Origin of the sequence: Gilvimarinus algae, assembly GCF_030518215.1 — a bacterium.
GTDB lineage: Bacteria > Pseudomonadota > Gammaproteobacteria > Pseudomonadales > Cellvibrionaceae > Gilvimarinus > Gilvimarinus algae.
This window is the reverse complement of sequence record NZ_JAULRT010000052.1, coordinates 576,716-692,058: the sequence shown is the minus strand read 5'-3', so window position 1 is coordinate 692,058 and position 115,343 is coordinate 576,716. Positions and strand designations below refer to the sequence as shown.

The following is a 115,343-nucleotide window of genomic DNA, read 5'->3' as shown; positions in this document are numbered from 1 at the left end:
CAATGACGCCCGAGATAGCGCTGGGTTTATTCGCCGATGGACTTTATCTTACCGTGTTGATGGTGCTGGTTATTGTCGGCCCCAGTCTTGTGGTGGGGCTGGTGGTGAGTATGTTTCAGGCGGCCACCCAGATTAACGAACAAACTTTAAGCTTTTTGCCTCGGCTTATCGTTATGCTGATCACTATTATGATTGCCGGGAACTGGATGGTGATGGAGCTTATGGACTTGTTCAATCGCTTGTTCAACAGCATCCCCAACTTGATAGGCTAATCGTGGAGCCTCTCGTTCTGTCCGATGCCCAGCTGTCCCAGTTTATCGGTCAGTATCTCTGGCCGTTTATTCGTATCGGCGCCTTGTTTATGGCCGCGCCGATTTTTGGCGCGCGAACGGTTACAGCGCGGATTAGAATCTTATTGGCGCTGTTTGTTACCTTGCTAGTTAGCCCCATGTTACCCAGTCCGCCGCCTGTAGACTATGTCAGTGTCGAGGCGTTTTTGCGGGTGCTTAATGAAGTGCTGATCGGTCTCTCACTCGGGTTTGCTTTTCAGGTGGCACTGCACATCTTTGTGCTCGCGGGGCAGTTGATCGCGATGAAGATGGGGCTGGGCTTCGCCTCCATGAACGATCCCAGTAATGGCATTTCAGTGACGGTTCTTTCGCAGTTTTACCTGCTGCTGTCCACCGTCCTGTTTCTTATTATGAACGGTCATCTGGTAATCATCGATATTATTGTCTCAAGCTTTACCAGTCTGCCTGTGGGGGGAGCCGGGCTCAGCGTAGAGACTTTTATTGAGATAGCTTCGCTGGGTAGCTGGATGTTCAGTGCCGCGCTGGTGTTTGTCTTGCCGGTTTTCACGGCGCTTTTAGTGATCAATATGGCCTTTGGGGTCATGAATCGCTCCGCGCCACAAATCAACGTGTTTACCGTTGGTTTTCCCATCACTCTGATCTTTGGGCTGCTGTTTATGTGGATCAGCCTGATGGCGTTTTTGCCGTATTTCCGCCAGGTATTTGATGATGCGGCGTTGATCGGCCAGCAGTTGATGAGGCTGCCCTGATGGCCGAAGATAACGACAGCAGTCAGGAAAAAACAGAAGAACCCACGCCCCGAAAACTGGAAAAGGCGCGTGAAGATGGGCAGATTCCCAGGTCTCGGGATCTGACAACCACCTTTATATTGCTGGCGGGTAGCATTGGCCTCTACGTGTTTGGCCAGCTCATCAGCCTGAGTATGCAAAACCTAACGATTAATAACTTCACTTTGGCCCGCGCCGAGGTGTTTGACACCAATGCGATGTATGCTCATTTGGGCAGCTCATTTTATGAAGGGCTGATGTCCCTGGTGCCCTTGTTGTTTATGCTCCTGGTGGCTTCTATTGTCGGACCCATTGCGTTGGGTGGCTGGTTGCTCAGTGCCAAGGCGATGGCGCCAAAATTCAGTCGCATGAACCCGCTGGCGGGTCTCAAGCGAATGTTCTCAGTCAAGGCTCTGGTTGAACTCGCCAAGTCTCTGGGAAAAGTGGCTGTGGTCATGGCTGTGGCTATGTTTGCGCTGTTTTTTTGGCAGCAAGACATGCTTCAGCTGGCGGCCGAGGAAACCCGGGTGGGTATTGTGGAGTCGCTGCAGATCAGTGCTTACGCCACCATCGCGATGTCCGCGGTAACGATTTTGATCGCGGTGATCGATGTACCTTTTCAGATGTGGGATCACAGCAAAAAGCTGAAAATGTCCCGCCAGGAAATCAAAGATGAGCACAAGGACACTGAGGGCAAACCCGAGGTCAAGGGACGTATTCGACAGTTGCAAAGGGAAATGGCGCAGCGGCGCATGATGTCCAAGGTGCCCGAGGCGGATGTGGTTATTACCAACCCTACGCACTACTCGGTGGCTCTTAAGTACGATCCTGAGAACATGGCAACACCGATATTGTTGGCCAAAGGGGTAGATCATGTCGCCTTGAAAATTCGGGAAATTGCCAAAGTCAATGACATCGATATTATCCAGTCGCCGGTTCTGGCGCGCGCTGTTTATCACACCACCGAGATCGACGATGAAATCCCTGCGGGCCTGTACATGGCAGTTGCACAGGTGCTGGCCTACGTCTTCGGGCTTAGAGCCTACCGGCGCGGGCGCGGCGATAAGCCGCTTTATCCCCGGGACATCAATGTGCCCAGGGACATGCGCTTCGACGGATGAGGGGTTCGGGCCCAAAGCGTTGGGCGAGGGTCTAAACGCTCAAACCCATTGAGCTAGGCATTCCCCCTCTGGCTGTCCCCCTTGAGCGTTTGCGCGAAAAGGTTTTGACTCTCCAACCGCTTTAGGTACGGTTCTTGCGATACGCCTCCTACACAACGACAGGCGTCAAAAAACCGTACCTCTATGGCACTATCTTTCGGGCAACTCAATAAGACCAACAGCAAAGCCGCGCTCTTGCAGCTCAAAGGGGTAGGCCAAGGCAATATCGGCATTCCTATCTTGCTGATCATGCTGCTCGGGATGATGATTCTTCCCATGCCCGCGTTTATGCTGGATGCCTTTTTCTCGTTCAATATCGCCCTGTCTATCGTGGTGTTGTTGGTGGGCGTCTACGCATTGCGCCCGCTTGATTTTGCGGCTTTCCCCACGATTTTGCTGGTGGCGACCCTGCTCAGGCTCGCCCTGAACGTGGCTTCCACCCGTGTGGTCTTGCTCAACGGCCACGAGGGCGGGGACGCGGCGGGTAAGGTGATTCAAGCCTTTGGTGAAGTGGTGATTGGCGGCAACTACGCTGTCGGCTTGGTGGTGTTTCTGATTCTGATGATCATTAACTTTGTGGTGGTCACCAAGGGTGCAGGGCGTATCTCCGAGGTCAGCGCCAGGTTTACCCTCGATGCCATGCCGGGCAAACAAATGGCGATTGATGCCGACCTGAACGCGGGCTTGATTGATCAGGATGAGGCCCGACGCCGGCGCGAAGATGTCGCCAGCGAGGCCGATTTTTATGGCGCCATGGACGGTGCCAGTAAGTTTGTTCGCGGTGATGCCATCGCCGGTATTTTGATCCTGGCCATCAATATCATCGGCGGTCTGGGTGTCGGCATGGTGCAGCACAATCTGGAGTTTGCCGATGCCCTGCAGAAGTACATTCTGTTGACCATTGGTGACGGCCTGGTGGCCCAAATTCCCTCGCTTATGCTGTCGACCGCCACGGCCATCCTGGTGACACGGGTCAATACCTCGCAGGATATGCGCGCGCAGGTGATGTCGCAGATGTTCGACTCTCCCAAAGCCCTGATTATTGCCGCGGGAATTTTGTTCATCATGGGCGTTATTCCCGGTATGCCCCACATTGCCTTCCTCGGCCTGGCGGCGCTGTGTGCCGCGATCGCCTACTACATTCACTGGCGCAAGCAGCAGCCCGAGGCGGTGGAAGACGACTACTTTCCCAAGGGCGTCCGGCCGGGCACACCGGTCAATACGGGGGCGGCAGCGCCCGCTCCGACTAAAGCGGCTCCGGCCGGTGCTGCTTTGCCGCCGGGCGAGCCGGCAACGGAGCTCAACTGGGACGACGTTCAGCCCGTGGATGTGATCGGCCTGGAGGTGGGTTATCGCCTGATCCCCATGGTGGACAAAAATCAGGGGGGCACTTTGCTCGGTCGCATAAAAGGCGTGCGGAAAAAACTCTCGCAGGAGATGGGTTTTCTGGTGCCCACCGTGCACATTCGCGACAATCTTGAGTTGGTACCCAATGGCTATCGCATCAGCCTTATGGGCGTCACTGCTGCCGAGGCTGAGATTCACCCGGAGCGGGACCTGGCCATCAACCCAGGGCAGGTCTTTGGCGATCTCGACGGCATCAAGACCAAGGACCCGGCCTTTGGTTTGGACGCCATCTGGATCAGTAGTTCGCAGAAGGAGCAGGCCCAGACTCTGGGTTACACCGTCGTGGATGCCAGTACTGTAGTGGCGACCCATCTCAACCAAATTCTGCAGCAGCACGTGCATGAGCTTATTGGTCATGAAGATGTGCAGAAGCTGCTGGATATGTTGGCGAAGACATCGCCCAAGCTTGTCGACGAACTGGTACCCAATACCCTTAACCTGAACACCTTGCTGAAAGTGCTGCAGAATCTGCTTCGTGAGCGCGTGGCTGTGCGCGATATCCGCAGTATTGCCGAAGCTTTGGCAGGGCAGAGCGGCAAGAGTCAAGATCCCGCCGCTTTAACGGCCCTGGCGCGTGTCGCCCTGGCCCGACAAATTGTCCAGGGCATCAATGGCACGGCGCCGGAATTGCCGGTTATCACGCTGAACCCACAGCTGGAACAGCTATTGCTAGGTACCGTACAGCAGGCACAAAAAGCTGGCGCTGATGACAGTGCGTTTATTGAGCCGGGGTTGGCGGAGAAGTTGCAAAAATCCTTGGTGAGCGCTGCTCAAAAGCAGGAGATGGCGGGTAAACCGCTGGTGCTCTTAGTGGCCGCGCCGCTCAGATCGATGCTGGCCAGGTTCTGTCGGCACAGTGTTCCGGACATGCACGTGTTGGCTTATACAGAAATTCCGGATAACAAACAGATTACGATCGATGCCTCAGTATCAGCCGATCGCTAGGGTGTAAGGGGAGATTGCTATGCAGGTGAAACGTTTTGTGGCCAAAGACATGCGCCGGGCTTTGGAGCTGGTGCGTCAGGAACTCGGCGAAGACGCCATCATTCTCTCAAGTCGTCGGGTGAAAGAGGGGGTCGAGATTCTTACCAGCGGCGGAGCACCCGCCAGTGCCGTGGCTCCGGCCGTGTCGGAAAACGCCAACACCGCAGCGCCATTTGCCGCCGAGGCCTCTCATAAATTGGGCAAATCCGGAGCCGATATAGCGGCTGACATTGAACTTGCCAGTCGCCGTCTGGCCGCCAAGCAATTGACTGAGGCCTCCGCCGACGAATTCCTGCGCGATAACCAGGTGGTGAATGCCGGTATCCGCGTTCAGGGGCACAGCTCTGCCGAGCACGCCCCGGCTAGAACCCAGTCGGCCGCAGAGCGCTATGGTTTACTTGAGACACCCGCGCCAGCTGCGGTTACCACCGCCAATGCCAGCAACGATATTGATATGCTGCACGAGGAAATCGCCCAAATGCGGCTGTTACTCGAAGAGCAATTGGGGCGTTTGGGCGCCAGCCCTCGTGGACCGGGTAAAGCGCAGCTCAGTGGTATTGGTCAGCGGCTTGAAAGATTGGGCTTCTCCGAGCGAGTATGTCGGGCGGTACTGAAAAAGCCCCTGTCTCACCGCCTGGTGGCGAAAGCTTGGCCCGAGGCCATGGCGCGAATGGCTAAGGCTGTGCCTGTGGCCGGTAAGGATGTGACCGCCGCAGGGGGGGTCTTTGCGTTCGTCGGCCCCACAGGCGCGGGCAAGACCACTACCGTCGCTAAGTTGGCGGCGCGCTATGTTATGAAACACGGTGCCGATAAGGTTGCGCTGGTGACCACCGACACTCAGCGACTGGCGGGCCACGACCAGCTTCGCTCCCTGGCTCGCATTCTTCGCGTGCCGCTGCGGGTCGTGGATGCAAATAACCCACTGCCCAGCGTTTTGCGCAGTTTGCGCCGCTGTGAGCTGGTGCTCATCGATACCGCGGGCATGCGCCATGGCGACCCGCAGCTAAAACAGCAGATGCAGCAGTTGGCAGGTATTGCGCGTATTAAGTCCTATTTAGTACTGCCCTCCAACAGTCAGCCACAAATGCTCAAGGCAGCCGTCCATGCCTACCGTGAAGCAGCCCTTGAAGGTTGTGTATTGACCAAGCTGGATGAAACCGCCAGTCTAGGAGAAGCGGTAGATTGCGCCATACAAGCAAGGCTGCCAATAGCCTATACTACGCATGGGCAGGATATCCCGGAGGATATTGAGCTTGCCCGCGGCTATCAGTTGATCAGTCGGGCCGCGCAGCTGGCTCAGGCCGCCGCAAGTGCCCGTAAAGCTCAGGGTTAATGGCAAATCCAGGGCGTAAGGTTACGCCAGTACCCAGAGCCCGTCGGGCCGGGTCTGTAGAGAGAGAGTTCGAATGAGTCAAAGTCGCCCCGTACAGGTTATCGCCGTCTCTGGAGGCAAAGGGGGAGTCGGTAAAAGCAATATCTCCGTGAACCTGAGTATTGCGCTCGCCCAGCTGCGCCGCCGGGTGGTATTGATGGACGCCGACTTGGGCTTGGCCAATGTCGATGTACTTCTGGGTATTTCACCCAAATACACCCTGGCGGATGTGCTCGCTGGGCGTTGTACCCTACAAGAAGTGTTGGTTACCGGTCCGGGCGGCATCAAAATTGTGCCGGCCGCTTCCGGGGTGCAGCGCATGGCAGAGCTGAGTGCGCAGGAACATGCAGGGCTGATCAGTGCCTTTAGTGAACTCAGCGAACAAGTCGATGTATTGGTCATCGATACGGCGGCGGGTATTTCCGACACGGTAGTGAGTTTCGTGCGCGCGGCAAACGAAGTGCTGGTGGTGGTGTGCGATGAGCCCTCTTCAATCACCGACGCCTACGCCCTAATCAAACTACTCAATAAAGAATACGACCTGCAGCGCTTTCGTGTGGTGGCCAACATGACTAGGACCGCCAGTGAAGGGCGGTTAATGTTCAATAAGCTCAATACGGTCTGTGAGCGATTCCTCGACGTTAGCTTGCAGTACGTTGGCCAGGTGCCTTTCGATGAAACAGTGCGCAAGGCCATTCAGAAGCAAACGCCCCTGTTAGAATTCGCTCCCAATTGCAAAGCGGCGCAGGCGCTTCGTGAGCTGGCCGAGAATGTCGATCGCTGGCCTTTGCCCTCGGCCCCTACCGGACGTTTGGAGTTTTTCGTCGAGCGACTGCTGCAGGCGGCGGGCTCGGAGTACTGATCAATGAACGCGGCAAACGGGTTGGCTATGTACACTGAGACAAGAGCACAAGCTAACACCATCGAGGTGGAAGAGTACGCTGGTTTGGTTAAGCGCATCGCTCATCATATGATGCTGCGTATGCCGGCCAGCGTTCAGGTAGATGATTTAATCCAGGCAGGAATGATCGGATTGCTGGAGGCCGCGCAGAAGTACGACGGCTCCAAAGGTGCAAGCTTTGAAACCTACGCCGGGATCCGAATTCGCGGTGCGATTGTCGATGAGATGCGCCGTGGTGATTGGGCGCCGCGCTCGGTACACCGCAACGCCAGGCGGGTGAGTGAGGCCCTTGGCCGAGTCGAGGCGCGCGAGGGTCGCGACGCCGAAGACGCGGAGGTCGCCGCCGAGCTGGGTGTGGGACTGGACGAGTACTACGCCATGCTACGTGACACCAATTCCAGCCGCCTGTTCAGCTATGAAGAGACCTTTGCCGACGACGCCAGCGCATCTTTGGCCGGCGAGGGCGACGAATTTGCCAACCCGCAAGAGGGCTTTACCCGTGAAAGCCTCAAGCGATCGCTCAGCCAGGCGATAACTCTGCTGCCCGAGCGAGAAAAGCTTGTCTTGGCTCTGTATTATGATGAAGAGTTAAACCTCAAGGAAATTGGTCAAATTTTAGGCGTAAGCGAGTCCCGGGTGAGCCAAATCCACTCGCAGGCCGCCAGCCGCCTGCGAGCCAAGCTGTCTGACTGGACGCTGGGCGATTGACCCGGGGCGCAATTCCCAGTAATTTTCCAGCTCGGTTCGGCTGGACCTAATTTGTATGTAGCCTGCTGGCACTGGATTCACAGCCGCCAGCGGCTAGACTAAGAGTTAAACCATACTTCCCTGTTTGGGGTGAGACGGAGGCAGCATTGGATAAAGATATGAAGATTCTCATTGTCGATGACTTTTCGACAATGCGACGGATCATAAAAAACCTGCTTAGAGATTTGGGGTTTAGCAATACCCATGAAGCGGACGACGGGGTCACCGCTTTGCCGATGCTGAAAAGTGGGGGCTTTGATTTTCTGGTGACCGATTGGAATATGCCAGGAATGAGTGGCATCGAGCTACTCAGGGCCGTCCGTGCCGATGAAAAGCTGGCCTCTTTGCCGGTGCTGATGGTGACGGCGGAAGCCAAGCGCGATCAGATTGTCGAGGCCGCACAGGCTGGCGTCAACGGCTATGTGGTTAAGCCGTTCACCGCTGCCGCACTCAAGGAAAAAATAGAAAAAATATTCGAGCGCGTCGGCTAGACTTCCAGAAAAGAATAAGGCACAACAATGACTTCGGAAAAGCAAGAGCACGACAATAACCTGTTTGTCAAAGAGCTGCAGGAGAGTGCCAGCCTGCTGGTCGAAAAGCTTCAGGGGAATGACTTTGCTGAAGCTTCCAAGCTGATACATTCGATTATTGAGTCGCGGGACAAACACTTGTATCAGTCCGTTGGTCGCTTGACTCGCGGCCTGCATAACGCGATCGTCAACTTCAATGTCGATGGCGATTTCAGTAAGGAGCCGCCGGACATTGAACGATCAGAAATTCGCGATGCTTCCGATCGTCTCAAGTACGTTATCGAGCTCACCCAAAAAGCCGCCGATAAAACCATGGATATGGTAGAAGAGGCGGCGCCCATTGCCATGAATTTGGGGCAGGAAGCCAACAATCTTCGCAACGAATGGACCAGGCTCCAGAGCGGGGACATGAGCGCCGAGGAGTTCCGCACGCTGTACACCCGCATGGAAGATTTCTTGGCGCAAATGGAAAGCGGCACCGAGCAGCTTGGCAAAAATCTCCAGGAAATTATTCTCGAGCAGGGTTTTCAGGATCTCACCGGGCAGGTGTTGAAGAGGGTGATGGGCTTGATTGCCGAGGTCGAGCAGGACTTGGTCAGTCTGGTTCGAATCGCGGGCCAAGTGGAAGAAATTACAGGTTTGCATGTCGAGGCCGATAGCGAGGGTAAGGCCCGCGTCGTCGATAACGGTCGCGGTGAAGGGCCACAAATCAATACCCAGAAAGACGATGTGGTCTCCAGTCAGGACGAAGTGGACGATCTGCTCTCCAGTCTCGGATTTTAGAGGATCAGTGCATGGGTTTCGGTGATGATGAAGACATTCTTCAGGACTTTCTGGTTGAGGCTGGAGAGATCCTGGAGAACCTCTCCGAGCAGCTGGTCGAGCTCGAGCGCAGGCCCGACGATCGCGACCTGCTCAACGCCATTTTTCGCGGTTTTCACACGGTAAAAGGCGGTGCAGGCTTTTTGCAGCTCACCCCCATGGTGGAGTGCTGCCACGTCACCGAAAACCTGTTTGATATTTTACGCAACGGTAAACGCGAAGTGACCTCGGAGTTGATGGATGTTGTGCTCCAAGCTCTGGACGTTGTAAACCAGCAATTTGAACAAGTGTCCCACCGCGAAGAGGTGACACCACCGTCTGCGGAGCTGATTGCCACCCTCGAGCGCTTGGTCGCCTGTGAAGATTTGCAGGAGTCACCGGTAAATCAGGTGTCCACGACGGAATCAGCGGCTGCTAACACCGAAGCGGGGCCAGGAAAAATTCGCGGCGGCAGCGATATGACCGACGACGAGTTCAGTGATTTACTGGACGCGCTGGCCGGTGACACACCATCGCCTTCCTCTCCAAAAGCCGCCGGAGCCAGCGAAAGCCCAAGCTCCGCGGGCGATGATATTTCCGATGATGAATTCGAGGCGCTGCTCGACAGCTTGCACGGGGAGGGCAAAGCCCCCGGTGTGCCGACGAATACGAAAGCGCCGGTCAGTGATGACATCAGTGATGACGAGTTTGAAGCATTGCTCGATGAGCTTCACGGCAAAGGCAAGGGGCCGGGCGGGGAAGCTTCTGCGCCGCCCCCTGCTAAGCCCGCGGCCAAAGAGCCGGCAAAAGCCGATAAAGCGGCTACCGGAAGTGATGAAATAACCGACGATGAGTTCGAGGCTCTGCTGGATCAATTGCACGGTAAGGGTAAGGGGCCGGCACCCGCAGCCACAGCGCCGAGCAATACGCCGGCCAAGCCGGCGGCCAGTTCTGGGGCGCAGAAAAGCAGCGATGCGCCCACTCCCTCCATGAAAACCAATACGCCGCCGGTGAAAACCCGCCCCGAGCGTGAAGGCGGAGCGCCGGCACAGGTGGACACCACCGTTCGGGTGGATACGCAACGCCTTGATGAAATCATGAACATGGTCGGTGAGCTTGTGTTGGTGCGCAACCGTCTGGTTCGACTCGGCGACAGCGCCCAGAACGAGGCGCTGAGCAAAGCTGTTGCCAATCTGGATGTGGTTACGGCCGATCTTCAAACCTCCGTTATGAAGACTCGGATGCAGCCCATCAAGAAAGTGTTCGGCCGTTTTCCGCGAGTGGTGCGCGATCTCGCGCGCAATCTGAAAAAAGACATCAACCTTGAGCTTGTGGGTGAAGAGACCGATCTCGACAAAAACCTTGTCGAGGCGCTAGCCGATCCCTTGGTGCACCTGGTAAGAAATTCCGTCGATCACGGAATCGAGTTGCCCGAGGTGCGCGAGGCAAAAGGCAAGCCTCGGCAGGGCCGGGTGGTGTTGGCCGCAGAGCAGGAAGGTGATCATATCCTGCTGTCCATTACCGATGATGGCGCGGGTATGGATCCTGAGAAGCTCCGGCAGATTGCCGTGGATAAAGGCGTATTTGACGCGGACACTGTGCAGCGCTTATCCGATACCGAGGCGTTTAATTTGATTTTCGCTCCGGGTTTTTCCACCAAAAAGGAAATCTCGGATGTATCCGGCCGCGGTGTGGGCATGGATGTGGTCAAAACCAAAATCACACAGCTTAATGGCTCGATAGAAATCCAGTCGACTTTGGGTGAGGGGACACGTTTTAACATCAAGGTACCTCTTACCCTCGCGATTATGCCCACCTTGATGATCATGCTGGCAAATCAAACCTTTGCTTTGCCGCTGGTGAGTGTGAACGAGATTTTTCATATGGACTTGCGTAAGTCCCATATTGTCGACGGGCAAGAATGTGTGGCTGTGCGCGATCAGGCCATTCCCATCTTCTATCTGAAAAATTGGCTCGTCCATGGTCAGCGAGTCAGTGCCAAGAGTATGGGAGAAGGGCATGTGGTGATTGTCACCGTCGGTACCCGCAGGGTGGGTTTTGTGGTGGATCAGCTCATAGGCCAGGAAGAGGTGGTTATCAAGCCACTTGGGAAAATGCTGCAAGGCACTCCCGGTATGGCTGGTGCCACTATTACGGGCGACGGCACCATTGCGTTGATTCTCGATGTGCCCAGCCTGCTCAAACATTACTCGCGCGGCGCCTGAGACCGGTTGGCTAAACCAGCAGACAATGACTCCGTTTGAAGCGGTATTGATGGGAGAGAGGGCATGCCCGTACGGGTATTAATCGTCGACGATTCGCATTTTTTTCAGACCCGTCTAAAAGACATTATTGGGCAAAATGCGAGCCTCCAAGTGGTCGGGGTCGCCAGTAATGGTCGCGAGGCACTGGATAAAGTCCGTGAGCTGAAGCCGGACATCATCACCATGGATTTTGAAATGCCGGTGATGGATGGTGTGACCGCTGTCAAACATATCATGGCCGAGCAACCCACCCCTATCTTGATGTTTTCGTCTCTGACCTACGAGGGTGCCAGAATCACCCTCGACGCCCTGGCGGCGGGTGCCTTAGATTTTATCCCCAAGGATTTTGCCGAAGTCTCGCGCAATTCAATCACTCTTACGCAAAAGCTGCACGAGCGGTTACTGACTCTGGCGCGCAAGCCTCAGGAGGCCGCCAAGCCTGCGCCCAAAGTCACTGCGCCTGAGGTTGACTTTATCAAGCCGCCGCCGCGGCCTATACCCAGGCGCAGCGCGGTCAAGCCCAAACTGGTTATCATTGGCGCTTCCACGGGTGGACCCGTGGCGCTGACCGATGTGCTGACCAAGCTGCCGCGCAATTTTCCTCTGCCATTACTGCTGGTGCAGCATATGCCAGAGAACTTTACCAAGGCGTTTGCTGAGCGACTCAACAAGCAGTGTGCCATTGAGGTTCGCGAGGCTGTCGATGGTGACCAACTGCGTCCAGGGCTGGCGCTTTTGGCACCAGGCGGCAAGCAAATGATGTTGGATAAACGCGGCAACGGTGCTGTTAAAATCATGCCGGATGATGCCCGTGTGAACTACAAGCCGAGCCTCGACATTACCTTTGGTTCAGCGGCTAACTGCTATGGTGACCGAGTCCTTGGCGTTGTTTTAACGGGTATGGGGTCGGACGGCTGCAAAGGCGCTGAGCTACTCAAGCAGCGCGGTGCGCAAATTTGGAGCCAGGATCAGGCCAGCTGCGTTATCTATGGCATGCCCATGGCGGTGGCCCGAGCTAAGTTGACCGATCGGGTATTGCCGCTTAAAGACATCGGTCGGGCGATTTCTGACGAGGTGGGCTGATGGACTTACTCAGCATCATCGGTGTTATTCTCGGGTTTGCCGCTATCATCGGCGGTAACTTTATTGAGGGGGGATCGCTCGGCTCTCTGGTCAATCTGCCGGCCGCGGTTATCGTGCTCGGCGGTACCATTGGCGCGGCCATGTTGCAGACGCCCAAGGATTGCCTGAAGCGTGCAATGCGCCTTTTTCGCTGGGTATTTCGCCCGCCCCATATCGACTTTCACGCGGGTGTAAACAGGGTGACCAGTTGGTCTGTAGTGGCCCGCAAAGAGGGGCTTTTAGGTCTCGAGCGTTTGGCCGAAGAAGAAAAGGACAGTTTTGCACGCAAAGGGCTTGAGCTTTTGGTGGATGGCAATGAACCCGATGCGATTCGCCGGGTGCTTGAAGGCGACATGATTTTGCAAGAGCAGCGCAATATGGATGCGGTGCGGGTGTATGAGAGCATGGGGGGCTATTCACCGACTATTGGCATTATCGGCGCGGTGATGGGGCTGATTCACGTCATGAGTAATCTCGCCGACCCGGAGCAACTCGGCCCTGGTATTGCGGTGGCCTTTGTGGCGACGATTTACGGGGTGGCTCTGGCCAACCTGTTCCTTCTTCCTATCGCCAATAAGCTCAAGCAGTGTGTGGATCGCGATTCGCGCTACCACGAAATGCTGATTGAAGGGGTGATGGGCATTGCGGATGGGGAGAACCCCAAGGCCATCGAGGTTAAGCTCAGCGGTTACTTGACCTAGGGGGTTCAATGCCACGTCGCCGATCGTCAGATCTTCGCATGAACCACGAACGCTGGCTGGTGTCCTACGCCGATTTTATCACCTTGCTGTTCGCATTTTTTGTGGTGATGTACTCCATCTCACAGGTGAACGAGAGCAAGTACCGGGTGTTGTCGGACACTTTGGTCGAGGCGTTTAGACCGGCAGCGCGCACCGCTAATCCGATTCAAGTGGGCAGTCCGGCTGTTACCTCCGAAACGTCGGTCATTAAGCTCGATAAGCCGCAAAGCCAGGGCAATTTAGGGGTGCTGGAAAAAACCTTTCGCGACGAGTTCGACGAGCTGGTAGACGATGAGTTAATGCGCATTTCCAGCAACGAGCTTTGGCTGCAAATCGAGCTGCGCGACAGCATCCTGTTTGATTCTGGTAGTGCCCAGGCCAGCGATACGGCCCGTGAAATTTTTTCGAAGGTGGCCGATATTCTCGAAAGTACCGACAATCCCGTGCAGATTGAGGGCTTTACAGACAACCTGCCGATTCGCACGGACCGCTACCCCAGTAACTGGGAGCTGTCCTCGGCGCGGGCCAGCGCCATCGTAAAATGGATGGTGGCCGAAGGCGTGGACCCATCTCGCCTTGCCGCTGTCGGCTACGGTGAGCATCAACCGCTGGCGCCAAACACGACAGCAGAGGGGCGTGCGCAGAATCGCCGCGTTGCTATCATGATCGCACGGGATAAAATGGATCGGCCAAAATCCCAGGTGAGTGAGCTTAGCGGGGAGCTGCTCGACCAGGTCGCCGCGCCCGACGCTGAGTTTACCCAGGGGCCTTCAGCGGCGCAAAATTCCGCCGATACAATCACTAGTGACGCCCCTGCCGACACCGAGGTGCAGGCGGTGGAAATGGGCAACGGCGACCTCTTGTTCAGTAGTGATCCGGATCTGCCAAGGCAGGGCCGTGAATAGAGAGCGCTTGCGCGGGCACGATAGTTGCTGGCTCATTCATCTGTAAACCAAGTAATTAAAATTTGACGTTGGGGGAGTGGTTGAAAGTCTGGACAGTGGCAAACCAAAAAGGCGGTGTGGGTAAAACCACGACCAGCGCAGCACTTGCCGGCCTTGCCGCTGAGCAGGGGCAGCGGGTATTGCTGTTGGATCTGGATCCGCACGGTTCGCTCAGCAGCTACTTTCGTCAAGATCCCGACACCATTGAGCGCAGCGCGTTTACCCTTTTTATGGAGCGCAAGCAATTATCGCCACGCTTTGTCCGCTCGGTGATTCACTTCACAGGCTTTGACCACCTCGATATCATTCCTGCGGCGACGGCTTTGGCGACGCTTGAGCGGCGTGCGGTTGGTCAAGATGGCCTGGGGTTGGTGGTCAAGCAGTCTCTTGCGCAACTGGAAGGGCAGTACGATTTGGCGGTGATCGATACGCCGCCGCTGCTCGGGGTCTTAATGATCAATGCCCTGGCGGCTTGCGACAGCTTGATTATTCCGGTGCAGACCGAGTTCCTGGCCCTCAAGGGGCTGGAGCGCATGGTCAACACCCTAAAGATGATGGCTCGCTCTAGTCAGCGAGAGGTCAGCTACCACATCGTCCCTGCGATGTTTGACCGTCGTACTCAGGCATCGGTTACCACCTTGCGCAGCATTCGCCATGACTATCCGCTCCAGACCTGGCCGGGCAAAATACCCATCGATACCAAGTTTCGCGATGCCAGCAAGGCTGGTGTGCCGCCGCATTTGTACGAGCCGCAAAGTCGTGGTGTAGAGGCCTACCGCTCATTGTTTAAATGGCTTAGTCACCTTGAGGGCAAGCAGCCATTGAAAAACGCGGTAGGGGGGCTCTCATGACCCATCGCTCCGATGACGTATTGCAAGATTATCTGAATGACTTGCTTGGCGCCGCATCCGGCGATCAATCTCCTCCCGAGACGCCCAAGGGTCCTTCGCAGTCCGCGCCTGAGCCCGTAGTTGCGAGGCAAGAAAAGACTGCCGAGCCCGCGCTCGCGAGCGAAGACCCGCTGGCATTAAAACGCGCGGAGCTACAGCGATTGCTTCACAGTGCCAGGCTTCAGGTGGAGCAGGTCGTAGACACTGAGCCGGCCCCCAGTGTCGAGCCAACGATTGAATTAACCGAGCCTCCGAGTGCCCCTATCGAAGCTGACGAAGTCATGGCTGACTCGCTCGCGTTGAGCGTGCTTGAGGAGCAGCTGCAATGGCTGGAAAACGGCCGCCCGCGTTGGGCGCAAGAGACCTTTGAAGTCCTCTTGTTCAAGGTCAGTGGCTTGACCCTGGCTGTGCCGCTGATGTCGCTTGGCCAAATTCAGCCGTTGACCGATGAGCTGACTCCGCTATTTGGCCAGGCTGACTGGTTTATGGGTTTGCAGCCCACTCCAGCGGGTAAAGTCCGCACGGTTAACACCGCCAAATTTGTGATGCCCGAGCGCTACGACCCGGCGTTTGTGGATACAGCAAAATACGTGATTTCCATCAACGGCGTCCCCTGGGGGCTGGCCGTGGATACCGTAGAGCAGCCAATAAGCCTCGACCCGGACGACGTCAAGTGGCGCAGTGCGCGGACACAGAGGCCCTGGCTGGCCGGAACCGTGAAAGCCCAGATGTGTGCGCTACTGGACATCCCCATGATGGGGAAGTTGCTGACAGACGCCGATAAAAATGCGAAACGGGCCCAGCGCTAATCCGTAGCTGCGAGGCTCCCCGCTATTGAGGCGTTTAGATGGGTTCGTAAGACCCCGCTTGTTCTTCAGGGGGCGAACACAGTCCAAATGGAACGGCTGATTAACGGCTAGGCGATTCATGATAGCCGCTGGCGCATTTTGTGCTGTAAGCTATAGTATTAGAAGGTTTTATCGCGGTTTGAGCGCTCCAATTTAATGGCCTCATGACGGCCAACGACCGAGGAAAGTGACATGGCGACCAATGCCAACCAAAATCACAATGCCGATGATCCGGTTCTGCAGTGGGTGACCTTTCGCCTGGATGGAGAGACCTACGGCATCAATGTCATGCAGGTTCAGGAAGTGCTGCGTTACTCGGAGATTGCGCCGGTACCGGGTGCTCCTGCTTACGTTCTGGGGATCATTAATCTCAGGGGGAACGTGGTGACCGTGATCGACACCCGTCACCGGTTTGCGCTGCCTGAGGGGGAGGTGACAGACAACACACGCATTGTCATTATCGAGACTGATAGTCACGTTATTGGCATACTCGTCGACAGTGTGGCGGAAGTCGTCTATTTGCGTCAGTCAGAGATCGAAATGGCGCCCAATGTCGGTAACGAAGAGAGTGCCAAGTTTATCCAGGGTGTGTGCCACAAAAACGGCGAGCTGCTGATCTTGATTGAGTTGAACAAGCTGCTCACCAACGAAGAGTGGGCCGAGCTCGAAGAGATTTGATGCCGGCATGTCAACAATGGAATGGTTGTCAGACCCCCGCGTAGCGCCACTGGCTTTGCTTGTGGCGCTTGTCGCTCTGCTGGCGGCGCTGTTGGCGCTCGGCCAGCGCAAAGCGCTGGTCGCCTTACGCAGCGAGCAGGGACGGCTAAAAAAGGAGCTTGCGTTGCTACACAGCGGTGCCGTGGGCATGGGCCAACGCATTCTCGCTATGGAGCAGCGTACCCAGGCGGATCCGGGCTTGGCTGACGATGGTGATATGAGTCGTCCCTATTCAGAGGCGACACACCTGCTGTCGCTGGGGCTGGATCGCGACGAAGTAGCCAGCCGTTGCGGCTTGTCTCGCGCCGAGGCATCACTGCTGGATGCGCTGCGCAAAAAACCCACCGCTTAGATCTCTCACCTGCGTTACTGGGCGTTAAAACGTCGCCCGGTAATCTCTTTACTGTCATCGCCCATCAGGTACAGATACAGCGGCATGATTTGCTCGGGCGACAAGAGTGTGGTCGGGTCTTCCGCCGGGTAGGCAGCGGCGCGCATGGCTGTGCGAGTGGCTCCGGGGTTGATGCTGTTACAGCGAATGCGTGTGTTTTCAAGCTCGTCGGCCAGAGTTTCCATCAGGTTTTCCTGCGCCGCCTTACTGGCTGCATAGGCCCCCCAGTAGGCTCTTCCCTGGCGCCCCACGCTTGAGCCGGTGAATATGAGCGAAGCTGACTCGGAGCGCTCGAGCAGGGGGATTAGCGCCTGGGTCAGCATAAACGGCGCGGTGGCGTTAACCTGCATCAGGCGGCTCCAGGTATCGGCCGCGTAATCGCGCAGCGGCATGCGGTCGCCCAGTTCGCCGGCGTTGTGCAGTATGCCGTCCAGTCTGCCAAATTCCCGGTCTAGTGTGTCGCACATGTCCCGATAGTCTTTTTCCGCAGCGCCTTCAAAGTTCAGGGGGTAAATTGCCGGTTGCGGGCCGCCGCCAGCCTCTATCTCGTCGTAGACACTTTCCAGCTTGTGCAGGGTCCGGCCCAGAAGTACCACTGTAGCGCCGTATTGTGCGAAGCTCAGCGCTGCCGAGCGACCTATGCCGTCTCCGGCACCGGTAACCAGGATGATGCGGTCAGACAAGAGTTGGCCGGTAGGGCGATAATCTGCCGGTAATTGGGCAATAGCTGAGGCGTCTGTCATAAGGGCTCGGTTACTCGTTGTTTTTCGCGGATCAGTTGTTGAATCAATGCCAGCAGCTGCTGAGAATCACTCACAGTGTGTGTCGCCTGCCAGCTGTCGGGGTTGTCGCCTTGCTCAATGTAACCATAGAGGCAGGCGATGGTTATGGCGCCGCAAGCCTGACCACAGGCAATGTCTCTTTGATGATCTCCCAGGTAAATCAGCTGCTCCGGCGCGCATTGAAAATGGCGGGCGGCAAGCAGAAGGGACTCGGGGTCTGGCTTCGGGTGGGTGACATGGTCGGGGCAGATGACAATGCCCGGGCTGCTGGGCAGCGGCAGTTGCGCCAGCAGCGCCTGGGTGTAGAGAGCGGGTTTATTGGTGGCAATGCCCCAGCCGATGTTGTGTTGGTCAAGCCAGCGCAGCAGTGCATCAAGGCCCGGGAACAACTCGGTGGCGGAGGCAATGTCCTGCATGTAGAGTTCGAGCAGCCGGGAGCGCAATTCATCAAAGCGCTCACTGCCCGGCGTCTCGTTAAAACCGAGAGCCACCAGCGCCCTGGCGCCATTGGAAACACTGGCGCGAATGGTGTCGTCTGGCAGTGGTGGCAAGTCCTTCTCAATGCGCAGGCGGTTGAGTGCCCGGGCTAGATCCGGTGCGGTATCGAGCAGGGTGCCGTCCAAGTCGAAGACAACGGCGGTAGCAGAGGACAGCCCCATCAATCAGATTCCAAGCCAGTAGGTTTGCGCAAATGTAAGACGTAGTTGACACTGACATCGGTAGGGGAAAGTTTGAACTGGCGCGTCAAGAGGTTGTAGACGATTCCGCTCAGATCGCTGACTTCCAGCTCGCTCTGGCGCGCCCAGGCGGAAAGCTCGGAAGGTTTGATAAAACGCGCGTAATCGTGGGTGCCTCTTGGCAGCAGCTGGAGCAGGTACTCCGCTCCCAGAACCGCCATGGCCCAGGCCTTGGGGTTTCGATTGATGGTCGAGAAGTAGACGTTTCCGCCGGGTTTAACCAGGCGAGCACAGGCATTGACCACCGAGGCCGGGTCAGGCACGTGTTCGATCATCTCAAGGCAGGTCACAATATCAAAAGACCCCGGCGCTTTGGCAGCCAGCTGCTCAGCGCTGATCAGCTGATAGTCGATATCGAGCCCCGAGGCTTGAGCGTGGGACTCTGCCACCGCCAGAGGCGCCTCGCCGAGGTCGATGGCGGTGACCTGGGCGCCCCGTTGCGCCATGGCTTCACTGAGGATGCCGCCACCGCAGCCAACGTCCAGCAAGCGTTGGCCGGCGACTGGTGAGCGCCGGTCAATATAGTTGGCCCGGACCGGGTTCATATCGTGCAGTGGCCGGAATTCACCTTTGGTGTCCCACCAGCGCTGTGCCAGCTGTTCGAATTTATCGATTTCGGCAGCGTCGGCGTTGACGGCGTGGGTTTGTTGCGTGCTCATAGTGCTCCCGCCTCGCGTGGCGTGTTCTGGATAATCTCGGCCCAGCGTCGGGCGCGGGCAATAATGTCGCGCTCATTCAATGTTTGCAGATGACCCGAGAGCAGCAGGGCCCGGCCAGCGACCCAGCTGTGGGTGACCCGCGCCGCCCGGCCGTTATAGACCAGCGCTGAGGCTGCGTCGTGGATTGGCTGGGCCGAGACGGCGTCCACTTCCAAAGCGATGATGTCGGCGGATTTTCCGACCTCCAAAGAGCCGGTGACTTGGTCTATACCCAGTGCTCTGGCGCCGTTGATGGTCGCTGTTGCCAGCGCTTGATGGGCACTGAGGGCGGCTGCATCGCCGGCGACTGCCTTGGCGAGCAGAGCGGCGGTGTGCATCTCTTCGAGCATGTCCAGGTTGTTGTTGCTGGCTGCTCCGTCCGTACCAAGGGCGACGTTAACGCCGGCAGCGCGCAGCTTGGCAACGGGGCAAAAGCCGCTCGCAAGCTTGAGGTTGGATTGCGGGCAGTGAATCACATGGGCGCCGAACTCGGCGAGTAGCACAGCATCCGTGTCCTCGACCTGAGTCATATGCACACACTGGGTTTGAGGTGTGAGCAGGCCGAGCTCGGCCAGGCGCTCAATGGGGCGTTTGCCGTAGATGTCCATAGAGTCGCGCACTTCGTCGGCGGTCTCGTGCAGATGGATTTGTATCGGCGCCTCAAGTTCCTCGGCCAGCACAGCGACCCGTTTTAGGTGTTCATCGGCGACCGTATAGGGGGCGTGAGGGCCGAAACCGATACGGATTAAGTCATCCCCCCGGTAGTCGTCGTGCAGGGCCAGCCCTTTGGCGAAATACTGGTCCGGACCGTCGCCCCAGTTGGTGGGAAAATCGAGTATGGGAAAAGTGATTTGGGCGCGCATATGCGCTCGGCGCGCCACTTTGGCCGCCTCCTCGGGGAAGAAGTACATGTCGGCAAAGCAGGTAGTGCCCGAGCGAATCATCTCGGCGATGGCAAGCTCAGTGCCGTCCTCGACAAATTCGGCGCTGACGTGGCGGGATTCGGCGGGCCAGATGTGCTCATTAAGCCAGGTGTGCAGCGGCTGGTCATCGGCATAGCCGCGCAGCAGGTTCATGGCGGCGTGGCCATGAGCGTTGATCAGCCCAGGCATAAGGATGTGCCGGTCCAGAGTGAGGGTCTGCTCGGCATTGAATTGCTTTTGCGCTTGCTCCCAAGGGGTGATAGCGATGATTTCCTGTCCCTGTATCGCGATGGCGCAATCTTCGTAAATCCGCCGCTCGGGCACCACCGGAATGATCCAGCGTGCTCTGATCAATAAACGCACAGACTGCCGCGCTGCCATAAAGGCTCCTAGGTTGCAAAGGTCTTTCTGCTGACAGTATATCGCAAAGTGCCGATTCATGGGGCTTGATAGGGGTCCTTGGGCGCCCCTATCCATCTGATTTTATGGTAATATTACAAACTTTGTGTCCGCGCGTGCGGGCGTGGGGCCAAAGGCCCTGGGGGCGACCGCAAGGCGCCTTGCAAACCGCTTTATGACAATAAGGAACCCGTTTCTCCATGGGCGATTTAGCGAAAGAAGTTTTACCCGTCAATATTGAAGACGAGCTCAGACAGTCCTATCTCGACTATGCCATGAGCGTGATTGTCGGGCGCGCACTGCCCGATGTCCGTGATGGTTTGAAACCTGTTCACCGCCGTGTGCTCTTTGCCATGAGCGAGTTGAAAAACGACTGGAATAAATCCTATTTAAAGTCGGCCCGTGTTGTCGGGGATGTAATCGGTAAATACCACCCCCATGGTGATTCGGCGGTCTACGATACCGTTGTGCGCATGGCGCAGCCGTTCTCCTTGCGCTATATGCTTGTGGACGGGCAGGGTAACTTCGGCTCCATTGACGGCGACAGCGCCGCTGCCATGCGTTACACCGAGGTGCGCATGGCCAAAATCGCCCACGAGCTGCTGGCGGATCTCGACAAAGAAACCGTCGACTTCATCCCCAACTACGACGGCAGTGAGCAGATTCCCGACGTTTTGCCGACCAGAGTACCCAACTTGTTGGTCAATGGCTCTTCGGGTATTGCGGTGGGTATGGCCACCAATATTCCGCCCCACAATCTCAAAGAGGTGGTGCGAGGTTGCCTGGCGCTGATCGACAATGAAGAGATCACCATCGATGAATTGATGGAGTATATTCCGGGGCCGGATTTCCCCACCGGGGCCATCATTAACGGCCGTGCGGGCATAGTACAGGCGTATCGCACCGGTCGCGGTCGCATTTACGTCCGGGCCAAGGCTGACATCGAAGTCGATGAAAAGACCGGCCGCGAGACGATTATTGTCACCGAGATTCCCTACCAGCTCAATAAAGCGCGACTGATCGAGCGCATCGCCGAGTTAGTCAAAGAAAAGAAAATCGACGGCATCAGTGAGTTGCGCGACGAGTCTGATAAAGACGGATTGCGGGTGGTCATTGAGGTCAAGCGCAATGAGTCGGCCGAAGTGCTGCTCAACAATCTCTATGCGCAAACCCAGCTGCAAAACGTTTTTGGTATCAATATTGTCGCCTTGGTCGATGGTCAGCCCAAGGTGCTCAACCTTAAAGAGCTGCTAGAGGCTTTTGTTCGCCACCGCCGTGAAGTGGTCACTCGCCGCACTGTTTATTTACTGCGCAAAGCGCGTGAGCGCGGGCATATTCTCGAGGGCCTGGCGGTGGCCATCGCTAATATCGATCCGGTGATTGAATTGATTAAAGCCTCGCCCACCCCGGCCGAGGCGAAGGACGCGCTGATCGCCCGTGGCTGGGACGCGAGTACCATGGGGCAATTTCTGGAACGCGCGGGTGAAGATGCCTGCCGCCCTGAGGAGTTGCCGGATACCTTTGGTCTGCGTGACGACAAATACTATCTTTCGCCGGCGCAAGCGCAGGCCATTTTGGAGCTCCGACTGCATCGTCTGACCGGTATGGAGCACGATAAACTGCTCGCCGAGTACAGCGAAAAGCTCGAGCAAATTGCTGAGTATCTAGAAATACTAGGCAATTTTTCCCGCCTGATGACGGTCATTCGTGAAGAGCTGGAGCAAATTGTCAACGATTATGGCGACGATCGGCGCACCGAAATCACCGCCTCGACACTGGACCTTACGGTCGAAGACCTGATCAATGAAGAGCAGCGTGTCGTGACGATTTCCCACGGCGGTTATGCCAAGAGTCAGCCACTGGCAGACTATCAGGCGCAGCGGCGTGGGGGCATGGGTAAGTCGGCGACATCAGTGAAAGACGAAGACTTTGTCGAACACTTGCTGATCGCCAGCACGCATGACACAGTCTTGTGCTTTACCAGCGCCGGCAAGGTATTCTGGCTCAAGGTCTATCAAATTCCGGTGGCTGGTCGGCAGTCTAGGGGCCGCCCGGTGGTGAACCTGATGCCGCTGGATGAAGGCGAGCGCATCACCTCGATCCTGCCGGTCAAAGAGTTTGACGCCGATCACTTTGTCTTTATGGCCACAGAAAAAGGCACAGTGAAAAAGACCTCGCTGGATCAGTTTTCCCGCCCGCGCAGTGTTGGCTTGCGAGCGATTGATCTCGACGAAGGCGATCACCTCGTCTACACCGCGATCACCAATGGCGAGCGCGATGTCATCCTGTTTGCCAGCAACGGCAAAGCGGCCCGCTTCAACGAATCGGCGGTGCGCTCCATGGGGCGAATCAGTCGCGGGGTCCGCGGAATTCGTATGCAGGATGGGCAGTCGGTCATCGGCATGGTCGTGCCCGTGGACAACGGTAAGGTTCTGACCGTCAGCGAAAACGGCTACGGCAAGCGCACCCCCGTGGAAGAGTTTCCCAGTAAGGGGCGAGGCGGCCAGGGCGTGATCGCTATGGCGACCAGCGAGCGCAACGGTGCTCTGGTTGGCGCCGTGCAGGTGCTCGACGGCGAGGAGATCATGATGATTTCCGATCAGGGTACGATGGTTCGCACGCGAGTCGATGAGGTGTCGGTGCTCAGCCGTAACACTCAAGGCGTAAGACTGATTAAATTGCGTGAGAGCGAACATCTTAAAGGTGCGGCCCGTATTGAGGACTCCGGCGAAGAGAGTGAATTGGCGGAAGATGATGCCCAGCCAAATGATGTTCGGCAAAGTGATGCACAGGAGTAGTAAGCACCATGGCTGATGCCAAGACTCAAGAGCAGGCACTGCTGGAGCTGCGCAATCGCATTGACGGGATTGACGAGCGTATCGGCCAATTGATTTCCGAGCGCGCTCGCTGTGCCCAAGAGGTTGCCGAGGTTAAAAATGCCAGCGCCGAGGGGCGTGCACTTTATTACCGACCCGAGCGCGAGGCGCAGGTGTTGCGTAAAGTCATGGAGCGCAACGAGGGCCCGCTGAGCAATGAAGAACTGGCGCGCCTGTTTCGCGAGATTATGTCTGCGTGCCTGGCGTTGGAGCAGCCTGTAAAAGTGGCCTACCTGGGCCCTGAGGGGACATTTACCCAGCAGGCGGCGCTCAAGCATTTTGGCCAGTCGGCGGTGTCACTGCCTTTCTCGGCGATTGATGAGGTCTTCCGCGAAGTCGAGGCGGGTGCGGTTAACTACGGTGTTGTGCCGGTGGAAAACTCGACTGAGGGTGTGGTCAGTCATACGCTCGACAATTTCATGAGCTCCAACCTGAAAATTTGCGGTGAAGTAGAACTGCGTGTGCACCACAACCTGTTGGTGTCCGACGTAACCAACGTGAACAGTATTTCCCGTATCTATTCGCACGGTCAATCGCTCGCCCAGTGTCGTAAATGGCTGGACTCTCACTACCCGAAAGCTGAGCGTGTGGCGGTCTCGAGCAATGCTGAGGCCGCCCGCCGTCTGAAGGGTGAGTGGAATGCAGCGGCCATTGCGCCGGCCAAAGCAGCGGAAATCTACGGGCTGAATATCTTAGCCGAAAAGATCGAAGACCAGCCCGATAACAGTACCCGATTTCTGATTATCGGCACTCAGGTGGTGCCTGCCAGCGGTCACGACAAAACATCAATTTTGGTGGCTATGCGCAATCAACCGGGTGCCTTGCACAATCTGCTCGAGCCGTTTCACCGTCATGAAATCGACCTGACCCGCGTAGAGACTCGGCCGTCGCGCACAGGGGTTTGGACCTACGTTTTCTTTGTCGACTTTAATGGCCATATGGACGATCCGGTAATTCGGGCAACACTCGATGAAGTCTCGTCGCGGGTTGCCGACCTCAAGGTGTTGGGCTCTTACCCCAAGGCTGTGCTTTGATTATGGCCGGGAAGCAGGCGGAGGCGATTGGCAAGCTGGTGGTGATTGGCGTGGGCCTTATTGGCGGCAGTGTCGCCTGTGGTGCCCGTCAGCGTCGCCTCTGCCAAGAGACCATCGGTGTTGTCAGAGACGCCGAAACCGCGCGCCTGGCAGTAGAGGCGGGCGTTGTCGATCGGGCTTGCCTGAACATTGAAGAAGTGGCGCCGAAGCTGGGTGAAGGGGACCTGGTCATGGTCGCCGTGCCGACCCTGGCCGTTGAGGAGGTTCTGCGCCAACTGCAGGTTTGCCTGTCGAGCGAGGTAACAGTTACCGACGGTGCGAGTGTCAAGGGCAGTGTGGCTGAGGCCGCCCGGCGGGTTTACGGGCTACTGCCTGCGCAGCTGGTGCTTGGCCACCCCATTGCAGGCTCAGAAAAAAGCGGGGTCAGTGCCGCCAACCCGAACCTCTATGTCGATCACCGAGTGATTTTAACGCCCACCGCAGAAACCGGTGCCGGGCACCTGGCGCGGGTTCGCCAGCTCTGGCAGGGGCTGGAGGCAGAGGTGGTGGACATGCCTATCGCGGAGCACGACGATGTGCTCGGTGCGACCAGCCACTTGCCCCATGCCATTGCTTACTCATTGGTGGACACCCTGGCGCACGATATCGATAACCCCAACATTTTTCGCTATGCCGCCGGTGGTTTTCGCGATTTTACCCGCATCGCCTCCAGCGATCCTGTTATGTGGCATGACATCATGAAGGCCAACCGTCATGCGGTCGTGCACTCGCTTGATCAGTTTATGGACAATCTGACTCGCTTGCGCGCGGCTATTGAGCGAAGTGACGGTGACTATTTGTTGCAGATGTTTACCCGTGCTAAAACGGCCAGAGATTGTTACACCCGTCTGTCGAGCCCAAACGACGAAACACCCGAGTGACCGGCCGCGCATAAACTGCAGGCTATAAGCATAGAAGGAAACGGTTGTTAACAGCTGCATTGAAACAGGGTATCGTTCGCCCGTTTAGAGTGATTAGAGTAATTTTTCAAGTTCCCCTATAATACGCGCCGCTGGCCCAGGGCCTGCGACTATTCATCGACCTAATAGACTGTGAGCGGCATGTCCGAGCAATATAATCTGACCCATCTGAAACAGCTTGAAGCTGAAAGTATCCACATCATCCGCGAGGTGGCGGCCGAGTTTGATAACCCGGTCATGCTCTATTCCGTCGGCAAAGATTCGGCGGTAATGATGCACCTGGCCATGAAGGCGTTTCACCCAGGTAAGCCCCCATTCCCACTGCTGCATGTGGATACCACCTGGAAGTTTCGCGAGATGATTGAGTTTCGCGATAACCGGATTAAAGAGCTGGGCTGGGACTTACTGGTCCACATCAATGAAGAAGGTGTGAAAATGGGCGTGGGGCCCTTTACCCACGGCAGCGCCAAACACACCGATATTATGAAAACCCAGTCGCTCAAGCAGGCACTGAACAAGTACAAGTTTGATGCCGCCTTTGGTGGCGCTCGCCGTGATGAAGAAAAATCCCGGGCAAAAGAGCGCGTCTACTCCTTCCGGGACCGCAATCACCGCTGGGATCCTAAGAATCAGCGTCCAGAGCTGTGGAATATCTACAACGGCCGGGTGGATCAGGGCGAGAGCATTCGCGTCTTCCCTTTGTCCAATTGGACCGAACTGGACATCTGGCAGTACATCCACTTGGAAGGCATTCCCATAGTCCCGCTTTACTTTGCGGCCAAGCGTCCTGTCGTTGAGCGCGACGGCACTTTGATTATGGTTGACGACGATCGCATGCCGCTCAAGCCCGATGAGCAGGTACAGGAAAAAATGGTTCGTTTCAGAACCCTAGGCTGCTACCCGCTTACCGGGGCTGTCGAGTCTGAAGCGACTACCTTGCCGGAAATCATCCAGGAGATGCTGCTGACAACCACTTCCGAGCGTCAGGGGCGTGTCATTGACCACGACAGCGCCGGCTCCATGGAAAAGAAAAAGCAGGAAGGTTACTTCTAGAGCTTGCGATACCTGTGACAATCCTGGGGTTGAGGCAGAGCCTCCCCGCAATGTTAGACAAATTGAGAGTGCAACATGAGTCACCAATCGGAATTGATCGAAACTGATATCGATGCCTATCTTGAGCAGCACGAGCACAAAGAGCTGCTTCGCTTTCTCACCTGCGGCAGTGTGGATGATGGTAAGAGCACGCTCATCGGCCGACTCCTGCACGATTCAAAAATGATCTATGAAGATCAGCTCGAAGCAGTGCGATCCGATACCAGCCGCCACGGCACCACTGGCAATGAGCTCGACTTGGCGCTGTTGGTGGATGGCCTGCAGGCCGAGCGGGAGCAGGGCATTACCATTGATGTGGCCTACCGCTACTTCTCCACAGCAAAGCGAAAATTCATTATTGCCGACACGCCAGGGCATGAGCAGTACACGCGCAATATGGCCACTGGTGCCTCCACCTGTGATCTTGCGGTGATTTTGATTGACGCTCGCTATGGTGTGGTCACCCAGACCCGCAGGCACAGCTATATTGCCTCTCTGCTAGGCGTAAAAAATATTGTGGTAGCCGTAAACAAGATGGATCTCCTTGAGTTTGATGAAAAGGCGTTTATCAAAATCAAATCGGACTACCTAGCGTTTGCGCAAAAACTCGGGATGGTGGATGTGCAGTTTGTGCCAATCTCTGCTCTCGATGGTGACAATGTTGTTAATCGCTCAGAGCGATCGCCCTGGTATACGGGTAAGACCCTAATGGAGATTCTTGAGTCTGTGCCTGTCACGGCGGATAAGAATTTCGATGACTTTCGTTTTCCAGTGCAGTACGTCAACCGTCCCAATCTGGATTTTCGCGGATTTTGCGGCACCATCGCCTCTGGGGTGGTCAAGGTCGGTGATGCGGTCAAAGTTTTACCATCGGGAAAATCCAGCACCGTTAAGTCCATTGTTACCTATGATGCCGACTTGCCGCAGGCATTTGCCGGTCAGGCGGTGACCTTAACGCTCAACGATGAGATTGATGTGAGCCGCGGGGATATGCTGGTACTGGCCGAGGATACGGTACAGCAAACCAGCCAGTTGAAAGCACATATTGTTTGGATGAACGAGAATCAGGGCAAGCTTAACAGTGAATACCTGTTCAAGTTTGCCAGCAAAGTGGTCAGTGGTCGGCTGGCGGCATTCGATTATCAAATCGACGTCAATACTCAAGAGCATACGCCCACAGATTCCCTGGGGCTCAACGATATCGCGGTGGCACGCGTAGCTCTGGCGCAAAAAGTGGTGGTGGATAGCTATCCGCATAATCGCGCTACAGGCGCTTTTATTGTGATTGACAGGATGACGAATATCACTGTCGGCGCCGGTATGGTTATTGACGCGAAAACGGATATTGACGAAACCGCCAGCGGCGGCTATAGCCAGTTTGAGCTTGAGCTCAATGCGTTGATCAGAAAGCACTTCCCACACTGGGAGGCAAAGGATCTGAGCGACTTGCTCAAATAGTGTGCCCTGTAGGATTTCTCTTACAGAGTTTGCAGAAATCTCTATGTTGCAGTTTTATGACAGCCTGTCTACTTTAAGAAGGACGACAGGTCTGTCGTAAAACTCAATCCAACACGGAGGTTTTTATGAAAAAGCTCGCTGTTCTGTTTTGTTTTCTGCTTTCTCTCGCTAGCGTTTCCTTTCTGCCTGCACTGGCGGACGACGTCCAGGCGCCACCGGCTGTGACGGTCAATATCAATACGGCTGATGTGACTGCTTTGACCCAGCTTAAGGGAGTAGGGGAGACCAAGGCCCAGGCGATTATTGCCTGGCGCGAGGAAAACGGTCCCTTTGAAAGTGCCGATGAACTGCTGGCGGTTAATGGTATTGGTGAGGCCACCTTGGAAGATATCCGCGATAACATCAGCCTTTAGAGGCCCCGACGGCGGGCCGTCAGGGCCCGCCATGGGCAGTTTCTTGCTGCGAATTCAGCGGAAGTTTGTTTTAATAGCCCCCTGATCTGTTGAGGCAGAATCATTTCACAATGGGGGGACTATGCGACAGCTAGAGGGGCCACGACTGATCGTGGCGATGGACTTTAATAACGCCGAAGACTGCCTGAAAACTGCACACCAACTCTCCCCGCAAGACTGCCGCCTGAAGGTGGGCAAAGAACTGTTCACCGCTTGTGGCCCGCAGCTCGTCGAGCAGCTGATGACCCTTGGCTTTGATATTTTCCTCGACCTTAAATTTCACGATATTCCCAATACTACGGCAAAGGCGGTAGCCGCCGCCGCTAATCTCGGGGTTTGGATGGTCAATGTCCACGCCGCAGGCGGCCGCCGGATGCTCGAGGCTGCGCGTGAGTCGCTATCAGGCTACGCGGAGACGCCACTACTGATTGCGGTAACGGTGCTTACCAGCATGACGGAGTCCGACCTCGCCGATACGGGTGTTGTTGCCAGTCCTGAGAACCAAGTGTTACATCTGGCTAATTTGGCAAGGGATTCTGGGCTTGATGGGGTTGTCTGCTCCGCTCGGGAAGCACAGCAACTGAAACAAACCTGTGGTAAAGAGTTTTTGTTGGTGACTCCGGGGATTCGGCCAGTCAGCGCCCAGGCCGATGATCAGCGGCGCATCATGACGCCCTCTGAGGCCGTAGCAGCGGGCAGTGACTATTTGGTGGTGGGGCGACCTGTCACCCAGGCGCCTGACCCCAGTGTCGCCTGTCGCGATATTTTGGCCAGTCTGCCCGGGGCTCGTAGATGAATAAAGACTTTGTAGTGACGATTGATGGGCCCAGCGGGGCAGGTAAGGGCACCCTTAGCCAGCTGTTGGCGCGCGAACTGGGTGCGACTCTTTTAGACAGCGGCGCCCTGTATCGGCTGGTGGCGCTTTCCAGTCTTGATAAGTCTATTGCGGTCGATTCTGTCGATGAGTTGGCCGTCTGTGCTCGAGATCTCGATGTCCAGTTTTCTTCCAGTGCAAGCGGTGTGCGAATTTTGCTTGAGGGCAGAGATGTAACGACTGCAATCCGTGATGAGCGCGTCAGTATGCAGGCTTCGGCGATAGCCGCACTGGAGCCGGTGAGGGCAGCGCTGTTGCAGCGCCAGCGAGACTTTGCTGGCCATGGTCCCCTGGTGGCGGACGGGCGGGATATGGGAACCACAGTCTTCCCGCGGGCCGACTTTAAATTTTATTTGACGGCCAGCGCCGAGGCCCGAGCGCAGCGACGCTACGCTCAACTGGTGGCCGCCGGTGAGACGGTGGATATGGCCCGCCTGGTCGCTGATATCGAGGCCCGCGATGAACGTGATCAATCTCGCGCCAGTTCCCCTTTGCGGCCGGCTCCCGACGCGCGGATCATCGATAGCACCGAGCTAAACATTGAGGAGGTTTTGCAGCAAATGCTGCTGCATGTCTCTGTGCCGGGCGGGGCCTGCTAGCCCATTTCTGATGCACCCGCTTTGAGCAGTTGCCTTGTCTAAGTTGGTGCGATAACTGCATTGCTCCATAAGAGCGCGTTTTGATGCACAAACCAAGCTTCTGGCGGTGGTTTGAGGTGTAAGACGCGCAAATATGGTGCGTGATTTTGTAAAACTGACCACCGCGGGTAGCGTTGGTGGTGTGCGTGAAATCAAAAATCGGAAGAGAGCATTATGTCAAGTCTGACCTGTTTTAAAGCCTACGATATTCGCGGAAAGCTGGGAGAAGAGTTGAATGAGGACATTGCCTACAGGATAGGGCGGGCTTATGGTCAGTTCCTGAAACCGCAAACTGTGGTCCTTGGGGGCGATGTTCGTCAAACCAGCGAGGCGCTGAAGCAGGCGGTTGGCAATGGTTTGCGCGATGAGGGCGTGAATATTATCGACATCGGCATGACCGGTACCGAAGAGGTTTACTTTGCTACCAGCTTCCTTGAGGCCGACGGTGGTATCGAAGTGACGGCGAGTCACAACCCTATCGATTACAACGGTATGAAACCTGTGCGTGAGGGTTCTCGACCCATCAGTGGCGATACCGGACTGCTGGATATCAAGCGCATCGCAGAGCAGGGTGAATTTGAGTCCGTGGCCGAGGGTAAGCGCGGTACGCTGGAAAAGCGCGACACGCTCGCTGACTATGTGGAGCATTTGCTGAGCTATGTGGATGTCAGCCAGCTCAAGCCGCTTAAGCTGGTGGTGAATGCCGGTAACGGTGCCGCCGGCCATGTGATTGATGCCATCGAGCAATTTCTCCCGTTCGAATTTATCAAGGTTCATCATGAGCCAGATGGTAGCTTTCCCAACGGTATTCCCAATCCGCTGCTAGTTGAAAACCGACACTCGACCCGCGATGCCGTACTTAAGCATGGCGCTGATTTGGGTATTGCCTGGGATGGCGATTTTGATCGTTGCTTCTTTTTTGATGAGCACGGCGAGTTTGTCGAGGGCTACTACTTAGTGGGATTGCTGGCGGAAGCGTTTCTCACCAAAGTGCCCGGCAGCAAAGTGGTGCATGACCCGCGCCTTACCTGGAACACCATAGATACGGCAAAACGCTGCGGGGGCGAGGCTGTTCAATCCAAAACCGGACACGCGTTTATCAAAGAGCGCATGCGCAAAGAAGACGCGATTTATGGTGGCGAAATGAGTGCTCACCACTACTTTCGAGATTTTTTCTACTGCGATAGCGGTATGATTCCCTGGCTTTTGGTGACCGAGCTCATGTGTCGCAAAGATGCCACTTTGTCCTCCATGATGGCGGAATGCATCGCAAACTTCCCTTCTCCCGGTGAAATCAACCGCGAGGTGGCTGACGCAAAAGCGGCGATTGCCAAGGTACGAGCTCATTTTGAGGGCAGCGCCTTAAACATTGATGACGCCGATGGTATCAGTATGGAGTTTGCCAACTGGCGTTTTAACCTGCGCATGTCCAATACTGAGCCGGTGGTGCGACTGAACGTAGAAAGCCGCGGCGATAAAGCGCTAATGCGGGAAAAAACCGATGAAATCATCGCGTTACTTGAAAGCTGATCTAAGTCTTACAAAGGAGTAGAGGATGCAAGTCAAAAAAGCCGTCATTCCGGTAGCAGGTCTGGGTACACGCATGCTGCCCGCCACCAAGGCGATTCCGAAAGAAATGTTGCCTGTGGTGGACAAGCCGCTGATTCAGTACGTCGTCGATGAGGCCGCCGCCGCTGGCATTAAGGAGATTGTGCTCGTCACTCACGCTTCCAAAAACTCCATTGAGAACCATTTTGACACCAGCTTTGAACTTGAGGCGCAGCTAGAGGCCCGTCTCAAGCGCTCTTTGTTGGAGCAGGTTCAGTCGATTACACCGCCGGGGTTGACGGTCATTTCCGTGCGCCAGGCTGAGGCCAAGGGGTTGGGGCACGCGATACTCTGTGCCAAACCAGTGATTGGCAATGAGCCCTTTGCGGTCTTGCTGCCGGATGTCCTTGTTGATGGTTATGCGTGCAACCTTAAAAAAGACAACCTGGCGGGTATGGTCAGGCGCTTTGATGAAACTGGCGCCAGTCAGATCCTCGTGGAAGGGGTCCCCTGGGAGTGGGTCTACAAATACGGGGTGGTGGATTGTGACGGTAAAGACATAGGCCCAGGCCAAAGCCGCGAAATTAAAGCAATGGTGGAAAAGCCTCCTGTGGACGATGCGCCGTCTAATATGGCTATCGTCGGCCGCTACATTCTCTCTGCGGCTACCTGGGGGTTATTGGAGCGCACCCAGCCCGGCGCCGGTGGTGAAATCCAGCTGACCGATGCGCTGGATATGCTGCTTGAAAAGGAAACGGTAGAAGCCTACGAGCTGGTTGGCCAGAGTCACGACTGCGGCAGCAAAACTGGCTATATGATTGCCAATATCACCTACGCATCACGCCACCCCGAGGTGGGCAGTGCTGTGACGGAGCACCTGCAAAAGACGTATTGCCCATAATATCGCGCCTTTTTATAGCCCGGGGTAGAACCGCTGCCTCGGGGCTATAATTTTCTTGCCAAGCCTCCGGCAATCTGGTAGCCTGCCGCACCTGCTAAGACCTGTGCCGGGTGAAACGAGGCAAGATCGCTCTTTTTCCCTTCATATACTGGTTATAGGCAGTTGGTTTCCCGTTACTTGTCAGCGTTGAGGACAGGAGGCCTAAATGTTAACCGACCCGAATGACTGACCGTTCGGTGCTGTGTCGATCCTGTGATCAGCGGGTTCTGGGCAGCGTCTTTCTTACTATAGGTATTTTTGTGACCATGAGCGAAAGTTTTGCTGAGTTATTTGAAGAGAGCTTGAAAACCGTCGAAATGGCGCCCGGCACGATCGTGACCGGTGTTGTTATCGATGTTGATAAAGATTGGGTAACTGTACACGCCGGCCTCAAGTCCGAGGGCGTGATTCCCGCCAGCCAGTTCGCCGATGAAAATGGTGAAGTGAACCTGGAAATTGGCGATGAAGTACAGGTTGCCCTGGAAACCGTTGAAGACGGTTTCGGTGAGACTCGTCTGTCTCGCGAAAAAGCCAAGCGCGCTGAAGCCTGGAAAGTGCTGGAAGCTGCGCACTCTGCCGACGAGGTGGTCAAAGGTGTTATCAACGGTAAGGTTAAAGGTGGTTTCACCGTTGACGTTGCTGGCATTCGCGCCTTCCTGCCTGGTTCATTGGTGGATGTTCGCCCGGTGCGCGAAACCGCCCACCTGGAAGGCAAAGAACTCGAATTCAAAGTGATCAAGCTCGATCAAAAGCGCAATAACGTAGTGGTTTCACGCCGCGCGGTATTGGAGCAAGCCAATTCAGCCGAGCGCGAAGAGCTGCTGGCTACTTTGCAAGAGGGCATGGTGGTTAAAGGTATCGTTAAGAACCTGACTGACTACGGTGCTTTCGTTGACTTGGGCGGTGTTGACGGCCTGCTGCACATTACCGATATGGCCTGGAAGCGCATCAAGCACCCGAGCGAAATCGTGAACGTTGGCGATGAAATTGACGTTAAAGTGCTGAAATTTGACCGTGAGCGCAACCGCGTTTCTCTGGGCCTGAAGCAACTGGGTGAAGATCCATGGTTGCAAATTACCGGTCGCTATCCGGAAGGCGCCCGCGTTAAAGCGGTTGTGACCAACCTGACCGACTACGGCTGCTTTGCCGAGCTGGAAGAGGGCGTTGAAGGCCTGGTCCACGTGTCAGAAATGGACTGGACCAACAAGAACATTCACCCGTCCAAAGTTGTGAACGTTGGTGATGAAATCGAAGTGATGATCCTTGACATTGATGAGGAGCGTCGTCGTATTTCTCTGGGCGTGAAGCAGTGCCAGGAAAACCCCTGGGACGCCTTTGCCCGTACCTGTGCCAAAGGTGAGAAAATCACCGGTAAGATCAAGTCAATCACTGACTTCGGTATTTTCATCGGCCTCGATGGCGGCATTGACGGCCTGGTCCACCTGTCTGATATCTCGTGGCACGAAGCTGGCGAAGAAGCCGTTCGCAAATACAAGAAAGGCGATGAGATCGAAACCGTTGTGTTGGCCATTGATCCCGAGCGCGAGCGCATCTCTCTGGGTATCAAGCAGCTGGAAGCCGATCCGTTCTCTGAGTATGTCGCTGAGAACGATAAAGGCGCCATTGTTAAAGGTATTGTGAAAGAAGTGGAAGCCAAAGCCGCTGTGATTACCCTGGCTGAAGATGTTGAAGCCGTTCTGAAAGCTTCAGAGCTGTCTCGCGAGAAGGTCGAAGACGCTCGCAACGTCCTCAAAGAGGGTGAAGAGGTTGAAGCCAAGATCATCAGTGTCGATCGCAAAAACCGCTCAATCAGCCTGTCTGTTAAGTCAAAAGATGTTGCTGACGAGAAAGCGGCTATTAAAGAGCACTCTGCCAAGCAGTCAGAGCAAGCTCAGCCGGCGACCCTCGGTGACCTGATCAAGGCACAAATGGAAGCAAAAGACTGATATTTGTCCTTGTCACTACCCAAAAAGGCCGGCTTTATAGCCGGCCTTTTTTATGCTCAGCCGAATTGTTATAGGATTAAGATCAATAACTTACATAATGTTCATTATAGGCTCCTTAAGTATTGCGTCCCAATTGACTACGTTATAAGCTAACTTTCGGCCCGGTTCGGGATGCCGCCTGGACAACAACGTACAACTGAGATCAGGCTATGACGAAATCAGAGCTTATTGAATACATATCCGAAAAGCAGGACCACCTGCCCGTGCGGGATGTAGAGCTGGCGGTCAAGCTGCTATTGGACTATATGTCCGAAATGCTGGCAGAGGGCGAGCGTATTGAGATCCGTGGCTTTGGCAGCTTTTCGCTCCATTACCGGGCGCCGAGAATGGGGCGTAACCCCAAAACCGGCGAGTCGGTGGAGTTAGAAGGCAAATACGTTCCCCACTTCAAGCCGGGAAAGGAAATGCGCGATCGGGTCAACGAGAGTATTCAAGCCTGAGTCACCTGAGCATCTGCAACGCCCGAAGAGGTCACTATGAGGCGAGTCGGTCACTGGATTTACATTCTACTGTTGCTGGCGGCGGTGTTTTTGGGCTACTTGTTTAACTTGGAAAACCCCGAGCCTGTCGCCGTCACCCTTGTGGGTTTTCCGCTTCCACAGCTCGCTTTGGGCGTGTGGCTGCTTCTGTTTACCCTGGTGGGCTTGCTCCTGGGGCTATTGCTCGGGTTGTTTCCCTCGCTCGGGCGCAAACGCCGGCTCTCTCAGTTGACGCGTCAAAACCGCCAATTGGAGCAGGAAGTCCAATTATTGAGAAGCCAGAGCCTTCGCGATTAATATGGATGCCCTGGTTCTTTTTGCCGCTCTGTTCGTCTCTGTGGCAGTAGGGTTTGCCCTTGGTCGCCTGAGCCGAAGGCACCTTCAAAGTCAGTACCCAAAAGACTACGCGCTCAATTATTACAAGGGGCTCAGCTACCTGTTTAACGAGCAGCCAGACAGCGCTATTGATGCCTTTATCGGATCCCTAGAGGTCAATAGTGACACGCTGGAGACACATTTGGCGCTTGGTAATATGCTGCGGCGGCGCGGCGAGGTGACCAAGGCCATCAAAATTCATCAGAACCTGCTGGCCCGCCCCGGCCTGAACACTCGTCAGCAGCACGAGTCACAGCTTGAGCTGGCCCGAGATTACATCAAATCCGGCTTACTGGATCGGGCAGAAGCATTGCTGCTTGAACTGGTCAAAATCTCCTCTGCCTACAAACAGGCTGCCCTCGAACACCTGATCGAGATTTATCAGGACGAAAATGAGTGGGACAACGCCATTTCGGCAGCCAGCCAGCTCGACGGTAAGCACTACCGCCCTAAGTCCGGACTCGGATTGAAGCAGTTGCAGGCCCACTTTGCCTGCGAGCAGGCGCAGGAAGATATGGCTCAGCGCAACTTCTCCAAAGCGCGTACCCACCTGCAGGAAGCTCTGGGGTTTGACTCTGACTCGGCAAGGGCCAGCCTGCTTTTCGCCCGCTTGGAAATCCATCAGTCGAGGTTTAGAGAAGCCCTTGATCATCTGCATAAAATTCCCCAGCAGGACGCCGATTATCTGATCGAAGCGCTGGATATGATTTGCGAGTGCTACGAAAAGATCGGAGAACCCAAGGCTCTTCAGAAGTACCTGCGCTCACTGCTCGCCGAGTACCCGAGCAATAGCCTCGTGATTAAAATCGCAGAGCGTCTTCGCTGGCTGGAAAACGATTATGTGGCAGCTGATTTTATTGCCGAGCAGCTCAAGCAGCGGCCCAGTATACGCACTCTGAATCGTCTAGTGGAGCTGCATCTGCCCCATTCTGAGGGGAGAGCAAAAGAAAATCTGCAGTTGCTCAAGCAGTTGGTAGACCGCGTTATCGAAGAGAAGCCCAGCTATTGTTGCAACAAGTGCGGCTTTACCGGCAACAGCCTGCACTGGCTCTGCCCAGGGTGCAAAACCTGGGGGAGTGTGCGTCCTATTCGAGGTGTCGCGGGGGAGTAACCCGCGCTTGCCGGTACCTTTTCTCCTGTTTTAACAATTCTGTAAACATCAGTTGCTTTACTGAGCCCGGGTCAGAGAGCGGCAAGAGGCTTGGGTGACGATGAAAGTAACAGTATTTGGTGTCGGTTATGTGGGGTTGGTGCAGGCTGCTGCGCTGGCGGAAGTGGGGCATCATGTCGTGTGTGTGGATATCGACAGCGACAAAATCGAGCGCTTGCGTCAGGGGCAAATTCCGATTTACGAGCCGGGTCTAAGCGCGTTAGTCATCGATAATCATGCGGCAGGGCGGCTGGAATTCACCGATCAGCCTGAATATGGCGTATGCCATGGCGATATCCAGTTTATCGCCGTCGGCACACCGCCCGATGAGAATGGCGCGGCCGATGTAACGCATGTGCTCACCGTCGCTCGCACCATCGGGAGCTTCATTGACCGGGATCTTGTCGTCGTCAACAAGTCCACGGTGCCTGTGGGTACGGCGGATGCGGTGCGCGCTGAGATTGATCAGGCGTTGTCAGAGCGCAAGCGGGACTTGGTGTTTACGGTAGTGTCCAACCCCGAGTTTCTGAAAGAGGGCTCAGCGGTAGCCGACTGTATGAAGCCAGATCGTATTATTATCGGTACAGACAGTAAGTACGCTGAAGAGCTGATGCGAGAACTCTATGCGCCATTTAACCGAAATCGTGAAAAAATCATGATTATGGATGTGCGTAGCGCAGAGCTGACCAAGTACGCAGCCAATTGCATGCTGGCGACCAAAATCAGTTTTATGAACGAAATTGCCAACCTGGCAGAGCATCTTGGTGCTAACGTTGAAGCCGTGCGTCTGGGAATAGGCAGTGACCCACGGATCGGCTACCACTTTATTTACCCCGGCGTCGGCTATGGCGGATCCTGCTTTCCCAAGGATGTTAAAGCGTTAATCAACACCGCCCATCAGGTCGGTTTTGAGCCTGAAGTTCTCAAGGCGGTAGAAGTGCGCAATACGCGCCAGAAAACCACGCTGTTTGAGAAGATTGTCAGCCATTACGGTGATAATTTGCAGGGCAAGACTTTTGCACTTTGGGGACTGGCCTTCAAGCCCAATACCGACGATATGCGGGAGGCCCCATCAAGGGTGCTCATTGAGGCTTTGTGGCGTGCAGGCGCGCGTGTTCAGGCCTATGATCCAGAGGCCATGGAAGAGGCGCAGCGGCTCTACGGTCAGCGCGATGATTTCCGACTCTGCGGAACTAAAGAATCAGCCTTGCAAGGCGCGGATGCGCTGGTGGTGGTTACGGAGTGGCAGGCCTTTAGAGCGCCAGATTTTGCGCTGTTACAGCGAGAACTGGCGGATAATGTGATATTCGACGGGCGCAATGTCTACGACCCAGAGCGATTAAAGGCACGCCGGTTTAACTACTATTCTGTGGGGCGTGGGGCGGTGCTTCAGCCTGTAGCACAAACTTTGGAGGCGTTGAGGGCCTGAGCCCGTAATTTCCCGCATTTTCTAATTGTCATCATTATGTCAAAATACGCTGTTCCGACCGAGCCGCTTTGACCGGAAGGAAGATGGCGCTTATAGCGCTTATCGAGCGGCATAATGAAGACAATTAGAGTCATACTATGATCATCCCAGTTCTTCTGGCTGGTGGCTCAGGCAATCGCTTGTGGCCACTATCGCGCGAACTTTATCCCAAGCAATGCATCAATCTCACCGGCGGTAACCAGACGCTGATTCAGCAGACGGTAAGCCGGATTCATGCCTGCAAACTGTCGCAAGATCCCATTATTGTCTGCAACAACGAGCACCGATTCTTAATTGCTCAACAGCTCACAGAGTTGGGCGCCAGCGGCGAAATATTACTGGAGCCGGCGGCGAGAAATACGGCGGCGGCAGTAGCTCTGGCCGCTTTTGAAGCTCTGGAGCGTTCATCCGCGGCAAAAATTCTAGTGTTACCTGCCGATCATGTCATTGAGGACACAGAAGCTTTTTGCGCGGCTATTGCCTTGGCGGATGCTCTGGCCGACGAGGGCAAACTGGTTACTTTTGGTGTGGTGCCAAGCTATCCGGAACCCGGCTATGGTTACATTGAAGCGACTCAATACGGCGAGGTATCGTCTATCGGTGCCTTCCATGAAAAGCCCGATGTGGAAACCGCTAAAAAGTATCTTGCCGCGGGCAACTACTATTGGAATAGCGGTATGTTTCTGTTTCCCGCGCGAGTTTTTGTCGACGAGCTTAAGCGATTCGAGCCTGAAATTTATGAGGCAGTCGCCGAGTCTATTGCCACTAAGTACGTGGACTTGGATTTTATCCGTGCAGGGGAGAGCGCTTTTGAAAAGGCGCCATCGGTGTCAGTTGATGTGGCGGTTATGGAGCGCACGGATTTGGGCATGGTGGTTCCCTACCGCGGTGACTGGAACGACGTCGGTAGCTGGAGTTCGGTGTACGACACCCAGAGTAAAGACGAAAACGGTAATGTTGTGCAGGGGGATGTCATACTGCACGATACCGAAAACTCCTTCGTGCGCAGCCAGGCTCGTCTCGTTAGTGCCGTTGGCGTGACAGATCTGGCGATTATTGATACGCCCGATGCGCTATTGGTCATGAATCGCCACAGGGCGCAGGATGTCAAAGAGGTGGTCGCACAGCTTAAAGCCAGTGGTCGGTCGGAGCACCGGCGCCACAGTGTGGTTTACCGGCCCTGGGGCAGCGTGGAAACCGTCAATATCGGCACGCACTATCAAGTAAAGCATGTGATGATAAAGCCGGGGGCACGCATCGCATTGCAAGTTCATCATCATCGCGCCGAACATTGGATTGTCGTGAGCGGAACGGCGGAAGTAACCGTTGGTGATAAAACCGATATTCTCCGGGAAAACGAGTCTGTTTATATTCGCGTCGGCGACGTCCACTCCCTTCGCAACTGTGGAGATCAACCACTCGATATTATTGAAGTTCAAACTGGGGATTGTTTCGGTGAAGACGATGTGGTTCGCTTCACTAACAACTACCTTCCCGGAGAGTTTTAATCGTGGCAGTAAAGCGAGTTCTCGTGACAGGTGCCGCCGGTTTTATTGGTCGCGCGCTTGTGTCTGAACTTGCGAAGCATCAAGACTATTCGGTCACCGGCACAGTACGAGCTCAATCCCAACTGATGCCAGGTTATGTCGTGTTGAACGATACCCTGGCCGAGGCGCAAATGGCCGCGGAGTTAGCAGGCGTGGATTACATCATCCATGCGGCGGCAAAGGCCCATGTTCTCGATGCGGATAATCAGCAAGCCGCGTTGTTTAATCAAATCAATGCCGAGTTCACACACTTGCTTGCGCGTGCCGCGGCCAGCGTCGGGGTTAAGCGCTTTGTTTTTCTTAGCTCCATAGCTGTGAACGGCCCGAACGCTGAGCAGCCGCTCTGCGAGTTTGATACTCCCAGGCCACACTCGGCTTATGGGCGCTCAAAGTATCGTGCAGAACAATATCTGCATTCGCTGAGTGCAGGCCTGCCGATGGAGACAACCATTTTGCGTCTGCCGCTCGTGTATGGTCCGGGTGTGAAAGGTAATTTGGACAGGCTGCTCAGGCTAATTGCTCGCGGATTGCCTTTGCCGCTTGCCAGCGTAAATAATCAGCGTTCAATGCTCGGGCTCGAAAATCTTCTGGGCGCTATTGATGTTGTTCTGACGCACCCCGGTGCGGCGAATGAGATGTTTATGTTGTGTGATGGTAAAGACTTGAGTACCCCGGAGGTTATTCGCGCGCTCGCCCACGGAATGCAACAGCCTGCGCGACTTTTTCCCTGCCCGCCTCGCCTGCTTGCAGGTGCCTGTAGGTTAACAGGACGAGCCGAGCAGTTCGACAAGCTGTGCGGCTCGCTGACCGTGGATGCCTCCAAGTTCTCCCGCCTTCTGGGTTGGCAGGCCAAGTGTGAGCCCACTTGTGCGCTTGCCGAAGTCGGGCGACACTTTCGCGCAGCGATAGGTGTATCTCGGTGACGTTTGCGCTCCTGCTGGTGGCGTTTGGAATAACGCTGGCGCTGACAGCTGTTCTGAGAGGTTATGCGCTGCACCATCGGCTATTGGATGTTCCCGGCCAGCGTAGCTCTCACCGCCAAGTTACCCCCAGGGGCGGCGGCCTTGCCATCGTGCTTGTGACGTTCCTTGGCACGGCTTATCTGGCTGTTTCTCACACAGTGGCCCCTGATGTCTGGGCGGTGCTTGGACCGGCGTTTCTGGTTGCCTGGGTAGGGTGGCGCGATGATCACAGCCACGTATCGGCGCGTTATCGTTTCAGTGTTCACGGTGCTTGCTCGGCGCTGATGGTCTTCTTGCTCTGGCCGTTAGAGCTGTCATTGGTTGGATTCACACTGCCGGGTATGATGTTGGCGGTGTTACTGACGCTTTGGCTGGCTTGGTCTATCAACTTATTTAATTTTATGGACGGCATTAACGGCATCGCATCGATAGAGGCTGCCAGTGTCTTGGGCAATATGGCGCTATTGATGTTTCTGTCGGGGCAGCCCGTCCATGTTTGGTTTTTTTTCGCGTTGGTGGCCGCCTGTTCTCTGGGTTTTTTAGTGTGGAATTTTCCGCGCGCGCGTATTTTTATGGGTGATGTGGGCAGTGGTTTTCTCGGAAGCCTAATCGGAGGCTTGTCGATACTAGCTTTGGGGCAGGCGGAGGTGTATTTCTGGGCGCTGCTGATTCTTTATGGTGTGTTCGTCGCGGACTCGACGGTCACCCTAATAAGGCGGGCGCTTCATGGTGAGAAAGTGTATCTGGCGCACCGTTCCCATGCCTATCAACACACAGCGCAGCGGCTCGGCTCGCACACTCCCGTTACCCTTGCCGTATTGGCTATTAATCTGCTGTGGCTACTGCCTTGGGCGTGGTTGGTGGTCTCCGGTTTGTTCAGCGGTTTTCTGGCGCTACTGATGGCCTACGCGCCTATAGTGGCTTTGGTGTGGCGCTTGGGGGCGGGGCGAAGGTCCCAAATCGCTAGCTAGTTTTTACTTAATCACACGGAGCTTGGCGGTATTGGATTTATGCAGCCAGACAGCATCACCAAGATCTTCCTCTGTGGTGTAGCCGGTGGGTGCCAGCATTAGCAATTCTCTTACCCTGTCACAACTGTAGTCGTGACAGGCTCTGTCCAGCTCATCGAGAATGGCTCGTGTTTCTGGCCAGCTCAGGCAGTACTCCTCTGCGCGCATAATCCGGTCGTGGATGGTGCCTGATACGTTGTCACCAATGAGCAGCTCTTCGTAGAGCTTCTCACCGGGGCGCAAACCGGTGTAAGTGATTTCGATATCGCCATCCGGTTCGTCTTCTCCTTTCACCGTCAGGCCGGACAGGTGAATCATGCGCTTAGCTAGATCGACGATTTTTACTGGCTCCCCCATATCCAGCACCAGAACATCACCGCCTGTACCCATGGCACCGGCTTGTATGACGAGCTCAGCTGCCTCGGGAATGGTCATAAAATAGCGAATAATCTCCGGGTGGGTCACGGTCACGGGGCCGCCGACTTTAATTTGCTGGCGAAACAGTGGCACGACTGAGCCTGACGAGCCGAGCACATTGCCAAAGCGAACCATGGTAAAGCGCGTGTCTGTCTGGCGCTGGGAGAGGCCCTGTAAGACCAGCTCGGCCATCCTCTTAGAAGCGCCCATGATATTCGTTGGTCGCACGGCTTTATCGGTAGACACTAGGACAAAGGATTCTACACCCGCGCGGATGGCCGCTTCTGCGGTATACCAAGTGCCATAGACGTTGTTGCGAACCCCTTCGACAATATTGTGCTCTACCAGGGGGACATGTTTATAGGCCGCAGCGTGGTAAACCGTTTGCACACTGAATGTTCGCATGATGGTTTCGACCCTGTGCTCCTTTTGCACGGAGCCGAGCAGGGGGATAATTTCTGTGCTGAAGCTCTGCCCCTCGAGCATATGCTTGAGCTCGGCTTCGAGCCGATAGAGACTGAACTCATTGAGCTCAAAGAGGACCAGGCGGCGTGGCGCCTGGAGAATGATCTGGCGGCACAATTCGCTCCCAATGGAGCCACCGGCGCCGGTGACCATTACGACTTTGTCGGTAATGCAGGCGCTCATCAGCTGGTCATTGGCTTTGACCGGGTCGCGCCCGAGCAAATCTTCAATGTCGACATCGCGAATATGCTCTATCCGCGCACGTCCGCTGATCAGGTCAGGAATGGCCGGGGCGGTCTGTACGCTGACACCCAGAGGTTCGAGGCCCTTGATAATCTGTGCCCGGCGCGAGTGAGGTGTGTTGCCAAGCGCCAGCAACACCCGGGTGGCGCCGTACTTGCGGATGATGCGTGGGAGTTCGGCGGGGCTTTGCACACGGATATTGGCAAATACTGAGCCCTGGCGGGTCAAGTCATCATCGACAAAGGCAACGACCTTGTAATTGGTTGCCTTCAGGGCCAGCCGCAGCTGGTGCCCGGTATAACCCGCGCCGTAGACAATCACCGGCTCGCTCTTGCCCAGATGCTTACCGTTGAGAACCATGACGATATGATGCACCAGCAAGCGCGGGCCGCCGAGAAGAATAAGTGCGACTGTAAGATAAATAAAGGGCACTGAGCGAGGTATAAACGACTGGGTGAAGAAGCTGCCCACGGCGAGAATCAGCGCTGAAAAACAGGTGCCGAAAAAGACCGTATTCAGTGCTTGCGGCGTCATATAGCGCAAGATGGCGCGGTACATGCCCATTTTGACGAACGCACCGAGGGTCGCCAATATGGTAATGGCCAAAGTCCCCAGTTCGCGCTCGGTAACGGGGATATCAAAGCTACCTAAACGCAGGCATATGGCAATATAGAGAGACAGTGTGATGGCCAGGGAGTCGTAGGCCAGCGAGATGAGCCGTTTGGTGGTGCGGGAAGACTCGAATAGCGCTTTGAGCATGGCAGTTGGCCTTGATGTCGATATCACGCGATATGTGTCCTTACGCCGAGGTATTATACGGCATCTGTGGTCAAAGGGTGAGATTCATTCTGCATTTTTCACCATTATTCAATAGCTTATCCGACAAAGCTGTTTAAAATTGTTATTAGAAAGGGCTTGCCAGCGCCGCAAGGGCTTGGTAAAGTTCGCGCCCAGTTGCATACGGGACGCATCAGCGGCCTGTTTCCTGCCTCAGTACGACCGTAGCTCAGTTGGTTAGAGCACCACCTTGACATGGTGGGGGTCGGTGGTTCGAGTCCACTCGGTCGTACCAATTTTTCTTTATTTTTCAGTTTGTTGCCTGTGAAATCTTAAGTGGTTTCTCTGTGCTCAGTCACCGCGCTTCGAGCCTTGATTTTCCTCATACTACCCCCATCTACTGAACCTGAAATGAACGGCCCCCGGGCCTGGGTTGTTATGTATTACAGGAGTCCTGACCCCATGACGGTAGAAGCGCAAAAAGAAACCCGCGGCTTTCAAACCGAAGCCAAGCAGCTTTTGCACCTGATGATCCACTCTCTCTATTCCAATCGGGAGATCTTTCTTCGTGAGCTCGTCTCCAACGCCTCAGACGCCGCCGATAAGCTGAGATTTGCGGCGGTCAAAGACGACAGCCTCTACGAGGGCGACAGTGAGCTGAAAGTCCGGGTAGAAGTCGACAAAGACGCCAATACCATTACCATTAGCGATAATGGTATTGGCATGACCCGCGATGAAGTCATCGAAAACCTCGGCACCATCGCCAAATCCGGCACGGCAGCCTTCGTACAAAGCCTGACGGGCGATGAGAAAAAAGATGCTCAATTGATCGGTCAGTTTGGTGTGGGTTTTTACTCGTCTTTCATTGTGGCCGACAAAGTGGTGGTGCGTACGCGTAAAGCGGGTGTGCCCGCCGATCAGGGCGTGCGCTGGGAGTGTGACGGCGAGGCCGAGTTCGTTATCGAAAATATTGAAAAACCGGCGCGCGGTACTTCTATTGAACTGCATCTGAAAAGCAGTGCCAGCGAGTTTGCCGATGACTGGCGCTTGCGCTCCATCATCAAAAAGTACTCTGACCATATCGCCATTCCGGTGGTCATGCAAATGCCTCAAGCTGTCGGTGAGGATGAGGCCGCGCAGGAGCCACAAGAAGAGGTGGTTAATACCGCTACAGCCATGTGGACCCGTTCTCGCAGCGATGTCAGCGACGAAGAGTACAAAGAGTTCTACAAGCATGTCAGCCATGATTTTGCCGACCCGCTCACCTGGAGTCACAATCGCGTAGAAGGCAACCTCGACTACACCAGTCTTTTGTACATTCCCGCCAAGGCGCCTTTCGATTTATACAACCGCGACGGTGCGCGCGGTCTGAAACTCTACGTCCAGCGCACGTTTATCATGGACGACGCCGAGCAGTTCTTGCCGTTGTATCTGCGCTTTGTCAAAGGCGTCGTGGATTCCAACGATTTGTCATTGAACGTATCGCGGGAAATTTTGCAAAAAGATCCGAATATTGACTCCATGCGTTCGGCGCTGACCAAGCGGGTGCTGGATATGATCAGCAAACTTGCCAAGAATGAGCCGGAACGCTATGCCGAATTTTGGAAAGAGTTCGGTCAGGTTATTAAGGAAGGCCCGGCCGAAGACTTCGCGAACCGCGAAAAAATTGCCAAGTTGCTACGTTTCGCGACGACTCACACGAATACGGCGGCACAGGACCAGTCTCTTGATGATTACTTGTCGCGGATGAAAGAAGGGCAGGAAAAAATCTACTACATCGCTGCAGAGAATCACAACACGGCGAAAAACAGCCCCCATCTTGAAGTATTCCGAAAAAAAGGCATCGAAGTCCTGCTGCTGTCTGATCGGGTTGATGAGTGGTTGATGAGCCACCTGATGGACTACGATGGCAAGGCGCTGCAAGATATTGGCAAGGGTGAGTTGGATCTTGGCGAGATGGACTCCGAAGAAGACAAGCAGGCTCAGGAAAAAGTTGCTGAGTCCTTGAAGCCGTTGATTGAGCGGGTTCAAAAAGTGCTTGGTGAAAAAGTGGCTGAGGTGCGAATTACCCACCGGCTTACCGAATCGCCTGCCTGTGTGGTGGTACCCGAACACGAGATGGGAGCGCAGATGCGCCGGCTTCTCGAGTCTGCGGGTCAAACCGTGCCCGATTCTAAGCCGATTTTCGAGGTTAACCCCGAGCACCCCTTGGTGAAAAAGCTGGATCATGAGCAGGATGAAGACCGCTTTGGCGACCTGGTGGAAGTGCTGTTTGATCAGGCCAATCTGGCCGAGGGTGCCCATTTGGCGGACCCAGCTGCCTATGTGCAACGCCTGAACAAGCTATTATTGGAGCTTAGCCACTGAGTGCCGGCGCCCGCCCCGGGCGGGCGCCATTTTGCTGGCCTTTGATTGACGGACGGGGCGAAGAATCGTTAGGTTCGGCTTTTCATGTAGCCTTCGTAATCGGGCACATTGCGCGTGAATTCGCCGTTAAACAGTGGTGAGGCCACCATGAAGTCTGCGCTGATGGGATTGCAGGCCACAGGAATGTTCCAGACGGCGGCAATTCTTAGCAGTGCTTTCACGTCGGGGTCGTGCGGCATGGGCTCGAACGGGTCCCAGAAAAAAATCAAAAAATCGACTTTCCCCTCGGTAATCAATGCCCCTACTTGCTGGTCTCCCCCCAGAGGACCGCTGATCAGGCGGTTGATGTTCAGTCCCGTAGCCTTGTGAATCACAGTGCCTGTGGTGCCTGTGGCGTAAAGCGTATGATTTGCCAGATCCGTTTTGTGCTTCTCACACCAGCGGACAATATCCGGCTTTTTATTGTCGTGTGCCACCAAGGCTATGGATTTGGCGGCTGGTAGGGTGACTTGTTTGTATTGCATACGCGCAGTCTCTTTCTGTTAGCTGGAGATTTTACCGAGGATCTTGTCCATCAAGGACGTTGGCAGTAGCCGCTTTAGATAGCCCATCAGGTACGTCGGAAAGGTAACGTAGTAACGAGGTTTGGGGTTAGCGGCTGTGAGTGCGTGCCTGAGTTTTTTGTAGACGGCCTCTGGTCCCAAGGTAAATTTGGACGCGGCACCGGGCTTGCTCAGTCGGTGGGTGGCAGCGGCGTATTTGAAACCATGGCGACTGCTGTTGAAATCAATGTTGGCTTCCAGTGCTTTTAGCGCATTCTTGCGAAAATCACTGAGAATGGGGCCGGGCTCAATCAGACAGACTTTTATGTTGGTGTCCGCCAGCTCCAGACGCAGGGTGTCAGTCAGCCCTTCAAGCGCGAATTTACTGGCGTTGTAAGCGCCGCGAAAAGGCATGGCGGCAAAGCCCAGTACTGAGCTGTTGTGAACAATGCGACCATATCCCTGTTGGTGCATAACCTTGATCACGGTGTTGGTGAGCTCGTGCCAACCGAAAAAATTGGTTTCGAATTGCTGTCTTAGCGTATCCCGGCTTAGGTCCTCTACGGCACCGGGCTGCCCGTAGGCGCCATTGTTAAACAGGGCGTCGAGAGTTCCGCCGGTTAGCTCGAGGGCCCTTGTCAGCGCTGCCTGGATGCTGTCACTGTCACTAACATCGAGCTGCACGCAGGTTATTCCCTCCGCTTGCAGACGCGATACGTCGGCGGATTTTCGACAGCTGGCGATCACCTGCCAACCGTCGCTGTGCAGCGCCTTCGCGCAGTAATAGCCAATGCCGCTTGAGGCGCCGGTGATTAAGATGCTCTTGGTTTTAGTCATGGGTGCGTTCTTGTGTCCTAGGGCTTGAATGACAGCTGTTGAATACTTCTTGCCATAAGGCTACGTGTTTTTTTGTCGCACTGACAAAGTCTTGCTGAGTCTGATTAAGCCGCTGGCCAAAATCCGCTAAAGCCTCTTGCGTTTCTGTCGGCTGTATTTCGACAAGCTCAAAAAATTCTTCCAGCAATTGTAAGCTGCTGTTGTTCAGCTGTGCAATGTAGGGCTGAACCTCACCGATGAAGACCTTGCGCATGACATTGCGGGCCCATTCAAGCTCTTCGGTAGGGTGGTTGTAGGGACAAAAGCGACGGCTGGAGGCGGCGCTGGCGAGCAATGTATTCGCCGCTTCGAGCTTTTCTCGCACCATTAGCAAGGCTTTAACCGTGCGCCCACCGCCGCGCTGGCGCAGCACCGAGTTTTGCGACTCAAGTACGACAAGCTCTGGCGTGCTGGACTCGGCCATTTGACCGGTTGAAGCCCAAACACCTAACGCCTCAAGCGCTGCGGAAATGCCAGCGCTATCTGGCTGTAGAGGAGGGGCACTGTATGACCAGAACGTTTGCATTTCAGTGCTGGCCACTGTCGCATTGCTAAAGCGATAGGGGAGCTGCGAGATTTTGATTGTCAATAGCGAGCGGGTTAAGGCTTTCTGTTCATCATCGTCGATAAGCTCCAGGCAGGCCCTGAGGCGCTCGATGATCCGCGCATCCATGACGAAATGCGTTGAGTCCTGCATGTGTTTGCCCAGGACGCTGTTGCGCTCACCCAGAAGCTCGCTCAGGCCGCAATGACGATAACCCCACAGCTCCGTCCAGCCGATATCCGGTGGCTCTATGCTGTGTAATAGCAGTCGCCTCGGCGGGTAGGCGGGGCGCTCTGCGGGCTCGACAGGAGCGATCTCCAGGCCACTGACGCGCTCAAGGCGCTTGAGATAGTCATCCAAAAGAGCTTCGGCGTCCTTGTGGGGGCTACAGCCAGCCACGCACACCATAAGCAGTGTCAGGCTGATACGGAAAATCATACTCTGGATTTGCCTCCGCTGGTTTCTGTAACCCGTAAAATAAAAAAGGCCCACCCGCCGGGTGAGCCTCTTTCTCGCACTTTAGAACAGTCTAGACCGCAACATTTTGAATCTCGACGGCGGCGATGCGCTTGCCCTCGTCTGCAGATTTTTGGTACTGCTCAATTTCATTGAAGTTGAGGTAGCGATAAATGTCCGCGCTCATGCTGTCGAGGTCTCGGGCGTATTCCAAGTATTCCTCAGGTGTTGGTATTTTGCCCAGAATGGCCGCTACCGCTGCGAGTTCTGCCGAGGCGAGATAGACGTCGGCGCCTTGCCCCAAGCGGTTGGGGAAATTGCGGGTCGAGGTGGAGACCACCGTGGACTTGGGCGCAACGCGCGCCTGGTTGCCCATGCACAGCGAGCATCCGGGCATCTCGGTGCGGGCGCCTTTGCGACCATAGATGTTGTAATAGCCTTCTTCCATCAGCTGGTGAGCATCCATTTTGGTCGGCGGGGCAATCCACAGGCGAGTGGCGAGATCTTCCTTGGCGGCATCCAGGAGTTTGCCGGCGGCACGGAAGTGGCCGATGTTGGTCATGCACGAGCCGATAAACACCTCGTCAATTTTGGTGTTCTGCACGTCGGACAAGGTTTTGACATCGTCCGGATCGTTCGGGCAGGCGAGAATGGGCTCTTTGATCTCTGCCAAATCGATGTCGATAACCGCGGCATACTCGGCATCGGCATCGGCTTCCATCAGCTCGGGGTTCTCCAGCCACTGCTCCATCTTGCGCGCGCGACGTTCCAGAGTGCGGACATCGCCGTAACCCTGCTCAATCATCCAGCGCAGCATGACGATGTTGGAGTTGAGGTACTCAATAATCGGTGCTTTGTCCAGTTTGATGGTGCAGCCCGCAGCAGAGCGCTCGGCAGAGGCATCGGAGATTTCAAACGCCTGTTCCACTTTCAGATTGGGCAGACCTTCAACCTCCAGAATGCGACCGGAGAAGATGTTTTTCTTACCCTTTTTCTCGACGGTTAACAGCCCGTCTTTGATGGCGTAGTAGGGGATGGCGTTCACCAGGTCGCGCAGGGTAATCCCAGGTTGCATCTCGCCTTTAAAGCGCACCAGTACTGACTCGGGCATATCCAGCGGCATAACGCCAGTGGCTGCGGCAAAAGCCACAAGGCCAGAGCCGGCCGGAAAGGAAATCCCCAGCGGGAAACGGGTGTGTGAGTCGCCACCGGTGCCTACGGTATCGGGCAGCAGCATGCGGTTCAGCCAGCTGTGGATAATCCCATCGGCCGGGCGCAGGGAAACGCCGCCGCGGTTCATAATGAAATCCGGCAGGGTGTGCTGGGTTTCAATATCTACCGGCTTGGGGTAAGCCGCCGTATGACAGAAAGACTGCATGGTCAGATCGGCAGAGAAACCCAGGCAGGCCAGGTCTTTCAGCTCGTCGCGGGTCATGGGGCCGGTGGTGTCCTGCGAGCCAACGGTGGTCATCTTGGGCTCGCAGTAGGTGCCAGGGCGCACGCCTTCCATGCCGCAGGCCTTACCGACCATTTTTTGCGCCAGAGTAAAGCCTGTGCCGCTGTCGGCGGGTTGCTCTGGGAGACGGAAGACGTCGCTGGTGCCGAGACCCAGTGAAGCGCGGGCCTTCGCTGTGAGTCCGCGACCAACAATCAGCGGGATTCGTCCACCGGCCTGCACTTCGTCCAGCAAGACCTGAGATTTCAGCTCAAACTCGCAAATCACAGTGCCGGTTTCCGCGTTGAGAATCTTGCCCTCGTAAGGGCGCACGTCAATCACATCACCGGTGTTGAGATCATCCACCGGTGCTTCAAACACCAGTGCGCCGGCATCTTCCATGGTGTTGTAAAAAATAGGAGCGACTTTGCCGCCGATGCACACGCCGCCCGTGCGCTTGTTGGGCACACCCGGGATGTCATCGCCGATGTACCAAAGCACGGAATTGGTCGCCGATTTGCGCGATGAGCCTGTGCCGACCACATCGCCCACAAATGCCAGTGGGTGGCCTTTTTCTTTCAGCGCCGCGATTTGCTTGATGGGGCCAACGTTGCCTGGCTCATCGGGGGTAATGCCGTCGCGCTCATTCTTGTACATCGCGAGCGCGTGTAGCGGAATGTCCGGGCGTGACCAGGCATCTTGTGCCGGTGACAAATCGTCGGTGTTGGTTTCGCCTGTGACTTTAAAAACAGTCAGTTTGGTACTTTCGGCCACTTTATTGCGCGAGGTAAACCACTCGGCATTGGCCCAGGATTCAATAACGTCTTTTGCAAACCCGTTACCGGCTTTGGCTTTGTCTTCCACATCGTGGAAGGCATCAAACATCAGCAAGGTGTGTTTCAGTTCCTTGGCCGCAAGTGGGGCGAGGGTGTCGTCATCGAGCAGCGAGACCAGAGTTTCGATGTTGTAACCGCCGTGCATCAGGCCCAGCAGCTCTACGGCCCGCGGCTTGTCGATCAGCGGTGACTGCGCCTCGTCGTTAATCAGCGCACTCAGGAAAGCGGCCTTGACATAGGCGGCCTCGTCCACACCTGGCGGCACGCGGTCGCTGATCAGCTCCAGCAGGTAGTCTTGTTCGCCGGCGGGCGGATTTTTCAGCAGCTCAACCAGTTCGGCAACTTGCTCAGCATTGAGGGGTTTGGGTGGAATGCCCTGGGCGGCGCGTTCGGCAACATGGTTGCGGTAGGCTTCAAGCACGATTGTGGTCCTCTGATTGTAATTGAATTACTCCGTTAGCAGGATCGCTGCCTAGGAGGCTATCCATGACCCACATGGATGGGTGCCTCTGGCCTGTTCACCCACTCGATACCGCCTGTTCTAGCTCTATGTTGCTAAGGGCAGGGCAAGGGCAGGGTTTATTGTCCTCACCGGCTCGCTAGCAAAGACCTGGGGCTGCCGGGTAAGCTGCCGTCTTCGCAGTGAGTGTGCGTGAGCGACTGAACCTTGCACCAAGCGCCGTGCCGAAGGTATGGCAACCTCCACAGGGTTATCCAGTGATCGGGAACGGGCCGAAGGGGCAAATCGGGCGCAAATTATACCTCAATAGGCGACGTGCTGCTAACGGGGTATGATTGATGCTGTGTTAGCGCAAACACTTTGCTACTATGGCCCCGCTAGGCGCGGCCAAGGTGAATGAGGGGCTCGCCATGAATATTCTATCAATAAGAGAGCAACAGGTATTGCCATGAACCGATCTATTTACACCGTTTACTTGGCAGGTTTAGGAATGATAAGTGGCGCACTGAGCGCCCAGGCTGGCGAAGCAGGGGACCGCTGCCCGGCAGAGCCCGGCACCGCGCCATCGGGAGAGCTTCACGCTGAACGTATAGCGATAGCAGACAACGCTGCTGCAGGACTCTACGAGGGACCGGTTTGGCGTGACGGTACCTTGTACTTCTCGCACTTTTTGTTCACTGATGGCTTCCCCTCGAAAGTGCTGGCCTATTCGCAGGGTGAGTTGACCACCGCGCTGGCTGATTCCGGCAGCAATGGGTTGGCACTGGATGAGCACGGCGAACTTGTGGCGGGCACGCACAAGTACAAGGCGGTCTCGCGCTTTGACCTTGATTCTGGAGAGCGCGAGACTCTGGCAGAGCGCTATAAGGGCGAGGTGTTTAATTCGCCGAACGACCTGACGGTCGACCGCGATGGCCGACTTTATTTTACCGACCCCGATTTTCAACGCCGAGCTGCGCCCGGTGGTCAGCCGGTTACCGGCGTCTATCAAGTTGATGGTGACAAGGTGCGCTTGCTGGATGGCACCATAGCCAACCCCAATGGCATATCTCTCTCTCCAGACGAAAAAACCCTGTATGTCGCTGGCGGCGGCGAAAGCGGGTATGTGCGGGCCTATGACTTGACCAGCGAGTTTCCTTACAGCCAGCGCGTACTGCTGGACGGCGTGGTCGTGCCGGATGGCATGGCCGTCGACTGCCTGGGGAATCTGTATATCACCGAGCACACGGCCCAACGCGTGCGGGTAGTTAACCCTGAGGGCGAGGTTATTGCCCAGATTCAGCTAGATGCCAATGTTACCAACGGCGCCTTTGGTGGGGACGAGGGCAAGACACTCTATCTCACCGGCATGGGGTCGCTGTGGAAACTTGAACTGGATGTGGCCGGTTTGCCTTACTGACAAGTTAATGGTGGTGTAAAATGCGGCCTTGATTTGCCCCTGTGGAGTCTCATGGCCGTTTTCAAGCCCGTCAAAACCCCCTGCGTCGGTATCTGTTCCACCGGTATTGGTGACAGTGTCTGCCGTGGCTGCAAGCGATTTGCCCACGAGGTCATTCACTGGAATGCCTACACCGAACAGCAGCGCCGTATTATTGCCAGGCGCCTTGAATCCTACCTCACGCAAGTGGTGGCCAATCGTTTTGTAGTGCTCGACGAGTCGCTGCTGCTCGCGCAAATAAAGCACCAGCAAATTCTCTTCAAGCCTGAGCAGAGCCCGGAGTGTTGGGTGTTTGATCTATTGCGCGCCGGTGCCAGCCAGATCAGTGATCTAGCCGTCTATGGTCTGGCTCTTAGGCCCGAATGGCGGGGGCTGTCCCTGGTGACCCTGCGCGATGACATTGACAAAGATTTTTACGCGCTTTCTTGCGCTTATTACGAGCGCTATATCGAACCGGGGCTGCACCCGGCGGAACAACGATGACCGACCTCAGCGAAATCCATCAGTTTTTACGTTGCGAAACCCCCGATGCCTGGGTAGCGAATGCCATCGCCCACCCGGCGCTCTTGCTGCTTGATCACGCTAACTGTGAGAAAAAAGCCGCTTCTACTGCGATGCACCTGATGTATCGCTATGTGGCGGATTTTGAGCTGCTCAACAAAATGTCACGCCTGGCCCGCGAGGAGCTTCGGCACTTCGAGCAGGTGATTGCCCTGATGGAAAAACGGGGTATCGCCTATGAGCAAATCGCCGCCTCGCGTTACGCCGCCGAGTTACGAAAGCCAGTACGCACCCATGAACCGGGCAGGTTAATTGACACACTGATCGTGGGTGCAATTATTGAGGCGCGCTCGTGCGAGCGATTTGCCAAGCTGGCGCCTCACCTGGACGAGGAACTGCAACAGTTTTATCTGTCACTGCTGAAATCAGAAGCGCGACACTTTAAGGATTATCTGACACTGGCTCAAAAAGCAGCGGGAGGCGATGAAATCGAGGCGCGTGTCGGCTATTTTCTTGAACGGGAAAGAGCTCTGATCGAGGCAGACGATGAAGCTTTCAGGTTCCACAGCGGCCCTCTGACAAAAGACGCCGCAAGCGGCTAGCGGGCGGTTTGCCCGCGCCCCCCGGCTCGCGTCTCAGGCTCTTCGGCGAAACAGGGGAACCGGTTGGTCTACGCCGGCTTGATAAAACTCCGTAAAGTCCTTTAGGGAGTTTTTTGCCTGCTCGAGGTCCGTGGTCTCATCGTCAAAGCGAAATGCGTTGACGCCGCAGCGTGAGAGATAGCACAGCTGATCACGAATAAAAGCGCCCACGGCGCGAAGCTCTCCCTCAAAACCGAGGCGCTCTCTCAGAAGTCGGGCCGAGGAGAAGGCGCGACCGTCCATAAACCCTGGAAAGTGAACCGCCACCAGCGGTAGCGTCTTGGCGTCTTCCCCGAGCTCGAGCGCGTTCTCATCGCTGTCAATCCAAACGCCTATGTCCCTGCGCGCCTGTAAAGCATTGCGCTGGGCCAGCCACACACTCAAGGGCACAATCACCTGCCCTTCGGGCACGGCGACGTCAGCGGCATCGCCAGCGGGCTTGTCCAGGCGCTGCCAGGTGTCTTCGATTATGGCGCCATCTTTAACCAGCTTTGGCATACACACGCTCCTTGAAGGGGACTATCCCGATGCGATTGTAGGTATCGATAAACAACTCTTCATCGGTACGGTTTTCCAGATACACATTGACCAGGTTTTGAACCACTTCGGGCATCTGCTCAGCCTCAAACGCGGGGCCGAGCACTTTCGCAAGAGAGGCGTCATTGCTGGCGTTGCCGCCCAGCATCACCTGATAAAACTCTTCGCCTTTTTTATCGACACCGAGCACGCCTATATGGCCCACGTGGTGATGCCCACAGGCGTTCATGCAGCCGGAAATATTCAGATCCAGATCGCCCAGATCATAGACATAATCGAGGTCGCTAAACTGGCGCTGAATGGCCTCTGCGATCGGGATAGACTTGGCGTTCGCCAAAGAGCAAAAGTCGCCTCCGGGGCAGCAGATAATGTCGGTCAGCGTGCCGATATTGGGCGTGGCGAAGCCCGCTTCCCGGGCGGCCTGCCAAAGTTCGAACAACTCGTCCTTGCGCACATCGGCCAGCACCATGTTTTGCTCGTGGGTGGTACGCACCTCGCCAAAACTAAAGCGCTCAGCCAGATCGGCAATGCGCTCCAACTGGCTGTCAGTAACGTCACCGGGCGCAATGCCAGTGGGTTTTAGCGACAAAGTGACGGCCGCGTAGCCGGGTACGCGGTGGGCGCGAACGTTGCGCTGCAGCCATTTGGAAAAGGCAAGGTGCTCTCCTGCCAGGGCGTCCACTCCGGCCTGAGCCTGGGCGTCGTTCAGCGTTTGATAGTCGGGTTCGGTAAAGTAGCTCTTAGCCCGCTCAATATCCTCACTGCGCAGAGTACTCTGAGCTCCTTTAAGGTGCTGCCACTCCTCTTCCACCGCCTGTGCGAAGGTCTCCGGACCCATGGCGCGCACCAGAATTTTAATGCGGGCCTTGTACTTGTTGTCGCGGCGGCCGTGCAGGTTGTAGACCCGCAAAATGGCCTCGAGGTAAGTCAGAATGTGCGCCTCCGGCAGGTAGTCGCGAATCACGCTACCAATGACCGGGGTGCGCCCCAGGCCGCCGCCAACCAAGACCTTAAAACCGATATCGCCTGCGTCGTTTGTCACCAGTTGCAGGCCGATGTCGTGAACCTGTATGGCCGCCCGGTCCATTTGCGATCCAGAAATGGCAATTTTGAACTTGCGCGGCAAAAACGCGAATTCCGGGTGAAAGCTCGACCACTGGCGAATGATTTCGCAGTAGGGCCGTGGGTCTACCACTTCATCCGGGGCGGTGCCGGCAAACTGGTCTGAAGTAATGTTGCGAATGCAGTTACCGCTGGATTGAGTGCCGTGCATCTCAACCTCGGCCAACTCCGCCAGGATGTCAGGTACCTGCTCGAGGTTTGGCCAGTTGTACTGGATGTTCTGACGCGTGCTGACGTGGCAGTAGCCTTTATCGTAATCCCGGGCTATGCGGGCCAGCCGCCGTAACTGCTGGGTGTTGAGCATGCCATAGGGCACGTTGATCCGCAGCATGGGCGCCAGGCGCTGAATGTAGAGGCCGTTTTGCAGGCGCAGGGGGAGAAACTCGGCATCGGCCAGCTCGCCGGCCAGATAGCGCTGGGTTTGATCGCGAAATTGCGCCACCCGCTGGCGCAGAATTTCGTGGTCATAATGGTCGTAAATATACATAGATCATTTACCGTTGCATGAAGAACCCGGGCAGGGCGTTGCAGGCGCGCAAGGATACAGTAAAACACCGGCAATCGCGAGGGCCCGGACCGGCGCAAGGTAGCAAGATCTACGCGGGATTTGAACGAATTGTTTTCACTATCCTTGAAATATTTGGTTATAACCGGGTCAGGGGTTGATCAGTTTGCTCAGATTGTGTATAAGAAAGCATACGCGTGGAACATTTTTTAACATTTGCAGGGAGTGCTGGTCTTGGGCAATGGCGCCGCCATAGTCCTTTGAGAACAACCTAATCGGGGGAGAATAAAAATAATGAACGAGCAAATTGAAATGCAAGATCAGGGTGACAGCGTGGCGGATGCGATCGCTGCGGTTTCGCTAATCGCCATCTTCGTTGCTACCTGTATTTTCTGGATTAGCGGCCAATAATCAAGGCCTGCTGAACCACAGAGCCGGGGCGCCCTTAGGGGGGTTGCCCCAGGCCTCTGCCTGTAACTTCCAGCCTTCTCCTCCCCCTTAGTAACGTTAGTGTGTATTGCGACTCTGAACGGCTCGCTCAAGCTCTTACCGTAACTTCCCTCTGACATTCGGGCTCCACAGAAGCTTTAGTTGCTGAGTCAATTAAAGGCTGCCAAACTCACTGGATCTATGGCTGCGGGGGTGGATATGTTGGGCAGAGATTCAGAGCACAGTGATAAAGCGGGCTTTCAGGTTCACAACAGCTTGGTCTACTGGGTCAACCGACTGGCTGGCGCCATGCGCGAGAGCTTTAATCTGGCGCTGAAGGAAGTAGACGTGTCCTGGCCCCAGTGGCTTGCCTTGAACACCTTGTATCATGGTCAGGTCGAGACGCCTGCTCAAATTGCTGATTTTGTGGGCGTCGATCGCTCAGCCGTCACTCGTTTGCTGGACCGGCTGGCGGATAAAGGGTTGGTTGTCAGAGAGCATGACCACGGTGACCGCCGTTCGGTTAAGGTGCGCCTGACTCAGAGCGGGCGCCTGAAAATGCGGCGTATCGATGAACTGGCAAAAGCACATCAGGCGTCATTTTTATCTCACTTGCCGCCCACGGAGGTGAGGGCCTTTAAGGGTAACCTACAGAAGCTACTGCGGGCGGGCGGCCTGGAGAGCAACACTTTATGGCGTAACCTGGATTAACCACTCGTACCGGTCAGCTTTGAAGCAGCTGGCGCACCAGAAACACGAGGCTGAGGACGAAGATCAGGGTAAAACTGATACCGGCAACAATGTAGATGTAAAGATTGCCCTGGCTGAAGTCCCGCTCGCGGTTTTTGTTGCTTTGCACACCGAAGGCGGCGGCGAGGGTGCTCAGAATGATCTGAAAAACACCGGGTTTTTGTGGTTTTTTTGGCTCGGTTTGGCTCATTGCGGGCATCTACTAACAGTCAATCGGTGCTTGGGGTACACTTTCATGTCTTCCCAAGGTTCAACAGAGTACCAGTTTATTTCCTTATGAGCACACCGATAGACCAGTTGGCCGTACTGCCGCCCTGCGATCAAGCAATAGGGCTTCTCCGTGAAGACAAACACTTCCTTTTGGTGGACAAGCCGGCAGGGCTGTTGAGCGTGCCCGGCCGCCACCCAGACAATGACGATTGCGTTCTGTCACGACTGGAGCGCGATTACCCCGGTGCCAGTATAATCCACCGGCTGGATTTTGATACATCGGGGGTTATGGTGGTGGCGCTCAATAAAAAGGCCCATGGCGCCATCGCCCGGCAATTCCAGGAGCGCGAAACCTACAAACGCTACACCGCCCATGTCTCGGGGGCTTTGGCAGAGCACCACGGGGAGATTGACCTGCCGATCGCGCCGGATCAGGATAACCGCCCCAAATACAAAATATGTCCAGAGACCGGCAAGCCCTCATTAACCCGCTACCGAGTGGATCACTACTGGCAGGTCAGTGACACCTCGCAGGTCTCACTAGAGCCGGCGACCGGGCGCTCACATCAGCTGAGGCTGCACTTGGCGGCCATTGGCCACCCGATTCTCGGTTGCGCCTTTTACGCCCCCGAGCCCATTCGCTCTAGTGCGGAGCGTCTTCGGTTGCACGCCACTGAGCTGCGCTTTCGACATCCCGTCACTGGCGAGCAGGTTTCGGTTATCAGCCCGTGCCCTTTTTAACAACGGGCTTTCGAAACGTTGTGCCGCATATCAAGCGCTCAGACCCTTGATGAGGGCCCTCCGGGCGCGCACCCGGAAACGGAAAAACACCGGAGATCCTGTGGTCAGCCGGGCCGCTCGCATTTTGATGATCTCGAGCCGTTTTTAATCTGCGGCAAAGTGAAGTAAAATACCTGAGTAAATTAATCAGGTATACAGGTGCAAGCTCCTCACTATGGCTAATATAGATGTAGATATCACTCCCTCGGCGCAAACCTATCTTAAAGAGTTGCTGCAAAAGCAGTCCGATAGTGATGACGTTGGCATTCGCATGTTCGTGGCCAATCCGGGAACCCCTCAGGCAGAGACCTGCATTGCCTATTGTCGGCCCGGTGAGGTCAAAGAAGGTGACGTCAGCATGGTGTTGGACGGTTTTCAGGCCTACTTTGAAGAGCGCAGTCTGCCGTTTTTAAAAGACGCCAAGGTGGATTACTCGGCCGACCGTATGGGCGGACAGCTGACGATACGGGCGCCGAATTCGAAAATGCCTCAGGTGACCGACGACAGTCCGTTGGAGGACAGAATCAATTATGTCCTCTATAACGAGGTGAACCCCGGCTTGGCCGCCCACGGCGGCGAAGTGAGCTTGGTAGAGGTCACCGATGACAGCTACGCCATTTTGCGCTTCGGGGGTGGCTGCCAGGGGTGCAGCGCGGTAGACTTAACCCTTAAAAACGGGGTAGAGGTTGCGCTGATGGACAAGCTTCCAGAATTAAAAGGTATTCGGGACATTACCGATCACACTGATCGCACCCAAGCCTATTTCTGACACCGGCAGCCTGAGCGACCAACATGGCCAGAGACCCAGTGCGCCGCTTTGTGACACATCTGTCGCTCGCACTGGGCCTTGTCGTTTCACTCTGCTCGATCGCTCCCTCCGCATTCAGCCAAGCACAAGAATCTCCCCACGGTGGCGTTTGGCCAGCACCTCCTGAGCGCCTCGCCGGTTGGGATTGGGTGCAGCTGGACTCCGGCGAATGGATCAAGGGGGAGATCATTGGCCTCTACGACAAAAAACTCAACTTCGATTCTGACCATTTCAATGAGCTGACGCTCGACTGGGACGATGACGTCACCCGCGTGCTGTCGGCCCGTAGTATGGGCGTGCGCCTCAGTAATGGCGAAACCGTCTATGGCCCGGTTGTTATCGACGAACAGTACCTGAGTTTTGCCGGTCCGCTGAAAGAGCGCTATGCCCGCTCGGCGATTGTCGCCATGACGGTCAAGGGAGAGCGCGAGCGCGATTTATGGCGTACCGAAATAGGCCTTGGCGGGTCCCTCAAGGGGGGCAATGTCCGCGAAAAGTCATACAACATTGATCTGGGTGTGGCGAGACGCACGGCGCTCTCAAGGTTCAGTATCAGTTACAAAGGCGCCATGGACGAGACCGATGGCGTCCAGAGTGAGGAGAGCCACAGAGCCAACAGCCGGTGGGATCGCTTTATCGGCACCTCACTCTACTGGACCCCAGGCTACATTGAGTATTATCGGGATCGCTTTCAGAATATTGATGCCCGAGCTACCTACGGTGTCTTTATCGGTTACTACCTGATCGATAATAGGGCTGTGACCTTATCGGTCAGTGGCGGGCCGGGTTACCAGTATCAAGAGTTCACTACAGCGCCAGCCGGTCAGGACTTGACGCAGGAGACAGGGGCTTTTCTTGCCGACGCCAATTTGAAATGGGACATTACGGATGATATTACTTACTATCTGTCCTATGAGCCGCAATTTACCAATGAGGAAACCGGCCGCTACAAGCACTACCTGGAGAGCAGCCTGAGCCTGGACATTACCGATCGCCTGGAGCTGGATTTGACCTACTCATGGAACCGGACCGAAAAGCCCCAGGTAGACGAAAATGGAGAGCTGCCGGAGAAAAACGATTACACCCTGACCATTGGTTTAACCTGGAATTACTAACCGGCGGCTCGCGCCGGTTAGCGTCTTAGCGGTTGCGCTGGGCGAGAACTGGTTTGATTTTATCGCGCATGCTGCGCAAGGCGCGTTCGGTAGCTTCCCAGTCGATACAGGCATCGGTCACCGAGACACCGTATTCGAGCTGGCTCAAATCTTCCGGTATCTTCTGGCTGCCGGCGCCGATGTTGCTCTCGACCATTAGCCCGATAATAGACTTATTGCCTTCCATGATTTGGTTGGCAACATTATCCATGACCAAAGGCTGCAGGTTATGGTCTTTGTTGGAATTGGCGTGGCTGCAATCAACCATGATGTTGGGAAGTACCTTGGCCTTGTTCAACTCTTCTTCGCACATGGCGACGCTGACTGAGTCGTAATTGGGCTTACCATTGCCGCCGCGCAGCACTACATGGCCGTACTGATTTCCGCGGGTATGGATGATGGACACCTGGCCCTCGGAGTTGATGCCGAGAAAACGATGCGGTTTTGAGACCGACTGCAGGGCATTGATGGCGACAGTAAGGCTGCCGTCGGTGCCATTTTTGAAGCCGACGGCCGAGGACAGGCCGCTGGCCATCTCCCGGTGCGTCTGGGACTCGGTGGTGCGGGCGCCAATGGCAGACCAGCTGATTAAATCCTGCAGGTACTGCGGGGAAATCGGATCCAGCGCCTCGGTGGCGGTGGGCAAGCCCATCTCGGCAATGTCCAGCAGCAGCTTGCGGCCGATGTGCAGCCCCTCCTGAATCTTGAATGAATCGTTCAGGTAAGGGTCGTTGATTAAACCTTTCCAGCCGACAGTGGTTCTTGGCTTTTCAAAATAGACACGCATGACAACATAGATACTATCGCTGACTTCGTCGGCCAACTTCTTCAGGCGAGCCGCATAATCCTTGGCCGCTTCCACATCGTGGATCGAGCAGGGGCCAATCACGACGAAAATACGCGGATCTTCACGATCGAGGATTTTGCGGATAGTGGCACGACCCTGGGTGATCGCCTGGCGTGCGCTATCGGTCAGAGGCAGCTCGCGCTTGAGCTCTGCCGGCGAGATGAGCAGCTCCTGAGAGACCACATTCAGGTCGTCAATGGCTGCGTCTTGAGTTTCGTGTGACATTCGCTTTCCAGTTCATCATTTTATGTTGTCGAGGCGTCCCGGACCTCAGGTTTTCGCTGAGCGCGCGACGAAAGGCTATTCTACTGAAATTTAATGGGTTTTTGGTGATGATTTTACCAATAAGCGGGATATTAAGAAGCTATTGCCTGAAAGCTGCCTATCGAATTTCGATAAACATCTGCTGCTCATCGAGGGTCGGGCAGAAAATGGCAAGGCGGCAGGGTGGGTTCTCACCGGCAAACAAGGCGCCGTAGCGGCGTAGTTGACCGGTGTAATCAGCGATTAATTGGGCGCGAAAATGCTCCGCTGGCTGCCCAGGTAAGGGCTCTGAGGTTTTATAGTCGATCACCCAGCGCTGGCCGGCGTCGACAAAGGTGCGGTCCACCACCTGCCGGCGAAACTTGCCAGCCTCTTTGCCGACATAGGCAACTTCGGTCGCAGAGTCTTGATGTGAGGCATCCAGCAGCCAACGTCCCGTCTCACTGTTGAGTGTCCGCGCAACACAACGGCACACTTTGTCTAACTGCACGCCTAACTCGTCGGGGAATACGCCTTCTTGTGCCAGTTGCCGCTGCCAAAGCGGCCGATTGCGGTCTATGTAAGCATCGATGTCCCGCGGCAGTGGGCCTCGGGCCAGCTGCTCCAGAATGCGGTGTATGACAGTACCTGTCAGCCTCGCCTGACGGGCCTGGGCGGTCTCGCGCTCGGGCAGGTTTTCCTCGTCACCCAGCTCGCGGCCGCGCAGGTGCGCCAGGCGTGGATTGTCCTGCCACACCGGGGCAACCCAGTCAGCGGTGAGGCGGCGGATGGCGCTGCGCTCAAGCTCTCTTGGATCTGTAGGTGCAGCGGTCGATCGCTGGAGCGAGGCCGGTATGCGCCGTGCTTGAGTGCCTACCGCAGGCCAGAGGGCCCTCAGGTGGCCGGCCGGCTTCGCCTCAGCGAGGCTATCTTCCGTGCCCAGTTTGCAACAACCGGTCAATATCAGGCGCTTTATTGCCCGCGTGCAACCGACGTACAGCAACCGATTGGCTTCGTGAGCATCCTGCTGTTTCTGCTCGGCTTTAAGATAGTTGTACAGCGGGCTTTGATTCTGCCCCTCGGGGGCGATCGGACCGAGCAATAACTGGTTTTGTCCGGCCGGGCCGATTCGCTCGCGCCAGAGTAAGAGAGATTTATCGTCAGCGCGGCTGCCTCGATCCAGCCCCGGAATGATCACGGTATCGAATTCGAGCCCTTTGGATTTATGCAGGGTCATCAATTGCACTTTGCTGTCCGCGGTCTGCGTCGGAGCGGCATAAAGCCGGTTGATGGCGCGCTCAAACCCCTCCCAGTCGCGAATTTTATGTCCTGCGTCGAACCTTTCCAGCAATTCAAAGAACTGTCTTGCATCGGTGTGTTCACTGTCATCAAGCAGCGCAGCGGGGCCTCCGAGTGCCAGCCAGGCACCGTACACCCAGTCGCGCAGACTTTTGCGTTGGGCTTGCGCCATCACCTGGGCAAGTACCTCGGCGCCTCTTACGCACAGAGCTTTGCCTGCTTGGCTGAGTTCAGAGTGCGCCTGGGCATCGAACAGCCGCTCCCAGACAAAGGGAAAGCCACCAGGGTCTCGTGGCTCGGGCACGCTGTTTTCAGGATCGGAGCGCACCAGGGCATGCAGATCCATTAAATCGAGTCCAAACCAGGGAGTGCGCAGCAAGGCCAGCCAGGCGTTGCGGTTGTCCGGCTGCAACAGGGCCCGCGTCAGTGTCAGCAAGTCGATAATCACCATTCGGCTCGCCAGCGAGTCCATGTCCTGTGCCTGAAAGGCCATACCCGCCCGGTTCAGCTCGGCGGTCACTTCGCTCAAGTGGGCGCGATTGCGCCCGAGCACGGCAATGCTGTCTTCAGGGCGCTCTTGCAGAGCCTGCGCCACTAACCCGGCGATGGCGGCGGCCTCATTCAGACGAGCGCTCTGCCTATTGGTCAGCTCATCGTCGTAGTCGCTGAGATAAATGTCGACGGCGGGCATATCCCCCTCGGCTTTGAATGCGGTGGAGGGTGAGTAGCTAACCGCGCCGCGGGAAATGTCGTCCTGAGCGGGGAAGACGCCGGAGAAACTGCGATTCACCCAATTGACAACACCGGCCTCAGAGCGAAAGTTAACGCTCAGATCCAGCGGTGTCAGGGCCACCGAACCAATTCCCTGCTGGCGTGCCTGAAGGAATAAACCGACGTTGGCGTTGCGAAAGCCATAACACGACTGCATGCCGTCCCCGACAATAAAAAGGGTTCGCCCATCACCTGCCTCCCAACCGTGAGTGAGCTTTTCCAGCAACTGCAGCTGAGGGAGTGAGGTGTCCTGAAACTCATCGACCAGAATATGGCGAACTTGATAGTCGAGCTTAAGGGCGATGTCGGTCGGTGCCTGGGCATCGCCCAGAGCGTCCAGTGCCGCCAGGGTAATGGCGGTAAAGTCCGTACCCCCTTGCTCGGCAAATTGCAGCCAGAGCTGGGCCGCCAACCGCGGCAGCAGCTCCGTGAGGCCTTCGAGCAGCTGCCACTCGTCATCGGTGTAGTGGGGCGCGGGCAGGGTCCGAATCTCACCCAGCGCTTCGCAGGCCTCCGGGCTGAGCGCCTCGAGTGTCTCGACAATCTGCCCGAAGCGCGCTTTTTGGGTCTTGCCGGCAGCGCCCGCCGGCACGCCCTGGCGGACGGTGACGGATTTTCGATAGTGGTTGTCCGCGGTCAGCAATACATCGACCAGGGCAAGCCAATGGGGCAGAGCCGAGTAATGCGACTCTGGCAAACCTGCGCTGCCGGCCAAAGGTGCCAGCGGATGCCCGGGTTGGTTCTCTTGCAAATAATTCGCGGCGCCGTCAATCAGCAGGGCCAGCTCGCTGGCGACCGGCGCGAGCAGACGGGTAACCCTGCGCTGATGCTCTTCAATCACATCCTGCAGCACCTGCTCTAGGTACGGGCGGGCACTGACACCGGCAATCGACAGAATGACCGGTAGCCACTGCTCGCGCTTGCCGAGCAGCCTGACAAACAGTGCCATCAGGTTTTCCAGATGATTGTCCAGATGCAAACTGAGGCGGGCCAGAGCCTGGCCTGTGGCATCGGGCTGCCCCACTTGGTGGAGTAGGGCTCGCGCCGCTTCGCGGTATACCGGTTCGGGATCGTCAATGGTTTCGGGCAGGGCGCCAAGTGCGCTCTGGAAGGGCAGTTGAGCGGCGATGGAGCGGCACAGGCCATCAATGGTCTGCACTCGCAGGCGTCCGGGGTTACGCAACAGGTTCCAATTGTTCTGTCGGTCGTGCTCCAGCAGCTCCCGGGCGCTGAGCCACAGCGCACTGTCGTGCTCTGATGCCGGTTCTGGATCATGGGCGGCGCTGTCCAGTGCTTTGAGGATTCGCTCTTGCATCTCGCTGGCAGCTTTATTGGTAAAGGTTATCGCCAGCACTTGCTCCGGGGCCTCTACTCGCCGAAGCAGCTTCAGGACACGGTGAGTCAACAAGCCGGTTTTGCCGGATCCGGCGGGCGCCGAGACGGCGAAGGACCCCTCGGGATTGAGAGCCTCTTGGCGCGCTTTAAAGTCTTCGGGGCGTTTGGTCTGGCTCATAAAGCAGGCTTCCGCTGGCTTGCCAACCAGTGCTGTAGGTCGCGCTGTTCATTGATGCGAATCAGGGGGCGTATGTCTTCATCAAAGCGCTGGGCCTCGGCAAAACGGTACACCGCGCCGGCGAAGCCGGCCTTTATTTCATTGGCCAGTTGCTCCAAGGTCAGTTGCCAGGCTTGCCGTTGCGCCGCCCAATCGCCCGCCTCGGGGGTTTTGATGCCTTCGATGGGTAGCTTTTGCTCTCCCCACCCATCGAGCGCTTGTTGCCGGGCGTTGATGACGGCAAAGGCGATGGCGCTCAGCTCGTTTGGCAAAAGTGTACAGGCGTATAGGGGCAGCTGGGGATCACTGAGTGCGGTGCTGCGCCAGGCATTGGGTTTGGCGTTGCCGGTTTTGTAGTCGATGATTAGCCGGGATTCGTCGACGAGCCGGTCCATTCTGTCTATTCGGACGCTGAACTCCAGCCCGGCGAAGGATACCCGCTCGGCCTTTTCGATCCACTCAACGGTGAAGTCGGGCCTTTCGCGCTCTCGTTCGAGCCAGGCCATGATCTGTGCGCTCAGGCGAGAGGCCTCGAGTTCGCAGAAGCCTGGAGTGAGCTCGCCGCGGCGCTTGCCGGCAATCTCGGCAATGGCGTTGTGGCAAAGAGCGTCTACTTGCTGCTGGAGCTGTGCAGCAGTCTGTGTCTGCAGCGCGCTCAGGCTGCGCGTTTTCTCCCAAAACTCGGCGAGTATGCGGTGCAGGGCAATACCTCGCTCGGCGGGCGAGAATCCGAGCACTGCACGGTCCCGCTCTCGGGCGCCCAGGCGGTAGCGCGCGAAGGCACTAAACGGGCAGGCGGCCTGGGCTTTGAAAAAGCCCGTGCCGCCGGGAATTTTGACCGAACCCAAGGGTGGTCCGAAGTCCGCTGCCACCGGCTCAAGCAGGCCGCTGAGGGCAAAAAGCCGATAATTGTCCTGGAAAACCGCCGGCTGTGATTCACCGATGCGGCTCTCACGAGGCAGCTGTTGCATCAGGGCGCTCGGTCTCAGGGGTTGATCCGCCTGGGTTTCTGGGTAGCTGAAAATTATGGTGGTGGCGCAGTGGCTCAGTGTTTCGGTCAGGCGCTCGGCGTAGTTTAGCTCGCGCTCGGCGCTGGCTCTGGGCATGCGCCACTGGCGTTGCAAGCCCACCGGCAACAGCGGATTGGGTTCGGGCGCCGGCGGCCAAGCGCGGTGGTGCATGCCCATGATCCAGCAGTGGGTGAATTGCAAACCTGAGGCTTCCAGCGTGCCGAGTACCTGAATCGGCGAGTCAGGTGTCTGGGGCTGAAACGGCGTGCGCTCGAGGGTTCTGCGCATCAGTGGCAGCAATTCCACGAGCGTAAAGCCGCTCTGCAAATGCGCCAAGCGGGCCATCTCGTCCAGTGTCTCATACCAGCGCTGCACCTGTTGATACTCAACACTATCGAGCCGACGGCTGCCGGGCCAGCCGAGGGCGCTCAAGGTCTGCTGAATGCGTTCGAACCAATAGGGCAGGGTTTGTCGATGGTGCTTTTCGCGTTCTAGATCGCGGGTGATCTCCAAGGTGCGGGCAAGCGCCGCGGCACTGGCAAACCGATCGGTGAGCGCACGGACACACTCGCGCACCTGAATGCCGGTGAGTTCCCGTCGGCATTTCCCCCTGAGTGCAATGGCGCACGCTGTGCGCAAGGGCAGCTCTTGGGGGTAGTCGCCCCAGAAAACATCGAGCAGCAGCTGACAAGTAAAGTCAGTCGTCTGAGGGTGAAGGTGCAGGGCGATGAGATCCAGCGCGGTTTGAACCACCGGTGCGCTCGCCAGTGGCGTCCCCGCCGAGAAGTTAAACGGCGCTACCGTACGAGACACTTCCGGTGCAGGGGCACGGGGGTTAAATACTTCCTGAAAGACTCGCTCAACCCTGGCTCGCTGCTGACCGAGATCGGGCACTACAATGCCGATAGCGGCGTCTGGGTGTGCATGCAAGACGTCGTCGGCCCAGCGCGCCGCGCGGCGGATTTCTTCTTCCGCATCGGGGGCCGAGGTCAGACAGAGGCTGCGTGGTTGCTGTGTTGAGTGGTCTAGCGCCTGAGCGCTGGGCAGTGCCTCGCGAAACAGCTCGGCGGTCAGTGGCGGAACATCGTCAAAGCCATAGAGCCAGGCGTTTTCTTCTTGCGCAAGCTGTCGGTCGTGGTAGGCGCTAAGCAACCGCCTCTGTAGATCTTCTCGTGTGAGCAGTTGGTGCTCGTCGAGACGGGCTAAAAAGCGCTCATACCAGAGCCGGAAAGCGGGATCTGCCTCGGGCCATTTGTCCAGCTCGGACACTGGGCACAGCCAGAGTTCAAGGCTGGTGCGGGCCGATTCTGCTTTGCCCGAGAGCTGGTGGGGACGCATCAGCCCACTGGCAAGTTCCGATTCGCCGATCACCGACTCCCAGAGAAAGTTCAGTTGCGCTGAGCTTGCGAGGGTTTTTTCGGAGCCGGCCTGGCCATTGAGCTGCAGCTGTTGCCAGAGCCCCTCTAGCCACTGACCCAAGGCCTGCACTCTGGGTTCTTTCCAGCAGTTTGAGTGCACACTTTGGGCGTTGTGATAAGCGCGCAGTATTTGGTTGCGCTGGCGATTGTTGGCGGTGAGAATTAACCGGCCGCGCTTTAAATCCTCATAAACTGGGCTAATATCAAACAGTACGGCGGCCATCGGCGCTTGTATCCCTCTGCAATCAGGCGCCAGTGTAAGGTCAAGGCCCTATCAATCGCAAGAAGCGTAAGGTGTTATCGGGCGCCACAAAATGTAGTATAAGGTTCAGAGACAGGCTCGGACATTTCTGGAGTTTTTTTGCGGCCGACTATTCGCTCACTCAACGCTAAACTGCTGCTCATCGTTATTGGCTTTGTCATTCTCAGCGGCATTCTGGGAGCGGTGCGCGTGGGGTTTGCAGAAACCCGCCGCATCCAAACCCTTTACGATAACCGTCTGTTGTCGCTGTCGTCACGTTACAGCCACTATCTGGAGGATGAGCTGCAGGCTCGGGCCGACACCCTTTTAGGGGCGCGGGATGTTTTGCTAGAGGCACTGTCTCAACCCCGCGTCCTAGAACCGGATTTGCGTGAGTACCGCGACGCCGACGGTGCCTACCGCAAGATGGATCGCTACTCCGGCGTATTTGTCCACCGGGATCAGCCCATAGATGCCCGCATCAACCAGCTCGCCCATGCGTCTCAGCTCGCCTGGGAGAGAGTTACCCCCGTTGTCGATGGCGTGTTCAGTGCGTTTTACTTTATTAGTCGCGAGCGGGTCTCCCGGGTCTGGCCCCAAACTATCGCCATCAATCATCGCCCCGATCACGATGTGACCACAGAGATTTTTTATACCATTGCCACCCCAGAGCAAAATCCACAGAGAGCACCGCAATGGACACCCATTTATTTTGATGCCTACAGCGGGGAGTGGATGACGTCTCTCATTGTCCCCGTGTATGAGCAAGACGACTTTGTTGGGGTGATCGGCGGGGATATCAATGTCAGTTATCTGCTGGGCAAGCTGAGCGATCTGGATACCGATGGTGACCAGATTATGGCGCTTATTTACGATGATGAGGGCCAGCTGGTCATTCACAGTGCACAGCGCCCCGACGTCGGACAGCGCAGTGAAGACTATCCACTGCTGAATGCCCCGGGTGAGCCAGAGGTTGGCGCCGCTGACTATATGGCCGGGGTCGCTGCGGGCAGCGTTTCTCTTGGGGAAGTAGCGAGAGCAAGCATCGACGGTAAGCCTGTTCACGTGGTTGCCAACCGCCTGGATAAAATGGAATGGTTTATCAGCTTTTACTACCCGCACAGCTTGATCGAAACTCGGTTCCGCGAGTCCATGATATCGGTGTACATCAACATTATTTTGCTCGCCGTTTTCTTGTTTGTGGTGCTGTTTTTCAGCATCCGCCGCTATGTGGTGCGACGGATCAGTGCCCTGGCTGATGCCACCAGTCGCATAGACCGAGAAAACTGGTACATGAGTGTGCCGGATAGTGGCTCCGATGAAATCGCGCGCCTGGGTAAAAGCATCAACAACATGCTGGATCAGATCCGCCATCTGGTGCGCGGACTCGACGATAAAATCTCACTGCTGGACAAGGCGAGTCTTGAATCGCGCCGGTTGATGAGCGCCATAGAAAACAGTGCCAGCTTGGTGGTGATCCTCAATCGTGACTGGAAAATTGAATATGCCAATTCGCAATACTGGCAAACAACCGGCTTTAGCGCTGATGACGACTGCACGCGCTATCGGCCGCTATTACTGGATGAAAACAACAGCGAGAAAATCACCCTCGAAGACATTGATAGAAAACTGCAGTCGCAACTTGCCCGAGGCGGCAACATCGAGGACTCGGCGAAATGGCAGGCAGAGTATTTGGCGACCACGGCCAGTGGTCAGCATTTTTGGTTGATGCAGACGGTAACGGCCATTCTCGGCAACGATCAGCGCCCCGACTACTATGTCTGTGTCGGCCAAGACATCACCGACCTCAAGGAGAAGCAGCAAGAGGTCGAAAAGCTCGCCTATTACGATCACCTGACCGGGCTTGCCAACCGAACCTTGTTTAAATCTCAGCTGCGCGCCACCCTCAACCGTTGCCTGCGTACGGGGCACAAAATGGCGCTCTTCTATCTGGATCTGGATCACTTCAAAAGGATTAACGATACCTTCGGTCACGAGGATGGCGACCTGCTGCTGATTGAAGTCGCCAGACGCCTGACCGAGTGCTTGCGCCAGGAGGATATGGTGGCACGACTCGGCGGCGATGAGTTTGCGGTCATGCTCGATGAGGTGGAAAGCCCGCAGTATGCCTACGTAGTGGCAAACAAAATCATTCAGGCCCTCAATCATCCGGTGGAGCTGCACGGCAAAGAAGTGGTGCCCGGCGTCAGCATTGGCATCACCATCGCACCTGATGACAGTAATGAGCTCGATGCATTGATGAAAAGCGCCGACCTGGCGATGTACCAGGCGAAGGATAAAGGCAGGAATTCCTTTCAGTTTTATACCGCTGACATGAACCTCGCGGTGGAGCAGCGCCTGACTATAGAGCGGGAGTTGCGTCAGGCCTTAAGATTCGGGCAATTTGAACTTTACTACCAACCCTTGATTGATCTCGGTACAGAGAAGATTGTTGGCGCCGAGGCACTGGTACGCTGGAATCACCCGGTGCACGGCATGGTGTCGCCGGCCGATTTCATTCCTGCCGCCGAGGAGTCAGGGTTGATTGTTCCCCTGGGGAAATGGGTACTAAAAACGGCCTGTTATCAGGCAAAGGGCATTCAAAAGGCCCTAGCCAGAGATTTTAAAATTTCAGTGAATTTATCCGCGAGACAACTGAATGAGCCGGACTTTATCACGACTCTGGAGCGGTGCCTGCGTGAGACGGGTCTCGCGGCAGCATCCCTTGAACTGGAGGTGACAGAAAGTACTCTGATGGTGGACGCGGAGAACGTTATCCCCCGACTTGAGCAGCTGCGACAGAAAGGCTGCAGCCTGGCCATTGACGATTTCGGTACCGGCTACTCTTCCTTGAGTTATCTAAAGCGCTTGCCGATCAACAGCCTGAAAGTGGATCGAAGCTTCGTTAAAGACCTGCCCGAAGACGAGGAAGATCGCGCGATTACGTCCCTCATTGTGGCCATGGCCAACAGTCTTCACTACAAGGTTGTGGTCGAGGGAGTGGAAACCAAAGAACAGCATGAATTTTTGAGTGGCTGCGGCTGTCATTATGGTCAGGGATTTCTGTACAGTCGCCCATTGCCGGCAGATCACTTCATTGCGCTTTTGTTTGCCGATGACAACGACTGATGATGCTCGGCGCGCAATACGCCGGGAGGGTTTAACATTCTTGTTTTCAATGCGCGCGCCAGCATGTCGGTATCGGCGCTTTCCCGGGTGAACCAGGTGTCGCCCGCTTCGGCGGTTGAACCGGTGTACAACCCCAATTGGCTCAGCCAATAGCCTACGCGCCGGGCTATGGCTTCGCCAGAATCGAGTAAGCGCACTTGAGGCCCCATAAAGTCCTGTATTTCGTCAGCCAGCAACGGAAAATGGGTGCAGGCGAGCACTAGGCAGTCGAGCTTTTCCGGGTGCGGGTTGGCGGCGTTCGCTTCGCGAAAGCGCCGTAAAACCGAGCGCAATTCAGCCCGGTTGACCACCGCCTGCCTGAGTTTACTTTCGGCGAGGTCGACCAGAGACGAAGAGCCTTTCATTACCAGGTGGCAATCTTTCGCGAAGTCCTGAATCAACTGCTGGGTATAGGGCCGCCGGATCGTAGCCGGTGTCGCCAATAACCCGATGTAGCGATTAGCGGAATACTCGGCGGCGGGTTTTATGGCGGGGACTACACCGACCACGGGTTCTGAGAACTCCTCACGCAGGGCGGGAAGGGCCAGGGTACTGGCGGTGTTACAGGCAATCACCAGAATATCCGCAGCGGAGCTCGTCTGCGAGCGGAAGCTCTTAAGGACGCTCAGGCAGCGTTCAATGACAAACGTCGAGGGTTTTCTGCCATAGGGAAAGCCGTCGTTGTCGGACAAATAGCTCACCTTAAGGCCAGGATGCGCCAGGCGAATTTCGTCCAAAATACTCAGTCCACCGACACCAGAGTCGTAAACCAGTACGTGGGGTGCCCGACTACCGGATTTAGTCATTGCTCACCAAGTCAGCAATGGCTTGCAGGTAGCACGACGGCTCGCTGTCGAGCAAATCCGGACTCGCCTGGTAGGCGTGGAAGAGATATTTACGCGCTTCCGGCGCACGTCCAAGCTGCCAGAGGCACTGGCCGAGGCGAAGCTGCAAAAAAGGACTTTGCTCGGCCTGTGGGCAACAGAGCGCCGACACCAAAGATTCGCAACCGGGTTCAAATTGACCGAGGCGAAAATAGGCATCGCCAATGGCAGTGAGCACCCAGCCGGCCTCGACATACTCAGTCTGGGGCTTGGGTATCAGCAGCCATGCTTGATAGAATGAGCGTAGGGCCAGCCGGTAATTGCCGCTGTCATATAGGCGGTAACCATCGGCGCAGAGCCGGCGTACCTGCAGTGTAAGGTCTGGAGTGCTCATTCAGTCGTCAATGGCGTTCTTATATTGCTAGCGCTCAAAGTGGGTAAACTCTTGAGCATATCCCGGATTATCCGTCTGTTTAGGGTCGGAATCCTACCACAAGTATAGCGAGTCCCGTCGCAGCAAGTGAAGGCCTAGTGTAGAGCATGGAGATCTTTGAGTATTTTTTGAGCGCCCCCTTGGCAGACTTGTCGGCTGGCGTATTTCTGGGCGCCATATTCTTCTCAACTGCTCTCTACTGGCTGGCGATACGCCCTTCCAGGTCCCGCGAGCGGCAATTAACCGAGCAATTGGTTGAGCGCGATTATCAGGGTCAAATGCTGCAGGCGCAGTGGCAGCATGAGCAGGCCGTGCTCACCAATAACCTTGAACACCTGCAGACCGAGCATAATCGGCTTCTAGAGCGGTGCGAACTGCTGCAAGCAAGGGCGAGCGAGCTTGGTGAGAGTAACGCGAGTTTGCGCGAACGGTTGAGCCATTATGAGTCTCAGGCGCAGCAAATGGAGCAAGCACAAGCGCGACTTGTCCAGTTAAGCGAGGAAAAACGGGATTTGCAAACCCGTCTTGAGGCTGAACGCGAGCAACTCAATGCTCAAACAGCGTTTCTCGAGCGCACCAAAGACGAGCTCAAGCGCGAGTTTGAATTGACAGCCAATAAGCTGTTTGAGCGTAAGTCCGAGCAGTTCAACAGTGCCAGTCAGAGTTTACTGGAGGGGACTCTCAGTCCGTTTAAATCCCAGCTGCAGGAATTTCGCAAGAAAGTGGAAGACGTTTACGAGCGGGAAAACGCTGAGCGCAACCGCTTGTCGGGACAAATCATCGAGCTGCAAAAGCAGGCCCACAAGATTGGTGAGGACGCGGTTAGCTTGGCTCAGGCGTTAAAAGGTAACACCAAGACTCAGGGTGGCTGGGGTGAGGTGGTACTCGAGCGTCTTCTCGAGCAATCGGGCCTGCAAAAAGGTCGCGAATATGAAACCCAGCTGAGTATTAAGGCGCCCGATGGCAAGCGCCGCATGCCCGATGTGGTAGTGCACCTGCCCGAGGGCAAAGACATTATCATTGACGCCAAAGTCTCCCTTACAGACTATGAGCGCTATTGCAACAGCGATGATGAGCAGGAGCGACAGCAGCACATACAGCGACATGTTCAGTCATTGCGGGCGCACATAAAGGGGTTGAGTGCTAAAGACTATGAGGATCTGCCAGGGCTCAAAGCACTGGATTTTGTCTTTATTTTTATTCCGATTGAGGCGGCTTTTATGCTTGCCATGCAGTACGACACCAACCTCTATAAAGAAGCTTATGATCGTCAGATCATTCTCGCCAGCCCGACCACCTTGCTGGCTATTTTACGTACCATCGATAATATCTGGCGACACGAGAAGCAAAACCGCAATGCCGAACGAATTGCCCGGGATGCCGGCGGACTGCACGATCAGTTTGTCCGATTGCTGGAAGCGCTGGACAATGTGGGGGGTCATCTCGACAAAACCAGAGAGGCCTACGATTTGGCGTACAAACGTTTGTCTACCGGGAAGGGCAACTTGCTGCGGCGCGTCGACACTTTGCGCACCCTCGGCGCAAAAACAAAAAAAACCATAGATCCCAAGCAACTTGAATCCTTTGGCGATCATGACACTGACGATGAGGTAGCGGATGAGCCCTGACTCTATCAAAATGGTATTACTGGTGACGGCCACAGCGGTAGTTGCTTTGCTGGCTGCCATGGCGGGCTACTATGTGTATCAATTGCGCCGCCTGCGCCAACAGCAAAAGCGCCAGCTAGAAGCTCTGCAAGAGCATGGTGAGGAGCAGCGCAAGCGCGTTAACAATAGCATCCGCGTTATCGCTATTGCTGCACAAAACGATGAGCTGAGTCTGACCGAAGCCAGTATTCGGTTGTCCGTATTGCTCGACAGTCTCGGCGTAGAAGATTCAGTGCGCGATGAATTTTCGGTGTTTTTTCAGTTGCGTGACGCCACTTCTCACATTCCCATCCTCGATGCATGGAAACAGCTGACACCACGTCAACAAATGACCTACGATAAAGAACGGCTGGAAAAAGAAGCGCAGTTTCGAGAGTTTGTGTTGGATGCGGCGCAGCGAATTCAGCACCGCAGTTTCTAAACGGTTTTAAGCAATTGATTTTTCCAAAACAGCGCCGCACTCGATGTGATCGGTAAAAGGGAACTGATCAAAAAGCGCAAAGGCGCTGATCTTGTGACTGCTTTGCAGAGCCACTATATCACGGTGCATGGTTTCAGGGTTGCAGGAGATATAGATGACGCGCTCAAAACGCCGGGCGATCTCGGTGGTGTGCGGGTCTAGGCCGGCTCGGGGCGGGTCGACAAACAGCGTAGTGAAGCGATAGCTGTCCAGCTCAAGATGCTGCAGGCGTCGAAAGGGACGCACCTTGTCCAGCGCCTGGGAAAAGTCTTCGCTGGACATTCGCACTGTCTCGATATTGCCGATACCATTGAGTGCCATGTTGTATTGAGCTGACTTTACCGAGCTTTTCGCCAACTCTGTGGCAAGTACCCGCTCAAAGTTCTGCGCCAGCGGTAAAGTGAAGTTACCGTTGCCACAGTAGAGCTCGAGTAAATCGCCCCCGGCTCCAGCACTGTGTTTCACAGCCCAGCCCAGCATTTTTTCACAGACGATGGCGTTAGGCTGGGTAAAACTGCTTTCTATTTGCTGATAACGGTACTGACGGCCGCTGACAGTCAGGGTTTCTGTGACATAGTCTCTGTCCAGGACTCGTTTCTGTCCGCGGCTGCGCCCAATCAGCCGCATATTGAACTGCTGTTGCAAAGGTCGAGCGGCCTCATCCCATTGTTCATCCAGCTTTTTGTGGTAAATCAGAGTAACCAGCGCCTCGCCCGACAAGGTGGTTAAAAATTCGGCCTGAAACAGCTTGCGCCGGAGCAGCTCACTGGCATTGATCGCCTCCAGCAGTGGCGGCATCAACTGGGTAATGGTCTTGAAACCCTGGGGAAAATCGTCGATAAAGTAGGGCTTTTTATACTCGCCTTGGCGGTACATGGCGTAGTGGGCGCGGCTTCCCTCGTGCCAAATTTTAAACTCTGCCCGCATCCGAAAGCCGCGGGCAGGGGAGTCAAACAGTTCAATCTCGGGAAGCGCGCAGTTGCTAAACAGCGTTTGTATCTTGGCGAGTTTCTCCTGCAGTTGCCGGGGGTATGCCTCGTCGGAAAATGCTTGGGTCATTCAGATTCTCTATCGGGAGCGGTTGGGTCTTGCTGGCGACACTCCCCCCACTCGCAACTTACCAGCGCTGCGGGCGCCTGATTGCAGTAGTGGGCGTAGCTCTCCAGGGGCCACTGATTCAAAAGCGTGATTATACGGGAATTGCCACTGCAGTTGGCTTGCAATGACTGGCTAACACTGAAAAAGCTGCGCCCAGGTTCGGGCCAGCGATTGAAACGATCGCGGATGTCGCTAACACCGACGATGTTATCGGCCAGGGGCGGGTAGTCGCTCAGGAGCGTTTGGCTTAGAGCAGCGTTTGCATCGAGCTCTGTGTAGCGAGCGCTCTCCACCCGGTCGAGCTCCCGGCGGCAGACCGCCTTTTGGGCGTCGGGCCCGCGCTGAGACAAGTTGAGTCTGTCGGAGACGCGATCACCCAAGTCCCGAACTTTGAAGACACTGGACAGCGAGTAAAGTCTCTCGTCCCAGTTCACCACGTCGGGCTGGTCTGCCAGAATCAGCGCCTCTGAGCGTGACAGCAATTCGGTGTTGGTGAATTGCCAGGATTCGCGCACGGCACTTGCCTGGTCGGCGACCGGGCCTCCCAGGGCGCTGCAGCTGGCAAGGACGGTCAGGTCTTCCACGGCGGCATCCTGCACGTTATGGGCAAAAACAACCAACTCGGCACTTGTGGGTGGCAAGGGCTCTTTGGTCTGGCAGGCGTTTAACAGCAGCGCTGTACAGACAATAGCGGTCAGGGAAAATGGCCTAAAATATGACATAGAAGATCCTCAGTGAACCAGCAAAGACGCAGGCAGGCTTCCTTCATCCCGGTTGCGGTCTTTGGGGAGTCGAATGGTAAAGCGCGTCCCTTCACCGGGGTTAGACGCAACATCAATCGTGCCGCCGTGGTGCTCCGTCACAATAAAATAGGATACCGAAAGTCCAAGCCCCGTACCCTGACCAATGTCCTTGGTTGTGAAAAATGGCTCAAAAATATGGCGTGCGACCTCCTCGGGCATCCCGGGGCCATTGTCTTCTACCTCCAATATGGCGTCGTTCTGATCGTGGGCCAGCTGGATCTTAATGTAGGCTGTCTCATCAAAATCGTCGCCAATCGCCTGAGCGGCATTGCGAATCAAGTTGAGCAATACCTGCTGTATCTCGGCGGCACTGCCATGAATTTGCGGCAGGCTAGCGTCCAGTTCGAGCACGATCTCCGGTAAATGGGAGCGCTCGGCGGCGAGCAGTTCGATGCCGTGGCGGATAACGTGGGCAAGATCAAAAGGCCGCTGACTCTGTCCGCTGGAGCGGGAAAAATCCAGCATATTGGTGACAATGTCGGCCGAGCGCTCACCTGCCTCGCGAATATCTTCCAAAAACTGCGAAATTTTCCGCTCCTCCAAATAGGCGACAAGCTGTTCGAGCCGCACATTGTGATGCTCGGCAGCGCGATGATTGGCGGCCAGTGAAGGGGAAATCCGGCGGTATATATTCTGGACACCGTGCAGAATCGTACTCAGCGGATTGTTGATCTCGTGTGCCATGCCTGCGGCCAATTCGCCCAGAGAGAGCATTTTCTCGTTTTGGATCATCATGTTCTCAACGCGCACCCGCATAGTGACATCGTCGATCCGAATAACGGCTCCGATGGCTTGAGCGGCGATCAGCGGATATATGGTCAGGTCGCTGTAGTGTAGCTCGCCGGAGTAGGTTTCTTGAATATTCTGGCTGATATAGGGTGTGCCCGCCTCAATGGTATCGCTGATAATATCACCGTCCACCGGTAGGCTTGGGTAAACGTCTTTCAAGTGCTTGCCCAAAGCATCGGCCGATGCTATTCCCGTTTTGTCTTCCGACGCGGCGTTCCAGTGGGTAATAAAACCTCTGTGCGTCACGCCGATAATCACCGAAGGCATGGAGTTGATGATGCTGTGGAGATATTCCTGCGTTTCGCGTAGCAGAAGCTCGGTAGCTTCGTGGCGGCCAATTTCCTGGTAGAGCTGATCGTTGGTACTGTGCAGGGATTCGGTGCGATCGCGGACTTTTTCTTCCAGCTCTTTTTGCGACTCAAAGAGCGCCTGGCGGGCGTGCTTTATTTTCAGACGGCTGCGCTGTAACCCGATAATCAGTGTAGTTTGCAGCATGAGCAAGATCAGAATGATCACCCAAAGCCAATTTCGCTCGCTCAGCTCACCATTGCCTGCCTGGGCAAATGCCTGAGCAGCTGTCAGCGTAGTCAGCCAGAAAACTGTTTTCGTTAACCTGCGCCCCACTGTCAAACCCGGCCCCACAAACGTCTCTTGAGCTCGGCAGTCTAGCACCGAAGCCGATGCGCCGACAGACCTGAAAACCCGTGGAAAACGGATGAAAAATAGAAAAAGTGTATACATTTTAGTCGGTTAGGGAATTAATTTGAAATAATGTTTGACACCTATTAGGTTTTCAGTAGAATGCCCAGCACCTGAACGGGGGGTGGTTAGCTCAGCTGGGAGAGCATCGCCCTTACAAGGCGAGGGTCACAGGTTCGATCCCTGTACCACCCACCAATTTCAGGATTGCGGACCGGTAGTTCAGCTGGTTAGAATGCCGGCCTGTCACGCCGGAGGTCGCGGGTTCGAGTCCCGTCCGGTCCGCCATACATACAAAAAGCCCTCGCGAATGCGGGGGCTTTTTGTATGTATTCTGGTTCGAGACGGGCAAGAAGCCGCGTTCGGGTTCGACCAATTGGCCGGGAGCCAATTGGCACAGCTCGACAGAGCTGCCCGAAGGGTGGCCGCCAGGGATCGGCGGCCATAATTCCCCTCCGGTCCGCCACTATTCAAAAAGGCTCCGCACTGTGGGGCCTTTTTTATGCCCGTTAATATTGTCCATGCCGACAGGACAGGGCGAGAACCCGCCAAGCTGTGTTCGACCAATTCGCCGCACTACTACCCGAGAGGCGAGGGCCCAAAGTGAGCATTGCTTCAGAGTCATGGGAGCTTGGGCATTGCCCTCATCCGAAGCGGGCATACTCTGAGTGTTTTTCTCCGCTGGCCAAAGTCTCCGTCTGCACCCGGTAGGCTGCTCTCTATTCCTGATCCAAGAAGCGTGCACTCTCGTAAAGAGCCCGGCAAGACCTCAAAAATCACATTATTGTCATATAGCTGTGGGAACCTCCTGATTTAGGGAATTGCCAAGGCTTTTTAATGTCATAACCCTGATCCGATTCCCTGGAGCCACTTCAGGAAGCGGAATACACGAAAAAAACTGAAACACCCTGAGGAAATAGACATGCAAGATTATCTTGAAGAGTTGCTGGAGGCGCCCCTCGAAGAGCTCGATGAGGATGGCGGCGAAGATTATTCTGAACTCTAAACCTGCCGTTTGCCGAGCCTGGTGCTCGGAAATCGGCGGGGCCCAGCCGATTGTGAAAACCTGAACCAAATCCCACATTTCCCCCCCAAAAGACCCAAAAACCCCGAAATAGCTGATTTATCCCGCCTCTAACCCTATACTTTGACGAAATCGCGGAGTAGGGCGTATGTGTAACGCGCGCAGGGGCAGCCATGTCCGGTCTGGATGAATCAGTAGAAGCAGTGGTCATTTTCGAAGACGGCAAAATCGATCGGGAACTTCAGTACCCGGAGTTTGAGGCCGTTATGGATGGTTTTGTCCCTCTGCCCGATTTTGCCAACCGGCGAATTTGCGCCGTCTACCTGCGTATTAACCGCCAGCTCAGAATCCGTGCCTGTGTGTTTTTTATGGTCGATTTCGATGCCAGGGGCATGATCGGCGCCCGCTGGAACGTCCCACTGCAGCAACTGGCTGACAGCGCCAGCCGTGGCCCGGATTTGGGGGCGGGGCCTATTGCTCTGGCGTGCTACAGCCAGTGCCCGATCGAGTGGCACCAGAAAAACCTCTGGGACCCTACTATGGAGCCGGGTCGCAACAGTTTCGTATTGATGAAAAAGGCGATAGCGGCAAACCGCCTTGGGTTGGTGTTCTCGGCTCCGGAGAAACCTGCTGAAGAGCCGGTGTCGGCCGGTGCCAGCGAGCTGAAAGACAAGCTCGAGCGCGAATACGCGCAGGCCATGCGCACTCGGCTGGCGCACACTCTAAAAGAGCAGCGGTTGCGGATCAATACTCTCAAGAGCCGGCTCTCTTTAAAGGTGGATGCGCTCAAGCGCGAACATCAGGAGCGTCTGAGCGGGTATCAAGGTAAACTGGAGCGCGAACAGGCAGAGAATGCGCAACAGCAAAAGCGCATCAGCGAACTCGAACACGAATTGGCGCTTAGGGACAGCAAACTGCAGGGCGTGCGCGAATACTACGAGCATAAACTGAGTGCCACCCGTCTCGACGGCGGCGCACAACTCGAAGCGCTAGAAGAAGGCTTTGCCCGCGAGCTTGAGCAAAAGCTGCAGGAAACCCGCGACGAACTGCAGCAATTGTTGGACATGCGCGAAATGGAACTCTTTTACCGCCAACAGCAGGAAGAGAGTTTACGCGAAGAACTGGCGCAGCTGCAGCAAGAACGCGAGGGGCTACTGGAGCACGGTGCCCGTCAAATGCTGGCCCCTCTGCAAAAAGCTGGTATCAGTTTTGTGGCCTATCAGCCAGGGGCAGGGCAGATGACGCTTCCGGCGGAAGACATCGCCGATTACCTGGCAGACCCCGCCGCCTACGCCGCGCAGAAATGCGGTGTCAGTGACGCCATCTACCGGTTATGGCTCGACCACTACCAGTCCCCCTATTGTACGGCGACCACAGCCGATGGCGAAGAGTGCGGCACTGGCGTCAAGCGGATTACCGATCCCACGGACTTTCACGAGGGTGAGACAAACCGCTGTGAGCTGCACCGCACCGTGGATGGCAACCTCGCGGCAGGGCGCGGCTGATGGGCAGCTACCAACCACTCAACGCCCTGCTGCAAAGCGCTCAAAGCGTCGCATACGATCGCTTGCGCCTACCGCACTGTCAGGCGCGTGGCGTTGAGGTGTTGTTGCGCCGCGACGACTTGCTCCACCCCATTTACGGCGGCAATAAGCTGTTCAAGCTCTATTTCAATTTGGCTCAAGCGAGGCAGCTCGGTAAAACGCGCCTGGTGAGCCTGGGCGGCCCCTGGTCTAATCACCTGCATACCTTGGCGCGCATGGCCAGTGAACACGGCTTCGCTGCCAAGGCAATCGTGCGTGGTGAGCGCCCGGCGCAATTGAGCGCTACGTTATTAGACGCACAGCGCTGGGGAATGGAACTACAGTTTGTCTCGCGCCAGGCGTATCGGGCCTACGCGGCGGGCGCCTCGCCCGGAATAGCCGACGATGACTACTTTGTGCCCGAAGGGGGCGCCAATGAGCTTGGTCGCCTTGGGTGTGAATGGCTGGGCCAGGCCATCGCGCTGAGCGCTTCTGGCAATGCCGCGGCGATCTGTTTGCCGGTGGGTACCGGCGCGACAATGGCCGGGGTGATCCGGGGGCTCGCGGGGGCACTGCCGACCATTGGTTTTTCGGCCCTCAAAGACGATTCGGCGCAAAGCCAAATCGCAATGGGCCTGCCAACGGATAGGCCCTGGCGCCTTATCTGGGGTTTTCACGGCGGCGGCTATGGCCGCCGCCTGCCGTCCGCCATGATGGATTTTTGGCGTCGATTTGAGCGCGAACACACCATCGCGCTCGATCCGGTCTACACCTTGAAAATGTTATGGGGCATCAATCAATTGGCACTCGCCGGATACTGGCGCCCGGGCACAACGCTGATCGCGTTGCACACCGGCGGTATTCAGGGGCGTCGCGGGTTTTCTGCACAAATTGACTGGCCGAGCCCATCACCACTTTCGCCTTGTGAGCAGTAAGTTATGGAACAGCAAACCAACTACGGCCAAAACAGTGTCTGTGTCGAACTGCAGCAGGCCCGGGCGCTGGTGCCGCTCAAGGATATGAGCGAAGCGCACTTGCAGGTATTACTCGACGGGGCGCGAGCGGAATTTCTGTACCCCGGTCAGTCATTGTTTAACCGGGGTGCGGTAGATCAGTGCCACCTCTATTTACTCTACGGGGACTTGCTGCTCGAAGACGCCGACGGCCTGGAAACGGTGGTTAAAGGGCGCACCACCATTATGCCCCTGGCGCACGAACGGCCGCGCCAGTACCAGGCGATAGCGGCAACCGATTGCGCAGTGCTGCGCATACACAGTGACGAGCTGGACAAGCTGCTGACCTGGAGCCAGGTAGCCGATTATCTGCACAGCGTCATCGCCCGCGACCGCGACATGGACGAAGACGTTAAGTGGATGATGCAGGTATTGCGCTCAAACCTGTTTTTTAAAGTGCCACCTCTGAACGTTGAAGAGATCTTTAGCCAGATGACACCGCGTCTTGTGGATGCCGGGGAAGTCATTATCCGTCAGGGCGAAATCGGCGATATGTGCTACTTCATTAAAGAGGGCAGGGCAGAGGTGACCCGCCAGGGGCCTACGGGCAGCGAGAAAGTTGCCAGCATCGCGGAGGGGCGCTGCTTTGGCGAGGATGCCCTGGTGAACGACGCCCCGCGCAACGCCAGTGTCACTATGACCAGCGATGGCGTCATCATGTGTCTGCCCAAGCAGGCGTTTTATCGCTTGCTCAAAGCCCCCAAAGTACCATTGGTCAGTTACCAGACGGTGTTACAACGAGATGTTAAGCAAACGGCGGTGGTCGATGTTCGCTCGGACGAAGAATACGCTCAGGGCCACATTCCGGGGGCGGTGAACATTCCCCTGCACCTGCTCGGTATAAAATCCCGCCTGCTGCGACTAGGGGTTCACTATATTTGTTACTGCGATACCGGCCGGCGCAGTGGCGCTGCCACTCACCTGTTGCGCGAACAGGGGTTTTCCGTCAAAGCGCTCGAGCATTGCGACCAACTGTTTCACCGCGCCGATAGCGAACTTACTCCTGAGGCAGACAAAAACTATGTGTTGCGCGAAGGCTTGGCCGTTGCCGGCCAGTGATCTGGCACGACAAAAAAACGCTCACACTCCTGCCAAATGTCTTTTTCAGGCTCAAGGCGTGCGACCATTTTGGGCACACCCAGGCCGCCGACCTGACTGATCAGCGCAAAGTTCAATTCGGTGCGTTGCAGTGGCTGCAGAGCTCGGTGATAACGAACCGGGGCCAGCCAGTGATTTCTCGGTATGACGCTAAAAAATGGCTTATCGGCGGTGAAGGCACCGCTCGCAGTGCCTGCAGTGAAATCCCGCAAATACCACCATCTCCCCTGCAGAGCCTCCCGGTTTACCCCCGGTGGCAACTCTGTTAAATCTGCCCTGGCCGGCGCGAAGAGCCAGCCGCGCAATAAAAAGTGCTGCTCAACGTGGGCGCTGTCCATGCCGTCGAGGCGCAGCTGTTCCATGGCTTCGCGCCGATGCAACAGCGGCAACTGATGGTCCGTTAAATGACGAACCTTAATGTCCAGCCGGTCATTGGCATTGGGACCAACCCACGCGGCCAGCTGACGGAGGTCTTCACCCTGACCCAGATAGAATTTTACCGCCGCTTCGATATGTCGGTAGTGTCCATCGTTACTGGCGAGGATGAAGTCAAAAGCGCCCAGAGTACGCGAATCGCCATTGATTTGTCGGTTGTGACTAATCAGTGTATCGCCACTGAACGCCTGCCAGTAGAACTGCCAGAGGGATTCGAAATAGAGCCCCAGTCGGGTGCTGCGCCGACCGGACAGGTGTGCAAGCAGGGCGCCTGGGTCGCCATCGAGCGAGCGCAGCCAATCGATGGTCCTGTCATCCAAAGGCACTCGATAGCCACTGGCGGGGTAGGTCAGAGCGGCCACTACATCCGGTCCAAAACAGCACCAGGCGAGCTCGCGAACCTGCCGCACCTTAAGCTCGCGTATGAGTTCTGTGATACCGTTGTGTTCAGGACTGCTGTTCATTGGCGTTTGCTGACGGCTTGGGCATAATGGCGCGGATAATAGTAACGGCGGGGAAGACCATGACGCAATTTTCCAGAATAGGCCTTATCGGTCGCTTGGACAATCAGCGGGCACGCTATAGCGTGGATCGGCTGATTCGCTTCCTGCTGACCCGCGATGTTCAGGTGCTCATCGAAGAGCAGACGGCGCAAATCGTCGATGTCGGGCAACACTACCCGCAATTGCAGGTAGCGGATATGGATGAGCTCGGTACCAGCTGTGACCTGGCGATTGTCGTCGGGGGCGACGGCAGTCTGCTTAGTGGTGCGAGAGATCTGGTGCAGTATGACGTACCCTTGCTCGGTATCAATCGAGGGCGTCTCGGCTTTTTGACCGACATAGTCCCGGAGGACATTGAACAAAAAATCGCCGAGGTGCTGGCGGGCGAGTATGTGGCAGAGCAACGCTTTTTGCTGGACATGCAAGTGGTACGCGACGGTGCTCCGGTATGCGGTGGCGATGCGCTCAACGATGTGGTCCTGCACCCGGGCGAGTTTATTCGCATGCTCGAATTTGAACTCTATGTGGACGACTATTTTGTCACGTCTCAGCGCTCGGACGGGATCATTGTCTCCACACCCACCGGGTCTACCGCCTACGCGCTGAGCGGCGGCGGCCCGATCATGCACCCCAAACTCGACGCCATAGTTCTGGTGCCCATGAACCCCCACACGCTCAGCAGTCGGCCTATGGTTGTTGCGGGCGATAGCGTGATACGCATACTGGTGGGCGAGGGCAACAGCGCCGTACCCCAGGTCACTTGTGATGGGCAAACTCACGACCCCGTGCGCGGCGGTGACCAGATTATCATTAGCAAAAAACCCCAGCACTTAAAGCTGATTCACCCGCTGAACCACAATTTCTACGAGCGCTGCCGCTCCAAACTGGGCTGGGGAGGCCATTTGCTGGATAAGTCATGACTCCCGCTGAGCCCTATGACCTCGACGAAGATGCCTCGCGCCTGGATTTTATCGGTGATGTGCACGGATGTGCGCAGACACTTGAGCGTCTCCTCGAACAAATGGGGTATCGGCATCAGCAGGGCGTATACGCCCACGCCCAGCGCAAGGCCGTTTTTGTCGGTGATATTCTTGATCGCGGGCCGCGCATTCGCGAGGCGCTCGCCTTGGTACGCGAGATGGTCGAGCGCGGCAGTGCCTACCTGATACTCGGCAATCATGAGATTAACGCCTTGTGTTATTGCACTGTGCACCCTTCGGCACCCGGCAACTACTTAAGGCCGCACACACCTCGCAACACCCGAATTATCAGTGAGACCCTGGAGCAGTTCGCCCATCACAATGACGAGTGGCGCGACCACCTGCAATGGCTGGCGCGCCGGCCGCTGTATCTGCGGGCGCGCGGGGCCAACATTGTCCACGCCTGCTGGGACAGCACCGTGATTGAGGCACGCACCAGTGCCGTTTTGGACGAGAGTGAGTGGCTGGCATTGGCCGACCCGTCATCGATGAGCGCCCAACACGTCAAGCGGCTGACCTCGGGTATTGAGCTCCCGCTGCCAGAGGGGCGCTTTATGCTCTCGGCCGAGGGCTACAAACGCCGCAGCTTCCGCGCCAAGTTCTGGGAACAAGCCCCCCAAACCCTTGGCGATCTGGCGTTTCAGCCCGACCCGCTGCCGGCGGAAATCGCAGCACTGGCCATTAAACCTGAGATCGACCGGCAACTGGTGGTGTATGATAGCCGTCAGCCGCCCTTGTTCCTTGGCCACTATTGGCTCAGCGGCGTTCCTCAACCGGTAGCCCCCAACATTGCCTGCCTGGATTACAGTGCTGTTAAATTTGGTCGGCTGGTGGCCTATCGGGGCGACGGTGCTCAGCGAATTCATCCGGATAATTATGCCTGGGTCTATGTGGACCCCTAGGGCCGAGAGAGTGAGTAGACAGTGCTCTGGACCAGTGTAAGAGAATTTCCCCTCGAGCGGGATCTGACAGAACTTGTGCAATTGTTGCGCACGCGACAAATTCCGCACAGAGTCACCGAGTATCAGGGGCGACAAATTCTTCAAGTGCCAGATCCACGCCTCGGTGAACCTGTCGGAGAGTTTATCGACACCTGGCTTGCCGGCGGCGTGCCGGCGCAGGACACACCCGTTGTCGAGCAAACCGAAGGCGAGCCTGGGGCGGCTGTGCTGCTGCAGTTGAGAAAATTTCCGCTCACAGTGTTGCTGATCGCCCTGAGCCTGCTCGGTTTTGCCGTTGCCCGCTTCGCGCCTTTACAAGCCTGGCTTGGCGAGTTGACTTTCGTGCCTCTGCTACAAGTGCCGGGTGGCTACTACCTGGGTGAGCTTAACGATACCTTGGCGAGCGGTCAGTGGTGGCGTCTGATAAGCCCCGCCTTTCTGCACTTTTCGATTTTTCATATCGTTTTTAACGCACTTTGGACCTGGGAGTTGGGACGTCGGCTTGAGTGGGTGATGGGCCCGTGGCGCTACGCGGTCTTTTTCCTGTTCAGCGCCCTTGCCAGCAACCTGACCCAATACGTCTGGCCATCACAGGCGGCGATGTTCGGCGGCATGTCGGGGGTGGTCTACGCTATGGTAGGCTTTATAAGCGTTCATCAATGGCTGCGCCCGCACCCGGCGTTAGCAGTACCGCGCGGTATTCTTATTTTTATGCTCGCCTGGCTGGGAATCTGTATGCTGGGCGTCGTTGATCTCTTTATGAGCGGTGGCGTAGCCAATGGTGCCCATCTGGGTGGTCTGGTCGCTGGTGCCGCGCTCGGTGGACTCTCCGCAATTCGACAACCCAAGACCAAGCAATGAATGAATTAAACCAACTGATCAACAAGCTGACGCCTGAGATCTACCGCAGCTTAAAACGCGCCATTGAACTGGGAAAATGGCCTGACGGCCGCGCACTCTCACAGGAGCAAAGATCCCTGTGCCTGCAGGCTGTGATTGCCTACGAGCACGAACACCTGCCGCCAGAAGAGCGAACCGGCTATATCGCGCCCAGACCGCATACTCATTGTGCCAGCGACCAAGACGTTCCCGATGCGGATGTGCCGCTGAAGTGGCAGTAACAGATTTTTGATGAGGTAACTATGAATAGCTCAGAGCCCGTGCCATCCGGCAAAACTGTGTACTTAAAGGATTACGCTCCACCGTCTTATATAATTGAAAAGACCGAGCTGGATGTGGATATTTATAAAGGCGAAACCTTTGTTCTGGCTCGGTTGCAGTTCCAGTGCCTCGACGAGCGTCCCCAAGCCCTGACTCTCGATGGTGAGGCACTTGAGCTTTTGGATATCGCCATAGATGGCAAGGCGCTCGATAGCACTCAATATCGGTGCGACCATCGCGGCTTGACACTGCACAACCCGCCCGAGCGCTTCGTGCTCACTACGCGCGTGCGAATTCTGCCTGAGCAAAACACCTCACTCGAAGGGTTGTATCGCTCACGCACCATTTACTGTACCCAGTGTGAAGCAGAGGGTTTTCGCAAGATTACCTATTATCTTGACCGCCCGGACGTCATGAGTGATTTTATCACTCGCGTAAGCGCCGATAAAAACGAGTGTCCGATTCTGCTCAGTAACGGCAACAAAATTGACGGCGGAGACTTGGACGGTGGTCGCCACTTCGCCACCTGGCATGACCCCCATAAGAAGCCCTGTTATCTCTTTGCCTTAGTGGCTGGTGACTTGGCGAAGGTTGAGGACAGGTTTCGTACCGCCTCGGGTCGCGAGGTGACACTGCAAATTTTTGTCGAGGAAAAAGACCTCGATAAATGCGACCACGCCATGTCCTCGTTGAAGAACGCCATGCGCTGGGACGAGCAAGTCTATGGCCGCGAATACGACCTGGACATTTTTATGATCGTCGCTGTCGATGACTTCAATATGGGGGCCATGGAAAACAAAGGGCTCAACATTTTCAACACGTCGTGCGTCTTGGCCAAGCCCGAAACGACCACCGACGCCGGCTTTCAGCGAGTCGAGGGCGTGGTGGCGCACGAGTATTTTCACAACTGGTCCGGCAACCGTGTGACCTGTAGAGACTGGTTCCAGCTCAGCCTGAAAGAAGGGTTTACTGTATTTCGCGATGCCGAGTTCTCCGCCGACATGGGCTCGCGTACCGTCAAGCGGGTAGAGGATGTGGCTGTATTGCGCACCTTGCAGTTTGCTGAAGATGCCGGCCCCATGGCCCATCCAATCAGGCCAGCGAGCTACATGGAAATCTCCAACTTCTACACGCTGACCATCTATGAGAAAGGGGCCGAGGTGGTGCGTATGTTGGCCAACTTGCTTGGGCCGGCCGATTTTCGCAAAGCCACTGATCTCTACTTCGAGCGCCACGACGGTCAAGCTGTGACCACGGAAGAGTTTGTCCAGGCCATGGAAGACGCGTCTGGACGCGACCTCACCCAATTTAAACGCTGGTACAACCAGGCGGGGACGCCGCGCCTGAGCGTTACCGATGAATACGACCAAGAGCAGCGCCGCTACAGTCTGACCATTCGCCAGAGCACTCCGGCCACACCCGAGTGCGCCGAAAAGCTCGCTTTTCACATTCCCGTGGCAATGGGGCTTTTGGGCGAGGCCGGCGAGTTGGCGCTAAAGCTCGCCGACGAGTCACTCGACGACTTGCCAGAAGACAATACTCATCGAGTACTGGAGCTGACCGAAACCGAGCAAACCTTTGTTTTCACCGACATACCTGAAAAACCTGTGCCGTCTTTATTACGCGGTTTCTCGGCGCCGGTAAAACTCGACTATCAGTACAGCCGTGCAGATCTCGCGACCCTGGCACTGCACGACAGCGATGGCTTTAATCGGTACGAGGCCTGCCAGAAACTCGCTCTCGCCACCATTCAAGACGCCATGCTGGCCTACCAGCAAGACACGCTGGCCGAGTTCGTCCCCGACTCGACACTGGTGCAGGTCTACCGGTTGCTGCTGGAGGATAACAGCCTCGACCAGGCTATGTTGGCGCTCATGCTCAATCTTCCCTCCGAGGCCTATATCGCCGAAGAGCAGGAGGTCATCGACCCTGTGGCCATCCACTTTGCCCGGCGCCAGGTGGCGGCTTATGTGGGAAGCGAGCTGGCCGAGCTCTTCCGCCTGAGGGTTTCGGCCTATGACCCGACCCGCGAATACCGGGCGCAGTCCGACGACATAGCGCTGCGCAGCATGAAAAATGCGGCCCTCGGCTATCTAATGCTGCTGCCCACCGCCGAGGATCTGCACTTGTGCCTCAATCAGTTGGCCCGTGCCAACAATATGACGGACGAAATGGCTGCCCTGACTGCTTTGGTGTGTTGTGAAGACAACACTGCACAAGAGCAGGCCCGGGACGCTCTGACCGCGTTCTACCAAAAATGGCAAGACGAGCCCTTGGTCGTCAATCAGTGGTTGGCGCTGCAGGCACGAAATCCCATTCCCGGGGCGCTTGAGCGGGTTCAGGCGTTGCTTCAGCACCCGGCCTATGACGGCAACAATCCCAATAAAATTCGCTCAGTAATCAGCGTATTTTGCAACAACAACCCTTTGAATTTTCACACTGGCACTGCGGATGAGCCGGATGCGGGCTACCGGTTTCTGGCCGAGCAAATTCTCCAACTGGATAGCAAAAATCCGCAGATAGCCGCGCGCCTGATCACGCCGCTGACCCGTTGGCGCCGCTATACTGGAGACAGAGGGCAGGCCATGCGCTTGCAGCTGCAACGGCTCGCCGATCAACCGGGCCTGTCTCCGGACAGTTATGAAATCGTCAGTAAGAGTTTGAACTAATGGCTAGCGGATTTGGCAATAAACTGGTCATCGCTATCTCGTCCAGGGCGCTGTTTAACCTGGACGATTCCCATAAGGTCTTTATGGACAAGGGACTGGAAGCTTATGCTCAATATCAAATGGACCATGAAGATGAGCTGCTAGAGCCCGGCGATGCCTTTCCCATGGTGCAAAAGTTACTGCGGCTCAATGAGAACCTGCCGGGAGACCCTCGGGTCGAAGTCATTTTACTGTCTCGCAACAGTGCCGACACTGGCCTGAGGGTGTTTAACTCCATCGAGCACTACAAGCTCAATGTCACCCGCGCCGCCTTTTGCAGCGGTCTGAGCCCTTATCGCTACGCCTCTGCCTTCGGCTGCCACCTATTCTTGTCAACAGAGCCCGACGATGTCCGCAACGCCCTTGAGCATGGGATAGCTGCGGCCACCTTGATGGCCCCCAAGAGTCGCAGCCAAAATGAAAATGAGCTGCGCTTTGCGTTTGATGGCGATGCCGTGCTGTTTTCCGATGAAGCAGAACAGATTTTCAAACGCCAGGGTTTATCGGCCTTTACCGAGAGCGAAAAGGCCGCGGCGCGAACGCCCTTGCCGGGCGGTCCGTTTAAGCCTTTTCTCGACGCACTGCACAAATTGCAGGCTGAGTACGGCGACAGTGGTCAGTGTCCGATTCGTACCGCATTGGTCACGGCGCGCTCGGCGCCGGCTCACGAGCGGGTGATTCGCACGCTAAGAGCCTGGAAAATCCGCATCGATGAATCGCTGTTTCTCGGCGGGCTGCCCAAGGGAGAGTTTCTCAAGGCCTATGGCGCCGATGTGTTTTTCGACGATCAACAGGCCCACATTGAATCAGCCAGCGCTCATGTAGCGACAGGCCACGTGCCTCATGGCGTGGCCAATTCGCCGGAATTCAGCGGTCCGGCGGGTTCAGTCAAACCCTAAGTGGGCGCAAAAAACGGGGCGATTTGACTTGCTCAGCGAGTTCCGAGCCGGTTCAGTGCCCGTTTTTTTGGCCCCGGCGGCAAAATCAGCTATTCTTGACTTGAATAATCAACTATATTTTTATAACACGATACGGATAGGCCATTTGGAGGGCTTATGAAGCTGCAACAACTCCGGTATATATGGGAAGTGGCTCACCACGATCTCAATGTATCCGCGACTGCGCAGAGCCTGTATACCTCTCAGCCCGGTATCAGTAAGCAGATTCGTCTTCTGGAAGACGAGCTCGGTGTGGAGATTTTCTCCCGCAGTGGTAAACACCTGACCCGCATCACGCCCGCCGGCGAAGCCATTCTCAAAACGGCCGGCGAAATTTTGCGCAAGGTGGAAAGCATCAAACAGGTTGCCCAGGAGTTCAGCAATGAGCGCAAGGGCAGTCTGTCTATTGCCACGACCCATACCCAGGCGCGCTATGCCTTACCGCCGGTGATCGAGTCTTTTATCGGCCAGTACCCAGAGGTGTCTCTGCACATGCATCAGGGCACGCCCATGCAGATTTCGGAGATGGCCGCCGACGGCACCGTGGACTTTGCCATTGCCACCGAAGCGCTGGAGCTGTTCAGCGATCTGGTGATGATGCCGTGCTATCGCTGGAACCGCTGCATTGTGGTACCCAAAAATCACCCCCTGGCGTCACTGTCAGAGCTGACGCTGGAAGAGGTGGCCAAGCACCCGATCGTCACCTATGTGTTCGGTTTTACCGGCCGCTCGAAGCTGGACGAGGCCTTCATCAACAAAGGACTGGCCCCCAAGGTGGTGTTCACCGCCGCCGATGCCGATGTTATCAAAACCTATGTGCGGCTTGGCTTGGGCATAGGCATTATTGCCCATATGGCGTTTGACGAGGAGATTGACGATGATTTGGTCGCTCTTGATGCCAGCCACCTTTTTGATGCCAGCATCACTAAAATTGGCTTCCGGCGGGGGACCTTCCTGCGCGGCTTTATGTACGACTTTATCCAGCAATTCGCTCCCCATCTGACCCGCGAGGTGGTAAACCAGGCCTACAGCTGCCACTCGAGAGTCGAGCTGGACGATCTGTTTTCCGACATCCACCTGCCATCTTACTGAGCCCGCGCCGGGTTAGGCCCGGCGCGGGCCCCGTGTCCCTGAGAGTTTGACGCATTATTTACAGTATTCGGTGATCCGAAATCCAGCGGCCAACGAATACCTGTACAAGAATTTTGTATTGTACAGTCATGGTTCAAAAACCTATGCAATCGGCAAAAATCAAAGTGGGCATCAGCCAGTGTTTACTGGGAGAACCCGTGCGCTATGACGGCGGCCATAAGCGCTCACGCTTTATCACGGATCAGCTCGGCGACTATTTCGAGTTTTTCCCGGTTTGTCCGGAAGTCGCTATTGGTTTGGGAATCCCCCGTAAGCCCATTCGCCTGGTGGCTACCGATGAGGGCACCCGGGTTCGCCAGACCGATGACGACAGCGTGGATGTCACTGACGCCCTCGTCGATTACGGCCGCGCAATGCTGCCTGAGCTCACCTCCCTCTGCGGCTACATTTTTATGCAGAATTCACCCAGCTGCGGCGTTTTTGACCTCAAGCGCTACGGCGCCAACGGTTATCCGCTCGATAAACACGGCCAGGGGGCCTATGCCCGGGAAGTGATTGCCGCACTGCCGTTGTTACCGGTGGAAGAGGCGGGCCGGTTAAACGACGCCGGCCTGCGCGAGAACTTCATCACCCGCGTGTTTGCCTACCACGACTGGCGCACCAGCGTCGAAGTCGAGCCAACGGCGAAAAAGCTGATCGACTTCTACTCCCGCTACAAGTATCAGGTTATGGCGCATCATGTACCCAGCTACAAGAGCATCGGCCGCCTGTTATCCAATCTGAGTGATCGGCCCATAGCGCAGGTCTGCGATGAGTTTATTCAGGCGTTTATGCAGGCGCTGGCCCACAGAGCGACACGTAAAGGTAATACCAATGCGATGATGCACCTGCGCGGCTACCTCAAAGATCAACTGGATAGAGACGACAAGCGGGAGCTGGGTGAGATCATTGAAAACTATCGTACCGGCCTCGTGCCGCTTGTGGTCCCCCTGACACTGCTCAAGCATCACTTGTTAAAAGCGGATGATCCCTACTTGCAGCAGCAAACCTTTTGGTCGCCGCATCCTGAGAAGCTGGGGCTGCGCAATGTCTACATTGCCTAGTGCGAAAGCCGATTTCTCAATAGGAGAGGTGGCGAGCTACACCCAGGTGCCGGCCATTACCCTCCGGGCCTGGGAGCGACGCTACAACTTGCTTACGCCTGAACGTGACGGGGAAGGGCACAGGCGCTACACGCGCGACGACATGGTGCTTATTGAGCGCATCAAAAAGTGGGCGCATCGCGGTTTGCCGCTGGGCCGGATCGATGCCACCTGGCTCGCGGAGGCAGACAGTGCCGGCAATGACGCCGTGCACGACGCCCTCAGCCAGATGCGTGTTCACCAACTTTATCGGCTTTTGCGTCACCAGCTTGATACCGCCGACCAACGCTACGCCGTCATCGGCTCCTGGAGTTCACTGGCCAGCCAAGTGCGCCTGATGCTGCATCACCGGCGCAATCACTACAGTCTGCTGTACTCGGCTTTGACGCACTGTATCGCCTACCCGCAGTCGAACCCCTCGCAAATTGTGCTGGTGCTAACCACCAGTGATAACTACGAGCTCGGCCGGCTTTGTGCGCAGCTTTTCAGTCTGAACAGTGATCGTCTGGTTTTCGGGATGTTTTGCAGCTCTGATGAGGCCGCTGAGGTGATGAGCAAAGCCGATGCCGATGGGTACCTGCTTGACGCGGAACTGTTGTCAAAGGCGCCCGAGCTCAGGGTGCCCGCCGTATCGTTTTGCTGTAATGATCGCGCTTCAATTTCTGCCGTATTGCCCAGTATCACAACGGCTTATGAAGAACTAACCAGCGAGCTTACGCCATGAACAGCCACACCCAACCCACCTCTGTACTCGAACAGCTGATGACGCACTATGCTGAGTTCAGCACGGCCAACCTGCCGGCAATTATGTCGCTCTATCAAAAGTCGATTGTCTTTACCGACCCCGTCAGTCACTTGCAAGGCAAACCAGCGCTTGAGCGCTATTTCACCGCCATGGCAGAGGGACTCGACTTTTGTCGGTTTGAATTCGATCAGCATGTGCAATCGTCTCTCAGCGGCGCAGATTCACAGGCGGCATTGTTCTGGACCATGCACTACGCCCACCCCAGTGTGCAGGGCGGGAAGCCGGCGTCTCTGAGCGGCTCTTCGCATATTCGCTACACCAGCGAGGGCATTTACTATCACAGGGATTACTACGATCTCGGCGAAATGCTCTACGAGCGTTTACCGGTTATCGGCTCGGCGATTCGCCTGATTAAGCGTCGCATGGAGCGCTCATGAGTCGACTGGTTTGGTTTCGAAGTGACCTTCGTGTGACCGACAATCCGGCCTTGCACTACGCCTGCGACGACCAGGCGGATGTGCAAGCCGTGTTTATACTCTGTGACCAGTATGTTGAGTCGCATCCCATTGGCCCAAGAAAGTTATGGTTTATTCGCGAGTCGCTCAAAGACTTGGCCGTGAATCTACAAAAGAGCGGCATTGAGCTCAGCCTTCTTCGCGTGGCAAAAGCCGGGGATATTCCTGCAAAGTTAATGGCTTTTTGCAAAGAAATGGGCATCAAATCGCTCTACTGTAATGCCGAGTATCCCATCGACGAAATTGAGCGCGATCGCAAAGTCAAAGCCAGCTGCGAAGGCGCTGATATCGCATTCAGGCGATATCACGATCGCTGCTTGATTCCACCGGGAATGCTCAAAACCGGGCAGGGCAGCGTCTATCGCGTTTTTACGCCCTTCAGTAAAGCCTGGAAAGAGAAAATAAAGTCCGCCAGGCTGGAAGCCTACTTGGCCCCTGAGACAGGACGAGGAAAAAAAGCCAAAGACGCTACCCGTGCGATTGACCAATGTTTTGCCCGCTGTGACCTTCGTCCAGCGCCTGATCACTGGCAACCCGGTGAAAACATCGCGCAGCGAAAACTGCAAGAATTTTGCGATAACGCACTGCTCGAGTATGACGAGCAGAGGGATACGCCTGCCGGGCCCGGCACTTCGCGACTGTCGCCGTATCTAAGCATCGGTTCTCTGAGCCCCAAGCAGTGCTATCTCGCGGCAGCGGCTAGGGTAAAAGGCGACTGGGAAAAACACTCTGGCGTCAACACCTGGATCAATGAGTTAATCTGGCGAGAGTTTTACATGCACATCGCCCAGGCCTTTCCGGCATTAAGCCGCCACAAGCCTATGCAAGCCTACACCGACGACTTTCCCTGGCGTTACGATAAAACCCTCTTCCAACGCTGGTGCAATGGAGAAACGGGTATTCCCATTGTCGACGCAGCCATGCGCCAACTGAACAATACCGGCTGGATGCACAATCGCCTGCGAATGGTGACAGCAATGTTTTTGTGCAAAAACCTCAAAATTGACTGGCGCTGGGGCGAGCGTTATTTCATGGAGCAGCTGATTGATGCCGACTTCTGCGCGAACAACGGGGGCTGGCAATGGAGTGCTTCTACCGGCACAGACGCCGCGCCTTATTTTCGCATTATGAATCCGGTCAGTCAGTCCGAGCGCCACGACCCGGATGGGCAGTTTATTCGCCGCTATGTATCAGAGCTTGCCGAATTGAACAATAAAGACGTTCACACCGGACGTGGCGCCGCAGCCTACTGTGATCCTATTGTCGATCTTAATCGCAGCCGTCAGGAAGCCATCGACCTGTTCAAATCGCTCAAATCCAACGAGGCCACTGCCAATGAGTCGTGAACCACTTGCCGGGCGAAGAGCCCTGATTACCGGCGCCAGCAAAGGGCTTGGCCTTGCCGTCACAGAAGCCTTGCTCGAGGCCGGCTGCGAGGTTATCGGGCTCGCTCGAAATGTCGACGAGCTGAAACCTCTGGAGCAATCATCAGCAGGCAGATTGCACGCCATCTCGGTCGATATCACAGATCGGGCTGCCATCAAAGATGTCATGGCAAGTTGCCAGGGAGTAGACACACTGATTCTCAATGCCGGCACCTGTGAGTACATTGAGCCCGGCGGCTTTGATGCCGCGGCCTTCGCACGGGTTCAGGCTGTCAACCTGCAGGGCAACGCCAACCTTCTGGAGGCCGCTATTCCCGCGCTGCGGCAGACGGGCCGTGGCGGTCATATTATCGGCGTTTCCAGCCTGGTAACTGAACTGCCCCTACCGAGAAGCGAAGCCTACGGCGCCTCCAAGGCCGGTTTTGATTATCTGATGGCGTCCTTGCGAACGGACCTTTATCACCTGGGGATTGACGTCACCGTTGTTAAACCAGGCTTTATTCGCACACCACTGACGGACAAGAACGATTTCGATATGCCTTTTTTAATGGAGCCTCAACAGGCCGCACAGCATCTTCTGAAAGCCATCGCCCAAAGGCGTTATGTCTATCGCTTCCCCTGGCAGCTTGCACTGCCCATGCGTATTCTCAGGCTATTGCCCACCCCAATACTCACCCGTATCTTGCAAAAAATGGTGAGATCATGAGTGCGGCTGTCCCCAGCATTGCGATTATCGGCGGCGGTATCAGCGGTTTGAGCTGTGCCTATCTGCTGAGCCGAGAATACGACGTTACCCTCTATGAGGCAGCGGATCAGATTGGCGGCCATACGGCCACCAAAAAAGTCGAGGTGGACTCCGGCGAGTACTGGATTGACACCGGCTTTATCGTCTACAACGACAGAACCTACCCCAACTTTATCAAGCTCATGGACCAGCTGGGCGTGCAGGGTCAGAAGACCGAAATGGGCTTCAGTGTGAGCTGCGAGCAGAGCGGTTTGGAATACGCGGGAACCTCGATCAATGGTTTATTCGCTCAGCGCCGCAACTTGCTGAGTCCTCAGCATTGGTCGATGCTCAAAGACATCGTTGCCTTTAACAGACATTGCACCAAACTGTATGAAGAAGACGCCGTGCCCAAGGGCATAACCCTGGCTGAGTTTCTGCAAATCCATCAGTACTCTCCGGCCTTCAGCCGTTTCTATTTGCTGCCCATGGTTTCGGCCATCTGGTCGTCGGGCACTCAAGCCGCGGCACAGATGCCACTGGAATTTTTCATCCGTTTTTTCCACAACCACGGCCTCTTGACTGTTACCGATCAACCCCAGTGGTACACCTTGCGCGGGGGCTCGCACGCCTATCTGGAACCTCTCACTCGGAGCTTTCAGGACAACATCGTGGTCAATGCAGGCATCGAGGGCGTTACCCGTACCCCAGAGGGAGTCAACGTCCAACGCCAGGGGGGTATGTCGGAGCACTTCGATCATGTGATCTTTGCGTGTCACAGTGACCAGGCGCTGGCGCTCCTACGCGACCCGAGTGCAACCGAAATTGCCGTTCTCAGCGCCATACCCTACAAGAGCAATCAGGTGGTTTTGCACACCGATACGGCCATGTTGCCTTCGAGTCGCCGCGCCTGGGCGAGCTGGAACTATCGCCTGAAAGGTGCCGTGGATGAGCGCACCCTGCTCACCTACAATATGAATATTCTCCAGTGTATCGAGGCCCAAGAGACCTTCTGCGTGACGGTTAATCCAGATGCGGCGGTGAACCCCGCTCGGGTCCTCGGCGAATACGAGTACGCCCATCCGGTTTTCACGCTGGACAGCGTTGCGGCCAGCGCTCGCTGGGCAGAGATCAGCGGGGCGATGAATACCCACTACTGCGGTGCCTATTGGCACAACGGATTTCATGAAGATGGACTGGCATCGGCACTGAGGGTTGCCAAAGCATTTGGGGTAAGCCTGTGAACACCGTTCAGCCACAATCGTGCATCTATTCTGGCACCGTAAGGCACCGACGATTCACGCCGGTAGAGCACCAATTCAGCTACCACATAAACCTGTTTTTTGTCCGTCTTGATGAATTAAATGGCCTGTTCAGCGGTCACCGTCTTTGGTCGCTGAATCGGCGCAACCTCGGCTACTTTCGCCGAGAAGACTATATGGCGCCACACAGCGACAACCTGGAATCGCTGGTGCTGCAAAAAGTTGTGGATGCGCTCAACATCGACTTGAAAGAGCCCTCTGTGTATCTGCTGACCAACCTAAGGCAATGGGGCATGTGTTTTAACCCAGTAAGTTTTTACTACGTTTACGACCGCGATTCGCTGAAAGCCATAGTCGCTCAAGTGAATAATACCCCCTGGAATGAGCGTCACTGCTATGTGATACCGGTTCAAGCTGAGCGAACAACCAACAAACAGCGTTTTGCCAAAGAGTTCCATGTCTCGCCGTTCAACCCCCTCGAGATGACCTACCACTGGCGCAGCAGCTTACCCGGAGAGCATTTGAGCGTGCATATGGAAAACCACCGTGAAGGTCGTTGCCACATGGATGCCACCTTACAGCTGGAAAAGAAAACTTGGACAACGGGCAATCTAAACCGAGTTTTGATACGTACACCGTTCAACACAATGAAGGTGCCGCTCGCCATTTACTGGCAGGCTTTGAAGCTCTGGCTAAAAGGGGCGCCAATCTATAACCATACAAAGGGCGATAGGGTTCTATCGCCAAAAATGACAGAGGAGAACCAGCTGTGACTGATGCGACTACCCGCAAAGGTATTGCCAGAGTGCAGCCTCATCGCGCGCAGGTCTTTACTTACCGCGAGCGTATTGCCAGAACTCTGGTGTTAGCCACGTTGAACAAGCTATCACTGGGCTGCCTTAGGGTTCATGAAGGCGACGAGTGCCATTGTTTTGGTGAGTCACCCGACTCGGCGGATCTCGTTGCTGACATTCATGTGCATCATCCCGGTGTCTATGCCGACGTTGCCTTTTCTGGCTCTATCGGCTCGGGAGAGGCATATATGTCGGGCTATTGGTCGACCCCCAATCTGACCAACGTGGTGCGGATATTTGTTCGCAACCTTGATGCGCTGGATGCCATGGACCAGAGCCAGTCATGGGCAAGTAAAAAATTGCTCAAGCTTTTCGAGTGGTTAAACCGCAACTCAAAAGAGGGAGCCAGACGTAATATCAGTGCTCACTACGATCTTGGCAACGACTTCTTTTCGCTGTTTCTCGATCGGGAAATGATGTACTCATCGGCGATTTTTCCGCCGCAAAGCACTGACCTTGAAGAGGCCGCAAGCTACAAGCTCAAGGTCGTCTGTGACAAGCTCAGACTCTCGGGCAGTGATCATTTGCTCGAAATTGGCAGCGGCTGGGGGGGCATGGCCGTTTACGCCGCCAAGCACTACGGCTGCCGGGTAACCACCACGACTATATCTCGTGAGCAGTATGATCAGGCGCGCCTGCGCGTGAGCCAGGCCGGACTCGAGGATAAAGTGACGGTGCTGTTTGATGATTACCGAGATCTTCGCGGTCAGTACGATAAGCTGGTTTCCATTGAAATGATTGAGGCCGTCGGCCACAGGCACTACCCGGAGTATTTTTCCGTCTGTTCTCGACTGCTGAAAAGAGACGGCTTGATGTTGTTACAAGCCATCACCATTGCCGACCAGCGCTACGACATGGCGAGAAAAAGCGTCGACTTTATTCAGCGCTATATATTCCCCGGCGGCGGCTTGCCATCCGTCGCCAAGGTGTCCGAGCTGATGGGCCAGTGCACGCACTTTAATCTACTGCACTTCGAGGACATAGGCGCGCACTACGCCCGCACTTTGCAGGCCTGGCGCGAACGTTTCTTGGCCCGGCTCGAGCAGGTTCGTCAGCAGGGATTCGATGAGCGCTTTATCCGCATGTGGGAGTACTATCTGTGCTACTGCGAAGGCGGCTTTATCGAACGCAGTATTGGCACCGGCCAGTTCCTGTTTGCCGGTCAGGACTTTCGTGAGTCGATAGAATGAAGCGGGCGTCGCTCGTTGATTTTTTCTCGCGCTACCGCCTGATACTGCTTAATGCGCTCATGTTTCAGCTCGGCTGGCTGGTGTGTATTTTATTCGGCAGCCTTTATGCGTTGATTTTCACAGTAGCGGCCTCGCTGTTCCACTTTTGGCTGTTTGGTAACCAGAGGGCCGATTGGCTCTATGCGTCGATAGCCCTTTTCATGGGTTTGCTGCACGACAGCCTTATGCTGGCCACCGGTGTATTTGGGTTTGCAGGGCACTTCCTGCCGCCGGTTTGGCTTTTGTGTCTGTGGTGGCTGCTCGGCCTGACCCTCAGGCACTCGCTGTATGAGATTTACCGGCGCCCGCTGCTGGCTTCGTTACTCGGTGCTGTGTCGGCGGGCTTTGCCTATTACGCAGGTGTCTCCCTGTCGCCCATTAGTTGGGGAACCTTGGGCGAGGCCGGCGTATTGATCATAGCCGCGGCCTGGCTTGTGGTCTTGCCCCTGCACAGGCGTGTTTGTGCGCTGCTGGAAATCAACTATACGAGAACTGAACCTCATGACTAATCGATCGCCATCAGCGCTATTGTTGTCTCTATTGTTGATCCTCGCCTCTAGGGTAGTAGCGGAGCCAGAGATCCTTGGCAGTGCCTATTTGTTGGAGGCGCCGGATATCTTAGTCTATCGCGAGACTTACGAAGTGCTCGATGAGCAGACAACTCAGGTGACCTATTTGTCTCCCGAGGATGAAGTCATCGCCGAAAAACGCCTGGATTACAGTACGGGCGAAGCAACGCCGAGTTTTAGACTCACCGATCTTCGCTTTGAGCAAGTCAAATCGGTCTCAGTAAGTCAAGATCGGTTGCAATTCTTTGTCGATGAAGAGGGCAAAAAGCGCAAGAAAGAGCGCGATCGCGCCAAAACCCAGGTCGTCGATGCCGGCTTCACCCATTTTCTGCGTCAGAACTGGAGCGGCCTGATAAACGGGGGAGACGTTGATTTTGACTTCGCTTTTGTCGACCGGCTCGACAATGTGTCGCTCACTGCGAGCAAAGTCGACCAATCCGATACACCTTTTGGCAACCAATTCGCTGCGAGTCACTACTTTTCCATGGCGCTCGACAATGCGCTCTTGGCGCTACTGGTGGACCCGATTTACCTGGCCTTTGATGATCAACAAAGGTTACTTGCCTACGCCGGGCGCTCTAACTTGAAAGGTCCCAAGGGCAAGCCGGTGGATGTGATTATTCGCTATGTTTATACAGGGGCTCGCTCTCTGTAATTGGCTTCAGAAGGTGAATTCAACGAGGGTGAGTGGGCCCCTCGGGCGACCAGCCTTTAAGGTCGTAGGCAAAAGCAATGATATAGGCTACGGCGAGATAGAGTTTTTCCGGTATCTCGTCGCCGAGTTCGAGCGTCACAAGAAAATCCACCAGTGTTTCATTGTCGCAAAGCGGGACATCGTGCTCGCGGGCAATATCGATAATCTCGCGGGCAATATCACCAGTGCCCTTGGCGCTGATCACCGGTGAGGATTTACCGTCGTAGTAAAGTGCAACGGCTTTTGTCAGCTCTTCAAAACTTGCGGTTTCACTCATGTTTTCACATCCACCAGATGGTAGCCCAATTGGTTGCCCGCCTGTTGCGGCGCTCCTTCGCGATACTGGATATCGGTCAAAGTGACGCCGGATGCCTTCAGCGCCGCCGCAATTTGCTTGAACTTTTCTCGAGCCTCAGCCAGCACGTGGCGGTCTTCACCCCAAATCACCACCGCGAGATCGTCCTGACAATAGCGTAGCTGGGCGTAGATATCACCGACCTTTGGGGTATTCATGGCCAGGGTTACCTGCCATTGGCGACGCTTGCTCGACCCTTTCTGCGTCTGACGGTCCTGCGCTTGCTCTTCAATGGTCAGGCGCGTGTGGCATAGCTGCTGGTCAACGCGAATGGGCAGGTCCAGGCTCACGCTGTTAGACGGGCTCTGGGTCTCGCCGGCTCGTGCTCGGGTGATTTCCGGCTGCAACTGGTTGTGTCGCACCCGCGCCAAACTCGACAAGGTCAGTTGATGGGTGAGCAGCATCAGCTGGGTTTGCAGCACTCGCGCATCATTCGCCGGCAGGGCTCGTGGGGGTTGGGCGAGCAGCAGTTGCGACAGTGCCGGCAGAGACCAGCGTTTATCGACTGCGGCGGAGCTCTCTGGCGGCGATGGCTGAGTACCGCTCAAAGAGGGCTGTGACTTTGGCGCCGATGCTAGGGGAGCGGGCGCTCCCGTGGGTACTGGCGGTTTTGTCACTGCATTCTCACTGCCAGCGAGTAGGCGCGCAATCAGTGCCAAATCAGCTGCGGGCGCGCTATTGCTTGGCTGAGTCGGCGGGCCTTGCGCCGCCGGGCCGGGCACGGCGGGAGCGAGGGTCTGGACAAGCTTCAGCAAGAGCGCCTTGCGATCGCTATTGATCAGATTCTGGACCGTTTCTTGCCCTTGGCGCGAGGCGCTGGCCAGCTTTTGCTCGAAGAAGGTACCGCTGTGCCCCATGGCCGACTTAAGCGTGGTCGTATTCACCTCGGGCGCCGTGACGGGCTGCCGGTCGATTCGAGCTAACAGTGCCTGCACGGCCTCCAGGCGTCCGCTGACTGGCAGGCGTGAGAGCAGTTGCTGGAGTAACGGAATATTGGTTTCCAGTCTTGGAGCGCTCTGTTGGGGTAAGATTTCCCGCAGCGCCTGTGCCAGGGCTTTTGGTTCAATCGGCGCGCGACCCAGCTGCGCACTGCCGCCAGTGGTGGCCTGGGAGACGGCCGCCGCAGGGGCAGGGGCAGGGGGGGCAGGTTGCAGAGACAGTTGTCGTTTGGCGTTGAGCAATACGCTTACTTGCTGACCCGTTTGCAGAGGCTCTTTACTCAGCACTGGCAGGCTTGTGCCTTTGAGCTCCAGGGTGACAAGCCGCACACTCTCGCCCGCAGCCAGCGCCAGCTTGAGATCCTGGCCCAGTGGCGGCGGCGCCATAGGTTTTGTGGAAGGCGCGAGGCCGGCGGGCAGAGGGGTCTGCCCGGCTAACCACTGGCGCTGCTCGACGCTGAGCGATTGCTGGCGCACCACCTGCGCCTGGGCCACCTCACCGATCTTCAGTGGCAGATCGATCGCGGTTCTGGCGCTTGCAGCCGGGAGCGACTCTCCCTGCGAGCGGGGAACAGCGCCGCCAGGGCGGTACAGCTGGGTGAAATCTATGGGCATAGTCGTCTTAATGTCCGTAGCATTTACGCCAATTAACGCCGTCATGGGTAAACTTTTGTGTCCCGGGGCTATATAATCGGCGCGCAATCACGTTTTCGGCCACCGGCCCCAATAATTGAGTGCCCTGATGCCAGCAAGGCAACCGACAGAACCACCCCGGCTGACGCTGGACAATGTCACCTGCGAGCGCGATGACCGGGTGCTGTTCTGTAACCTGCAGTATAACTGCCAGGCGGGTACTCTGTTGCAAGTTGTCGGATTCAATGGCGCCGGCAAAACCACCTTGCTCCATGCCTTGACCGGCCTGATTGCGCCCGCTGAGGGTCAGATCCTCTGGCAGCAAACCCCCATTGCCAATAGTGCCCGGGCCTTTCGCCAGGCGCTGCTGTACCTCGGCCATCAAGCCCCGGTCAAAGCCCATCTCACAGTCGCTGAAAACGCTCTGTGGCTCGCCCGCTTGCAAGGCGCCTCAGTTGAACGGCTGGACTGGGCACTCGAGCAGGTGGACATGCTCGCCTATCGCGATATTACCTGTCACTCGCTCTCCGCCGGCCAGCGCCGGCGGGTAGCCCTCGCTCAGCTTTACATGAGCCAGGCACCGCTGTGGGTGCTCGACGAACCCTTCACCGCCATCGATAAAGAGGGGGTCGCCAAGCTCGAAGCCCTGCTGGAGCGCCACTGCGCCCACGGCGGAATCGCCGTCCTCACTTCCCACCAGGCACTTCGAGTGGCCGGGATGCAGACGTTGAACCTGGCTGACTTTCAACCGCAAGCCGGAGCCAGTTACGCCTATGGATGATCAGCGCGGTGACAACTGGAGTGGGGTAAGCGCGGTCTTCAGTCGCGACTTGCGGTTGATGTGGCGCCACCGCAGCGACCTCGCCAATCCGCTGATTTTCTTTCTGATAGCCATCACACTTCTGCCTCTCGGAGTCGACCCGTCCCGCCAGCTGCTCGGTAGCATTGCACCAGGCATGCTCTGGATTATGGCCCTGCTGGCGACTCTATTGTCCATGGATCTGTTGTTTCGCGGCGACTACGACGACGGCAGTCTCGCGCAATTCCAGTTGGCACCACAGCCGCTGTACTTGACCGTGCTGGCAAAAGTAGCCGTCTACTGGCTCACGACAGGCTTACCCCTGGCGCTAATGGCGCCGCTGCTGGCGGTGATGCTGGCGCTGCCGGAAGGGGGTTACATACCCCTGACGTTATCCTTAACATTGGGCACGGCGGTGATGAGCCTTATCGGCGCACTGGGCGCGGCACTCACCGTGTGTTTACGCAGTGGCGGCCTGGTTCTGACGCTGATTGTTATGCCCCTGTATTTGCCGGTGCTAATCATCGGTGCCAACTGCGTCAGCAGCGCCGTGGCGGGGTTTGATTACAGCCGTGAGCTGGCCCTACTGGGCGCCGGGCTGGCCCTGGCGCTGATTGTCATGCCACCGGCCATTGCCGGGGCGCTACGAATTTCGTCCAATCAATAAAATAAGAGGGCTTTATCTTGGCTTGGCAATGGTTTCACCGTCTGGGATCTCCCCGCTGGTTTTACGAAAAGACCAGCCGCTGGCTCGTGTGGTTTGCGCCTTTGACCATTGCGTTGCTGCTTATCGGCCTTATCTGGGGGTTGGCATTTGCCCCCATTGACGCCAAGCAGGGGAACAGCTACCGGATTATTTTTATCCATATGCCTGCAGCGGTGCTCTCACTCGTCGGCTATTACATCATGGCCATCGCCGGCGGCGTCGGGCTTATCTGGCGTATGAAACTGCCCTTTATGGTGATGCAGGCCGCCGCGCCCATCGGTGCAGCACTGACTATTCTGACTTTGGCCACCGGCTCGCTATGGGGTTACCCCACCTGGGGGACTTTTTGGGAGTGGGATGCGCGGAATATCTTTATGCTCGTGCTGCTGTTTTTGTATCTGGGTATCGTGGTGCTGGGTAAGGTCTACCCGGTGCGCGACGCCGCCGATAAAGCCTGCGCCATACTCGCCCTGGTGGGCACAGTGAACGTACCCATCATCTACAAGTCGGTGGACTGGTGGTACAGCCTGCACCAACCGGCAAGCATTAAGTTTACCGGTGCCAGCAGCATTCACCCCAGCATGCTCTATCCGTTGTTGCTGTGCATCGTCGCCTACTACTGTTTTTACACACTGTCGCTGATTCTTTACACCCGCCGTGAAGTACTGGTACGCGAGGCGCGCACCCAGTGGGTCGGTGAGCTTGTCGGCGCGCCGAACAACGGTGACAAGAGCGGGGGCGAGCGCCATGCCTGAATTTAAGTTTTCCTCGTTAAACGACTTTATCACCATGGCGGGGCATGGCATCTATGTCTGGAGTTGCGTGCTGATTGCCGCCGTCATTCTTTCTGCACTGGTGATTCACCCACTGGTGTTGCACCGCTCGCAAAAGCGCCATATTCTGCGTCAGCGTCAACTGCAAGGCAGCCAGCAGGCCCGCCACCAGCGCAGTCCCCACACACCTTGAGGTATTCATGCATCCTGTCCGTAAACAGCGCTTGATCGTCGTTCTCGCCATTGTCTTACTGTCGTCGGTGGCGGTTGGCTTGTTGGTGTTTGCGCTGCGCGAAAACATCAATCTGTTCTATCCGCCGGCCAAGTTCAGCGCCGATGAAGTCCCGCGTAACGTCCGGCTACGAGCCGGCGGCTGTGTCGAGCCCGGCAGTGTGGTGCGCGATGATGAATCCCTGAAAATACGCTTTGTCTTGGTGGATAACACCGGTCAATTGACCGTGCAATACGAAGGCATACTGCCGGATCTGTTTGCCGAAGGGGAGGCCGCCGTGGTCAATGGAATGTGGCAGGACGACGATGTGTTCTACGCCGATCAAGTCCTGGCAAAGCACGATGAAACCTATATGCCGCCCGAAGTGGCCGAAGCCATGGGCAATGGTGAAGAGCACCAGGCCACCTGCGAGGTTGTCGATTATGGTTCCTGAGCTCGGTCATTTCGCGCTGATTCTGGCCCTCGGGCTGAGCGCAGCCCTGTTTGTCTTGCCGCTGTGGGGCGCATACCGGGGCAGCCAGCCGCTGATGCTCTCGGCGCGCTCTCTGGCCACCGGTCAGTTGGTGCTCATCGCCCTGGCTTTTGTGGCTTTGGGCTGGGCTTTTCTTCACGACGACTTTTCTGTGGCCTACGTCGCCAACCACTCCAACTCGCTGATGCCCGTCTACTACAAACTCAGCGCCATCTGGGGTGGCCACGAGGGCTCGCTGCTGCTGTGGATTTTGATTCTCTCTGGTTGGACCTTCGCCATTGCCGTGTTCAGTCGCTCGCTGCCGCTCGACATGCAGGCACGGGTGCTAGCCGTGATGGGTTTTGTGGCGACGGGTTTTTTGCTGTTTATTCTGCTGACCTCCAATCCCTTTGACCGGATTCTGCCACTCTCGCCCCAAGAGGGCGCAGACCTCAACCCGCTGTTGCAAGACCCGGGGCTGATTTTCCACCCGCCGCTGCTGTATATGGGGTACGTAGGCTTTAGCAGCGTCTTTGCCTTCGCCATTGCCGCCTTGCTCACCGGCAAGCTCGATACCGCCTGGGCCCGCTGGTCGCGCCCTTGGGCCACCGTTGCTTGGGCCTTTCTGACGGTGGGCATAGCGCTGGGCAGCTGGTGGGCCTATTACGAGCTCGGCTGGGGCGGCTGGTGGTTCTGGGATCCGGTGGAAAATGCCTCCTTTATGCCCTGGCTGGTGGGCACGGCCCTGATTCACTCGCTCGCCGTCACCGAGAAGCGCGGCCTGTTTAAAAGCTGGACCATCCTGCTGGCGATTTTCGCCTTTTCGTTGAGCCTGCTTGGGACCTTTCTGGTCCGCTCCGGGGTGCTGACTTCGGTTCACGCCTTTGCCAATGACCCCGAGCGGGGCATGTTCGTGCTGATGTTTCTCGCCGTAGTGGTGGGCAGTTCGCTACTGTTGTTTGCGTTGCGCGCTCCCGTGGTCAAAAGTGCGCCCGGTTTTACACTGCTCTCGCGCGAAGCGCTGTTGCTGGCCAACAACATCATCCTGGTGATCAGCATGATCACGGTGCTCTTTGGCACACTGTTCCCGCTGGTAGCGGATGCCTTAAAGCTCGGTAAATACTCGGTGGGCGCCCCTTACTTCAACCTGACCTTTTTGCCCTTTATCACGCTGATCTGCCTGCTGATGGGTCTGGCACCAGAAAGCCGCTGGAAGCGCACCCAACTGGGGCAATTAGTAGCAAAGGCGCGCTGGCCACTGCTCATCAGTGTACTAGCGGGCATAGCGCTACCCTTCGCCCTGGGGGAGTTCACCCTGCTTATGGCTTTTGCCAGCTTTGTCGGCACCTGGGTGGCGAGCGCCACCCTCGCAGACCTATGGCGCAAGAGCGCCCATCGCGACGGCCGGGCGACGGGTCTGGGCCAGCTCAGCCTCAGCTATTGGGGCATGATCATTGCGCATCTGGGCATCGCCACCATGGTGTTCGGGGTGTGCTACAACAGCCACTACAGTGATGAGCAAAAAATCCGGATGAGCGTCGGCAACCCCGTCACTGTTGGCGGCTACCAGTTCACCATGGATAAGCTTGAGAAAATCCGCGGACCCAACTATGTCGCTGATCAGGCGGTAGTCAGCATGAGCCGCAACGGCAAAACCCTGGTGGTATTAAAGCCGCAAAAACGCCGCTACCTCGCCAGTGGGCAGATTATGACGGAGGTTGCGCTCGATCCGGGTTTTACCCGCGACATTTACGTCGCCCTGGGCGATAACATCGATGCCTCCACCTGGGCCGTACGTGTTCACTATATGCGCTTTGTGCGCTGGATTTGGCTCGGAGCGCTGATGATGGCCTGCGGCGGTGTGCTCGCCGTCATCGATAAGCGCTATCGCCGGCGGGTGACAAAACATACAGAATCCTTGTCGGCAAACGCTGCGGAGGCTCAGGGTGCAGAGAGTTAAACTGTTTCTTCCCCTACTTGTATTGCTGGTGCTCTTACCACTGTTTTACGTCGGTCTCAGGCTCGATCCCTACGCCATGCCCTCTGCGCTGGTGGGTAACCCGCTGCCGGACTTTGAACTGTCTCTGGTTGAGCAACCCGATGTCACCGCCACCTCGGCGGATCTGAAAGGGCAGGTCACCTTGCTGAACGTCTGGGCCACCTGGTGTTTTGCCTGTAAAGCCGAGCACCCCTATTTGAACAAGCTGGCAGAGCAGGGTATCAACTTGGTCGGGGTCAATTACAAAGACGAGCGCCAAGCGGCGCAAAAGTGGTTGCGGGAGCTGCACAATCCCTATCAATACAGTCTCTACGACAACGAAGGGCGCCTGGGCATGGAGCTGGGGGTCACCGGTGCGCCGGAGACCTATTTGGTGGATGCCGAGGGGGTTGTGCTCTATCGGCATATCGGCGTTGTCGACGACAGGGTCTGGCGGGAAATTCTCGGACCACAGTATCGCGAGGCGCTGGGGCAGCAGAGTCCTTAGAGCGGGTGTGCAGCGCCAGGAAGGGGAATCCTACAAACGGCTATCCCGCCCGTTAGGCATGGACAATATCAACGGGCATAAAAAAGGCCCCACAGTGTGGAGCCTTTCTAAATAGTGGCGGACCGGACGGGAAACACTCGGGTCATCCCTGACCCTCGCCCTACGGGCAGCACCTGCGTACTGTGCAAAACGGCTATCCTGCCGTTTTGTCGAACACCGCTTCGCGGGTTCGTCGTCCCGTCCTTTGGCTTAGGACTATTTAACGGGCATAAAAAAGGCCCCACAGTGTGGAGCCTTTTCAAATAGTGGCGGACCGGACGGGACTCGAACCCGCGACCTCCGGCGTGACAGGCCGGCATTCTAACCAGCTGAACTACCGGTCCGCAATCCTGAAGTGGTGGGTGGTACAGGGATCGAACCTGTGACCCTCGCCTTGTAAGGGCGATGCTCTCCCAGCTGAGCTAACCACCCCCGTTCAGGAGCTGCGTATTCTAATGATTCGCAACCGAAGGTCAACCACTTTTTTGCAATTTTTATGACAAAAGGTCTGCGGCTGCCGGACTCGCACTGCGTTCACCCGGCAGGTATACTCGCCACTGCTTTGGAGAAGGTATCACCATGCGATTGTTGTGTGTGTTTTTGATGTTTCTGGGTCTTGTCTGTCAGGCAGAGCCCGTATACGAGTTTGACAACCCGGTGGATCGGGCGCGTTTCCAACAGTTTAACGAGGAGCTTCGCTGTCCCCAGTGCCAGAATCAAAACTTGGCCGGTTCCGACTCACTGGTCTCGGAGACCCTGCGCGAAGATCTGTACGAGCAGATTCTGGCAGGGCGCAGTGACAAGGAAATCATCGACGATATGGTGCGCCGCTACGGCGATTACATCCTCTACCGCCCCCCCTTTGACGCCTCCACAGCCGTGCTCTGGCTGGGGCCCTTCGGCCTTTTGCTCATCGGGGGCACCGTGCTGCTGTTAATGGTGCGCCGCCGGGCACGGCAAACCGCTCAGGACCCTGAGCTGTCGGCCGCTGAACAGGCCCGCTTGCAGCGCTTACTCGACGAACACGACACCCAAGCAGCCTCCAGGGAGCAGCCATGAACGAGCTTTATATCGGCGCTTTTCTACTGACACTGCTGGCGCTCGCCAGTGTGCTCTGGCCGATGCGCCGTCGGGCGCTGGTGGATTCGGCAGCGACCGAAGCCCGCGAGGAAGAAAACGTCCAGCTGTACCGCGAACATCACCGAGAGCTTGAGCGCTCGCTTGCAGAGGGAGGCATCGACCAGGAGCAGTACCAGCGCCTTGAGCTGGAGCTCAAACGCAACTTGCTTGCCGACCAGGCGGCCATAGGGCAGCGCCGCTACCAAAACAAAGGCCGCCCCTTGTTGCTGGTCACCGCCGCGCTGTTGGTTGTCGGGGCGCTTTGGTGGTACCTCGAACGCGGCTCGGCGGCCGATGTGGAGCTGACGCGTTTACAGCAACAGGTCGCCATGGACAATTTTGCCGCCATGCAGGCAGGGCAGCAGCCGGACATAGAGCCGACCCGAGCACTGATTCAGGCGATTGAGGCCCGGCTGAAATCGCGCCCTGACAATACACGCTATTGGTATATGCTCGGCCGCTACGCCAGCCAGGTGGGCGACTATCAACGCGCCGAAACCGGCTTTCGTAAAGTCTACGAACAATCGCCCAATGACCCAGGGGCGGCATCGGAGCTCGCCCAGGCCATTTTTCTCGGCAATGGTAATCGCATCAACGACGAGGTGAGCTTTCTGGTGGACCGTGCCCTTGAGGGCGACAGTCAAGACACCACGGCCTTGGGTCTCGCCGGGATTCGCGCCTTTGAAGCGCGCAATTTCCGCGACGCCGAGCGCTACTGGCTGCGCGCGGTCGAGAGTACTCCCGAAGGCGCGCCCGGTCGTCAGGCGCTGATGGCTGGGGTTGCCAGGGCGCGCAGTGAGCAGGGCGCCGATGGCGCGCCCGCCCCTGTGAGCGACAGTGCCAGCTGGCAGATTCCACTCACGGTCAGTCTCGCCGAAGGGCTTGAGGCCCCGGCCGGAGCAACGCTGTTTGTGTTTGCCCGCCAGTACAACGCCGGCCCTATGCCGCTGGCGGTTTACCGCGGCCCCGTACCCCAGTTTCCGGAATCAATTATCCTGGATGAAACTATGGCCATGACAACAAAAGATCGGTTGATGCAGGAGGGGCAAATAGAATTAGTCGCCCGCATCTCCAGCAGTGGGCAGGCCATGCCTCAACCGGGGGATCTCCAGGGCTCGCTTGGCCCGCTCGACATGGGCGCTCTGCCCGAGCAAATAACCGTAAAAATCAGCGAACGCTTGTAACCACTCTGGCGCCTGTTCGGTAAAGTCGACGGGCGTCATGGATTTGTTAAAAAACTTCGCTAAATCGCTGATGGCACAGGTGTAATGCCCCCGGCAAATGTGTAAAATTCTCGTCTTTATCTGGGTAATGGCTGGCGCAAAGCCGCTTTGTTAGAGCGTAGGCAGGTTGCATCTTGCCTATCCGCTGCCCCGGTACCACATGGCCGACGTCTGTCGCACACCTTTTCGGCCCACGCAGGCGGCATATAACGAGTGACAAGGACCTATGCGGTTAAAATGTATTAAATTGGCGGGGTTTAAGTCCTTTGTAGACCCGACAACCGTGAACTTCCCCAGTAACCTCTGCGCGGTAGTGGGGCCCAACGGTTGCGGCAAGTCCAATATTATCGATGCCGTGCGCTGGGTAATGGGTGAATCCTCCGCCAAGAACCTGCGCGGCGAGTCGATGACCGATGTTATCTTTAACGGCTCGGGCGGGCGCAAGCCTGTGGGCCAGGCCTCCATTGAGCTGGTTTTCGATAACAGCGACGGCACCCTGGTTGGCGAATACGCCGCCTTCACCGAAATTTCCATCAAGCGCAAGGTCAGCCGCGACGGCCAGAACCTCTATTACCTTAACGGCGCCAAATGCCGGCGCCGGGATATCACTGATATTTTCCTCGGCACGGGTCTCGGCCCGCGCAGCTACGCCATTATCGAGCAGGGCATGATTTCGCGCCTGATTGAGGCGAAGCCCGAAGAGCTTCGGGTGTATATCGAAGAGGCCGCAGGTATCTCCAAATACAAAGAGCGCCGCCGCGACACCGAAAACCGCATGCGCCGGACGCAGGAGAACCTCGAGCGGCTGACAGATATCCGTGAGGAGCTGGAGCGCCAGCTCTCGCGCCTGGAGCGCCAGGCCCAGGCGGCCGAGAAATACACCGAGTTCAAGAAACAGGAGCGGCTGCTCAAGGCCCAGGTCCAGGCCCTCAAATACCGCCACCTGGACGAGCAGGCCAAGTCGAAACAGCAGGCCATTCGCGACCTGGAAGTCAAAATGGAGTCCTTTGTTTCCGATCAGGTGAACAAAGACACCCAAATTGAGAAATTTCGCAGTCAGTACACGGAACTTGGCGATAAATTCAACGAAGTACAGGGCCGCTTTTACTCCATTGGCGCCGACATTGCGCGAATCGAACAGAGCATCAAGCACGCCGAAGAGCGCAACCGGCAGCTGCAGACCGATCTTGAGCGCACCGATCGCGAAAGCCGCGAGGCCAAGGAGCGCCTGGCGGCGGACCTCGAGCGCGAGCAGCTCTGGCAAGCCGAGCTACTGGAAATTGAACCTGAGCTGGAGCTGGTCGAGGCCGCCGAGCAGAGCTCGGGCGACCTGTTGCAGGAGGCCGAAGAACTGATGCAGCGCTGGCAGAGCGACTGGGACGCCTTCAACCAGCGCGCTGCCGAACCGCGCCAGCGGGCCGAAGTACAACAATCGCGCATCCAGCACTTGGAGCAAGTCCAGCAGCGGTTGTTGGCGCGGGTCGAAAAGCTCACCGAAGAAAAGAAAAGCCTGGGCGAGGATGCCGCCGACGACGACCAGGTGGAACTTCTGCGCGAGGAGTTGGCCGAGCTCGACGTCAAGATGGAGACCTGCCGCGAGGCGAGCGAAACCCAGTCAGAACGCCTGGAGAGCATTCGCCAGGACGGTCGCGAGGCGGCCGACGAGCTCGATCGCCAGCGCAGTCAATTACAGAGCATGCGCGGTCGCCACGCCTCACTCGAGGCACTGCAGCAGGCGGCTTTGGGTGAGAAAAGCAAAGCGGTCACCCAGTGGCTGGAGAGTCAGTCGTTAGTAAGCGCTCCGCGTCTGGCCGAGCAAGTCAGCGCTCGCGACGGCTGGGACAAAGCCCTTGAGACCGTACTCGGTAACACCTTGCAAGCAGTGTGTGTCGATGGCGCCGACGACGTCGCCGGGACGCTTGAATCCCTCACTCAGGGTGAGTTGATTCTGCTGGACGCCAAAGCCAAATGCGAGGTCACAGCCTCGGCTAAAGGCCCGCTGCTGAGCGATTACATCAGCGCCGATTGGGATGTGGCCGGCCTGCTCGCCGGCGTTCACGTCGCCGAAGATTTGGCCGCCGCGCTTGAAATTCGTCAGCGCCTGGGGGCGGGCGAGTCCGTGGTCACTCGCGACGGCCTCTGGCTCAGTCCGCACTGGCTAAAAGTCGCGCGAGAAACCGACGCCAGCGCTGGCGTGATTGCACGGCGCCAGGAGCTCGAGGAGCTGACCGAGGCCATCGCCGAGGCCGAAGCCAGCGTTGCCGCGCTGGCCCAGAGCCTCGAGAACAATCGCGATGCGGCCCGCCAGACCGAGCAGGAGCGGGAGAACCTTCGCCGCGAGCTGGATACCTTGAACAGCCGCCACGGCGAGCTGCGCTCGAGCATCAGCGCCAAGCAGGTAAAAATTGAACAGACGGGCATGCGCAAGTCGCGCCTTGAGAGCGAAATTCGCGAAGGCCGCGAGCAGATGGAGCAGGAGGTCGAGCAGCTGGCCGAAGCGCGGATGATTCTCAGCGAGGCCATCGACGCCATGGAGGCGGATACCCAGGAGCGCGAAGAGTTGCTGGCAGCGCGCGATGAGATTCGCGGCAAACTCGATGGCGCCCGGCAAAAAGCCCGGCACGACAAAGACAAGGCACACGAGCTGCAAATGCGCGTGTCCTCGCTCAACACCCAAATCGACAGCATCAAGCTCGGCATCGCCCGCCTGCAAGAACAGAGCGAGAGCCTGGCAGAGCGCCGCGAGCAGTTGGCTGAGTCCATGGCGGAAAACCGCGATCCGGCCGAAGAAAACAAGCTGGAATTGGAAGCGGCCCTCGACAAGCGCGTGCGGGTCGAAGAAGAGCTGAGCGAAGCCCGCCGCGCTCTCGAAGCGGTCGAACACGACTTGCGCGAGGCCGAGCAGTCGCGCAACCGCGCCGAACAAGAGGTGCAGGCCGTGCGCTCACATCTGGAGCAAGAGCGTTTGAGCGCCCAGGCCTTTGAGGTCCAGCGCAATACCCTCGCCGAGCAGCTGGCCGAAGACCAGTTCGACCTGGAGACACTGCTGGCCAATATTGCCGAAGACGCCGAAATGGCACCGCTGGAAACCGAGCTTGAGCAGCTCGCCTCGCGCATTGCCCGCTTGGGGCCGATTAACCTGGCGGCGATTGACGAGTACAAGTCCGAGTCCGAGCGCAAAAACTACCTGGACGCCCAAAACGAAGACTTGGTGGAAGCACTGGAAACTCTGGAAAATGCCATTAAGAAAATCGACCGGGAGACCCGCACCCGCTTTAAAGAGACCTTCGATCAGGTCAACAGCGGTTTGCAGGAGCTGTTTCCGAAGGTCTTTGGCGGCGGCCATGCCTATCTGGAGCTGACCGGCGAGGATCTGCTCGATACCGGCATCGCCATCATGGCCAGACCGCCAGGCAAGCGCAACAGCACCATTCACTTGCTCTCCGGTGGTGAGAAGGCGCTCACAGCCATCGCTTTGGTTTTCTCGATTTTCCGCCTGAACCCCGCGCCCTTCTGTATGCTGGACGAGGTGGACGCGCCCCTCGACGACGCAAACGTCGGCCGCTACGCGCGCATGGTGGAAGAGATGTCAGAGCATGTGCAATTTATTTACATCACCCACAACAAGATCGCCATGGAAATGGCGCATCAGCTCATGGGTGTCACCATGCATGAGCCAGGCGTTTCTCGCCTGGTAACTGTGGACGTGGATGAGGCCGCCGAGCTCGCCGCTGTTTAATGACCCTTAGGTAGACTGGATTTGTAGCTATGCAAGAGTGGTTAACCGTTATCGTAGTGCTCTTGATTGTCGGCATTTTGCTCGATGGCTGGCGGCGTATGCGCGCGGCCAGCAGGGACAACATCCGCGTGTCGCGGCGTGCCCGCCGCTTTGAAAGCCAACCCGAGCCCGCCGACGATCAATACACCAGCGAACTGCCCAATGGCGGTGCCCGCGTCGTTGCCAAGCGAACCCCGCCGCCAACCCAGACACCAAAGCCAGCTCAGCGCCGCGAAGCGGTCGCCCAGGCAAAGCGCGAGAGTCAGATTCCACAGCAAGTCTCGCTGAACCTCGATGAATCAGTGCCCATGCTCATGGAGTCAGTGGACGAACAGGAACAGCGCCGCGAGCCTCAATTTTTTGCACCCGAAGATCGAGAGTCCGATTTCGATGAACCCGATTTCCAGGACGGCCGGGCGCAGGAAGATGACGCGCACTATGCACAGGATGAATCATCGCATCCCACGCCAGCCTACGGCCACGATGCGCAAGGAGAATACACAGATCACCCCCTTAGTGACGATCGCGCCGAACCGTCTTTTTCCGCGCTGGGTGAAGACGAGGCTCTGGACGATCAACCCCTGTACACCGAAACGCCCAACGAAACCGACGATCAGCCCCTGACTGAAGAGCCGGACGAGGTCATTATCATTAATGTCATGGCCCGCGAGGGTCAGCAATTTGCCGGCGCTGCCTTACTCGATACCTTGCTGCAATGCGGCATGCGCTACGGCGACATGAATATTTTCCACCGGCACGCGCGCGACAACGGCGAGGGCCCGGTGATTTTCAGCCTGGCCAATATGGTCAAGCCCGGGGTGTTTGATCTCGATACCATGGCCAACTTTTACACGCCGGGCGTCAGTATGTTTATGACGCTGCCCATGCGGGTAGACAGCATCAAGGCGTTTGACATTATGCGCGAGACGGCCGTTGCCATCGCCAACACCCTGGGCGGCGAGCTGAAAGACGAAAACCGCAGCGTGATGACTCGCCAGACCATGGAGCACTGCCGTCAGCGCATTGCCGACTACGAACGCAAACGTCTGTCGCGCGCCGGCGCTTAAGAGAGGGCCGAGGTGTCTGTAGAGGAAATTCCGGCCCAGGTGCGCCAGCGTACCGACGAGCTGCGCGCGAGTATCGACGATCACAACTACCGCTACTACGCGCTCGACGAACCGCAAATCCCCGACGCTGAATACGATCGGCTGATGCAAGAGCTGCGCGAACTGGAGGCGGCCCATCCCGCACTCGCCAGCTCGGACTCACCCACCCAGCGGGTAGGCAGCGCACCGCTCGACAGTTTTGTCAGTGTCCCCCACGAAAAGCCCATGTTGTCACTGGACAACGCCTTCAGTGACGAGGACCTGCGCGCATTTGATCAGCGCTTAAAAGACCGCCTGAAAATTACCGACGACATCGCTTACGCCTGCGAGCCCAAGCTCGATGGCATTGCCATCAGTATCCTCTACGAACAGGGTATCATGACGCGGGCGCTGACCCGCGGCGATGGCGCTAACGGCGAGGACATTACCCAAAACGTGCGTACCATTCGCTCGGTACCGCTCAAGCTGCGCGGCGAGGGATTTCCAGAGCGCCTGGAGGTGCGCGGCGAAATCTACATGCCCAAGGCGGGTTTCGCTGAACTGAACAGAAAAGCGGCCGAGCAGGGCGAAAAGATTTTTGTGAATCCGCGCAATGCCGCCGCCGGTAGCCTGCGCCAACTGGATTCGCGTATTACCGCCAAACGTCCGCTCGAGCTGTGTGCCTACAGCGTGGGGGCTCATCAGGGGCTGGCACTGCCGCCAAGGCACACCGATATCCTCAACAAACTCAAGGAGTGGGGCTTTAAAATCAACCCACAAATGGCGGCGGTCGACTCCATAGAAGCGTGCATCGCCTACCACCAACGCCTGGGTGAAAAGCGCGATGGCCTGAGCTACGACATCGACGGCGTGGTGTTTAAAGTCAACGATATTGATCTTCAGGAAACCTTGGGGTTTGTCTCGCGGGCCCCACGCTGGGCCATTGCCTATAAATTCCCGGCGCAGGAAGAGATCACCGAGCTACAGGATGTCGAGTTCCAGGTCGGTCGCACCGGCGCCATTACCCCGGTGGCGCGGCTCAAGCCGGTGTTCGTCGGTGGCGTCACTGTCTCCAACGCCACCTTGCACAACCGCGATGAAATTGCCCGCCTCGATGCGCGCATCGGCGATACCGTGATCGTGCGCCGCGCCGGCGATGTCATCCCGCAAATTGTCGGCGTGGTATTGGAGCGCCGCCCGGAAAACGCGCGGGCGATAGCGTTTCCCGATCACTGCCCGATTTGCGCTTCACCGGCCGTGCAAATCCCCGGCG

Annotated in this window: 101 protein-coding genes and 5 tRNA genes (1 of these 106 cut by a window edge); 81 read left to right on the top strand and 25 right to left on the bottom strand. The window is 56.5% G+C overall.

What is annotated here, in order from left to right; all coding sequences use genetic code 11:
- The first annotated feature begins 2 nt into the window (after window positions 1–2).
- The 17 genes from fliQ (at window position 3) to QWI16_RS10320 (ending at window position 16,857) form a co-directional block, all read left to right on the top strand.
- Complete coding sequence (fliQ, locus tag QWI16_RS10400) at window positions 3–272, top strand: flagellar biosynthesis protein FliQ (RefSeq protein WP_302712918.1); 270 nt, start codon at window positions 3–5, stop codon at window positions 270–272.
- A 2-nt stretch (window positions 273–274) separates the two neighbouring features.
- The gene (gene fliR / locus QWI16_RS10395) at window positions 275–1,060 is read left to right on the top strand and encodes a flagellar biosynthetic protein FliR (RefSeq protein ID WP_302712916.1); all 786 of its coding nucleotides are present in this window, start codon (window positions 275–277) and stop codon (window positions 1,058–1,060) included.
- The gene (gene flhB / locus QWI16_RS10390) at window positions 1,060–2,199 is read left to right on the top strand and encodes a flagellar biosynthesis protein FlhB (protein WP_302712915.1); all 1,140 of its coding nucleotides are present in this window, start codon (window positions 1,060–1,062) and stop codon (window positions 2,197–2,199) included. The genes fliR and flhB overlap by 1 nt, the downstream gene beginning before the upstream one ends.
- A gap of 183 nt (window positions 2,200–2,382) precedes the next feature.
- Window positions 2,383–4,590 (top strand): flagellar biosynthesis protein FlhA, encoded by a 2,208-nt coding sequence (gene flhA, locus QWI16_RS10385; protein ID WP_302712914.1) that lies wholly within the window; start codon window positions 2,383–2,385, stop codon window positions 4,588–4,590.
- Between the two features lie 19 nt (window positions 4,591–4,609).
- Window positions 4,610–5,962: a flagellar biosynthesis GTPase FlhF gene (gene flhF, locus QWI16_RS10380; protein WP_302712912.1), complete on the top strand. Its 1,353-nt coding sequence runs from the start codon at window positions 4,610–4,612 to the stop codon at window positions 5,960–5,962.
- Window positions 5,963–6,035: 73 nt separating this feature from the next.
- Window positions 6,036–6,863, top strand: coding sequence for a MinD/ParA family protein (locus QWI16_RS10375; protein ID WP_302712910.1), 828 nt, complete (start codon window positions 6,036–6,038; stop codon window positions 6,861–6,863).
- Between the two features lie 3 nt (window positions 6,864–6,866).
- Entirely contained in the window at window positions 6,867–7,610 is a 744-nt protein-coding gene (locus QWI16_RS10370) for an RNA polymerase sigma factor FliA (protein WP_441294559.1), read from the top strand.
- Between the two features lie 146 nt (window positions 7,611–7,756).
- Window positions 7,757–8,140: a chemotaxis response regulator CheY gene (gene cheY, locus QWI16_RS10365; protein WP_302712908.1), complete on the top strand. Its 384-nt coding sequence runs from the start codon at window positions 7,757–7,759 to the stop codon at window positions 8,138–8,140.
- Between the two features lie 27 nt (window positions 8,141–8,167).
- Window positions 8,168–8,962, top strand: coding sequence for a protein phosphatase CheZ (locus QWI16_RS10360; protein WP_302712906.1), 795 nt, complete (start codon window positions 8,168–8,170; stop codon window positions 8,960–8,962).
- A gap of 11 nt (window positions 8,963–8,973) precedes the next feature.
- On the top strand, window positions 8,974–11,205 hold the full coding sequence (locus tag QWI16_RS10355; protein ID WP_302712904.1) for a chemotaxis protein CheA: 2,232 nt from the start codon (window positions 8,974–8,976) through the stop codon (window positions 11,203–11,205).
- Window positions 11,206–11,268: 63 nt separating this feature from the next.
- Complete coding sequence (locus QWI16_RS10350; protein ID WP_302712903.1) at window positions 11,269–12,327, top strand: protein-glutamate methylesterase/protein-glutamine glutaminase; 1,059 nt, start codon at window positions 11,269–11,271, stop codon at window positions 12,325–12,327.
- Window positions 12,327–13,067: a flagellar motor protein gene (locus QWI16_RS10345; protein ID WP_302712902.1), complete on the top strand. Its 741-nt coding sequence runs from the start codon at window positions 12,327–12,329 to the stop codon at window positions 13,065–13,067. The genes QWI16_RS10350 and QWI16_RS10345 overlap by 1 nt, the downstream gene beginning before the upstream one ends.
- Window positions 13,068–13,075: 8 nt before the next feature.
- Complete coding sequence (motD, locus tag QWI16_RS10340) at window positions 13,076–14,011, top strand: flagellar motor protein MotD (RefSeq protein ID WP_302712901.1); 936 nt, start codon at window positions 13,076–13,078, stop codon at window positions 14,009–14,011.
- A gap of 80 nt (window positions 14,012–14,091) precedes the next feature.
- Window positions 14,092–14,901: a ParA family protein gene (locus QWI16_RS10335; protein WP_302712899.1), complete on the top strand. Its 810-nt coding sequence runs from the start codon at window positions 14,092–14,094 to the stop codon at window positions 14,899–14,901.
- Window positions 14,898–15,749, top strand: coding sequence for a chemotaxis protein CheW (locus QWI16_RS10330; protein WP_302712897.1), 852 nt, complete (start codon window positions 14,898–14,900; stop codon window positions 15,747–15,749). The genes QWI16_RS10335 and QWI16_RS10330 overlap by 4 nt, the downstream gene beginning before the upstream one ends.
- Window positions 15,750–15,980: 231 nt before the next feature.
- On the top strand, window positions 15,981–16,466 hold the full coding sequence (locus tag QWI16_RS10325; RefSeq protein ID WP_302712895.1) for a chemotaxis protein CheW: 486 nt from the start codon (window positions 15,981–15,983) through the stop codon (window positions 16,464–16,466).
- Window positions 16,467–16,473: 7 nt separating this feature from the next.
- Entirely contained in the window at window positions 16,474–16,857 is a 384-nt protein-coding gene (locus tag QWI16_RS10320) for a DUF2802 domain-containing protein (protein ID WP_302712893.1), read from the top strand.
- Window positions 16,858–16,871: 14 nt separating this feature from the next.
- On the opposite strand, the gene QWI16_RS10315 is transcribed toward QWI16_RS10320, so the two are convergent.
- From QWI16_RS10315 to QWI16_RS10300, 4 genes are read right to left on the bottom strand one after another with little or no spacing between them, the layout of a single operon-like run.
- Complete coding sequence (locus tag QWI16_RS10315) at window positions 16,872–17,639, bottom strand: YciK family oxidoreductase (RefSeq protein WP_302712891.1); 768 nt, start codon at window positions 17,637–17,639, stop codon at window positions 16,872–16,874.
- Entirely contained in the window at window positions 17,636–18,337 is a 702-nt protein-coding gene (locus QWI16_RS10310; RefSeq protein ID WP_302712889.1) for an HAD family hydrolase, read from the bottom strand. Before QWI16_RS10310 ends, QWI16_RS10315 begins: the two co-directional genes overlap by 4 nt.
- On the bottom strand, window positions 18,337–19,074 hold the full coding sequence (ubiG, locus tag QWI16_RS10305) for a bifunctional 2-polyprenyl-6-hydroxyphenol methylase/3-demethylubiquinol 3-O-methyltransferase UbiG (protein ID WP_302712888.1): 738 nt from the start codon (window positions 19,072–19,074) through the stop codon (window positions 18,337–18,339). The genes QWI16_RS10310 and ubiG overlap by 1 nt, the downstream gene beginning before the upstream one ends.
- Complete coding sequence (locus QWI16_RS10300; protein WP_302712887.1) at window positions 19,071–20,417, bottom strand: TRZ/ATZ family hydrolase; 1,347 nt, start codon at window positions 20,415–20,417, stop codon at window positions 19,071–19,073. Before QWI16_RS10300 ends, ubiG begins: the two co-directional genes overlap by 4 nt.
- A 218-nt stretch (window positions 20,418–20,635) precedes the next feature.
- Between QWI16_RS10300 and gyrA the strand changes: the two genes are divergently transcribed.
- From gyrA to QWI16_RS10210, 18 genes are all read left to right on the top strand, one after another.
- The gene (gene gyrA, locus QWI16_RS10295; protein ID WP_302712885.1) at window positions 20,636–23,233 is read left to right on the top strand and encodes a DNA gyrase subunit A; all 2,598 of its coding nucleotides are present in this window, start codon (window positions 20,636–20,638) and stop codon (window positions 23,231–23,233) included.
- Between the two features lie 8 nt (window positions 23,234–23,241).
- Window positions 23,242–24,345 (top strand): prephenate dehydratase, encoded by a 1,104-nt coding sequence (pheA, locus tag QWI16_RS10290; protein ID WP_302712883.1) that lies wholly within the window; start codon window positions 23,242–23,244, stop codon window positions 24,343–24,345.
- 2 nt (window positions 24,346–24,347) lie between these two features.
- Window positions 24,348–25,265 carry a prephenate dehydrogenase/arogenate dehydrogenase family protein gene (locus QWI16_RS10285; RefSeq protein WP_302712882.1) on the top strand — a complete coding sequence of 306 codons (918 nt, stop codon included), beginning with the start codon at window positions 24,348–24,350 and terminating at the stop codon, window positions 25,263–25,265.
- Between the two features lie 180 nt (window positions 25,266–25,445).
- A complete protein-coding gene (gene cysD / locus QWI16_RS10280; protein ID WP_302712881.1) occupies window positions 25,446–26,357 on the top strand; it encodes a sulfate adenylyltransferase subunit CysD in 912 nt (303 codons plus the stop codon).
- Window positions 26,358–26,432: 75 nt separating this feature from the next.
- The gene (gene cysN / locus QWI16_RS10275) at window positions 26,433–27,854 is read left to right on the top strand and encodes a sulfate adenylyltransferase subunit CysN (protein ID WP_302712880.1); all 1,422 of its coding nucleotides are present in this window, start codon (window positions 26,433–26,435) and stop codon (window positions 27,852–27,854) included.
- 125 nt (window positions 27,855–27,979) lie between these two features.
- Window positions 27,980–28,267 carry a ComEA family DNA-binding protein gene (locus QWI16_RS10270; RefSeq protein WP_302712878.1) on the top strand — a complete coding sequence of 96 codons (288 nt, stop codon included), beginning with the start codon at window positions 27,980–27,982 and terminating at the stop codon, window positions 28,265–28,267.
- 121 nt (window positions 28,268–28,388) lie between these two features.
- Window positions 28,389–29,102, top strand: coding sequence for an orotidine-5'-phosphate decarboxylase (gene pyrF / locus QWI16_RS10265; RefSeq protein ID WP_302712876.1), 714 nt, complete (start codon window positions 28,389–28,391; stop codon window positions 29,100–29,102).
- Window positions 29,099–29,779 (top strand): (d)CMP kinase, encoded by a 681-nt coding sequence (cmk, locus tag QWI16_RS10260; protein WP_302712875.1) that lies wholly within the window; start codon window positions 29,099–29,101, stop codon window positions 29,777–29,779. Before pyrF ends, cmk begins: the two co-directional genes overlap by 4 nt.
- A gap of 213 nt (window positions 29,780–29,992) precedes the next feature.
- Window positions 29,993–31,348: a phosphohexomutase domain-containing protein gene (locus tag QWI16_RS10255; RefSeq protein ID WP_302712874.1), complete on the top strand. Its 1,356-nt coding sequence runs from the start codon at window positions 29,993–29,995 to the stop codon at window positions 31,346–31,348.
- Window positions 31,349–31,373: 25 nt separating this feature from the next.
- On the top strand, window positions 31,374–32,267 hold the full coding sequence (galU, locus tag QWI16_RS10250; protein WP_302712873.1) for a UTP--glucose-1-phosphate uridylyltransferase GalU: 894 nt from the start codon (window positions 31,374–31,376) through the stop codon (window positions 32,265–32,267).
- Window positions 32,268–32,572: 305 nt separating this feature from the next.
- The gene (rpsA, locus tag QWI16_RS10245) at window positions 32,573–34,252 is read left to right on the top strand and encodes a 30S ribosomal protein S1 (RefSeq protein WP_302713173.1); all 1,680 of its coding nucleotides are present in this window, start codon (window positions 32,573–32,575) and stop codon (window positions 34,250–34,252) included.
- A gap of 209 nt (window positions 34,253–34,461) precedes the next feature.
- Window positions 34,462–34,752: an integration host factor subunit beta gene (gene ihfB / locus QWI16_RS10240; RefSeq protein ID WP_302712872.1), complete on the top strand. Its 291-nt coding sequence runs from the start codon at window positions 34,462–34,464 to the stop codon at window positions 34,750–34,752.
- A 36-nt stretch (window positions 34,753–34,788) separates the two neighbouring features.
- Window positions 34,789–35,088 (top strand): lipopolysaccharide assembly protein LapA domain-containing protein, encoded by a 300-nt coding sequence (locus QWI16_RS10235; protein WP_302712871.1) that lies wholly within the window; start codon window positions 34,789–34,791, stop codon window positions 35,086–35,088.
- 1 nt (window position 35,089) lies between these two features.
- Window positions 35,090–36,277: a lipopolysaccharide assembly protein LapB gene (gene lapB, locus QWI16_RS10230; RefSeq protein ID WP_302712870.1), complete on the top strand. Its 1,188-nt coding sequence runs from the start codon at window positions 35,090–35,092 to the stop codon at window positions 36,275–36,277.
- Between the two features lie 100 nt (window positions 36,278–36,377).
- Window positions 36,378–37,745, top strand: a complete 1,368-nt coding sequence (locus tag QWI16_RS10225) for a UDP-glucose dehydrogenase family protein (protein WP_302712869.1) — start codon at window positions 36,378–36,380, stop codon at window positions 37,743–37,745.
- Window positions 37,746–37,882: 137 nt separating this feature from the next.
- On the top strand, window positions 37,883–39,292 hold the full coding sequence (locus tag QWI16_RS10220; RefSeq protein WP_302712867.1) for a mannose-1-phosphate guanylyltransferase/mannose-6-phosphate isomerase: 1,410 nt from the start codon (window positions 37,883–37,885) through the stop codon (window positions 39,290–39,292).
- A gap of 2 nt (window positions 39,293–39,294) precedes the next feature.
- Entirely contained in the window at window positions 39,295–40,254 is a 960-nt protein-coding gene (locus tag QWI16_RS10215; RefSeq protein ID WP_302712865.1) for an NAD-dependent epimerase/dehydratase family protein, read from the top strand.
- The gene (locus QWI16_RS10210; protein WP_302712863.1) at window positions 40,251–41,264 is read left to right on the top strand and encodes an MraY family glycosyltransferase; all 1,014 of its coding nucleotides are present in this window, start codon (window positions 40,251–40,253) and stop codon (window positions 41,262–41,264) included. Before QWI16_RS10215 ends, QWI16_RS10210 begins: the two co-directional genes overlap by 4 nt.
- A 3-nt stretch (window positions 41,265–41,267) precedes the next feature.
- Here QWI16_RS10210 and QWI16_RS10205 read toward each other — a convergent pair whose 3' ends face one another.
- On the bottom strand, window positions 41,268–43,187 hold the full coding sequence (locus QWI16_RS10205; RefSeq protein ID WP_302712861.1) for a polysaccharide biosynthesis protein: 1,920 nt from the start codon (window positions 43,185–43,187) through the stop codon (window positions 41,268–41,270).
- A gap of 236 nt (window positions 43,188–43,423) precedes the next feature.
- On the opposite strand from QWI16_RS10205, the gene QWI16_RS10200 reads away from it, so the two are divergent.
- Together QWI16_RS10200 and htpG are read left to right on the top strand one after the other, a co-directional pair.
- A tRNA-Val gene (locus tag QWI16_RS10200) sits at window positions 43,424–43,500 on the top strand.
- A gap of 167 nt (window positions 43,501–43,667) precedes the next feature.
- Entirely contained in the window at window positions 43,668–45,572 is a 1,905-nt protein-coding gene (htpG, locus tag QWI16_RS10195) for a molecular chaperone HtpG (RefSeq protein WP_302712859.1), read from the top strand.
- A 68-nt stretch (window positions 45,573–45,640) separates the two neighbouring features.
- Here htpG and QWI16_RS10190 read toward each other — a convergent pair whose 3' ends face one another.
- The 4 genes from QWI16_RS10190 to acnB form a co-directional block, all read right to left on the bottom strand.
- Complete coding sequence (locus QWI16_RS10190; protein WP_302712857.1) at window positions 45,641–46,096, bottom strand: methylglyoxal synthase; 456 nt, start codon at window positions 46,094–46,096, stop codon at window positions 45,641–45,643.
- An 18-nt stretch (window positions 46,097–46,114) separates the two neighbouring features.
- Entirely contained in the window at window positions 46,115–46,951 is an 837-nt protein-coding gene (locus tag QWI16_RS10185; protein ID WP_302712855.1) for an SDR family oxidoreductase, read from the bottom strand.
- The gene (locus tag QWI16_RS10180) at window positions 46,944–47,972 is read right to left on the bottom strand and encodes a DUF3080 family protein (RefSeq protein ID WP_302712853.1); all 1,029 of its coding nucleotides are present in this window, start codon (window positions 47,970–47,972) and stop codon (window positions 46,944–46,946) included. The genes QWI16_RS10185 and QWI16_RS10180 overlap by 8 nt, the downstream gene beginning before the upstream one ends.
- A 91-nt stretch (window positions 47,973–48,063) precedes the next feature.
- On the bottom strand, window positions 48,064–50,682 hold the full coding sequence (acnB, locus tag QWI16_RS10175) for a bifunctional aconitate hydratase 2/2-methylisocitrate dehydratase (RefSeq protein ID WP_302712852.1): 2,619 nt from the start codon (window positions 50,680–50,682) through the stop codon (window positions 48,064–48,066).
- A 487-nt stretch (window positions 50,683–51,169) separates the two neighbouring features.
- Between acnB and QWI16_RS10170 the strand changes: the two genes are divergently transcribed.
- From QWI16_RS10170 to QWI16_RS10160, 3 genes are read left to right on the top strand one after another with little or no spacing between them, the layout of a single operon-like run.
- The gene (locus QWI16_RS10170; RefSeq protein WP_302712851.1) at window positions 51,170–52,120 is read left to right on the top strand and encodes an SMP-30/gluconolactonase/LRE family protein; all 951 of its coding nucleotides are present in this window, start codon (window positions 51,170–51,172) and stop codon (window positions 52,118–52,120) included.
- A gap of 51 nt (window positions 52,121–52,171) precedes the next feature.
- Window positions 52,172–52,642 (top strand): DUF1289 domain-containing protein, encoded by a 471-nt coding sequence (locus QWI16_RS10165; RefSeq protein ID WP_302712849.1) that lies wholly within the window; start codon window positions 52,172–52,174, stop codon window positions 52,640–52,642.
- Window positions 52,639–53,262, top strand: coding sequence for a MiaE family protein (locus QWI16_RS10160; RefSeq protein WP_302712848.1), 624 nt, complete (start codon window positions 52,639–52,641; stop codon window positions 53,260–53,262). Before QWI16_RS10165 ends, QWI16_RS10160 begins: the two co-directional genes overlap by 4 nt.
- 33 nt (window positions 53,263–53,295) lie before the next feature.
- On the opposite strand, the gene QWI16_RS10155 is transcribed toward QWI16_RS10160, so the two are convergent.
- Complete coding sequence (locus tag QWI16_RS10155; protein ID WP_302712847.1) at window positions 53,296–53,799, bottom strand: DUF934 domain-containing protein; 504 nt, start codon at window positions 53,797–53,799, stop codon at window positions 53,296–53,298.
- On the bottom strand, window positions 53,783–55,447 hold the full coding sequence (locus tag QWI16_RS10150; protein ID WP_302712845.1) for a nitrite/sulfite reductase: 1,665 nt from the start codon (window positions 55,445–55,447) through the stop codon (window positions 53,783–53,785). Before QWI16_RS10150 ends, QWI16_RS10155 begins: the two co-directional genes overlap by 17 nt.
- 666 nt (window positions 55,448–56,113) lie before the next feature.
- Here QWI16_RS10150 and QWI16_RS10145 point away from each other — a divergent pair.
- Window positions 56,114–56,605, top strand: a complete 492-nt coding sequence (locus tag QWI16_RS10145) for a MarR family winged helix-turn-helix transcriptional regulator (protein ID WP_302712843.1) — start codon at window positions 56,114–56,116, stop codon at window positions 56,603–56,605.
- Window positions 56,606–56,618: 13 nt separating this feature from the next.
- On the opposite strand, the gene QWI16_RS10140 is transcribed toward QWI16_RS10145, so the two are convergent.
- Window positions 56,619–56,834, bottom strand: coding sequence for a DUF2970 domain-containing protein (locus tag QWI16_RS10140; RefSeq protein WP_302712841.1), 216 nt, complete (start codon window positions 56,832–56,834; stop codon window positions 56,619–56,621).
- A gap of 86 nt (window positions 56,835–56,920) precedes the next feature.
- Here QWI16_RS10140 and QWI16_RS10135 point away from each other — a divergent pair, with 86 nt between their 5' ends.
- The 3 genes from QWI16_RS10135 (at window position 56,921) to QWI16_RS10125 (ending at window position 59,557) form a co-directional block, all read left to right on the top strand.
- The gene (locus QWI16_RS10135; protein WP_302712839.1) at window positions 56,921–57,595 is read left to right on the top strand and encodes a pseudouridine synthase; all 675 of its coding nucleotides are present in this window, start codon (window positions 56,921–56,923) and stop codon (window positions 57,593–57,595) included.
- A gap of 214 nt (window positions 57,596–57,809) precedes the next feature.
- The gene (nfuA, locus tag QWI16_RS10130; RefSeq protein WP_302712837.1) at window positions 57,810–58,403 is read left to right on the top strand and encodes a Fe-S biogenesis protein NfuA; all 594 of its coding nucleotides are present in this window, start codon (window positions 57,810–57,812) and stop codon (window positions 58,401–58,403) included.
- A gap of 23 nt (window positions 58,404–58,426) precedes the next feature.
- Window positions 58,427–59,557, top strand: coding sequence for a DUF481 domain-containing protein (locus tag QWI16_RS10125; RefSeq protein WP_302712835.1), 1,131 nt, complete (start codon window positions 58,427–58,429; stop codon window positions 59,555–59,557).
- Between the two features lie 25 nt (window positions 59,558–59,582).
- On the opposite strand, the gene QWI16_RS10120 is transcribed toward QWI16_RS10125, so the two are convergent.
- From QWI16_RS10120 to QWI16_RS10110, 3 genes are all read right to left on the bottom strand, one after another.
- A complete protein-coding gene (locus QWI16_RS10120) occupies window positions 59,583–60,668 on the bottom strand; it encodes a 3-deoxy-7-phosphoheptulonate synthase (protein WP_302712833.1) in 1,086 nt (361 codons plus the stop codon).
- 157 nt (window positions 60,669–60,825) lie between these two features.
- The gene (locus tag QWI16_RS10115; protein ID WP_302712831.1) at window positions 60,826–64,269 is read right to left on the bottom strand and encodes a UvrD-helicase domain-containing protein; all 3,444 of its coding nucleotides are present in this window, start codon (window positions 64,267–64,269) and stop codon (window positions 60,826–60,828) included.
- Window positions 64,266–66,959, bottom strand: coding sequence for a PD-(D/E)XK nuclease family protein (locus QWI16_RS10110; protein WP_302712830.1), 2,694 nt, complete (start codon window positions 66,957–66,959; stop codon window positions 64,266–64,268). The genes QWI16_RS10115 and QWI16_RS10110 overlap by 4 nt, the downstream gene beginning before the upstream one ends.
- A 138-nt stretch (window positions 66,960–67,097) precedes the next feature.
- Here QWI16_RS10110 and QWI16_RS10105 point away from each other — a divergent pair, with 138 nt between their 5' ends.
- Window positions 67,098–70,106, top strand: a complete 3,009-nt coding sequence (locus tag QWI16_RS10105) for an EAL domain-containing protein (RefSeq protein WP_302712829.1) — start codon at window positions 67,098–67,100, stop codon at window positions 70,104–70,106.
- Here QWI16_RS10105 and murI read toward each other — a convergent pair.
- Window positions 70,067–70,951: a glutamate racemase gene (gene murI / locus QWI16_RS10100; protein WP_302712827.1), complete on the bottom strand. Its 885-nt coding sequence runs from the start codon at window positions 70,949–70,951 to the stop codon at window positions 70,067–70,069. The genes QWI16_RS10105 and murI overlap by 40 nt on opposite strands.
- On the bottom strand, window positions 70,944–71,363 hold the full coding sequence (locus QWI16_RS10095; RefSeq protein ID WP_302712825.1) for a tetratricopeptide repeat protein: 420 nt from the start codon (window positions 71,361–71,363) through the stop codon (window positions 70,944–70,946). Before QWI16_RS10095 ends, murI begins: the two co-directional genes overlap by 8 nt.
- 146 nt (window positions 71,364–71,509) lie before the next feature.
- Between QWI16_RS10095 and QWI16_RS10090 the strand changes: the two genes are divergently transcribed.
- Window positions 71,510–73,030: a DNA recombination protein RmuC gene (locus tag QWI16_RS10090; protein WP_302712824.1), complete on the top strand. Its 1,521-nt coding sequence runs from the start codon at window positions 71,510–71,512 to the stop codon at window positions 73,028–73,030.
- Window positions 73,020–73,490 carry a DUF2489 domain-containing protein gene (locus QWI16_RS10085; RefSeq protein WP_302712823.1) on the top strand — a complete coding sequence of 157 codons (471 nt, stop codon included), beginning with the start codon at window positions 73,020–73,022 and terminating at the stop codon, window positions 73,488–73,490. The genes QWI16_RS10090 and QWI16_RS10085 overlap by 11 nt, the downstream gene beginning before the upstream one ends.
- 6 nt (window positions 73,491–73,496) lie before the next feature.
- Here QWI16_RS10085 and trmA read toward each other — a convergent pair whose 3' ends face one another.
- The 3 genes from trmA to QWI16_RS10070 are packed head-to-tail and all read right to left on the bottom strand — an operon-like array spanning window position 73,497 to window position 76,861.
- Window positions 73,497–74,588 carry a tRNA (uridine(54)-C5)-methyltransferase TrmA gene (trmA, locus tag QWI16_RS10080; protein ID WP_302712822.1) on the bottom strand — a complete coding sequence of 364 codons (1,092 nt, stop codon included), beginning with the start codon at window positions 74,586–74,588 and terminating at the stop codon, window positions 73,497–73,499.
- Entirely contained in the window at window positions 74,585–75,349 is a 765-nt protein-coding gene (locus tag QWI16_RS10075) for a hypothetical protein (RefSeq protein ID WP_302712821.1), read from the bottom strand. Before QWI16_RS10075 ends, trmA begins: the two co-directional genes overlap by 4 nt.
- 9 nt (window positions 75,350–75,358) lie before the next feature.
- Window positions 75,359–76,861: a two-component system sensor histidine kinase NtrB gene (locus QWI16_RS10070; RefSeq protein ID WP_302712819.1), complete on the bottom strand. Its 1,503-nt coding sequence runs from the start codon at window positions 76,859–76,861 to the stop codon at window positions 75,359–75,361.
- Window positions 76,862–77,040: 179 nt separating this feature from the next.
- Between QWI16_RS10070 and QWI16_RS10065 the strand changes: the two genes are divergently transcribed.
- From QWI16_RS10065 to QWI16_RS10045, 5 genes are all read left to right on the top strand, one after another.
- Window positions 77,041–77,116 (top strand) — tRNA-Val (locus QWI16_RS10065).
- 13 nt (window positions 77,117–77,129) lie between these two features.
- Window positions 77,130–77,206, top strand: a tRNA-Asp gene (locus QWI16_RS10060).
- Between the two features lie 909 nt (window positions 77,207–78,115).
- Window positions 78,116–79,447, top strand: a complete 1,332-nt coding sequence (locus QWI16_RS10055) for a hypothetical protein (protein WP_302712817.1) — start codon at window positions 78,116–78,118, stop codon at window positions 79,445–79,447.
- On the top strand, window positions 79,447–80,400 hold the full coding sequence (locus QWI16_RS10050) for a 1-aminocyclopropane-1-carboxylate deaminase/D-cysteine desulfhydrase (protein WP_302712815.1): 954 nt from the start codon (window positions 79,447–79,449) through the stop codon (window positions 80,398–80,400). Before QWI16_RS10055 ends, QWI16_RS10050 begins: the two co-directional genes overlap by 1 nt.
- A gap of 3 nt (window positions 80,401–80,403) precedes the next feature.
- The gene (locus QWI16_RS10045; RefSeq protein ID WP_302712813.1) at window positions 80,404–81,537 is read left to right on the top strand and encodes a cyclic nucleotide-binding domain-containing protein; all 1,134 of its coding nucleotides are present in this window, start codon (window positions 80,404–80,406) and stop codon (window positions 81,535–81,537) included.
- Here the strand turns inward: QWI16_RS10045 and QWI16_RS10040 are convergent.
- Window positions 81,498–82,475: a DUF1853 family protein gene (locus QWI16_RS10040; protein ID WP_302712811.1), complete on the bottom strand. Its 978-nt coding sequence runs from the start codon at window positions 82,473–82,475 to the stop codon at window positions 81,498–81,500. The genes QWI16_RS10045 and QWI16_RS10040 overlap by 40 nt on opposite strands.
- 59 nt (window positions 82,476–82,534) lie before the next feature.
- On the opposite strand from QWI16_RS10040, the gene QWI16_RS10035 reads away from it, so the two are divergent.
- The 17 genes from QWI16_RS10035 to QWI16_RS09955 all read left to right on the top strand — a co-directional run bounded on the left by QWI16_RS10035 (window position 82,535) and on the right by QWI16_RS09955 (window position 99,414).
- A complete protein-coding gene (locus QWI16_RS10035) occupies window positions 82,535–83,434 on the top strand; it encodes an NAD(+) kinase (protein ID WP_302712809.1) in 900 nt (299 codons plus the stop codon).
- Entirely contained in the window at window positions 83,431–84,396 is a 966-nt protein-coding gene (locus tag QWI16_RS10030; protein ID WP_302712807.1) for a metallophosphoesterase, read from the top strand. The genes QWI16_RS10035 and QWI16_RS10030 overlap by 4 nt, the downstream gene beginning before the upstream one ends.
- Before the next feature lie 21 nt (window positions 84,397–84,417).
- Window positions 84,418–85,296, top strand: a complete 879-nt coding sequence (locus QWI16_RS10025) for a rhomboid family intramembrane serine protease (protein ID WP_302712805.1) — start codon at window positions 84,418–84,420, stop codon at window positions 85,294–85,296.
- Window positions 85,293–85,556 carry a YeaC family protein gene (locus tag QWI16_RS10020; RefSeq protein ID WP_302712804.1) on the top strand — a complete coding sequence of 88 codons (264 nt, stop codon included), beginning with the start codon at window positions 85,293–85,295 and terminating at the stop codon, window positions 85,554–85,556. The genes QWI16_RS10025 and QWI16_RS10020 overlap by 4 nt, the downstream gene beginning before the upstream one ends.
- Before the next feature lie 21 nt (window positions 85,557–85,577).
- Entirely contained in the window at window positions 85,578–88,265 is a 2,688-nt protein-coding gene (gene pepN, locus QWI16_RS10015) for an aminopeptidase N (protein ID WP_302712802.1), read from the top strand.
- Window positions 88,265–89,203, top strand: coding sequence for a 5'-nucleotidase (locus tag QWI16_RS10010; RefSeq protein WP_302712800.1), 939 nt, complete (start codon window positions 88,265–88,267; stop codon window positions 89,201–89,203). Before pepN ends, QWI16_RS10010 begins: the two co-directional genes overlap by 1 nt.
- Window positions 89,204–89,359: 156 nt before the next feature.
- A complete protein-coding gene (gene cysB, locus QWI16_RS10005) occupies window positions 89,360–90,334 on the top strand; it encodes an HTH-type transcriptional regulator CysB (RefSeq protein ID WP_302712798.1) in 975 nt (324 codons plus the stop codon).
- Between the two features lie 143 nt (window positions 90,335–90,477).
- On the top strand, window positions 90,478–91,437 hold the full coding sequence (locus QWI16_RS10000) for a YbgA family protein (RefSeq protein WP_302712796.1): 960 nt from the start codon (window positions 90,478–90,480) through the stop codon (window positions 91,435–91,437).
- On the top strand, window positions 91,421–92,200 hold the full coding sequence (locus QWI16_RS09995) for a MerR family transcriptional regulator (RefSeq protein ID WP_302712794.1): 780 nt from the start codon (window positions 91,421–91,423) through the stop codon (window positions 92,198–92,200). Before QWI16_RS10000 ends, QWI16_RS09995 begins: the two co-directional genes overlap by 17 nt.
- Window positions 92,197–92,658 (top strand): nuclear transport factor 2 family protein, encoded by a 462-nt coding sequence (locus QWI16_RS09990; protein ID WP_302712792.1) that lies wholly within the window; start codon window positions 92,197–92,199, stop codon window positions 92,656–92,658. The genes QWI16_RS09995 and QWI16_RS09990 overlap by 4 nt, the downstream gene beginning before the upstream one ends.
- Window positions 92,655–94,082 (top strand): cryptochrome/photolyase family protein, encoded by a 1,428-nt coding sequence (locus tag QWI16_RS09985; RefSeq protein ID WP_302712790.1) that lies wholly within the window; start codon window positions 92,655–92,657, stop codon window positions 94,080–94,082. The genes QWI16_RS09990 and QWI16_RS09985 overlap by 4 nt, the downstream gene beginning before the upstream one ends.
- Window positions 94,072–94,827 (top strand): SDR family NAD(P)-dependent oxidoreductase, encoded by a 756-nt coding sequence (locus QWI16_RS09980; RefSeq protein ID WP_302712788.1) that lies wholly within the window; start codon window positions 94,072–94,074, stop codon window positions 94,825–94,827. The genes QWI16_RS09985 and QWI16_RS09980 overlap by 11 nt, the downstream gene beginning before the upstream one ends.
- A complete protein-coding gene (locus QWI16_RS09975) occupies window positions 94,824–96,089 on the top strand; it encodes an NAD(P)/FAD-dependent oxidoreductase (RefSeq protein WP_302712786.1) in 1,266 nt (421 codons plus the stop codon). Before QWI16_RS09980 ends, QWI16_RS09975 begins: the two co-directional genes overlap by 4 nt.
- Window positions 96,086–96,880, top strand: coding sequence for a DUF1365 domain-containing protein (locus tag QWI16_RS09970; protein WP_302712784.1), 795 nt, complete (start codon window positions 96,086–96,088; stop codon window positions 96,878–96,880). Before QWI16_RS09975 ends, QWI16_RS09970 begins: the two co-directional genes overlap by 4 nt.
- Window positions 96,877–98,151 carry an SAM-dependent methyltransferase gene (locus QWI16_RS09965; RefSeq protein WP_302712782.1) on the top strand — a complete coding sequence of 425 codons (1,275 nt, stop codon included), beginning with the start codon at window positions 96,877–96,879 and terminating at the stop codon, window positions 98,149–98,151. The genes QWI16_RS09970 and QWI16_RS09965 overlap by 4 nt, the downstream gene beginning before the upstream one ends.
- On the top strand, window positions 98,148–98,699 hold the full coding sequence (locus QWI16_RS09960) for a DUF2878 domain-containing protein (RefSeq protein ID WP_302712781.1): 552 nt from the start codon (window positions 98,148–98,150) through the stop codon (window positions 98,697–98,699). Before QWI16_RS09965 ends, QWI16_RS09960 begins: the two co-directional genes overlap by 4 nt.
- Window positions 98,692–99,414, top strand: coding sequence for a hypothetical protein (locus QWI16_RS09955; protein WP_302712780.1), 723 nt, complete (start codon window positions 98,692–98,694; stop codon window positions 99,412–99,414). The genes QWI16_RS09960 and QWI16_RS09955 overlap by 8 nt, the downstream gene beginning before the upstream one ends.
- A 19-nt stretch (window positions 99,415–99,433) precedes the next feature.
- Here QWI16_RS09955 and QWI16_RS09950 read toward each other — a convergent pair whose 3' ends face one another.
- Window positions 99,434–99,730 carry an EscU/YscU/HrcU family type III secretion system export apparatus switch protein gene (locus QWI16_RS09950; RefSeq protein ID WP_302712778.1) on the bottom strand — a complete coding sequence of 99 codons (297 nt, stop codon included), beginning with the start codon at window positions 99,728–99,730 and terminating at the stop codon, window positions 99,434–99,436.
- A complete protein-coding gene (locus tag QWI16_RS09945) occupies window positions 99,727–101,406 on the bottom strand; it encodes a flagellar hook-length control protein FliK (protein ID WP_302712776.1) in 1,680 nt (559 codons plus the stop codon). Before QWI16_RS09945 ends, QWI16_RS09950 begins: the two co-directional genes overlap by 4 nt.
- Window positions 101,407–101,488: 82 nt before the next feature.
- Here QWI16_RS09945 and ccmA point away from each other — a divergent pair, with 82 nt between their 5' ends.
- From ccmA to QWI16_RS09910, 7 genes are read left to right on the top strand one after another with little or no spacing between them, the layout of a single operon-like run.
- A complete protein-coding gene (gene ccmA, locus QWI16_RS09940) occupies window positions 101,489–102,160 on the top strand; it encodes a cytochrome c biogenesis heme-transporting ATPase CcmA (protein ID WP_302712775.1) in 672 nt (223 codons plus the stop codon).
- Window positions 102,153–102,845 carry a heme exporter protein CcmB gene (gene ccmB / locus QWI16_RS09935; RefSeq protein WP_302712773.1) on the top strand — a complete coding sequence of 231 codons (693 nt, stop codon included), beginning with the start codon at window positions 102,153–102,155 and terminating at the stop codon, window positions 102,843–102,845. Before ccmA ends, ccmB begins: the two co-directional genes overlap by 8 nt.
- A 17-nt stretch (window positions 102,846–102,862) precedes the next feature.
- Window positions 102,863–103,639, top strand: a complete 777-nt coding sequence (gene ccmC, locus QWI16_RS09930; protein ID WP_302712772.1) for a heme ABC transporter permease CcmC — start codon at window positions 102,863–102,865, stop codon at window positions 103,637–103,639.
- Complete coding sequence (gene ccmD, locus QWI16_RS09925; RefSeq protein WP_302712771.1) at window positions 103,632–103,850, top strand: heme exporter protein CcmD; 219 nt, start codon at window positions 103,632–103,634, stop codon at window positions 103,848–103,850. Before ccmC ends, ccmD begins: the two co-directional genes overlap by 8 nt.
- Window positions 103,851–103,857: 7 nt before the next feature.
- Window positions 103,858–104,322: a cytochrome c maturation protein CcmE gene (gene ccmE / locus QWI16_RS09920; RefSeq protein WP_302712770.1), complete on the top strand. Its 465-nt coding sequence runs from the start codon at window positions 103,858–103,860 to the stop codon at window positions 104,320–104,322.
- A complete protein-coding gene (locus QWI16_RS09915; protein WP_302712769.1) occupies window positions 104,312–106,300 on the top strand; it encodes a heme lyase CcmF/NrfE family subunit in 1,989 nt (662 codons plus the stop codon). Before ccmE ends, QWI16_RS09915 begins: the two co-directional genes overlap by 11 nt.
- Window positions 106,287–106,826, top strand: a complete 540-nt coding sequence (locus QWI16_RS09910; protein WP_302712767.1) for a DsbE family thiol:disulfide interchange protein — start codon at window positions 106,287–106,289, stop codon at window positions 106,824–106,826. The genes QWI16_RS09915 and QWI16_RS09910 overlap by 14 nt, the downstream gene beginning before the upstream one ends.
- Window positions 106,827–107,132: 306 nt before the next feature.
- On the opposite strand, the gene QWI16_RS09905 is transcribed toward QWI16_RS09910, so the two are convergent.
- A tRNA-Asp gene (locus tag QWI16_RS09905) sits at window positions 107,133–107,209 on the bottom strand.
- 12 nt (window positions 107,210–107,221) lie between these two features.
- A tRNA-Val gene (locus QWI16_RS09900) sits at window positions 107,222–107,297 on the bottom strand.
- 147 nt (window positions 107,298–107,444) lie between these two features.
- Between QWI16_RS09900 and QWI16_RS09895 the strand changes: the two genes are divergently transcribed.
- The 5 genes from QWI16_RS09895 to ligA all read left to right on the top strand — a co-directional run.
- Complete coding sequence (locus QWI16_RS09895; RefSeq protein ID WP_302712765.1) at window positions 107,445–107,924, top strand: cytochrome c-type biogenesis protein; 480 nt, start codon at window positions 107,445–107,447, stop codon at window positions 107,922–107,924.
- Window positions 107,921–109,168, top strand: a complete 1,248-nt coding sequence (gene ccmI, locus QWI16_RS09890; protein ID WP_302712763.1) for a c-type cytochrome biogenesis protein CcmI — start codon at window positions 107,921–107,923, stop codon at window positions 109,166–109,168. The genes QWI16_RS09895 and ccmI overlap by 4 nt, the downstream gene beginning before the upstream one ends.
- Window positions 109,169–109,433: 265 nt before the next feature.
- Window positions 109,434–112,946 carry a chromosome segregation protein SMC gene (gene smc, locus QWI16_RS09885; protein WP_302712761.1) on the top strand — a complete coding sequence of 1,171 codons (3,513 nt, stop codon included), beginning with the start codon at window positions 109,434–109,436 and terminating at the stop codon, window positions 112,944–112,946.
- Window positions 112,947–112,975: 29 nt separating this feature from the next.
- The gene (gene zipA, locus QWI16_RS09880) at window positions 112,976–114,052 is read left to right on the top strand and encodes a cell division protein ZipA (RefSeq protein WP_302712759.1); all 1,077 of its coding nucleotides are present in this window, start codon (window positions 112,976–112,978) and stop codon (window positions 114,050–114,052) included.
- Between the two features lie 12 nt (window positions 114,053–114,064).
- Window positions 114,065–115,343 carry the 5' portion of an NAD-dependent DNA ligase LigA gene (gene ligA, locus QWI16_RS09875; protein WP_302712757.1) on the top strand. Its footprint extends 767 nt past the window's final position, so only the first 1,279 of its 2,046 coding nucleotides appear in the window; the start codon lies at window positions 114,065–114,067; the stop codon falls past the right edge of the window.

Bases quoted from the DNA above. Each gene is read 5' to 3' on its own strand.
- fliQ (WP_302712918.1), top strand. From the start codon at position 3: ATGACGCCCGAGATAGCGCTGGGTTTATTCGCCGATGGACTTTATCTT.
- flhB (WP_302712915.1), top strand. From the start codon at position 1,060: ATGGCCGAAGATAACGACAGCAGTCAGGAAAAAACAGAAGAACCCACG.
- flhA (WP_302712914.1), top strand. From the start codon at position 2,383: ATGGCACTATCTTTCGGGCAACTCAATAAGACCAACAGCAAAGCCGCG.
- flhF (WP_302712912.1), top strand. From the start codon at position 4,610: ATGCAGGTGAAACGTTTTGTGGCCAAAGACATGCGCCGGGCTTTGGAG.
- QWI16_RS10375 (WP_302712910.1), top strand. From the start codon at position 6,036: ATGAGTCAAAGTCGCCCCGTACAGGTTATCGCCGTCTCTGGAGGCAAA.
- QWI16_RS10370 (WP_441294559.1), top strand. From the start codon at position 6,867: ATGAACGCGGCAAACGGGTTGGCTATGTACACTGAGACAAGAGCACAA.
- QWI16_RS10360 (WP_302712906.1), top strand. From the start codon at position 8,168: ATGACTTCGGAAAAGCAAGAGCACGACAATAACCTGTTTGTCAAAGAG.
- QWI16_RS10355 (WP_302712904.1), top strand. From the start codon at position 8,974: ATGGGTTTCGGTGATGATGAAGACATTCTTCAGGACTTTCTGGTTGAG.
- QWI16_RS10350 (WP_302712903.1), top strand. From the start codon at position 11,269: ATGCCCGTACGGGTATTAATCGTCGACGATTCGCATTTTTTTCAGACC.
- QWI16_RS10345 (WP_302712902.1), top strand. From the start codon at position 12,327: ATGGACTTACTCAGCATCATCGGTGTTATTCTCGGGTTTGCCGCTATC.
- motD (WP_302712901.1), top strand. From the start codon at position 13,076: ATGCCACGTCGCCGATCGTCAGATCTTCGCATGAACCACGAACGCTGG.
- QWI16_RS10330 (WP_302712897.1), top strand. From the start codon at position 14,898: ATGACCCATCGCTCCGATGACGTATTGCAAGATTATCTGAATGACTTG.
- QWI16_RS10325 (WP_302712895.1), top strand. From the start codon at position 15,981: ATGGCGACCAATGCCAACCAAAATCACAATGCCGATGATCCGGTTCTG.
- QWI16_RS10320 (WP_302712893.1), top strand. From the start codon at position 16,474: ATGTCAACAATGGAATGGTTGTCAGACCCCCGCGTAGCGCCACTGGCT.
- QWI16_RS10315 (WP_302712891.1), bottom strand. From the start codon at position 17,639: ATGACAGACGCCTCAGCTATTGCCCAATTACCGGCAGATTATCGCCCT.
- QWI16_RS10310 (WP_302712889.1), bottom strand. From the start codon at position 18,337: ATGGGGCTGTCCTCTGCTACCGCCGTTGTCTTCGACTTGGACGGCACC.
- ubiG (WP_302712888.1), bottom strand. From the start codon at position 19,074: ATGAGCACGCAACAAACCCACGCCGTCAACGCCGACGCTGCCGAAATC.
- QWI16_RS10300 (WP_302712887.1), bottom strand. From the start codon at position 20,417: ATGGCAGCGCGGCAGTCTGTGCGTTTATTGATCAGAGCACGCTGGATC.
- gyrA (WP_302712885.1), top strand. From the start codon at position 20,636: ATGGGCGATTTAGCGAAAGAAGTTTTACCCGTCAATATTGAAGACGAG.
- pheA (WP_302712883.1), top strand. From the start codon at position 23,242: ATGGCTGATGCCAAGACTCAAGAGCAGGCACTGCTGGAGCTGCGCAAT.
- QWI16_RS10285 (WP_302712882.1), top strand. From the start codon at position 24,348: ATGGCCGGGAAGCAGGCGGAGGCGATTGGCAAGCTGGTGGTGATTGGC.
- cysD (WP_302712881.1), top strand. From the start codon at position 25,446: ATGTCCGAGCAATATAATCTGACCCATCTGAAACAGCTTGAAGCTGAA.
- cysN (WP_302712880.1), top strand. From the start codon at position 26,433: ATGAGTCACCAATCGGAATTGATCGAAACTGATATCGATGCCTATCTT.
- QWI16_RS10270 (WP_302712878.1), top strand. From the start codon at position 27,980: ATGAAAAAGCTCGCTGTTCTGTTTTGTTTTCTGCTTTCTCTCGCTAGC.
- pyrF (WP_302712876.1), top strand. From the start codon at position 28,389: ATGCGACAGCTAGAGGGGCCACGACTGATCGTGGCGATGGACTTTAAT.
- cmk (WP_302712875.1), top strand. From the start codon at position 29,099: ATGAATAAAGACTTTGTAGTGACGATTGATGGGCCCAGCGGGGCAGGT.
- QWI16_RS10255 (WP_302712874.1), top strand. From the start codon at position 29,993: ATGTCAAGTCTGACCTGTTTTAAAGCCTACGATATTCGCGGAAAGCTG.
- galU (WP_302712873.1), top strand. From the start codon at position 31,374: ATGCAAGTCAAAAAAGCCGTCATTCCGGTAGCAGGTCTGGGTACACGC.
- rpsA (WP_302713173.1), top strand. From the start codon at position 32,573: ATGAGCGAAAGTTTTGCTGAGTTATTTGAAGAGAGCTTGAAAACCGTC.
- ihfB (WP_302712872.1), top strand. From the start codon at position 34,462: ATGACGAAATCAGAGCTTATTGAATACATATCCGAAAAGCAGGACCAC.
- QWI16_RS10235 (WP_302712871.1), top strand. From the start codon at position 34,789: ATGAGGCGAGTCGGTCACTGGATTTACATTCTACTGTTGCTGGCGGCG.
- lapB (WP_302712870.1), top strand. From the start codon at position 35,090: ATGGATGCCCTGGTTCTTTTTGCCGCTCTGTTCGTCTCTGTGGCAGTA.
- QWI16_RS10225 (WP_302712869.1), top strand. From the start codon at position 36,378: ATGAAAGTAACAGTATTTGGTGTCGGTTATGTGGGGTTGGTGCAGGCT.
- QWI16_RS10220 (WP_302712867.1), top strand. From the start codon at position 37,883: ATGATCATCCCAGTTCTTCTGGCTGGTGGCTCAGGCAATCGCTTGTGG.
- QWI16_RS10205 (WP_302712861.1), bottom strand. From the start codon at position 43,187: ATGCTCAAAGCGCTATTCGAGTCTTCCCGCACCACCAAACGGCTCATC.
- htpG (WP_302712859.1), top strand. From the start codon at position 43,668: ATGACGGTAGAAGCGCAAAAAGAAACCCGCGGCTTTCAAACCGAAGCC.
- QWI16_RS10190 (WP_302712857.1), bottom strand. From the start codon at position 46,096: ATGCAATACAAACAAGTCACCCTACCAGCCGCCAAATCCATAGCCTTG.
- QWI16_RS10185 (WP_302712855.1), bottom strand. From the start codon at position 46,951: ATGACTAAAACCAAGAGCATCTTAATCACCGGCGCCTCAAGCGGCATT.
- QWI16_RS10180 (WP_302712853.1), bottom strand. From the start codon at position 47,972: ATGATTTTCCGTATCAGCCTGACACTGCTTATGGTGTGCGTGGCTGGC.
- QWI16_RS10170 (WP_302712851.1), top strand. From the start codon at position 51,170: ATGAACCGATCTATTTACACCGTTTACTTGGCAGGTTTAGGAATGATA.
- QWI16_RS10165 (WP_302712849.1), top strand. From the start codon at position 52,172: ATGGCCGTTTTCAAGCCCGTCAAAACCCCCTGCGTCGGTATCTGTTCC.
- QWI16_RS10160 (WP_302712848.1), top strand. From the start codon at position 52,639: ATGACCGACCTCAGCGAAATCCATCAGTTTTTACGTTGCGAAACCCCC.
- QWI16_RS10155 (WP_302712847.1), bottom strand. From the start codon at position 53,799: ATGCCAAAGCTGGTTAAAGATGGCGCCATAATCGAAGACACCTGGCAG.
- QWI16_RS10150 (WP_302712845.1), bottom strand. From the start codon at position 55,447: ATGTATATTTACGACCATTATGACCACGAAATTCTGCGCCAGCGGGTG.
- QWI16_RS10145 (WP_302712843.1), top strand. From the start codon at position 56,114: ATGTTGGGCAGAGATTCAGAGCACAGTGATAAAGCGGGCTTTCAGGTT.
- QWI16_RS10140 (WP_302712841.1), bottom strand. From the start codon at position 56,834: ATGAGCCAAACCGAGCCAAAAAAACCACAAAAACCCGGTGTTTTTCAG.
- QWI16_RS10135 (WP_302712839.1), top strand. From the start codon at position 56,921: ATGAGCACACCGATAGACCAGTTGGCCGTACTGCCGCCCTGCGATCAA.
- nfuA (WP_302712837.1), top strand. From the start codon at position 57,810: ATGGCTAATATAGATGTAGATATCACTCCCTCGGCGCAAACCTATCTT.
- QWI16_RS10125 (WP_302712835.1), top strand. From the start codon at position 58,427: ATGGCCAGAGACCCAGTGCGCCGCTTTGTGACACATCTGTCGCTCGCA.
- QWI16_RS10120 (WP_302712833.1), bottom strand. From the start codon at position 60,668: ATGTCACACGAAACTCAAGACGCAGCCATTGACGACCTGAATGTGGTC.
- QWI16_RS10115 (WP_302712831.1), bottom strand. From the start codon at position 64,269: ATGAGCCAGACCAAACGCCCCGAAGACTTTAAAGCGCGCCAAGAGGCT.
- QWI16_RS10110 (WP_302712830.1), bottom strand. From the start codon at position 66,959: ATGGCCGCCGTACTGTTTGATATTAGCCCAGTTTATGAGGATTTAAAG.
- murI (WP_302712827.1), bottom strand. From the start codon at position 70,951: ATGACTAAATCCGGTAGTCGGGCACCCCACGTACTGGTTTACGACTCT.
- QWI16_RS10095 (WP_302712825.1), bottom strand. From the start codon at position 71,363: ATGAGCACTCCAGACCTTACACTGCAGGTACGCCGGCTCTGCGCCGAT.
- QWI16_RS10090 (WP_302712824.1), top strand. From the start codon at position 71,510: ATGGAGATCTTTGAGTATTTTTTGAGCGCCCCCTTGGCAGACTTGTCG.
- QWI16_RS10085 (WP_302712823.1), top strand. From the start codon at position 73,020: ATGAGCCCTGACTCTATCAAAATGGTATTACTGGTGACGGCCACAGCG.
- trmA (WP_302712822.1), bottom strand. From the start codon at position 74,588: ATGACCCAAGCATTTTCCGACGAGGCATACCCCCGGCAACTGCAGGAG.
- QWI16_RS10075 (WP_302712821.1), bottom strand. From the start codon at position 75,349: ATGTCATATTTTAGGCCATTTTCCCTGACCGCTATTGTCTGTACAGCG.
- QWI16_RS10055 (WP_302712817.1), top strand. From the start codon at position 78,116: ATGTCCGGTCTGGATGAATCAGTAGAAGCAGTGGTCATTTTCGAAGAC.
- QWI16_RS10050 (WP_302712815.1), top strand. From the start codon at position 79,447: ATGGGCAGCTACCAACCACTCAACGCCCTGCTGCAAAGCGCTCAAAGC.
- QWI16_RS10045 (WP_302712813.1), top strand. From the start codon at position 80,404: ATGGAACAGCAAACCAACTACGGCCAAAACAGTGTCTGTGTCGAACTG.
- QWI16_RS10040 (WP_302712811.1), bottom strand. From the start codon at position 82,475: ATGAACAGCAGTCCTGAACACAACGGTATCACAGAACTCATACGCGAG.
- QWI16_RS10035 (WP_302712809.1), top strand. From the start codon at position 82,535: ATGACGCAATTTTCCAGAATAGGCCTTATCGGTCGCTTGGACAATCAG.
- QWI16_RS10030 (WP_302712807.1), top strand. From the start codon at position 83,431: ATGACTCCCGCTGAGCCCTATGACCTCGACGAAGATGCCTCGCGCCTG.
- QWI16_RS10020 (WP_302712804.1), top strand. From the start codon at position 85,293: ATGAATGAATTAAACCAACTGATCAACAAGCTGACGCCTGAGATCTAC.
- pepN (WP_302712802.1), top strand. From the start codon at position 85,578: ATGAATAGCTCAGAGCCCGTGCCATCCGGCAAAACTGTGTACTTAAAG.
- QWI16_RS10010 (WP_302712800.1), top strand. From the start codon at position 88,265: ATGGCTAGCGGATTTGGCAATAAACTGGTCATCGCTATCTCGTCCAGG.
- cysB (WP_302712798.1), top strand. From the start codon at position 89,360: ATGAAGCTGCAACAACTCCGGTATATATGGGAAGTGGCTCACCACGAT.
- QWI16_RS10000 (WP_302712796.1), top strand. From the start codon at position 90,478: ATGCAATCGGCAAAAATCAAAGTGGGCATCAGCCAGTGTTTACTGGGA.
- QWI16_RS09995 (WP_302712794.1), top strand. From the start codon at position 91,421: ATGTCTACATTGCCTAGTGCGAAAGCCGATTTCTCAATAGGAGAGGTG.
- QWI16_RS09990 (WP_302712792.1), top strand. From the start codon at position 92,197: ATGAACAGCCACACCCAACCCACCTCTGTACTCGAACAGCTGATGACG.
- QWI16_RS09985 (WP_302712790.1), top strand. From the start codon at position 92,655: ATGAGTCGACTGGTTTGGTTTCGAAGTGACCTTCGTGTGACCGACAAT.
- QWI16_RS09980 (WP_302712788.1), top strand. From the start codon at position 94,072: ATGAGTCGTGAACCACTTGCCGGGCGAAGAGCCCTGATTACCGGCGCC.
- QWI16_RS09975 (WP_302712786.1), top strand. From the start codon at position 94,824: ATGAGTGCGGCTGTCCCCAGCATTGCGATTATCGGCGGCGGTATCAGC.
- QWI16_RS09960 (WP_302712781.1), top strand. From the start codon at position 98,148: ATGAAGCGGGCGTCGCTCGTTGATTTTTTCTCGCGCTACCGCCTGATA.
- QWI16_RS09955 (WP_302712780.1), top strand. From the start codon at position 98,692: ATGACTAATCGATCGCCATCAGCGCTATTGTTGTCTCTATTGTTGATC.
- QWI16_RS09950 (WP_302712778.1), bottom strand. From the start codon at position 99,730: ATGAGTGAAACCGCAAGTTTTGAAGAGCTGACAAAAGCCGTTGCACTT.
- QWI16_RS09945 (WP_302712776.1), bottom strand. From the start codon at position 101,406: ATGACGGCGTTAATTGGCGTAAATGCTACGGACATTAAGACGACTATG.
- ccmA (WP_302712775.1), top strand. From the start codon at position 101,489: ATGCCAGCAAGGCAACCGACAGAACCACCCCGGCTGACGCTGGACAAT.
- ccmB (WP_302712773.1), top strand. From the start codon at position 102,153: ATGGATGATCAGCGCGGTGACAACTGGAGTGGGGTAAGCGCGGTCTTC.
- ccmD (WP_302712771.1), top strand. From the start codon at position 103,632: ATGCCTGAATTTAAGTTTTCCTCGTTAAACGACTTTATCACCATGGCG.
- ccmE (WP_302712770.1), top strand. From the start codon at position 103,858: ATGCATCCTGTCCGTAAACAGCGCTTGATCGTCGTTCTCGCCATTGTC.
- QWI16_RS09915 (WP_302712769.1), top strand. From the start codon at position 104,312: ATGGTTCCTGAGCTCGGTCATTTCGCGCTGATTCTGGCCCTCGGGCTG.
- QWI16_RS09895 (WP_302712765.1), top strand. From the start codon at position 107,445: ATGCGATTGTTGTGTGTGTTTTTGATGTTTCTGGGTCTTGTCTGTCAG.
- ccmI (WP_302712763.1), top strand. From the start codon at position 107,921: ATGAACGAGCTTTATATCGGCGCTTTTCTACTGACACTGCTGGCGCTC.
- smc (WP_302712761.1), top strand. From the start codon at position 109,434: ATGCGGTTAAAATGTATTAAATTGGCGGGGTTTAAGTCCTTTGTAGAC.
- zipA (WP_302712759.1), top strand. From the start codon at position 112,976: ATGCAAGAGTGGTTAACCGTTATCGTAGTGCTCTTGATTGTCGGCATT.